This is a genomic window from Vibrio sp. NH-7 (assembly GCF_053643215.1).
This window is the reverse complement of sequence record NZ_CM132188.1, coordinates 1,206,100-1,321,442: the sequence shown is the minus strand read 5'-3', so window position 1 is coordinate 1,321,442 and position 115,343 is coordinate 1,206,100. Positions and strand designations below refer to the sequence as shown.

Here is a 115,343-nt window from a genome sequence, read left to right as displayed (position 1 = left end):
GTCTCTTTCCAGACAGCGCTGCCTTCTGGCAAGCCGATTTATCACACCAATGTGATGATGGCGATCGGTGAGAACTTCTGTGTCATTTGCGATGAAGTGATCCCGGAGTTTGAACGTCGATTCGTGATCAAGTCATTGGCTAAAGACAAGCAAGTAATCTCCATCTCGATGGAGCAGATGAATCAATTCTGTGGAAATATACTGCAACTAGAGACCATCAATGGTGAGAAAGTGATCGCAATGTCGCAGTCAGCTTACGATGCGTTTTCGCCGGCGCAGCGCGTCCAACTCTCTACCCACGGCCGTTTGATGCCATTTAACGTCCAGACGATTGAAAACATCGGCGGAGGAAGCGTACGTTGCATGTTGGGTGAAGTGTTCTTGCCAAGCCGCTCTCGCATTTTGTAGTGGCGGTTGGATTAGCAATAAAATAAATAGCGGCGCTTTCTCAGTTGGGAAAGCGCTTTTGTTTTTGGGCTATTGGTAATACTTTTCCAACGATTGAGTCAGGGCGTCTAGATTCACTGGCACAACGCCCGATTTATCGCTCTCCTTTTCGACCAAACCTTCATCAATCAGCTCGCGGATGATGCGTGTGTATGCCCGTTCGGTACAGCCAAATCGTTGCGCTTCTTGATACATATAGCTGTGACCTTGAGACTTCTCGTTACAGGTATGACGATCAACCAAATCTTTGATGATGTTGTATTTCAGCGGATATAAAGATCGTTCAATCGCAATGCTCATGGTGTTGAGGTAGATGTTCGACATTCTATGGTTCATCCAAAATGCGATATGCCCATCTTGAAGTAGCAGCTCAGCAAACTTGTCCATGGGAATGGCGATCAATTCTACGTCCGATGTGGCTACCACACTAAATGGGCTGGGGCCGTCTGAAAAGAATTCCATTTCACCAAAAAAATTGTCTGCGAGATGGTAGTCACCCAAGCTGAGCGTCTTACCGTTCTCTGCGGTGTGCAGCACCGAAAACTGCGCGTTGTCCGCCCAGTAGACCTCGCTTACTTGCGTATGTTGCTTGATGATGAAGTCGCCTTTGGAGACTTGAATGGTGCGATACTCTTGGTTTTTGACCCATTGACGGATTTTGTTCAATCCCTCGGCCAATATTTTGCTTTTATCCATAGTGATTTATCTACAATGCCCAAGTGAAATTTTTTGCTCTACCGGACAATTGTCGTGTTGCTAACCTTGGTCGATCATATACCATGAGTTTTATCGTTATCAAAAACAAAAGATAAAGCGTGATTAACCTGACGGTGACTATAGTTATAGTGTGACCACGATAGGCGTTTTATCGAATAAAAAGTAAAAGTTAGGACGTAAACAGATGAATTACTTTGATCTTCCAAAAATCGATCTTCACTGCCACCTAGATGGTAGCCTTCGCCCGCAAACCGTTATTGATTTGGCGGCGGAGCAAAAAATTGAGTTACCTAGCCAAGATCCTGCAGTGATCAAAGAGATGATGGTTGCGCCTGAAACTTGCCCTAATCTACAAGAGTATCTAGACCGTTTTGCTTTGCCGATTCAAGTGATGCAAACCAAAGAAAGTCTTGAACGTATTTCGTTTGAGCTGTTTGAAGACGCAGCGAAAGAAAACGTTAAGTACCTAGAGGTGCGTTTTGGACCTCAGTTACATACTCAGCAAGGATTAACTTACGCGGAGATCATCGACAGTGTGGTTAAGGGCATGAAGCGTGCAGAAGCGTTGTACGATATTCATGGCAACTACATTCTGTCATTGGTCAAATTGCTGCCAATCGATTCGGTTAACGACATTATTGATGCGGGTGTGCCATTTGTAGGTAACGGTGTTGTCGCTTTTGACTTAGCAGGCGCAGAGCTGGATAACTTCGCTCACGATTACGTTGAGTACACTCAGTATGCGCGCGAGCAGGGTTATCGCATTACCATTCACGCTGGTGAGCAAGGTTGCGGTCAAAACGTGTACGACGCGATTGAGTTGCTAGGCGCAGAGCGCATTGGCCACGGTGTTGCAATTAAAGATCACGCTGAGGCTTATCAACGCGTTAAAGAAGATGTGGTTGGCTTAGAAGCGTGCCCAAGCAGCAACGTTCAAACCAAAGCGATTCCTGAACTGAAAGCGCACCCGTTAAACGATTTCCACAAAGATGGTCTGGCTGTGACGATCAACACGGATAACCGCACGGTATCGAACACAACCATGACGGATGAAGTGACCAAGGTGATGGAGCAGTTTGAGCTAACTGCTGAAGACTACAAGCAGATTTACACGGCGAGTGTTGAACAAGCATTTGCTTCAGATGATGTGAAGAAGCACTTGATGCAGTTTGTTTAATCGCAGTTGAGCGTTATACAAAAGAAAAACCGCCCAATCAGTTGGGCGGTTTTTTATTGCTTAGAACTTAACTTGGTAGTTCAGCGTGAACGTACGGCCGCGGCTGCGGTAATCGTAGGCTTCTGCTGCGTAGTGGCGCGCGTATAGAATTTGAGCGCGTTGACCCCAAATCGTCGTGTAGTCAGCATTTAGAAGGTTTTGGATACCGAAACCTAAGCTACCCACAGGCAGTTGGTAGCTACCAACAAGGTCGAATGTTGTGTAGCCTTCCAGTTTGTTGTCCGCGTCATCTTCGTAGTCAAACATGGTTTGGCTTTGCAGTTTCGCTGCTAGGTTGTCGTCGTACCAACCCAACCAAGCGCTGGCTTTTGATGTACTTGCATTGCCTGCGCTCATCTTGTCCCAGCCGCTCTCTGCTTCAACTTCAGAAATCACATAGTGACCTGAAGCGCCCAGTTGCAGGTTGCTCGTTACCCAGTAAGAGGCCATACCTTCAGCACCGTAGACGCGTTGCTTGTCGTCCAACTTCTCGATAAGTAGCGTGGTGCGGTTGTATTTGATGCTGCGGTCAGATTGTGAGTAGTAAGCTGCCGTTTGGATATTAAAGTTGTTTTGGTTGGTGCGGAAACCAAGTTCGACACTGTTGGTTTTCACCCCTTCCATTTTCGAAGAGTCAACGTTGATGCTGTTTTGCAAAGACCAGTGACCGTTAGCATCTGGCGCTGACGAGTAGCTACCTTGGCCGTAGTACTTCGCTGGATCGGCTAAGTCAAAACCTTGCGAGAAGTTTGCCCAGATCTGCGTTGCATCGCTTAAGCTGTAGATGGTCCCTAGGTTTGCAAGACCAATGTTGTAGCTTGTTTCACCGCCCGGAACAGCATCTGCTGATGCGCCATTCCCTGCCGCGATTTTCTTTTGCACACTGTAGGCAACGAAGTCGTCGATTTTGTTGTTCATGTACTGGTAACGGAAGCCGCCTTGCAGTTGCCAGTCGTCAGTGATTGCCCAATCCGCTTGGATAAAGCCTGCGACGGAGCCGACTTCCACACCGGGGTAACGACCCGTTGTCGCGTACGTCTCGTTGATTAGGTTACCAGAGTTGCCAGCAATGGTCGGATCGAACAAGGCTTGGTTGCTGTCCAGTTTGTCGCGATAAGCATCGACACCATAGATAAGATTTACGGCGCCAAGCTGCTTAGAAAGCGCTGTTTTCAACGTAAGCACATCGGTAATTTGTTGCGATGCACCTTGGTAGTATGGGGTGTAGGTTTGGTCTTCTTTGCGGTAAGAGGCCTCGGCGATCAACTGATGACCTAAGAAGGCTTCATTGTTGTAGACTGCGCTCAGCATAATGCGCTCTGTACCGTGTTGACGGTCAGATTTAAAACCATCACGCACATCGACAAAGTTTCTGCCCTCAATGTACAGCCCGTACGGAGAGTCTTGCTCACTGTCATAGTACTGGCCAAATAAGCTGAGGCTTTGCGTATCTGTGAGGTTGATGTTGGCGCTCGCCATCACGTCAAAAGTCTCGTTAAATTGAAGTGAACCTTGCGAGATGTCAGGGGTGATGATGTCACCATCGGCATCATAGAAACCTTGGGTCTTTGAGTATACGATCGAGGTACGAGCTTGCACTTTTTCGTTGCCGCCAGCAATGGACTGAGCAAATCGGTAGTCAAGATCTTTGCTTGAGTTAAATCCGGTTGCACCGCCAACCAGCGTTTCAAGCTCAAGGCCATCTTCTGACCCTTTTTTGGTCACAATATTGATGACGCCGCCTGAAGCACCTGCGCCGTAAATCGATGTCGCACCTGATAGCACTTCGATGCGTTCAATGTTGAACGGGTCGATGGAATCTAGGTGGCGGCTGATAGGACGCGAAGATTGCAGCGAGACACCATCAATCATCACTAGCATTTTGCGTCCACGAAGGTTTTGACCATAGTTTGTACGAGCGCCGCTGCTCACATCCAGTGACGGAATGGCGGTCGCGAGGATTTCCCCTAAGGTTTTACCACCACGATATTCCTGCTCAACCTGCTCAGATTCGATGTACCAGACGGTGCCTGGAATATCGCTGATCGCTTTCGGTAGGCGACTCGAAACCACGACCATTTCATCAAACGTGGTGGTGTCTTGCGCTTGTACCGCAACGGCGGCTGTTGTTGAAGCTATCGCCAATGCGATGGTTGATAGAGGAAAACTTCCTTTGTTCAGTTTCATTTTTATCTCTGTTTTTAAATGAAGAAAGCCAAACCACGTGTCGGGTTTTATGGCTTCCAATGTTGCTACAAAAAGCGGGTACTCAGCTTTGTGAGGCCAAGTTGAGCACCTGCAAATAACGAAAACTTTCTGACTTACGCCACCACTTTGCTGATGGCGCTATCGGGGGAGAGCCATTCAATCATGCCTTGCCCCGAGTCGGTGTCGTAAAGAGTTTGCCCAGCGAGCTGGTTGATGATTTGCGCACTTCGCCACGCCATTAAACTGAGCTGTGGCTCGGCAATGCCGTGACTGTGCATGCCGGCGTTTACGGCAAAAATCTTGTTGGTTTTGGCACCCGCCCATTTGAGCTCAAAGTTGGCGGTGAGCTGATAGCGGTTGTTCTCATCAAGATCGAGCAGCGGCAAAATCCCGTTCAGGCAAGTAGGTGTTGGTGCCTCAAATCCGGTGGCGAGAATAACGATGTCCGCTTGGTGGTATTCAGTTTGTTGGCTTAGCGCATTGCCCGCGCAGAGCTCGTAGCCAGTATTGATTTCACGCATATTGGTTAAAGTGCGATGCGGCAGCAATCTCACCCACTTTTCTTCTTTTAGAACATCAAAGCGGTGGTAGAGCTCTTGATAAATCGTCAGTAGGGCTTTTTGTGTTATGCCATCTGAGGTGAGCTTTTGTTGAGTAATCTCGTTGCGTTTAACGTCCGGCGATAGGTTGATGAATGCGTTCACATAATCTGGTGCGAAAAATTCGTTGGTAAACGCGGCTTCGTCGAGCGGTTGGAAATTGGAACGACGCGAGAGCCAATCCAACGAGCGAGGTTTGCCCCATTTGCTTTGCAAGACATTAAGAAAAATGTCCGCGCCACTTTGACCTCCACCAACGATCATGACGCGTTTGTTGGTGAAATCTCGATCTCGCAGCCCAATCTCGGCTGCGTGAAATACCTTGTCGCTAATGAACTTTTTGCTGCAGTCAGGGAATGACGGCACCTTGCCTGTTCCAATACACAAGTTGTTGGCGTGGTAAGCGCCTTGATTGGTATGAAGGGTGAACTGCTCGCCGTCGTAATCCACTTGCTCTACCTTAGTTGAGAACTGAACGTTCCCCATTTGGTGTGCTGCCCAAGCAAGGTAGTCTGAGAACTCATGTCGGCTGATGCAGTTCAGCTCCGCCGAGAGGAAACGGTAGAACTTTTTGTTCCTAACCAGATACGAGAGGAAGGAGTAACGATTCTCCGGATCGACGGCACTGACCAAATCTTTCAAAAACATGGTCTGCATGTTGGTGTTATCCAATAGCAAACCAGGGTGCCAAGAAAAGCGTTCACGACCTTCAAAAAATGTGGCATTGATTTGAGGCTGCGTGTCTAAAAGTGCGGCGACACTGAGGTTAAAGGGGCCGACCCCAATACCGGCTAGATCGAGTTTGACGTTGTTAGTGTTGTCCATTTGAATCATCCTTTACTATGGGCTTAAACGGGCGTTAAATGTTTTTATAGTTATTGTTTGGTCTCTATTTTCGCTTGGGCGAGATAGAGTGGGTTGTCCAACATGTCATCCATGTCTGGAAGCATTCTTGAAGCACTTGAGTCTGTGCTGTGTCTGAACTTAGCGAGGTTAAGTCCAATTCGTAAAATCTGAGGTTTAAACAGATCGAACTTGGCAAATCGGTGTTGGTATTCTGGGTTTTCCGCCATGTAGCGTTTGATTCGATCGCCCAACAATCGATAAAACTCCTGTTCGCTGAAGCCGAGCTTTGCAAGCAATGGAGAGATAAATCTCAGTGTGGTGACGAAGTGGCCCGTTTGTAGGTCGTGAATGATCAACGACTCAGGTAAGCGCACGGTCACCTGTTTTACTGGGTCAGGAAGCGACGCTTGTTCTGGATAATCTTGGTCGACCAATCTCATGTCACCCTGAAAATCTTTAAGCAGGATTCGTTTTGGCTGGTGGTTCTCCATCACTAGGGTGACATTTTGTCCGTGAGCAATCAGTGACACACCGTATTTGCATAACAAGTGGTAGTAGGGGATAACCACACTATCGAACAGCTGCGTTAGCCATGCCTCGGTTGAAAGGCCAGATAGGGCAATATACTCGGCAATTAATGGTTGTCCTTGATTGTCAGATTCCATTAGCGCGGCCATTAAAACGGCATGCTCGTTTGGCGCCAATTTGCTTGCCGCAGACTCGCGCCAGATGACCCCAAGCAACTCGTGATAGCGGTAGGGCGCATCAGTAAGCTGTTGGTAGTCGTGCTGATGAGCGAAAGCCGCTGCCGGTTCTTGCAAGACTTGCGTACCTTTTTCAACCAACACAGGATCGCTTTTAAACACAGAATCGATCCAATCGGATGCCATCGGGCCTGCCAAAATGTACTTCCCAGGAATGCCTCGATAGCAAGAAGTATTCATGACCGTAAGCGGCAGTTTAATATCGAAACTATTGGGGCGGGTGAGGTTGCTCAAAGTGCGCAGCGATAATTGCGGCAAAAACGCATCACCAAATGAACCGATAAACAGCATTTGTTTCAATGCGAGCTCTTGAGTGAAGAGCATGGCGACTTTGTTCTCCCACTGCCATGGGTGGACGGGAACGTAGTGATAATCCGCGATATCGACGTTAAATGCCGCGACGATTCGATCCATTTCATTGAGCTCATCACGCGAGATGGACGCCGATAAAAGCTCTTGCCAATTGACGTGTTGATTGGTCGCCAATTGAATAATATCGCGATGTACTGCAACCCAATCGAGCTGAATGGCTTTTTCTGCTTCCGGCGCATAGTCTCGAAGATCGTGCAAACCCCAACCTCTACGTCCTTTGTTGAAGGCAAATTTTGGGTGGCCATCGAAGTAGCTCTGTTGTTGCTCGCCGCCAAGCAGAGCCAGATCTCTTGCCGTCATAGTCTCTTTGCGCAGCCAGATTTTGCAATCGCCCAGCAGGGTGGCATTGAGATCTTCAAGGTGCTCGGCAAATGCATCATCGGACATATTGAGCAAAGGTTGAAGATCCCGCATCAATTGTGCTGCGGTTATACCACTGGGTGGCTCGGAGCCTGCAGTACGGACGATCGTGGTTGGGTCAATACGGACTTGTCCCCAGATGTTCGTCTCCCCGCAGAAGCTGTAGCTCACGCCTTTCGCTAAATAGAGGTCAAGACGATCTCCATTAGGTTGAAATTGGAAAGCTTGTTCATACGCGAACTCAGAGAGGATTTTGCCCACCAACGCTTTGTTCGCCGTCGCCCAGTATTTTTGTAGCGCGATTTGTTCCATTACCACTGCTCCTTAAAGAATGCTTCGCGTTGAAGCATCAATAGTGCGGAGCGTTTATGAGGGAAATTAAACTCAAAACATTTCGTGTACCCCAAAGGAAGAATGCGATTGAAGAGGCGCTCATTGTCAGAGCGGGGCTCAAGGACGATACGCTGTGTACGGTTGTCGTCGATAAACAAATAGTGACTCATTGCGCGCATCCAAGCGTTAAAGAAACGAGGACCACGAAATGCTTGCTCTCCGACAAGCAGGTGGATGCCACGGTCAAAATCTTGCACGTCGTAGTATGGGCTCAATCTATCTTCACAAACCCAATACGCTTCAACATAGCCAAAGGGTTGGCCATTGAACTCACCAATCAAAGGCAGTATGTGCGGGTCATTGAGTCGCTCTTGTGCAAATTCGGTCAGCTTTTCTTCACTCCATGCTTGTTCCCAAAAGTGTGCGACACGAGGGTCGTTCATCCAACGTGTGAACATTGGCATGTCTTGAGTGATGTCGAGTAGACGAAAACTGACGTCGAGTTCCGCATCAAGGTCGGTGCGCTTGTACACTTCTCCATTGGGCTTGTTTGGTCGTAAAGGGTGAGAGCGATAGCGGCTGTCAGACTGAACCCTTTGCAGTGGGAAATTGGCAGAGGGCGTATGTTTATGCCAGTGATAGCCTGATTGGTAGAAGGCTTCACGAGTGAGTGTTTGATTAAACAGAGGCAACTGCTGTGCAAGGTAGGACCAAGTCATAGGGTCAGATGCACTCACTGCAACAGAGGCAAGCGACTTCTCTTGGGTAAACAGTCGATCGATTTCATCTATCAATCCAACTTGAGTCGCTTGGTTTTCAATGTCAGCGGATTGCAACGTTAGCTGTATTGTCGGCTCAGGTTGATATTCAAAAATAAAGGTAGTGAAATCATGCATGAGAAGACTCCTTAACTTGTACCAATGGGTTGTCGAGATCGAAGTAGATCACCGCTGGGTCAGGGATTGAGTTCTCGTTGAAATTTTGTAGATAGCAGAAGAAATTCCCTTTGCAGCACAAAACGTCGCTTTCAAGTACGTAATTCAAGCAGGCTGCATCCTCAACGCCCGAATCAAGCAGCGCTTGCAGTTGAGCTCTTAAGATGCGCACCAAGTCTGCTTCTTCCACATTGATCGCTGAGGCAATGGCAGAGATGACATTGAAGGTGGAGTTAATAATCAGGTAGTAGGCAAAGTAGCGTCTGACTTTTTCTTGATTCCAGTAGTTCTCAAGGCTCTCTTTGTCGTTGGATAGTGCGTCGCTGTAGCGTGCAAAGGCAAGATCTGTATAACCAGTGCCTTGGCAATCGCGGTAATACATGCCAATAGGGAAGCCATCTTTGAGCTGCATGACGATGTTTTGCTGGTGGGCGAGGAACACCACACCGTGATTGGCCTGTAAATCAAACAAAGAGACGACAGCGTGTTGGCAATAAGCATCAAACCACTGCTGCGCGGCAAGAGGCTCAGGAATGCGTTTAGTCGCAGCGTAGTCTTTAATGCGTCGGGCAACCAGCGAAGATGTGGCATAAGGGTTTTGTTGGGTAAGCGTTGCAAGGACAACGGCCTCTTCTTGTGGTTTCGTTGCAAGAGGGTTATCTCTAAATGCCACAAGACTTTCGTCAATAATCGCCCCCGCTTTGTCGATTAAGCCGATAAACGCGGGCTCTTGCATTAACTGAAAGCCGCGCTCAGAACCAAGCTGGTTGTTTAGTTCGGTTGAGTGGAACAGGTCATTTAATCGCGTCCCACGAATCACTTCTTTGAGTGAGAGATTACGAACAGAATTGGTCAGTTTTACGCTCAACGAAAACTTCAACATATAAGGCAGCGTTGGCGCGTACAGTGAACGCGTCGAAGAGGTCGGATACCAAGGGGCGCCAAGTTGGCCAAGTGGTGTTATTTCACCTTGTTCGATGAAATCTTGAATGTCTTCTCGCTCGCGCATCACCTGCCATTGCCATGGATGCACAGGCAGTAGCTGATTTCCTCTGGCTTTTGCGTTTTGGTGTGCCTCAACCAACTGCGGATGGTGGGCGACCAATTGCGCCATTCGCTCATCAAAACTTACATCGGCGGAGCTGCCAAACTGGAGGCGGTGAGAACGGACTTCCAACCAGTGTAGCGGAAAGTGAGAGCCCATTTCAGGGGAGTAACGTTTGGCATCTTGCAGAGAAAACTGCTCTCGGCTCTTGGGCGCAGGATGGAATGAGTGACCAATCAGCAGGCCTTGCTCGGCAGTCTTAAAATCTAATCGCTCTTCGAATAGCTGGCGTTGGTATGGCGAGTGTTCGATTGCTTGATAGGTATTTCGCACGCTTTCGAGCACACGTTGAACAAAAATCTGTTGCTGCTCTTGGCTGACCATGCCCACTAAGCCCTGGTCACTGACAATGAGCTGGAGCATTTCACTAAATTCAATGTCACGTGAGCCACTTGAATCAACAAGTTGTGCCGGAAGTTGGTATTCATGACTACCCAGCGAAGAAAAATACTGCAAACCGATTTGAATGGTTCGCAGGTTACTTAGTGGGATGTTAAGTCGCGACAGGGTCTTGGTATGTTCAACTTGAACAGCCTGACACTCACGAGCAAGTGCATTGAGGAAGCAGGAGATGGGAGGCGCATTTCCATTCGTCTTCTTGGGTATGTCATCGATTATCGATGAGGTGCTGAGCAGATCGTTTGTACGATTCATTATAGTTCTCGATAGTTATTAACAAAACTGACATGCGAATGCTAATTATTATCATTACTATGATCAACTAGTTTTTTATGTTTCGTGAATATTTTTAACAATTGGGAGGAATGTCAGGCACTTCGAGACGATCGGCGAGTGAAGTGCCTGAATGAGCAAGTGGGTTTTAGCGCCTCATAAGATAGAGGAAATATCCCCCACCAATAATCGATGCGAGCAAGCCTGCGGGAAATTGCCATGGGAACCAAAGCGTTCGTCCTGCCCAATCTGCGGTGACCATAACGAGCGCGCCAATCAGGGCTGCGGTTAACATTTGAGGTGCCGCTCGGTATTGGTGAAGTGAGCGGGCCATATGGGGAGCCAGCAAACCGATAAAACTCAATGGACCGATAACAATGGTACAAAGCGTGGTATAGGCGGCAACAAGGAGCAAAAGCAGTAGCCTGACTCTGGTGCAGTTGACACCAATTGCACTGGCGGTAACCTCGCCCAGACCCATGATTTCAATCCACCGACTTACAATGAGAGAAGCGGCACCGAGTACCGTAACGCCCACCAAAAGGAGTACGATGTCTTGGCTTGAAACCAAGTACGTTGAGCCAGAAAGCCAAGTGAGTAACGCTCGCACGTCATCGTGACCAGAGCTCATCGCAATTCTCAAAAAGGCGTCTAAGCCTGCACTCAAGGCAATGCCTGTGAGCAAGGTTTGGGTGGGTGCGAACTGGTGCTTTCGACCCATCAACCAAACCACACCAATCACACTTAACGCGCCGATGGTGCCGATGAACATTTGCTGCTCTCGACCGACGGCACCGCCTATTAAGGTACCAAGAACCAATGCCAGCGCAGCGCCAGAGCTAATACCTAGCACTTCTGGGCTTGCCATCGGGTTATTGGAAATACGTTGAATAATGGTGCCAGCAAACGCTAGCCCAATACCCGCGAGAAGGGCGACAAAAACGCGAGGCGCACGCAGTTCAAACAGTGGCCAACTCAAGCTGGTTGACCAGCCGTACTGATTCCTGCCGATAAAAATGGCGCCCGCGACAAATAGAGACAGCAGTAACGTTAACACCGTCGCGATTCGAATGGTTGGGACATGTTGATAATGCTGAACTGTTTCTGTTCGCGCTTTTAGATCGCTGTGTAGCGAAGTTCTGCGCAGCAGCCACAATAAGAAAGGTGCGCCAATGAGTGCCGTCATTGCTCCGGTCGGAAGCATTTCGCCACCAACGCCAGAAAACGGCTGAATGAGTAGATCGACGGCTAACAGCATTGCCGCGCCGATCAATCCACTGGTGAGAATTTGCGCGAGTAGCTTTCTAGCGCCAAGCATACGAGCGACAGCGGGGGCGACTATGCCGACAAAGCCGATAAGACCCACTTCACTGACAACGGCGGCCGTAATAAAGATCGCCAATGATAAACACACCAGTTTGATGTGCTTGATATTGACCCCGATAGAGGTCGCGACCGTGTCACCAAACTGCAGCGCCGAAAGCGGCCTTTGTAGCAACAAGAGTAAAGTGGTCGGGATAATCACGAGTGGCAGCAGAGCGTTGGCACTTGACCAGTCATTCTGATTTAGCGCGCCCGCTCCCCAGACAAACACGCTGGTCAGTTGCTGTTCATTGAGCATGATAAGCATGGTGTTCAATGAACCTAAAAATAGGCTGATGACCATGCCAGCAAGCACCATGTGTAAAGGCGCAAACCCTCGAGATGCACTGAGTAGAAAAACCAGTCCTGTCGCAAAACACCCGCCTAAAAAGGCTGGGATAAAACCAGACACGGCTATCTGAGCGGGGATAAACAACAGACCGAGTACCAACCCAAGCTCTGCACCGGCAGCCACCCCTAAGGTTGTAGGAGAGGCGATGGGATTGCGCAGCACAAACTGCATTACGCAGCCTGCCACCGCGAGCGCAAAGCCACACAGCACCGCGACGGTCAATCTGGGAAGATAGGTCAGATGGGTGATCAAGTGTTGGTAGTTGGTGGCATCAAACTGTGTGATCGTCTCCCACACAAGACGGATACCGCCAGAGTAGGGAGCCGAAAAGTTGATCAGACCAAGTAATACAACCATGCCAACAATGGCAAAGAAAGGCACTCTCCACGAGTGCCCGTTCGGTCTATTCAAGCTTATGGTGTTCATTACTGTGCAATAAGTTGTTGGGTGATATGGTCACTAAAGCGTTGTGCAGCGATTAAACCACCAAAAGTCCAGATGGCAGGTAGCTCATAAACCGAGTTTGTTCGAGTGAACTCCATCGCTTGCCACAGTGCATTACTGTCTAACTGTTCACGCTCAGACGCTTTGAGTGGACCAAATAACATCACGTTGGCTTTTTGATGTTCGGCGAGCTTCTCGGTACCCGCGGTGGTAAAGCCCCAAACGTTGGTTTCTTCATTCCAGTCGTTTTTGAGTCCCATACCTTGAATGGTCGCTTGCGCCAATGAGCCATCGCTGTGAATGCGCAATGTTTTTTCATTTAGAAAACGCGCAAACAGTATCGGTTTATCCGTTTTGTTGGCGGCGCGAACCTTGTCACCATTTTGCTGCAAACGTTGCTCTGTTTGGGCGATAACCTGCTGAGCTTGAGCTTCTTTCTCAAGTAACTTGCCTAGAGCCAGAGTAATAGATTTCGCGGACTCAATCGGCTGCTTACTTTCGCTAAAGACACTAAACACAACCACAGGGGCGATGTTTTGTAGCTGTTCATAGGCAGGGGCCATGTGCTTACTGATCAAGATGACATCCGGCTTGATTTCAGTCAGTAGCTCTAGGTTGGGCTCACGACGAGAGCCTACATCGATCACATTAGGGGATAGCGCAGGTTCAACCACCCAAGTGCTGTAACCTTTGACGTCAGCGATCCCTTGCGGCGCAATGCCTAGGCTAAGTACGGTTTCAGTTAACGCCCAATCGAGTGCTACGACTTTTTCTGGACGTTGCTCAAAGGACGCAACGCCCATTTCGTGTTCGATTTCAATCGCATTAACATGGAAGGTAAGCAGTGCAGTGAGCGCTAGAATGATTCTTTTCACAACAGTTCCTTTTGAGTTTGAGTGTATAGCGGTAGTTGACTTACGGGACGTAGCTAATGGGTTGCCCTGTCGCCGGGTGTGGGAACAGAGCCAACTCCATTCCATAAATCTTGAGCAATGTTTCTGGTGTCATCATGGATTCAGGCGTGCCCTGCGCGATCACTTTTCCTGAATGGAGTGCAATGAGGTGATCGCTAAACTTTGCGGCCATGTTGACATCATGCAACACCATAATCACAGTAAGACCAATTGATTCGTTGAGCTCTCTGATGAGGGCAAGAAGCTCGTATTGGTGGGCAACATCGAGTGCAGAAGTGGGTTCATCGAGCAAAATGCATTCACTCTGCTGAGCCAGTAACATCGCGACCCACGCTCTTTGCCTTTCTCCTCCAGAGAGGGTGGCGACAAAACGGTTTGCAAATGAATTGAGGCCAACTTTGTCGATTGCTTGGTCAATCAGCCGATTATCTTCCTCTCCGTAACGTCCAAACGCTCCTTTCCAAGGATAACGACCAAAGCTGACCAACTCTCTAACGGTCACGCCGTCAGTCAGAGGCGGGTGCTGAGGTAGATAGGCCACGCGGTGGGCAAATTCCAACGCCGTTAATTGGCTGACAGGGGTGCCACTAAGCGTCACCTCGCCCGTTGAAGGGGCATTTTGGCGACTGAGTAGCTTCATTAAGGTCGACTTTCCACAGCCATTATGACCGAGTAGTGTCGTAATCTTACCTGGCGAAAACGTTAAGGATGTCGGGGATAGAATCGCTCTATCATCAATATGGAATGATGCATCGACCAACTGGAACATAGCGGTATTACAAGTTGAGTTATTGTCTACAAGGCGCTAACCTTATCATAACTTAATCTTAATGATAATGATTTTCAAAATCATAAGTGGTTATTTCTCATCACTATCAGTGTGTCATTCCATCACATTGACGTTTCAAGAGTATCTTAGTATGTCAGGGGTAAAATCTTCTCAGTTCCAGCTCGTGGTTATTGGTTTGGTCGCAGCGCTAATGGGAGTGGGGCAAAATGGCTTATTGGTCTCACTTCCTTTTTTGGTCGAACAATCTGCGTTCAGTCTCTCGACGTGGTCACTGCTGATCGCGGTAGGAAGTTTCTTGTTTTTACCTTCGGCTCCCTTTTGGGGAAGAGTGAGCGATCGCCACGGGCCAAAAAATGTTGTCCTCCAAGCACTTGCAGGAATGACGGCGAGCTTTCTGCTGCTGTGTCTTTTTGCAATGGCGAGCAGTGATGGAGAATGGGCAATGGGTTGGACGCTGACCGGCTTGGTTGTGGCAAGGGTTATTTACGGCTGCACAGTCGCCGGTATGGTGCCAGCAAGTCAGCATTGGGCAATTCTTCTTTGTGGCAAAGAGAACCGCCTGCAAGCCATTACATCGGTCAGCATTGGCTTAAGTGTTGGCCGTTTAATTGGTCCACTTGTTGCCGTGTTAGCGCTGAAGCTTTCACCTTTTGCCCCTTTAATGCTAATGATTCTGTTGCCTCTTATCGCCTTGCTTGCGGCAGCATGGCTACCTAACCCCAACTCGCTTGATTCCGATTCGCGTAAACGCACCTCTGCACCGTGGCTACCTGAGATGGTCTTGATGCCCTTTTTAGTGAGCGGTCTGTTTTTGTGTGCGGTCATTGCCTTGTTGCAATACAGTTTTTCTCCGCTGATTGGCAGCGTAACTCAATGGTCGACCAGTGAAATCAGTGATGCAATTGGGGTATTGCTGACGGTCAGTGCGGCGGCAACATTTTTGTCGCAAGTATTTGTAATCAAAAAGAAACGTCTGACGGCAGTGAGCATGTATCGACTTGGCTCGATTGCGCTCTTGATTGGGTTTGGCTTGTTCTTGTCCGGTTACTTTGGCGTGTTCGTGCTCGCGTCAGCCGTTGTTTCTGTCGGCGCCGCCTTGTTGGTGCCAGCGTACACTTCAATGGCGACAGAGAAGATGCCGGACACTCCCGGTGTGGTATCGGGCTACGTTTCTATGTCTCACACCATTGGCTATGGGTTAGCATCTTTACTCGCATTTACCGCAACCCTGTCGCCACACTATCCGATCTATTTATGTCTTGGCTTTTCTCTTGCCATCGGTATGGTCGCATTTCGCCCTTGGTCTGAACGTTTGCGCCTTGCTAAACGGTAAGCACCTTTTTGTTTTCAGGGTGTCTTGGGCAATCACTGCACAGCTCTCGTCCGTCACATTTATAGACAAGGCAGCAGCTCGTACGTACCAGTTTCAAGTGGCCATCTTGTTGGTCGCTGTGCAAAGTCGCAACGAGTTTGTCGGGCAAGTTACAGGCTTTCAACCAAAGCAGGGCTTGTTGTCTGAGATAATCATGACTTAAGTCGGGAGCGAACTGGTGGAGACGAACAATGCAGCCTAAGATGCCATCTGCGATCAGGTGCTTGGTGAACCCAGGTCTGATGCGCGTCCATTGATTCATCTCTTGCCGATAGTGGTCAAACAGCACCATGAGTTCACGCCCTGCCAGCTCGATTAATGCTTCGCTCGTTCCTGTTCTAACCTCATCCTCTTCAAACTGAAATCCACCAATAAACCGCTCTTGCACTTGCTGCGCCATCTGGGTGAGGTAAGGCAGTCCCTGGCATGCATAGATCGAGATAAACGCCACATAGACAGGTTGCCAGCAGAGTAATGTCCAAGTACGAGTGAGCCAATAGGCGCTGCCTGCCTCTGGATGTGCAGACTGCAAAGAGAGGTAAAGCTGCTCTATTTGTTCAGAGCAAGGCTGGCTGATATGGATAAGGCGCTCAGATTGCAAGTCTGCGGGTAGTGATTCGACTTTCCCTGCTAAGTAAGGGGTGACTTGCTGAGCGTGTTGAAATAAATGATCAAAAAAAGAGTTCGTGCTCATGAATGGCTAATTGGTCGTTGCTGTGAGAGTGGATAGCCTAATTAACCCATCAAGCAAATGCAATTGATTATCATTTTAATGGGGTAGGTTGTGTAAGTGAAATGTGATTTGGCTATTTGTTGCACGAAATTTTTCAGCAAAAGTCAAAGGTTAGTACACTAATTGTTTTTTATGGTTTTGGTTTCTCTGTGGGAGTTTTGAGTTGTTGTCGCTTCTTTGGGTAGTGATGGTTGGTGGCTAACTTTTGCTTTTGTTTTACTTGTATAACATTGATATCAATCAATTTCTCGTTCATTTTAAAACTTAACTTCTGCGATTTTAGCTCTGTATTGGTTGCTGTTTATGATTTTGTACACTAACCAAAAAACGGCAATTTTTCCTAATTTTAAATTGAATTTATAGAAAATTGATTTGAGTTCGAATTAATTTTCAGGCATTTTATATTTAACTAATCGTTCAATTAAAAATAACAAAGGGCTAAAACATGCCAAAAGTGGGTATGCCAGAAATACGAAAACCTCAGCTTGTTCAAGCGACAATGGCGGTGATTGATCGGGTGGGTTTACACGCCGCGAGCATTTCATTGATCAGCAAAGAAGCAGGGGTGTCGACTGGGATCATTAACCACTATTTTGGCGGCAAGCACGGTTTGCTCGAGGAGACGATGCGGGCGATTTTGCGTCAGCTCTCTTCAACCATTACTAACCAACTAAGAGAGATTCCTAAAGAGGCACATCTAGAGCGCATCAACGCCATCATTGACGGCAATTTTGTCGGTTTCCAAGCGGAAAACAAAGTGGCGAAAACCTGGTTGGCTTTCTGGTCACATTCTATGCACGACCCTCAATTGAAGCGCCTACAGTCAGTCAATGAAAAGCGTTTGCTGTCTCATTTGAAATTAGAACTCAAAGGGCTTTTTGACCCGCAGCAAGCCGAACTGATTGCGTTTGGCATTGCTTCTCTGATTGATGGTATCTGGCTGCGTGGCACCCTGAACCCTTCAGGGATAGATGCGACGAAGGCTCGCTTCATCATCAACGATTATCTTGATAAACAGCTCACTTTTTATTCTAAAAAATAACTACTAAGTCAGATCTTTACATGGAAACGAAATCACTTTTTATCGATGGTAAAACTCACTCTGCGACGTCGGGTGAGCTATTTACGACATACAACCCAGCAACGGGAGAGGCGCTTGCCGACATTGGCCAAGCGAGCCAGCAAGACGTGGAACGCGCGATAGCATCAGCAAAACGCGGCTTTGCGATCTGGTCGAAGATGAGTGCGGTCGAGCGCAGTCGAATCTTACTTAAAGCCGTGGCGATTCTTCGCGAGCGCAACGATGAACTGGCAGAACTCGAGGTGAAAGACACCGGGAAGCCACTCCAAGAGGCAATCGAGGTTGATGTGGCTTCAGGCGCGGATGTGATCGAGTACTTTGCCGGTCTTGCGCCCGCGCTGCAAGGTGAGCAGCAACCGCTTAGCGAATCCCAGTTTTTTTACACTCGCAGAGAGCCACTCGGCATCTGCGCTGGTATTGGTGCGTGGAACTACCCGATCCAAATCGCGATGTGGAAATCTGCCCCAGCGTTGGCCGCGGGAAATGTGATGGTGTTTAAACCTTCCGAAGAGACGCCGCTTACTGCCGTTAAACTGGCGGAAATCTTCACTGAAGCTGGTATGCCAGATGGTGTTTTTAATGTAGTGCAAGGCGACTATCGCGTCGGGCAAATGCTCACAGCGCATCCTGATATTGCCAAAGTCTCGTTCACGGGTGAGTCAGGTACAGGCAAAAAGGTGATGGCAGACAGTGCCGTTTCACTCAAACAAGTGACCATGGAGCTGGGTGGAAAATCGCCAATGATCATTTTTGATGATGCCAAGCTTGATGATGCTGTGTCGGCGGCAATGGTTGCGAATTTCTATACTCAAGGCGAAGTGTGTACTCACGGCACACGCGTATTTGTTCACGAATCTATTTACCCAGAGTTCATTGAACAGTTGAAAGTGCGCACAGATAAATTGAGTGTCGGCGACCCAATGTCGATGGAAACACAAATCGGCGCACTGATTTCCAAACCGCACTTGGAAAAAGTACTTGGCGCGATTGAAGCGGCCAAACAGAGTGGTGCAGAGCTGATTACGGGTGGCTACCAAGTCACAGAGGGCGACCTAAAACACGGTAATTTTGTCGCACCGACAGTGTTTGCTCAATGCTCTGACGATATGGCGCATGTACAGCAAGAAATTTTTGGCCCTGTCATGTCAGTGATGACGTTCAAAGATGAATCAGAAGTGATTCAACGCGCCAACAATACTGACTATGGATTGGCCGCAGGTGTCTTCACCCAAAACTTAGCGCGTGCACATCGCGTGATTCATCAAATGCAAGCGGGTATTTGTTGGGTTAACACTTGGGGTGACTCTCCTGCTGAAATGCCTGTGGGTGGCTATAAATCCTCGGGAATTGGCCGCGAAAATGGGGTCGAAACCCTGCATCATTACACCCAAACGAAGAGTATTTTGATCGAGTTGGGTGATTACCCAAGCCCATACGCTTAACCCAATCACGGAGAGATAACATGGAACAACGCTACGATTATATTATCGTCGGCGCGGGTTCGGCCGGCTGTATTTTGGCAGATCGCCTAACAGAGAGTGGTGAACATCGCGTTCTATTGCTTGAGGCTGGCGGAACAGACAAGAGTATTTTTATTCAAATGCCGACGGCGCTGTCATACCCAATGAATAGCGACCGTTACGCGTGGCAATTTGAAACTCAAGCGGAAGCGGGACTTGATGGGCGCAAACTCCATTGCCCGCGAGGTAAAGTGCTTGGCGGAAGCTCTTCGATCAACGGCATGGTGTATGTCCGTGGACATGCTTGCGATTTTGATGAGTGGGAACAGCAAGGTGCCAAAGGTTGGCGTTATTCTGCGTGTTTACCTTACTTCCGCCGCACGGAGAGCTGGTTTGGTGGTGAAGACGAGTACCGGGGTGGACAAGGTCCTGTCGGAACCTGTAATGGGAACGATATGGCGCTCAATCCTTTGTACCAAGCCTTTATTGATGCAGGAAAAGAGGCCGGCTACCCAGAGACCAAGGACTACAATGGTTATCAGCAAGAAGGCTTTGGCCCAATGCACATGACCGTTGACAAAGGCGTTCGCGCATCGACATCGAACGCGTATTTACGACGTGCTCTGAAGCGCTCAAACCTCACGTTGATTAAAGGCGTTGTCGCTAGAAAAGTGATTCTGGAAGGCAAAACCGCGGTCGGTGTCGAGTTTCAAAAGTCGGGCAAGGTGGTGCAATGCTTTGCCGAAAAAGAAGTGATTTCTAGCGCAGGCTCCATTGGTTCACCTCAACTGCTGCAGCTTTCGGGCATTGGTCCTAAAGATGTGCTTAATAAAGCGGGTGTTGACCTTGTTCACGATCTTCCGGGTGTGGGACAAAATCTTCAAGATCATCTAGAGATTTACTTCCAGTATCACTGCTCTCAGCCTATTACTCTTAACAGCAAATTAGGATTAGTCAGCAAGGGGATGATCGGCGCTCAGTGGATCTTAACCCGCACTGGATTGGGGGCTACCAATCATTTTGAATCTTGCGCCTTTATTCGTTCTCGTGAAGGTCTGAAGTGGCCTAACATTCAGTATCACTTTTTGCCTGCTGCCATGCGATATGACGGTCGCGCCGCCTTCGACGGGCATGGTTTCCAAGTGCATGTTGGGCCAAACAAACCTGAGAGTCGCGGTCATGTGGCGATCACATCCGCAGACCCTTTGGTGAAACCACATATTGAATTCAACTACATCTCTACCGAGCAAGATCGTCAAGACTGGCGCGATTGTATCCGCCTTACTCGAGAGATCTTAATGCAGCCCGCCATGGACTCATATCGAGGTGAGGAGATTCAGCCAGGCATCGCGATCACCAGCGACCAAGAGATTGATGAGTGGGTGAAAGCCAATGTCGAGAGCGCCTACCACCCGTCATGTAGCTGCAAAATGGGCGCAGATGACGACCCGATGGCGGTACTGGATGAACAGTGCCGGGTACGAGGAATCGATGGCTTGCGCGTGGTGGACTCTTCTGTCTTTCCCACTATCCCTAATGGCAACCTCAACGCTCCGACCATGATGGTCGCTGAACGAGCGTCCGACATGATCCTCGGCAAGCCTATGTTAGCTGAGCAAGACGTGCCAGTTTGGATAGCGCCGCAGTGGCAAAACAAACAACGAATGAACTCTCCGAGAAGAGCATTCAAATAACGAAAGTCAGTAATCATTACAAGGAAAACACTATGTCTATGATGACAAAAACACTCTCAACACTCGCTCTAAGTACTATGGCTATGAATGCCTACGCGAATCAGTGTGAAACGGTTCGTTTTGCCGATGTGGGCTGGACGGACATTACGGCGACAACGGCAGTCACCTCAGAGCTGCTGAAAGGTTTGGGCTACAAAACCAAAACGGATTTGCTCTCTGTGCCGGTAACATACTCGTCAATGGCGAACGGTGATATCGATATCTTCCTTGGCAACTGGATGCCAACCATGGAGGGAGATATCGCTAAATACCGTGAAGCGGGAACGGTTGAAACCGTGCGTGCCAACTTAGAGGGGGCGAAGTACACGTTAGCTGTGCCGAAATATGTGTACGACGCTGGCGTAAAGAGCTTTGCTGATCTTGCCACTCACGCCGATAAGTTTCGCGACCGCATTTATGGCATTGAACCTGGGAACGATGGCAACCGCCTGATTCAATCGATGATTGACAGCAATGCTTTTGGTCTAAAGGACTTTAACTTAGTGGAGTCGAGTGAGGCGGGCATGGTTTCACAGGTATCCCGTGCAGTACGCCGTAACCAGTGGATTGTCTATTTAGGTTGGGCTCCGCACCCAATGAACAGCAATGTTGAGATGGAGTACCTAGCAGGCGGTGACGACTTCTTTGGTCCAAATTATGGTGGTGCTAACGTCTACACCAATGTCCGTGCTAATTACCTAAATGAGTGTCAAAACGTTGGTCAGCTACTTAAGAACCTTGAGTTTAGCTTAGAAATGGAAAACCAATTGATGGAAGCCATTTTGAACCAGAACGTCAAGCCTTCGAAAGCGGCACAACAGTGGCTGCAAGCCAACCCTGAGCAAGTGAAAAATTGGCTAGAGGGCGTGAAGACGCTAGATGGCAAAGACGCGGTATTACAGGTTCAAAATTACATTGGTTCTAAGGCGTAAGCCAGCTCGGTGGGTATTGCCCACCGACCCTTTCAGCAAACACAAATAACACAAAGGTTGTAATGTGAATTTTATTACTGACAACAAAATCCCGCTGGGTCAATGGATGGAAGCCGGTGTTGATTGGTTGACGGACAATGCTGCTGGCTTGTTTGATGCGATTTCTATCTTCCTCGAAACCATCATTCTTTTTGTTGTAGATGGTTTTAAATGGATGCCACCGGCAATGCCAATCTTGATGACCGCAGCGATCGCTTGGTATCTCCACCGAAGTATTCCGTTAGTCCTATTTATTGTGGCAGCGCTGTTGACCATTCTAAATCTTGGGTACTGGGAAGAGATGCTTGAAACCTTCGTTTTAGTCTTCGCAGCGACGACGATTTCGGTGTTGGTTGGCGTGCCACTTGGCATTATGGCGGCGCACCGTCCTTGGCTCTATACCCTATTGCGACCCATTCTAGATCTAATGCAGACGGTGCCAACGTTTGTCTATTTAATTCCAACGCTTGTTTTGTTTGGATTGGGTATTGTCCCAGGGTTAATTTCAACCATCATTTTTGCTATCGCTGCGCCGATTCGACTGACGTATCTTGGTATTACAAAAGTACCGGAGGAACTGGTGGAAGCGGGTAAAGCATTCGGTGCGACTAGAATGAAGCTTCTTTTCAAAGTGGAATTGCCCGCTGCAATGCCGTCCATTATGGCTGGGGTGACTCAGTGCATCATGTTGTCGTTGTCTATGGTTGTGATTGCAGCATTAGTTGGGGCGGATGGGCTCGGCAAGCCAGTGGTTCGCGCACTCAATACTGTGAACATCTCACAGGGCTTTGAAGCGGGTCTTGCGATTGTACTGGTTGCGATCATCTTGGATCGCTTGTGTAAATCACCGAATCAAAAGGAAGCATAACAATGGATGCAATCACAATTACCGATCTTGATGTTGTTTTTGGTGATAAACCACAACTGGCATTACAGCAATTGGACCAAGGCCACACTCGCCAAGAGATCATTGACCAGACAGGGCAAGTTGTTGGTGTGGACAAGGTTTCATTGACCGTCAAAGAAGGGGAAATCTGTGTCCTGATGGGGCTGTCTGGTTCGGGGAAGTCGAGTTTACTTCGCGCGGTGAATGGTCTGAACCCAATCTCACGCGGTCACCTAGAAATCAAAGATGGAGAGCAAGCGGTCGATTTGGCAAATTGTGACGAAGAGACGCTGCGCCACCTTCGCACGCATCGAGTGTCTATGGTGTTTCAAAAATTTGCCCTAATGCCTTGGCTGACGGTTCTCGACAACGTCGCGTTTGGCCTTGAGCTCCAAGGTATGGGAAAAGCTGAGCGCCGTAAAAAAGCGCGCGAGCAACTGGAGATGGTTGATCTGGCAGAATGGGAGGAGAAATACCCCCATGAGCTTTCAGGCGGAATGCAGCAACGAGTTGGGCTCGCCCGTGCGTTTGCTATGGACACCGACATCTTGCTGATGGACGAGCCTTTCTCTGCGTTAGACCCATTGATACGAGCTCAACTTCAAGATGAGTTATTGGTACTGCAAGAGAAGCTCAACAAGACGATTTTGTTCGTTAGTCATGATCTCGACGAAGCGTTAAAAATCGGCAATAACATCGCGATTATGGAATCTGGTCGTTTGATTCAACATGGAAAACCAGAAGAGATCATTCTGACGCCTAAAAATGATTATGTGCGCGATTTCGTTGCTCACACCAATCCATTAAATGTCTTAAAAGGTCGCTCGCTCATGCAGCCAGTCAGTGAACTGAACAGCCAAGATACCCAGTTGCAAGTGTGCACCTCTCAGCCGATTTGGGTCGAGCAAAATCAGCAAAAGCTCAGTTTGATCAAAACTGATGAGTCGTTAAAGCTCCTGCATTGGGATTTAAATAGCAGCCAAATTGAGGAAGTGGATAGCTCGACGGTGATTGTGACCAGTCCAGACATTGGCATGCGCGAAGCGATTGAACTGAAACAGCGCAGTGGTCAACCAATCCTGTTGATAGAAGATGGAGAGTTAGTGGGGGTACTTAATGACAGCGAGTTTTATGAAGCGCTGCTCGGGAACTATCAATCTGTTGCTGCGTAACCAGCTCAACAATATCCGATCAAAAAAGGCGACTTTCGAGTCGCCTTTTTTCCATTTCGTGACAATTAGATGTCTCGATTCTCCGCGAATTTTTCTAAACCTAAAACTAAGGCAATTGCACAGATCATCATGACAATCGCAATACCTAGCTGCGCAGGCTGAGATGTCACCGATTCGAAGTCAAATGGTGACAGGTTTTGTTGAATCAATGGCACTTGCTCGCCTTTAGAGTTTGTACGCCATGTGAGCGTTTCTTTCCAAGGCCAAATCTTAGGTAGCGTACCGATCATCAGGCCAGTCAAAAAGACAAGAGTAAAATCACGGAAGCGCTTTAGTAGCCAAGAGAGAACGTGGGAGAAGCTCAGTAAGCCAAGCACACAGCCACTCATAAATAGTGCAATGACAGCTACATCGAAGGATTTTACAGCGCCAAGGACAGGCGTGTACATGCCTATCAAAAGTAGGATAAAGCTGCCTGAAATGCCCGGAAGAATCATGGCGCAAATCGCGATTGCTCCCGCAATAACGATGTTTACGCTAGTCGGGTCCATTTGTAGCGGTTGCAGTACGGTAATGCTGTAGGCGAACGCCACACCCAGTAACAAAAAGACAAATCGGCTAGCGGAGCGCTGCTCAATTTGCTTTAAGATATGGAACACTGACACCAAAATCAGGCCAAAGAAAAAAGACCAGATTGGTACAGGGTGTTCTACCAATAGCCATGAAATCAGCTTCGCTAATGTGGCAATGCTGGTAAGGACACCACCAAACAAGGCGATCAGGAAAAAGCCATTGATATGGTCAAATGCGGCTTTAAATCCATCACGTTTCCAAATTCCCAATACTTTTGGGTTAATGCGACGGATGCTTTCTAGCAAAGTGTCGTAAATGCCAGTGATGAACGCGATAGTACCACCCGATACTCCAGGTACAACATCAGCTGCACCCATCGCCATGCCTTTTAGAAATGTCGAAAAATAGTTCATGCTACTCAGTAAATAAATTTAGGTGCACGGAGTATATCGATTCTGGATAAAAAAAAGTATGAAAAAATAAACTGATAGAACTATTTATAAGAATCTAGTTTAATATTAATTTGCAAAGGTTTGCATTTTGCAATTTTCATATTGCATTTTGATAATCAAAAATTAGCCAAAAATGCGGCTGGATCATCAAATATCGCGGTTTTAAAGTTGGCACGCATTCTGCATTAATTAAATCGACCCTTTTTAAGCCGAGGGTCACCTAGCCAACTGACGTTGTTAGTGAATAACATTTGTTCACACTATATATAAGCCAATCGCCCTTTTTGCGATTGGCTATTTTTTTGCCTGAAACTCCCCAAATAACAGCTCATTAGCGTCGTTTTTCTTCACACTTTACATCTAGCCTAGGCACGTTTTTGGAGTCAATACTCGACAAATTGCTCCATTTTTATTAATAATGGCGGCTTTCTTTCGCAACTCTACCGATTTTTGTAGGGTTTTTACTGTTGAAATAGAGTGGGTATCCCACTGTTTAGAGGATTTTTTTCAATAGAGAAATGTGATTAATCGCGTTTAGGTCAGCCGCCGGGAGGCGACGACTCAGAACTTAAACGTTGAGCCAAAGGGCTCTTAACTCGTTAAGGAAGATGGGTGACACACAATGAAGAGGTTATATGAATCAGATAATTTCAATTGGACCACTAGAATCTTTCTTAATCGCCATCAGCGTTCTATTCTTAGGTCATTTTGTTAATTCCAAACTACCCGTATTGAAAAAGTTCAACATCCCAGAGCCGATCGTAGGTGGCTTAATTGTGGCTGTTGTCATCACTTTTTTGCATTTTAACGGGGTCGATCTTCAGTTTTCACTTCCGCTGCAGAACACCTTTATGTTGATGTTCTTTAGCACCGTTGGTCTTGCTGCAAACTACACTCAGCTGATGAAAGGTGGCGCAAAGGTCTTTGTCTTTTTGGCGGTCGCATCTTTTTACATCATTATTCAAAATGGTGTTGGCGTGTCGTTGGCCACCGCGTTAGGGCTTGATCCTTTAATGGGGCTCATTGCCGGCTCTATCACTCTATCAGGTGGACATGGGACCGGTGCGGCGTGGTCGCAGACGTTTTCAGAAAACTACGGCATCAGCAACACGCTTGAAATTGCCATGGCTTCCGCGACTTTTGGTCTGATTATCGGCGGCATCATCGGCAGTCCGGTGGCTCAAAAGCTTATCGATAAAAATGGGATTGAGTCCGAGTATGGTCGTGGTACTCAAACCCACGAAAGATTCCCTGAGCTCGTGACCTATAACGAGTACGAGGAAGATAAAGTCACCGCCAAAAAAGTGATTGAAGTGCTGTTTATCCTGCTTATCTGTGTCACTGGCGCGAAATATCTAGAGCAGTGGGTAAGCAGTTATAATATCAGTTGGCTGATGATCCCTGACTTTGTCTATGCATTGTTTATTGGTGTGTTCATTACCAATTTGCTTGAGGTGACGAAAGTCCACAAGGTGGATGCAGAGACGGTTGATATTTTAGGTACGGTCTCTTTGTCATTGTTTTTAGCAATGGCGTTAATGAGCTTAAAGCTGTGGAATATTTTCGATCTGGCGGTACCATTCTTGGTGATTTTGGCCGTTCAGTCACTCGTGTTGGGTATTTTTGCTTACTTCGTGACGTTCAAAGTTATGGGTGCAAACTATGATGCTGCGGTCATTGCTGGTGGGCATTGTGGTTTTGGTTTAGGAGCCACTCCGACGGCAGTGATGAACATGGGATCTTTAGTGAACAAATTTGGGCCTTCCCCACAGGCGTTTATGGTTGTGCCTATTGTCGGGGCGTTTTTTATCGACATCGTTAACTTGATTATTTTACAGGGCTACATTTCCTTCATTGGTTAGACAGGTTCGAAGGTCAGACAGGCTTAAAAACAAAAATCCCCGCATCGTGCGGGGATTTTTCGTTTGCTAGGTTCGTAACGCGAGCTTGGTGCCATCGAACTTTAGATGGCTAAGTAGCGTCTTGGCGTTGTTTCTGCCCATTTCATTGAACTGGACGCCATATCTGGCGTAGTGCATTGAGCGTTGCAAGTTACACACAGTACCAAATAGAGGCTCGAACTGAATCTGCTTGCCGTTTCGTACCTGAACGATAAGCTCAATCTCGTCACCGACTTGGAAAGGCCGACTCAAAGGCGGCGCGAAGAATCGACAACCACTTTTCGATAAATCACGGATTTCGCAATCCATCTTTCTATTTTCAGTACTGGCTTTGGCTTCAAGGTTTACATCAAAGCGTGGCTCTTTACGTAGCTGCGATACCTGCATGTCTTTTGGTACAGACATCATTACCAATGGCATCGGCTCTTTAAGGATATGCTGGAGTTGGCTTCTAAAATGAATAATGGCGCCTTCCCCTCGGGGAGAAATAGCGCGCACTGTGGTCCAAAAACCTTCTTGAAAGTAGAAATTCAAATCTTCATCGGAAACTTTCGGAAGTTCGGCAAGAATCATGCTGTCTGAGTGAGTGCCAATAAACGCCGTTTTACAGCGAAAAGTGCGGCCGACAGGAGTCGTGATACTCATGGTAAGTTCGCCACCATGTTCAACCATGGCTAGGGCATCGACACTATTGACTGTGACGACATTCCTCTGTTTGTTATAAGGACTTGAAGACTGTTCCTTCATTGCCACCGCCTGAGTACTCATCTAGCCTCCATTAGCTCTGCGTGCTATGTTTGCCGCAGGTTATTATCATTCCACGTCTAAATGCTCAGACTGGTATAAATTCTATTTATGCTTGAGCGTTTGTTCAAACATCAATGTAATGATTTTTTTGAGCTATGTATCAATTTAGGAGTTTACTATGCAGCATTCCGTACTTTTCGAGCCTGAATTAGGCCAGTTTCGCGTGCATTTAGAGTCTGAACACTATGCGACCGTTAAATTCAAAATTGAGGATGGGGTGTACCATATTACCTCAACACGCGTGCCTGATGCTTTGCAAGGGAAAGGGTATGGCAAGGTGATGATGGAAGCGGTACTGCCCAAATTAGAAGAATTGGATGTGAAGATTGTGCCTGTCTGCAGTTACGTGGTGCACTATTTAGATCGCCACCCTGAATGGGCGCATTTAAAAGCATGATGGAAAAAGTCCGCTATCAGGCGATTGTTAAACAGCTAGGTTTTAACACTCTTCATCGTGTCGATGCGTTGCAATCACTATGGGGTGGTTATGGCGAGTTGGTTCGGTTATGGATTGGCTCGACCAGTGTTGTAGTCAAACACATCACGCTACCCAAGCCTGAACATCACCCCAGAGGTTGGAACACCGAGCTTTCCCACAAACGCAAGTTGTACTCCTATCAAGTCGAAATGAACTTCTACCAACACGTCGCTGGCCGATGCGAAGGCTATGCCACGGTGCCTCAAACCTTATTGGTAGAGCAGGGAGATAATGAGCTCCTTTTGGTGATGGAAGATCTTAGCCAGATCGGCTTTTCCCAAGTGATTCAGGAAGCCTCCAAGACCCATTTGCGTGCTGCGCTGCGGTGGTTCGCTCATTTTCATGCCCAACACATGTCGAGCAGAGCTGACGGATTATGGCCTACAGGAACATATTGGCATCTAGACACTCGACCAGATGAGTTCGCCGCCCTGAGCGATCTTCGGTTGAAACATGCGGCTGAGAAGATTGATCGGACACTAAAGCTTGCCCCTTATTCGACGCTCGTCCACGGCGATGGAAAGTTGGCCAATTTCTGTTTTGAACCAAGCGGCGAGCGAGCGGCTGCCGTTGACTTTCAATACGTTGGTAACGGTTGCGCCATGAAAGATATCGCCCTTTTTATGAGCAGCGCGGTACCGCCGGAAGAGTGTGAGGCGATGGAAGAATGGATTTTGGACGAATACTTCACGCTGCTTAGGGGTGCGTTAAGTCAATATCGCCCTGATCTGGACGCTGAGGATGTAGAACAAAAGCTTCGACCTATGTTTATGGTCGCTTGGGCAGATTTTCAACGATTTGTAAAAGGGTGGAGCCCCAACCACTGGAAGATTAATGCTTATACTGAACGTTTAACTGAGCGGGCACTCAGCTTTTTGAGTAGTATAGAACCAACCTAAACCGTTATCGTCTAGGTTGGTGTTTTGTATTTAAAAGCGTAAACGTGCCATGTAGTAAGTGTCGATGTACTCTCCATCGCGGAATGAGCGTGCTTTTGCTTCTCCTTCTATCTCAAAGCCAAACTTCTTATAGCAGGCAATCGCTTTTTCATTGTCTGTGTTGACTTCAATTTGGATTCGCTTTACTTGTAACCAGTTGTCGGCAAGGTCGAGTACCGTTTCGATAAGTTTACTGCCAACCCCAATGCCTTGATACTCATCGTGAACCCCCAGACCAAAAGTGGCACAGTGGCTAATTCTAGGGCGTTGATTGTGCTCAAAACCAATGTTTCCTACCACTTTTCCATCAACTTCAGCAACAAAGCTGTATACGCCAGCGGGGATGTTTTCCAGTCGTTGGGTCCACATGGCAACCGATGGTTTTGGCAGTTGCAGCGTCTCTCTTTGAGCGCTCGGTTGCGAGTAAATGTCACAAATTGCTGCAGCATCATTGACAAGCGTAGGACGGATCAATATTTCCATAATGTTATCTCACGACGGGTTAAACATCGCTCAACCATAACTGGAAAAAATGAATTGTTAAAGTATTGTTTAAAAATAAATTTTCAGTGAATAATTGTTATTTATAACGATAAGGTATCTGTGGGAGGGGGAGCGCATTGGATAATGAGGTTTTCAGAAGGAAATTAAGGGAGCGAGGCTCCCTTTTACGCTAAATAGTGATGTTGTTTGGGTACAACTTTATTTCGATTTACGTTGTGCGGCTTTGCGCTCAAGTTTCTCTTTGCGTCTTTGAGCGATCACTTGATCCGCTTCGCCACCAACATGCACTTCGCCGCGTGCTTTCGCTAACTGAACTTGGCGCTCGCGCTCGCGAAAACGTGCTTTTTGTTCATCAGTGTGTTTATCGACACATTTCGGGCAGCTGACGCCTTTTTCGTAGGCTTCAGAGGCCATGTCTTCTAGCGTTATCGGTAAGCGACATGCGTTGCACATCTCGTAACCACTTTTCTCTAGTTTGTGGTCTACAGCGACCCGTCCGTCAAAGACGTAACAATCCCCCTCCCACAAGCTCTCTTCTTCTGGCACTTCCTCAAGGTATTTGAGTATCCCACCTTCAAGATGATAAACCTCTTCAAAGCCTTGCTCTTTCATATAGGCCGTGGACTTCTCACAGCGGATGCCGCCCGTACAGAACATCGCCACTTTTTTGTGTTTTGCTGGGTCCATGTTTTGAGCAACGTAGTCAGGGAACTCTCGGAAGGTGTCTGTTTTTGGGTTTACGGCATGCTTGAATGTGCCAATCTCAATTTCGTAGTCGTTGCGCGTATCGACAACAAATACCTCAGGGTCGGAGATCAAGTCGTTCCATTCGCTTGGTTTTACGTACGTGCCAACCACATGGCGAGGATCAATACCTTCGACACCTAACGTCACAATTTCTTTTTTCAGCTTTACTTTGCTGCGATTGAACGGCTGATTGGCTTCAAATGATTCTTTGTAAACAATATCCGCCAAGCGAGGATCTTGCTTAAACCAAGCAAGCAGAGCGTCGATCCCCTCTCGAGTGGAGGCCACAGTGCCATTGATGCCCTCATTTGCTAAAAGTAACGTCCCACGGATGTCGTTTTCATCCATTAACGTTTTTAGAGCGGGGCGAAGGTCAACATAATCTTCAAGTCGCACAAATTTGTACAGTGCGCACACTACGTAGTTCGTCATATTCATTCCTGTAAGCGAGCTGAATCGTAAATCCAGAGCTTTTTGTTTAATTTCGGGCTGAGTATAACCAAGTACGTGCCCCACAAATACGGACAGTTATTGGGGGTAAAGCAGCGAAAAATAGAACGCTAGTTTTTGTTTTCCAAATTATGAAAAACGTTTAGCTGGAGGAGAGTAAACGCATTAAGCCTTGCGTTTATTACTTATTGCTCCGGCGTCGGTTCCATTTCAGCATAATAAGCTTCAAGCTCGTTACAGGTTTTTTCATCCAGAACATACTGACATTGAAGCATCGCGTACTCCTCGCGATCGAAGACGTAAACTTCACCATCATGCTTTAAGTGGAGTATCTTTTTGTTCGTCGTGGTTGATGAGTTAGCCATGCTACCCAACACCGCCACTGCAATACACACAACAATTATTCTTTTCATAGAGCCACCGACGTTTTTATAAGGAAGAATTCTATACGTTTTATATGTTTTTGTACGGATACCTTACATAGCGTTACAGAACGAATGCTCTAATTGAGACGGGCTTCTCAAGGTGCTCAGATATGCACTCTTTTGACTTATGTCGTACATTAAGAGGGCTTATTTGTATTAATTAATCCATGCGATTTTTCAATTAATCGTTGTCATTAAAAATTTATCGTAATACGATAAGTAATTATCTTTTAAAAATAACAATAAAGGAACATTATGTTACGCTTCAGTCGTAGAAAGGGCCTGCTTGCGCTCTCTTTGTTACTTGCATTACCCAATGTTGCCACTGCATCAGACATTCAAAATACGAGCCCTAAATGGTTAAGAGATATTGCGATGTCTCCAGACGGCGAAAAGATCGCGTTTACCTATGCTGGGCAGATATGGCTTATCAGCTCGAATGGGGGAGAAGCGACGCCATTGACCGGGAGTGATGTGTATAGCGATCACCCGGTTTGGTCTCCTGATGGTCAGTCGATTGCGTTTCAATCAAAACGGTTTGGTTCTGGTGATGTGTTCATCGTGCCCGTTACTGGTGGACAAGCGAAAAGGTTGACCTATCACTCAAGCGCCGACGTGCCATACGCTTTTAGCTCTGATGGTTCAGAGGTGTTGTTCAGTTCAAGACGACTTGGCGACAGTGACGCAACGCTAAATAATGGCTTTATGGGCAATAGCAGCAAGCGCTTGTACTCCGTATCAAGCGAAGGTGGACGCGAGAAGCTGCTGTTATCAAATCCAGTGAGTGCGTTGTCAATGAAGCCGGATGGCACCGCATATCTCTACACTGATGAGCCTTCATTTGAGCAAGAGTGGCGAAAGCGAGCAGTTTCCGACGCTACTCGTGACATTTGGCGTTACGACACGCAAACGAAGCAGCATCGTAAACTCACTTCGTTTCGCGGCGAAGACAGAAATGCCGTTTGGGCGAGTGATGACTCAAGCTTTTACTATTTGTCTGAACGTTCTGGGTCATTCAATGTGTGGAAAAAGCGCATGGAGGATGTCGCTGAGCCAGAGCAAATCACCAACCATGACACCTTACCAGTTCGTTTCCTCAGTGCGAGTTTAAGCGGTGATCTCGCCTACGGTTATAACGGCCAAATTTGGCTTAAAAAAGCAGAGCAGGAAGACGCAAAACCTGTTGATGTGTTTATCCGTCAAACCTCGCTAAATCAGGGACGACGCTTTGTGACTTTGAATCATGAAGCGACGGAAATCGCGGTCTCACCATACGCGCCTGAAGTGGCGATTGTTGCCCGTGGGGATGTGTACGTTGTGTCGCTATTATCTGGCATGACGAAACGAATTACCGACACACCAGCGGCAGAGAGAGACATCTCATTTTCAAACGACGGCTACTCCATCATGTATGCGTCGGAGCGAAACGGTAACTGGGATGTATTCCAAAGTTATGTGAATGACACGGGGAAAAGCTTCTCGACATCGTATGATATTGTCGAAGAGCAGTTGTCTGATAAACCTGTCGATGAGTTCCAGCCGCTCTATTCACCGAACGGTAAGCGCGTGTTGTATCGAGAAGATCGCAATACGCTGAAAGTGTACGATCTTGAGCAAGATGCAACGTATACATTGTTGGACAATCAAGCGCTCTATTCCTACATGGATGGGGATTTGTCTTACAACTGGTCCCCAGATAGTGAATATGTGGCGACGCGCAACAACTCTGAGTTAGACAGTGACGTTGTTCTGATCAAAGCCGATGGCAGTGAAGCGCCAATCAATATCACTAAGAGCGGGTTTACCCAAAATCGCCCGAAATTCTCCCAAGATGGCCAAGCGGTGTATTGGTTGAGCAACGCCAATTCTACTTATGGCATTGATGGCTTCGCCCAGCAGCAAGATATCTACATCACTTACTTAAACCAGCAAGCGCAATTTAATGCCAATAAGACCGATGAACAGCGTTGGCTTGATGAAGAGATTGCGGCAAACCAAGAGAGTGATGCTGAAAACTCGCCACCTGAGCCGACCGTCATTGAAGAGAAGGGACTGAAATATCGAACTGAGCGCGTCACCGCTTACTCGACGTCACCGATGTTCACTCATTTATCGGCAAACAATCAGTATATGGTGGTCATCAGTGCTGAAGGAGATAATGCGGAAATCTTTGAGATTGATCTAACAACCGGAGAGCGCACACCTCTGTTCACTCGCAGTTACTACGACGTTCGCGCTGCTGCCATGGCACCCGATGATGAAACTTTGGTGATCATTGGTGATCAAGGTATCGAGAAGCTCAATGTTGTGACAGCCGAGAGCGAATACATTGACTACGCAGCACAGGCCAATTACGACTTTTCAGCCGAAGTTGGCGCCATGTTTGACCATGTGTGGCAGTTGACCAAAGTGAAGTTCTACGACCCGAACATGCACGGCGTTGATTGGGATAAATATGGTGAGTTGTACAAACAGCAGCTTCCGGGTATTCACAACTACATTGATTTTGCTGAGCTACTGAGCGAGCTTGCCGGTGAATTGAACGCCTCTCATACGGGCTCCCAGTTTGATGATTCGCTAAGTACTTGGGAAGAGCCGTCTTCGCTCGGTCTGTTTTATGATCACAATTACCGAGGCAAAGGCGTGCGAGTAAAAGCGGTATTGGCAGGCGGTCCTGCGGATACCTACCAGTCTCCAATCAAAGCGGGCAGTATTATTTACTCTGTAGATGGGGTAGAGATTGCGCCAAATCAAGACATTTACTCCCACCTCAACTTTAAGCAGGGGCGAGTCACCAAACTCAATGTATTGAAGCCGGGTGATGAATCAGCTCAAGACTTTAAGCTTGTTCCAATTAGCGTTTGGCAAGAAGGGCAACTGGCTTATGATGCGTGGGTTGAGGAGCGTCAAGCGCTGACGGAAAAACTGTCGAATGGTCGACTTGGCTATGTCCACTTAGCTGAAATGGGGCCAGATAGCTTTGAGCGAATGCAGAATGATCTGTTTGGCAAGTATCGCGACAAGGAAGCGGTGGTTGTGGATGTGCGCTTTAATATGGGCGGCAACCTGACTAGTCAATTGATGGAGGTGCTTTCTGGTGTACGTCACAGCTCGATTGAAACTCGTGATGGGTATAAATTGACGTCATTCCCAGAAAGACGCTGGGCAAAACCAAGCATTATGATTGCCGATGCGAACAGCTACTCTGATGGTTCGATCACGCCATTCTTCTATAAGCGTGAGGGACTAGGAATGTTAGTCGGCGAGCGCGTACCAGGGACGGGGACGGCGGTAATTTGGCCAAGCCTGCAAGAGTCTCGGATCAACTATGGTGTGCCGCAGTTGGGCTTCAAAGATGACAACGGCAATTGGTTTGAAAACCAAGAAATTGTCCCTGACATCTTGGTCTACAAATCGCCAGAAGATGTCGCCAAGAATAAGGATCGTCAACTTGAAGTTGCAGTGGAGGCCATGTTAAAGCAGCTCGATCAAAAACAGTGATACGCGTTGTTCGTCAAAGCTGCGAGCAAGCCATTTGTATCGTCTCCCGCTTGGTGTTCCTACCAAGCGGGAGTTTGTTTTACTGAGGGATTGATTTGGACATCGAGCGATAAGTGTAGAAGGCGATAACGTCAAAAACGGTAGCCCAAATTTAGAGTTAAGGCATCACGAGTTTCGCCTTTGTTGTACATAAACGTCAGGTTGTAGTTTCGACCGATTTGCTTGTTAAATCCAACAATGTAAGCCCACTTATTCAAGTCAACGCCAATATCGTAATCAAACTCTATGTCTCCGGTTTTGACCTGCCCCTCCATTCTCGGTTCAAGCCCTTGGTATTCGGCGCCGACAAAAAGTTGCGTGCGATAATCAACCAGCTGATAGCCAATCATAGGTTGAATGGTGGTGATTGGATCCCCCCATTCTGTCGCGCCTTTAAGTCGGGTTTGAGAAATCGTGCCTGTAACGGAGGCAAAAAACTCTCGATAGCCAACAGAAAGTGTCGTACCAACACCGCGTAAATCATACTCTAGGTGTAAGGGCACGTTGACTCTTGCGCTGTGGCATAACGCGCCTACGCTTTCGCTATCACAGAATCGATCACCTAAGCCTGGGAGTTTGTCGTTCAATCTGTCTTGGATGAACTCACCCGCAGCGCCAGTGTATTGGGCATCGACATTTGCATCGACGTTAATTTTGCCGATGTATCCAAACACATTCCAAAAAGGCAGGATGTTCACATCTCCACGGATGTTCAGGCTCTCGGCGTTGACCGAGCCAATGGAATCTTCGGGATCAAAGAGATCATTGAGCCTGACCCCATCGATAGTAAAGTCATTAAAGGGAATATTCATGTTTTGGTTTCGATACGCCACTGATACCCCGTAAGGAAGGGGGAGGTCAATTCCCTTTCGTCTTATCATGTCGCCCATTAGCGGAAAGACGCGGTCCAGTTTAACGCTCACTTCCCGAATACGTGGATCGGACACTTCGCTGAGCCTTGCTTGGTTGATGATGTCTACGCCGCGCTCTTCACTATACAGGGCGATGGGCTCAGCAACAGAAGTGACATGAATCGGTTGATTCTTCTTGGTGCCGTTAATGTCGATCGCCTTTTTGCTTAGAATTAGCTTACCGCTGCCTAATGTGGCAAAAGTGATGGTTTGGCGATAGCTTTCAACTCGATAGTTGTCAAAGTCAAATGGCTTCGAGTTGGTTATGGTCATGCTTTGAGGAACGCCATCCTTTACAGTGATATTGACGCGCATGAAGCGAAAATAAGCGATGTCTTGCGGTAAACCATATTTGGAGTAATTGAAGCTCACTACGTTGCTGCCATCCGGCATGTCTGTGGCTGTGATGCTATTTGGGTCATAGCTTTGCGCGTAATCACGCAATCGGTATTCTGTGCGAGTGTTACGTTCAATTTCGCTGATCGCGTCGTCTCGTTCATCCAGTTCATTTGGGTTGTATTTGATGCGCAAATCGATGTTCCCTTTCGCATCGGTATCCTTGACTAAGAAGACCCGAGATTTCCGCACTTCATCACCGATAGTGATTTGACGCTCGACGTGTTCGACGAGATGCTCTCCTGCGGTAAGCGAGCTCAATCCTAAGCGTGGTAAATCATCGTCGATGCCATAGCGAGCAAAAATATCCTGACCACGAGCCATGATTTCTGAGTAGGTTTGAATGCCATTAGCCTCTTGCGGTTGCTCTGTGCCAAGGCTGTCAAAACTCACGAGTGAGCTGATAAGTGCAGTGAGTAAAATCGGTGTATTTGCTAGTGCACGCATAGATGTTTCGTTCCCAAGCCATCGACTCTCACCCCTATGAAAATGCGATGGTTTACTATTCACAGATCCGCCTTGTTCTGTGTCGCTGTATTCATGCTCCACGCCAAATACGTGGGCTTGGCAAAGATTTTATCGTCGAACACCGCGCGCTAATAATCAGGTTTGGAGGACGTGATCCTACCGAATTGGTGTCGGCGTGATGGATCTCGCTGATTGGGCAAAAACCAAAAAAGCCTGCGTTTTCACGCAGGCCATGGAGGACAGTAGGACAGGTTAGAGGAGAGTGTTATAGGTACACTTTGTAGTTAAACCATACGCGATTCTCGTTGATGTCGACGTGTTTACTGCTCGATTCCATGCTGCCAGAGGTGTTTTCAAACTTAACTTGGCCCCAACGGGTTTTATCCGTGCTCAGTGGGGTTGCTGCCATTAAAGTCGTTTTCACCGTGGTCGAGTCGATGTCACCGCTCAAGTATGTCACCTCTGGGTATAACGCTAAGAAAGTACCATCTTGGCCGGTTTTCCATACCGCGTATGCTGCGCCCATTCCACCAACTAGGCTATCGTCAGTGACGTTAAACGCATTCATTGATTGGTCAGAATAAGTCCCGGTTAGAGCGCCAACACGTGCAAAAAACGTTAGTGAGTCAATTGGGGTGCGGAAAATTGAAATGGCACCGAGTGCGGCCGTGGTTGCCGTGTCATTATCGACAACATCAAGCGAGACAGCGACACGTGGCGAGACCGAGTTACCAGTATTGAATACATGGAAGTACTGGAAGCGACTATCACTGTACTCGCCTTCTTTGTTCATTGTTCCTTCTAGCGAGAACATCGACTCCATACCATTTTCGTATTGGTAAGAGATAGACCCAGAGGCTTTAACGTCGCCATTATTGCTTGCACCGACATAAAAAGTTGAGTAGGCGCGAGTCATATCTGATGCGTCAAGTGCTTCGCTGTTTGCATTGTCTGCAGCGTGAGCGCCTGCAACTAGCGTAGTGCCGATAAGAGTGGTTAAAAGTGCTTTTTTAAAATGGTTCATAGTGTAGATTCCACAAGTTGTTTTGATTGGGTATGTGGAGATTTTATGAGGGAATTAGAAAGCGAGTTAATCGCATATGATGGATTAAATCCTACAAAGTGAGCGTAATAGCGTAGTTATGATGATTAATCAGAGACGTTTCCTCGAGAGGCGAATAAATCAGAGTACGGTATGAAATAGAAACAGCCTTGGCGAGAACCAAGGTTGTGGCATTAAGGACGTTCAGGCGGGAAGTGATTATTTATCGAACGCGACCTTCGTTTTACAGGGTGTAAGTAGATCGGAAACAAGTTTGGCTATCGCCAGAATAATCAATACATAGACCAGCATCATCAGCGGCATTTCGATAGTATAGTAAGGCGTGAGGTTTAACGCGCTCGAAGAAAGCACCAATAGTAAGTTAACCCCAAGCACGCGAAAGATTCCCAACCGCACCGTATCGAACACTTTCCAAATAGCAATAATATTCATGAAGTAAAAAGCGAGTAACTGCCACAACTCGGAGAAGGCTGGCATGATCAGCGAATACTGTAACAAGTAGAATCCACCTAAACCAATGGCGCCAAAGCACGCGTCTCTTATTGCACTGGTGGGTAAAGGGGGAAGATTGGTGGCAAAGATGCCCGCAATCATTGGGAACACGAAGCCGCCAGGAATGGGCAGGTAAACCCAGGCCAATATGCAGGCCAGAAAGGTAATGGTCCCTTGCAGCACTTTTCTCCAATCGTCTTTAAGATGCTGCTTTAGGCTGCGTTGTCTTAACGAAGGTTTATGACTTGAATAACGCTGGGCCATTTTAAGTAAGGCTGCAGGTAGCAGAGGCTCAATCGGCGGAGTTTTCCACGTCGATGCTAGATTATGCTCAATGTCTGTGAGATAGTTGGCCAACTCACTGGGCTTACGGCTAAGGCTGTCAAGAAGATGCACAATCACATCGACTTCTCTCACTCTTTCTAACCACTGGTGCTGATAATACTTCAAGTCGTAGCTGCCATGATTCGGCAGCTCAAGCAAGTGATGAAGTTGACTGACACTGTGCTGAATATGCTCTAAGGTCTCGCTACTTAGCCTGCCATTATGATAGTGATTGAGCGCTTGCTGTAACTCGGCATGTAACTGCCAATAACGACGTGAAAATACCGTCTCAGTGCTAACCGGCCAAATTAGCTGATATATGAAGGTAAATACACCAATTCCCAGTAAGGTTTCTTGTAACCTTAGGATGATGTAGTCAAAGGTATTTAAGCTGTCGAAGCCTCCCATACAACAGATGATAGTGCAGACGGTGTAGCCTTGAACAAAGATATAGCCGCGCTTTTCATCGCTCGCCATAAACAAGCTGGCGGCAAGCAGCAAAGTATAGAACACGACAAATAAAACAGGGTCTTGAGAAAAATAGCTAATCAAAAACAGTGCGTAACCTGCGCCCATCAAAGCGCCGAGCACTCGATTCTGCCCTTTTTGTAAAGAGTGTGCGAACGTTTCGTTCAATGCGAGAACAGCGGCGGTAATGCCGGCCCAGTAGGGTTTATCCCACTCAAACCAGATGGCAAGAAAAAGGGCAATGACGATCGCCAATGCCGCTTTAAACGCTTCTTTTGTGGACTGATTGAGCATTTTGGCACCTTATTGCTTGATGATTTTTATCGATGCCGTCATGCCAACACGCAGTTGCAAGTTTTTGGGCTTTTCTTTTAATGTCACTTTAACGGGAATACGTTGGGCGAGCCGAATCCATTGGAAGTTTGGATTGACGTTTGGCAGCAGTTCACTGCCTGTTATGCCGTCTTGCTTGGCGATGCCGTAGCCAATGCTGCTCACTTCTGCTGCTAAGGGTTGGTCTGGGTCGATAAGCAAGGTCACGAATGCTTTGTCATTGGGATCAACGCCTTCTAGGTCGGTTTCTTTGAAATAGCCCTCTACCCAGAAACTATTGGCATCAATCAGCGCAACAACCGGACTGTTGGCGACAACCTGAGAGCCCACCCGTAAATGAAAATTACTAATGAAACCATCGGTCGATGCGTAGACTTTGGTGTAATCAAGGTTGAGTTTGGCCTCTTCAACCATGGCTTTGGTTAGGTTTAAGTTAGCCCTTGCCGAGTTGACCGCGTTGTTCAAGTTATTGAGCGTGAGCGTCGCAACAGAGCCCGGCGTTCGGCTTTGCAGCGCGAGCGCACGCTTTTCTTCATTGAGCGCTTTATCGAGGGCGGCTTGGGCTTGTTGTTGAGATGCCATAGCTTTGTGATATGCCGCTTGGTACAAGCTGTCATCGATTTCAAACAGCAGATCGCCTTTTGTGACCCGACTGTTGTCTGAGATATGAATGGCGGTCACTTGGCCAGTGACACGAGGTGTAATCGAAACGATATAGGCACTGACGCGACCATCGCGTGTCCACGGATTTTGCGTGAATATCGAATAAAAGTTGGCGACCACGGCTCCAGCCCCCAGAACTAGGAGCAGAGTCACCAAATAGCGCTTAACCATTTTCTTCCCCTTATTAAACAATCGAAATAACTTGGCTGAACGCGCCAGTAAAAATCACAAACAGACATATCTCTGCCAGAGTCGGGTGAGAAATGTATCGATAGAGCCCAGTTTTGACTGACATTTTGGTGGTTAGTAGGGTAAGCCCATACGCAAGGGCCGCAACTAATAGCAGTGGCGTGAAATAGACTTCACCCCAAGCGATTTCGTGAGGGATAGCGTGCATAAATGATCTCTGTATAGCGTCTTTGCCGAGAGATTAACTGCGCTTGGTGTAATTCAACACTCGCATATGTAGGGTCGTATCCATCAACCCATAAGAAATTGGTGACTTCGGTGTAATCAATAAATCAGAGAGATGATCAGAGCGGCTCAATAAGCATTAATGTCGCACTTATTTTCTGAAATCGGGATTGATGATTCGAATATGTAGGATTTGGTCCTTCATATGCGATTGGTTTGCGGCAAAAAAAACGTCAATACTAAGCCCATCAACACGACACAGACTTAAATTATTTCTTGCGAATGAAGGTAATTAGTAATGACTAAGCAAACCAAACTTTTTAAAGGTATCGCCTCTGCGCTTGCGCTTACAGCAAGTGTGTCTGCTTGGGCGGTGGAAGACCAAGACTTTAGCTCAATGCAAATGCAAGGTGTTGAGCAAGTTGAAGTGAAAGTGGATCTAGAAGGCGCGGCACAACGCCTATCTCAAGCGGTTCAGTTTCCAACCATTTCAAATCAAGACCGCAGTGATTTTGATGAAGAGGCGTTTAACAATTACCACGACTTCTTAGTTGAATCTTACCCTCTAGTACATAAAACACTGAAGCGTGAACTAGTTGGCGACCCGCGCCCATTTAGCTTAATTTACACCTGGGAAGGCAAAGACCCATCACTGCCACCGGCGGTATTTATGGCTCACCAAGATGTGGTGCCAATTGCAGAGGAATCTCGCGATCAATGGGAAGTCGAGCCGTTTTCCGGTGAGATAAAAGATGGCTACATTTGGGGACGTGGTTCTCTGGATGACAAAAACCAAATTCATGCCATCTTAGAAGCCACAGAAATGAAGATTAAAGAAGGCTTCCAACCAGAGCGCACTATTTTGTTTGTGTTTGGTCATGATGAAGAAGTTGGCGGACCTGAAGGGGCAAAACACGCAGCGGATATTATTGAGCAGCGTTATGACAAAATCGCCTTTGTGATTGATGAATCAGCGCCACTAATCCCAGGCGTGTTCCCGGGCATTCGAGACAATACGGCGTTAATTGGTATTGCTCAGAAAGGCTACGTGAGCTTAGAGATCGCAATCAATGGTATGGGCGGTCACTCTTCACAGCCTGCTGGTGAGTCGAACATTGTTGCGCTAGCCAAAGCGGTAGAAAAAGTGGAAGCGGCGCAGTTCCCATACAAGATTCACGATGCGGTTCGCTACCAGTACCGATTTATGGGGCCAGAGTTACCTGAAGACCAGCAACCAATGTACAAAGCCGTCGCTTATGGTGATAACGATTCGATCAGCGACCTAGAGCAGAAGTTTATTGATGTAATGTCGCAAAACCAAGTAACGCGCGCCATGTTGCACACCACAACCGCAGTGACCATGTTTAACGCCGGTATCAAAGATAATGTATTGCCACCAGCCGCGACAGCGGTAGTGAACTTCCGTCCTATGCCTGGTGATACACCTGAAGTGATTATTGAACACGTGAAAAAAGCCATAGGCGATGAGCGCATCACAGTACGAAATATCTCAGCATCAACGCCTGCAACCAATGTGGCCGATCCAAACGGTGAAGGATACAAAATGCTAGAGAAAACCATTCGCCAAACTTGGGGTAATGATCTGATTGTATCGCCATTCTTTGTAATCGGTGGCTCAGACTCTAAGCACTTCCAAGCGCGTGATTTTGCTCCGGATGTGTACACCATTACCGCTTTGCAACTAGAAAGTGTGAAAGAGTTTGAAGGTTTCCACGGTGTGAACGAACGTATCCTGGTTGATGAGTATGGTCGCTCCATCGGATTCTTCTACAAACTGATGGACAACCTAGAAAACCTTTAATCATAGCCTTACTGACCGTGGCGCAAGGCGCTGCGGTCATCGCCTTTATCTGACGTGACTAACATGCTCTATTTACTTTGGGGAACAAACGAATGAAAAACTTATTGCTAATGTTAGCGCTGATCGCGCCTTTGGCTAATGCAGCAGACACTCTCTCATGGGACGCGCTTCGTCCGCAAAACATACAGCAGCAGAGTTTATCTCCAAGTGATAAAGCATTGGTTACCGAGATTTATGTTTATGAAGTGGCTCAGCAAAGTCGCAAACTCAGCCCAATGGAACACGATGGCTACATCAAGCGCATTGAACTCGCAGAGAAACGCGGGTTGAACGTGAGAGAGGCACTTGATGAACTTGTGAGTGGTAAGCGTTATGCCAATGCCATTATTCCTGATTTGCAAGTGAATGACATGAAACTAGGCGGCTTCTTGGTGCCACTAGAGATGGAAGGCTTAGTCGGGACGCAATTTATTTTGGTGCCAACGGCGGGCGCTTGTATTCATACACCACCGCCACCGGCGAACCAAACTATCTTGGTCGACTTCCCTGAAGGCTATCAGATGCAAAGCCTTTACACGCCAGTTTGGGTTGAAGGGGATATCAAGGCAGGAGGGGTGTCCGCATCCGTTGCACTATCGGACGGTAATCAGGATATTGAGATTGGTTATGTTATTGATGCATCGGACATCGTGACCTTTCAGTAAGACGGAGTGGTGATGGGCGTCGTGATTAGTTTTTAGCTCGAACGAGTGTAGGTATTTGATTGTACTGGAGAGCGAAAGCCGAAAAATGCTATCTTGTAGGCAATGGTCTACAGGAAGCAAGCCCAATGAATTTCAGCCTCGAACAGTTGTTAGCCTTTGTCACCGTCTATGAGCACCTTTCTTTTAGCAAGGCCGCGGTAAAACTCAACAAGCATCGTACTACCATAGGTCAGGTTATCACTAACCTTGAAGACCAACTTGCGGTCACCTTGTTTGAACGAATTGGTCGCTCTGTTGAACCCACCGAAGACGGTCATCTTCTTTATCACTATGCTAAGCAAGCGATCGAGCAAGCGCGCGTGTTTGACAAGATCGCTCTCAGCCTATCCTACGGAGGGCTTGAACGCGTGGTGATTGCCTACCCAAGTTTTGTCCCTCACCAAGCGCTATTTTTGATTCGCCAACAGTTAGCTCAAGATTTTCCGACCATGCGCGTAGAGTTTCTTGTCCGCGATCGTGACGAAATAAAGCAAGGCATTGTTGATGGGACAATTCATTTTGGTCTGGTCAATATTCATGAAAGCACCGCAATTCATAGTTTTGACTCGACGTTCTTAGGCCATGTGGAGTTTCTACCCTATGTACAAACAGGTGGGCGATTGGCGCAAATGGACAAAACGTCGGTGGTGAGTGAGTTGCAAACTGAGCGGCAGTTTATGCTCAAATCACTGGTGGATGAAGGCTTGGCCGACAAATTTGTATTTTCAGCCAACAATGAGCAAGTCGATCAACTGGCATTGGTGATTAAAATGATCAAAGAAGGGCTTGGCTGGGCATGGTTGCCAAAAGCGCTTTCTGAGTCTCAGTTTGCGGTAGAAGGGGTTTCGCCACTTGAGCTTGAGTTGATGTTAGAGGGAATGAAGCTGCCGATCTCCTTATGGTGTCCGCACGCAAAAAACATCAAAGAGGTGAAAAGTTCGATTGTTAAGGCGGTCAACGACCATGTGCAGAAATACAAACCGCGTTAGCCTTTACCTGTTTATGTAAGATTGGCCTTACCGCAAGCGATTCGTCAAACCAAGGATGATTTATGAATTCTGAATCCACATCGTGGAAAACGCCGCAGAACTTCCTGTTGGTGGTTTCCATTGTTGTCCCTATCGCTTTCTCAAGCTGGATGGCGTTGCTAAACAACTTTGTGATAGAAAAAGCGAGCTTTGATGGCGCCGATATTGGCTTGTTGCAAAGTGTACGCGAAATCCCCGGTTTCCTTGCGTTTACCGCCGTGTTCGTCCTTCTTTTTATTCGTGAGCAGCGTTTTATTTTACTCTCGCTTGCGGCGCTCACTCTAGGCACTGCTATCACGGGTTTCTTTCCCACGTTATTTGGTTTGCTGATGACGACCTTGCTCATGTCGATAGGATTCCATTACTTCGAAACCCTCAAGCAATCGCTGTCACTTCAGTGGTTATCGAAAGATGAAGCGCCGGAAATGTTGGGTAAGTTTATATCGATAGGCGCGCTTGCCTCACTGTGTACTTATGGGGCTCTGTGGGTCTGCCTTGAAGTCTTTCATATGGACTTCAAATGGGTTTACCTCACATTCGGCGGGGTCGGATTCTTGCTGGTGGTTTGGATGACGTTTGCCTTTCCCGAGTTTCAGTCGAAAGTCCCTCAGAATACAAAGCTGGTGTTGCGCAAGCGATATTGGCTTTACTACGCATTAACCTTTATGAGTGGTGCTCGTCGACAAATTTTCACTGTTTTCGCTGGGTTCTTGATGGTCGAAAAATTTGGCTATTCGGCTGCAGATATCACCTTGCTATTTCTTATCAACTACCTATTTAACTTCTTGTTTGCAAAAAGAATCGGTAAGTTCATTGGTCAAGTGGGCGAGCGAAAAGCGCTGATTTTTGAGTATGTTGGCTTAATTGGTGTGTTTGTTGGATACGCAATGGTTCAAACCGCAGAATGGGCGGCCGCGCTGTATGTAGTAGACCATCTATTCTTTGCCTTAGCCCTTGCGATTAAAACCTATTTCCAAAAAATCGCCGACCCCGCTGACATGGCCTCTACGGCGGGTGTGTCGTTTACCATTAACCATATTGCTGCGGTATTCATCCCAGTGTCGTTTGGATTTATTTGGTTAATCTCTCCCTCTGCGGTGTTTTATATCGGTGCTGGGATGGCGATGGTCAGTTTGTTGTTGTCGCTCAATATCCCAAGAAAGCCTAAAGAGGGCAATGAAGTACGCATGCTTAAGTGGAGTTAAAACAATGATGAAAATTGGCATTATTGGCCTAGGTGATATCGCTCAGAAGGCATACCTTCCCATTATCACTCAACTGGCTGATGTTGAGCCTATATTTTGTACCCGAAGCTTAGATGCTTTGCAGGCATTGTCTGAGCAATATCGAGTGATGCACACCTGTCATGACTATCGCGATTTACCTCGGCTCGGGGTCGATGCCGTAATGATTCATGCTGCCACGAGTGTGCATAAGCAGATCGCGAGTTATTTTTTGCATCTAGGTATTCCAACGTTTGTCGATAAGCCATTAGCGGACAATGCCGCAGATGTCATGGAACTGTATGACATTGCGAGCAAGCACAACGCGCCGCTTTACGTCGGTTTTAATCGTCGTCATATTCCTCTCTATAATCACTACTTGCCGGAAGTCGCTAATGGCCAATGTGGGGCATTAACCTCTCTTCGTTGGGAGAAGCATCGCCATAATCTATCTGGTGAGGTGAGAACGTTCGTATTTGATGATTTTATCCATCCACTTGATAGCGTTAACTTAGATTGTCGAGCGGACATAAACGATGCCTATGTCACCCAACAATGGGTGGGTGAGCAGTTAGGTCGGCTAGATATTCAGTGGCAGGCCGGCGAAACGCTGCTCCATGCTTCAATGAATCGTCAGTTTGGTGTGACCACAGAAAGGGTCTCGGCAACCTACCAAAATAAGGCGCTGCAATTTGATTCCTTTATGGCTGGTCGCCAATGGGAAGAGGGGCAAGAGGTGGCGTTAGCATTGAAAGATTGGACACCAATGCTAACGACAAAGGGTTTTGAAGCAATGATACAAGACTGGTTGTCGGTGATTAGGGCGGGGCAACTGGCGAGCCATATCGTCGAGCGCAACATTGCTACCCATCAACTTGCAGAGGCGCTTGTCGCTCGTTTGAACGCGTCGAAGCGATAAGGACACCCAAGCGTTTGCACCTAAAAAGTGAAGTCTCAGGCTTCACTTTTTTTAGTTGGATTACACTAATCTTTGCTGCAAGTACTCAATAAAAGTCTTGATCTGGCTTGGGATGTACTTCGATTGCGCGTATTGGGCGATGATTTTGCCTTGATAGTTGCCGCCTACGTGCCAGTCTCGCAAGACTTCTACCACTTGCCCAGAGTCGATATACGATTGAATAGCGAACTCTGGAAAGACCGAAATGCCTACCCCACGCAGCACAGCTTCACGGCGAATTTCGCTGTGGTTTACAACAAATGAGCCGTTAACGTTAATCGATACACGCTTGTTATTGTTAGTAAATTCCCAAACTCGGTCACGAGGATTCTCACCTAAGCACAAACAGTTGTGGCTTGAAATGTCTTCTGGGTGAATCGGCATCCCATATTCTTCGATATAGGCTGGACTTGCGCACAAAACCAATCGACATTGACCTAAAGGTTTGGCGATCAACCCTTCCGTTGGTTTGTTGGTGATCATGATGATGATGTCCACTTCATCGCCAATAGGATCAATGTAGTGGTCGGCGACTTTCAGCTGCAACGACACGTTGGGGTAGTCGTCGATAAAGTCGAGGATCATCGGCATAAGTACTTGACGAGACAATGCTTTTGGCGCTGCAACACGTAGGCTACCTGAAACATCGGTTTTATCGACCTGCGCCGCAGAAACCGCCATTTTTGCTGAGTTCATCATGTCACTACACAGGCTATAAACCTCTTGCCCGGTTGAGCTAAGACGCATCTGGCGAGTGGTGCGCTCTAGCAGTTTTTCTTCCAACGCGCTCTCTAGCCTAGTGACCGATCGGCTCACGGATGACGGGGATACACCAAGTTTTTTGGCGGTCTTTGAGAAGCTGCCCGACTCCACAACATTTACGAAGATTGCCATCTCTGAAAGTAGCGGAATAAGCTTATTTGTGTCCATGGCGCAATTATCCTTTGCATTATGGCTATATTGTTTCGCTCAAGTTACTTATAGATACTAATTAAGTCAATTGACAACAACTAAAAATAATAAAGGACGTGAAACATGAAGAAGATCAGAAGTATCGAGGATGTTCAGGCAGTTGCTGACGTTTCCAAGCATATTTTGACCTTATTCAGTGGGGGGCTAGATAGCTCATATGTATTAGAACTACTTAAAAATAGTCACGCAAAAGTCACGGCTGTCGCGGTCGACTTGGGTGATGGTATCGAAGAATCAAACCTAAAGCTCATCACCGATCACTACGGCTTCGATCTAAAGATCATCGATGCAAAGCAGGAGTTCGTTGAACACAGCTTAGTGTCCGCTATTCAGGCTCAATCCATGTACCTAGGGGATTACCCTGTTAGCTCGTCACTCTCACGCCCAATTATTGTCAAAAAAGCGGTGGAGCTGGCGGAAATCCTTGGCTGTGATGCGATTATTCATACCGCCAACCAGTCACAAAACAGTTTACGTCGCCTTAATGGCGCGATTGAGCGCTCGGGCTTTGATGGGTTTTATGGCTCTCCTTATGAGTATTCCGCGCTTACAAGAGAAGAGAAAGCCAAAGCACTTTTCCATTCAGGTTTAGTTGGCTTTAAAAGCCGCAATGTGAGCGGTGACTCCAACCTTTGGTGTCGCGAGTTTGAATCCGGCGTTCTCGACAACCCAGAACAATTCACCGTTTCAGAATCTCTATTTACCTGGTCGCGTTGGCAGCCAGAAAAACATCTAGAAAACGATCAAATTAAGATTGGCTTTCGTCAAGGCTACCCTGTCACCTTGAACGATCAGCCAGTTAATTTACTTGAGTTAATTACCTTCATTAACAACCACGTTGGCGCGTACGAGATTGGCCGATATGTAGGGTTCGACCATCTCGATCAGGACGAAAAGGTACTAGAGGTGCGCGAAGCACCCGCCGCAACACTCCTGATGAAGGCTTACAAGCTGCTGGAAACAGCAGCTTTACCTACCGATGTTCTCAAAGCAAAAGCTATGCATAACGACATGTGGACACAAGAAGCGGTTGAAGGTCGCTTTGGCAGCATGATGCAAAATGCCAGCTATGCGTTCATCGCCCACACTGCGGAATTCATTTCTGGCAGTGTTCTATTCAATCTCACCAGAGGAAGTGCTCTGGCGACAAGTATCGTGGCGGAAAACCCAAGGTATCTGTGTGATCGTGACCGTTGGGAAGTGGAAGTGGCTCATGAACGAAGCCTGCGCTCCTTACCGTTGGATACTCAACCGCAAAAAGCCCATCAAGCCGTGTAGTAGAGAGGTGCAATTTATGGAGAGCGTGAAACAGGTCGCGAGTCGTAACGTTTCAGTGATTACGCAAATATTGGCGCAAAATCAGTATGTCTTTGTCAGCGGTAAGCACATGACGTCCTTGCTGCAAACCAACGTCGATGAGGTGATTCGTTTTAAGAACTGTTGGAATCACTTGGAAAGGGATCAATACATGGCAGACGGCGGTACGTATCGCTATCGCCGATATGGTCAGTTTATGAAGTTGCCGGGCAGCCATGAGATTACCATGTTGCCTCATGAACCTTATGTTCAGCCTTCTTACATTAACCAGCTCAATGGTGATATTGAACGCCACTTTGAACCGTTGACAGACCGCTTTGTGACGTCACCGATATTGGAGCGACTGCTGCAATTGATGAGTGACATTTACGATGGCGCAGAAGGCAAGCCAACCAAGTGGAATATTCGGCTCCACCCTTACCGAATCATTGCTGACGATTCCGAGTTGGGACAGCCCACACCGGAAGGTTTGCATCGTGATGGTGTTACCTACATTGCGTCGCTGATGATCAACAAAATCAATGTGATGGGAGGGCTGACCACCATCACCGATGCAAATAAACAAGAGTTGGAGACTTTGGTGTTGGATAAAACATTTGATGTCGTGATGGCGGACGATGAGCAAACCATGCACGAAGTCTCACCAATTCGACCTGAGAGTTCAGACAAATGCGCGTACCGGGATGTACTCGTGATCGCTTTTACAAAAATGGAGGAATAGTATGACTACGGCTGCGAGTTCGTTAAAAAAAGGAAGTTTTAAGTTTCCAGTAACAGAATCATTGCTGCTTTTGGTGGCGGTATTTTGGGGAACCAGTTACGGGCTCACAAAAAGTGCCTTAGTGTATACCAGTGTTTTACTCTTCATTACGATACGTTTCTCAATCACTTTTTTATGTATGCTACCTGTAGTGATTCGAGACTTTCGCCGAGGGCTCAATAAAGATTGGAAGATAGCAATACCGACCGGCTTTATTCTATCGGCGATTTTTTTCTGCGAAGTGTTTGGGGTCTCTCAGACCTCGGCATCCAATGCGGCCTTTTTGATCAGCTTGACCGTAATCTTAACGGCCTTCGCGGAACTGATAATTAACAAAAAGCGCGTAAGCAATACCCTACTCGGTCTAACTGTCTGTAGTGTGGTGGGGGTTTTACTGCTGACCAGTGAACAAGGGATCGAGTTTTCGTTAAATACGGGCGATTACTTTATTCTGACGGCGGCGCTGCTGCGCGCGCTGATGGTGACATTAACCAAACGGTTTACTGAGGGCAAAGAGATTACCACCTCAACGTTAACCTCACTTCAGTCGCTGGTTGTGGCGTCATGTGCGATTGTTGGCGCAGTGGCGTTTCTACCTGCGTCGGAGTTTGTGTTGCCGACCTCGACAGAGTTTTGGATTACAGTTGCGTACTTAGTGCTGTTTTGTACGCTGTTTGCCTTTTATGTCCAAAACTACGCGGTGCGCAGAACCTCGCCTACTCGTGTTTCCTTGCTAATGGGCAGTGAGCCGTTGTTTGGTGCGATCTTCGCTATGGTCTGGCTGCAAGAAACGTTGAGTGTAACCCAACTTGCTGGTGGGGCACTTATCTTATTCAGTGTGATAGTCACTTCAACCAGAGAAAGCTAACCAAGCCGGGCGAATGCCCGGTTTTCTTTTTCCTGCATCACGTTCTAACGCGTTGAATCCTCACCGTAAAACAAAGCCAAATACCCAGAGGATGGATCTTCTTTACACATCGGTTACTATGAAGGCGAACTAAGAGGCAATGGCCTGCCCAGAGAACAATCGGAGTAAAGAATGAGCAAACCTTTGAACGAGTGTATCGTCCCTATGTACCCAACCATTCAAGCGCTAGATGTTAACGCGTTAGAAGCGGGGGAGCACAAGTTTTGGTTTGCCGTGGCAACGGATGCTATTGGCCATCCGCAAACACTGCCAGTGAGAGTGTTTAAAGGTAAAAATCCGGGTAAGCGATTTATGATCACTGCAGGTGTTCACGGTGACGAGCAAAACGGTATTTTAACGGCGCAGAAAATCGCTCGGGAGCTCGTCGGCAAAGCCATTGCGGGCGTCGTGACGATTGTTCCTACGGTTAACCTGTCAGGCATTGCCCGCCATAGCCGAGACTTTCACTCCGCCGCGCCGGATAGCTCATCTGCGAATCTTAATCGCGTCTTCCCAGGAAGTCCTACTGGTGATGACGCAAGCCGTTACGCAAACAGTTTGTGGGAGAATCTGCTCAAACCCAATGCGGATCTGGCTATCGATCTCCATTCCCAAACCAGCGGCAGTGCTTACCCCTTGTATGCGTTTGCTGATTATCGCCTAGAAGATGCGATTCGTATGGCTAGGCTCATTAACCCCGACGTTATTCTTAATGATCCCGGTGACCCTGGCATTTTGGAAACGGTTTACAACCGCGCCGGCATTCCTTCGATCACGATAGAGGTTGGCATTGGCCGCTACACCGATTTAGTGATGGTAGAGCGAGCAACCAAAGGAGTGATGAACATTCTTAAGTCTTATGAAGCGTTGTCAGGCAATGTGGACGAATCTGAGGTGCCTTGCGTGGAAGGCGAGCAAATTGTCAGTGTCAGAGCAAGCCAAGGGGGGTTCGTAATCTGCCATGTCGACTTAATGCAAACGGTTTGTGAAGGGGAGAAATTGGCGACGCAATACAATAGTTTCGGTGACGAAATCGAGGTTTACTACTCGCCGATTAACGGTACCGTCATAAGCCACAATGTTGAGTCAGTTCGAGCGCCGGGATCGTTGGTCGTTAGACTAATTCAATAACGGATTCGCTGCATATTATGGGATAACTATTCACCCACATCATTGGTGTTCCTGATAAAACACAGGAACACTTCTTCACCAGATAAAGCAATTACTCTATAAAATTCACTCGCCAATGAGATCTAAATCACATTTATATGTAAACGATAATTGATCTCATTACCATTCTCATGCAAACTTCGGCGCCTATTAATAATTTGTATGTTGCGTTGTTTATAATGAGATTAGTGAATATTATTTTGCTTTCTTTTTCAGTATTAGCATCAAATGCTATTGCGAGTGAAGAGAGTGAGCAAAACCATCAATGGCTTCGAGACGATTCTCGCTCAAATGCCAAGGTAATTCGCTATCTTGAGCAGCGCAATCGTCAAGTCGAACAATTCCAACAAGCCCTCCAACCTCTGAGCGATGCGCTTCAAGACGAGTGGGCAAATCATCGCGTACAGCGTGGCAGTCAGCCATGGCTGATTCGTGATGGAAAAGAGTATCTGGTCACCCGCGTAGAAGGTCAACGCTGGCTAAGAGTCAGAGACGCCAATTCATCTCAAATCGTTGATCTACTCAACATCGAACAGCGAGCAAACCAGCATGACTACTATCAGCTTGGTGGCTGGTCAGTCAGCCCAGATGGACGAAAAATTGCCCTTACTGAAGACCTAGTTGGTAACGAGCAGTATCAAATGGCGGTAGTTGAAGTGGCCTCTGGTAAAGAGCAGCGCTTTAATACCAACGGTGACACTACTGTGATTTGGTCTGCCGATAGCAAGAGTGTGTACGGCATCGTGAAAACGGTTCAGGATGCCAGACCAAGTCGATTGGTGCGTTATTCGCTAGTGGATGGACAAGTCACGGACGTTTACACCGAGACGGATCAAACATGGCTTGTCTCTGCCTACCTAGCTAGCGATCGCCAATTTGCCATTGTACAAAGTAACTCTGAATCTGCCAGCGAACAGCGCGTTCTTGATCTGTCGAATGGTGAGTTGTCAGCCCCGCTAGCCAAAAGACGTGAGGGCTTCGAGTACTACGCAGACGTCGCCAAGGGCAAGCTGTATGTACAAAGCAACCGTGATGGTCAGTTCGCTCTATACTCATGCTCGCTGAGGGATTCGGACTGGCAGCTCATCTACGCGCCTAGCTCCGGCGCAGAATTGCAAACTTACTACGTTTTCCAATCAGGCCTTGCGGCGATTGAACAGAAACAAGGACAAAAAAGTCTCGTCATTTTAAACCACCGAGGTCGGGAGCAACATCGTGAGTTACTTTCTCCTTCAGGCAGTGTTGCTTGGCTGAGTCGAGTTGGGGATTACGCCAGCGACAAACTGCGTATTCGTTCAATGTCGATGACCCAACCTGCGCTTTGGGAAGAGTTCGATGTTTCTACGTTAACCCGTCGCCGATTGAGCGAAGATACGTACCCGTCATACCAAGCCGAAGAGTACCATACAGAAACGATATTCATCCCATCGGGTGGTGTCCAGGTTCCTGTGACTTTGGCGTATAAAGCGTCAATGCTGACTGAGCGATCTCCTGTGGTGGTTTACGGATATGGTGCCTATGGGTTTACGATGAAGCCTTACTTTATGCCGCAGACAATCTCATTGATGGATCGCGGGATCATTTATGCGATTGCTCATGTTCGTGGTGGTGGCTACTTTGGCGAAGCTTGGCATCAGTCGGGGCGCGGGGTCAATAAAATCAACGGCATCAAAGACTTTGTTGCTGTGTCGAAAGCGATGTCGACTTACCAAAAGGGTCAGCGAAAAGTGGCGGCAATCGGCTCGAGCGCAGGGGGAACCTTAGTCGCTGGTGCGCTCAACCAAGCTCCACAGCTATTCAGCGCGGTGAGCCTGACGGTCCCATTTGTCGATGTTGTCGCGAGTATGTCAGATTCGACGCTACCTTTGACAGCGCAGCAGTTTCAGGAGTGGGGAAATCCATCGATTCCTGAAGAGCGGGCGAAAATGGCGCAGTACGATCCCATCTTAAATCTTACCCCTGCTAACTATCCTGCGACGCTTGTTCGCGTGGGTTGGCATGATCGCCGAGTGCCTTATTGGGAGGGCGCCAAATACCTCTCACAACTAGAAGCGATCAGCTCAGGCACTGGTCCCTATCTTCTAGAGACAGATTTTGAAAGTGGACACGCTACGGATCAGCGCAAGTCTTCACAACGCCAAGCGATGGAATACGCATTTCTTATTAAACAATTACAAAAATCGGAATAACGAACCGGAGCCATCATGAAACTTTCACGAGTCAATGTTGCTGTGCTGACTGCACTGGCGACAGGCCTTGTACACGCGGAATCTAACGTCAGCACCTTTGAAGAGGTGGTCGTCACTGCCAATAAATACGAAGAATCATTGTCAAAAACCGCAGGTTCTGTCTCGGTCATTGACGGTGAAGAGATGCGTAAAAAGGGCGCGACCGAACTGTACGAAGTGCTTAAAAACGAGCCGGGTGTGAGTGTGACTGGCTCGGCGGGTACCGCACAGAACATCACGATTCGTGGTATGTCGGGGAACCGCGTTTCTGTAGTGAAAGATGGCATTTCAACATCAGATGGCTACGGTGCCAATGACTTGAACGATGTGATGGGCCATAACTCCTTTGATGTTTCATCTGCAAAAGAGATTCAAGTCGTGAAGGGCGCAAGTTCAACAAGTTTTGGTTCTGGCGCGCTTGGCGGTGTGATCATTGTTAAATCGCTCTCGCCGGAAGATTTACTCGACGGTGAGGATTTCTATGTGGACGGTGCCGCGAACTATTCCGACAACAGTAGTCGCTATAGGCTCTCATCCAACTTAGCATTCGCACTTGGCGACACTAGCTCCTTGGTTCAAGCCGCGTATTGGAGTGGTGAAGAGAGCAAATCGTACGACGAAAACTTGTGGAACCGTGAAATCGAAGGCCTTAGCGCCGCTTACACCATTCAGCACTACCTAAACGATGAATGGATGCTAAAAGCCAAAGCGGATTTCTATCGTGAACAAATGATCCGTGAAGAGGGGATCGCACCTCCTCAACGTGACGCAAAAATGGATATCGAGACGTTTTACGAAGACGAAACGCTATCTAATTACCTATTTTGGTTGGGTGCTGAATACGAGTCAGAAACCTTGCTCCTCGATACGCTAGAGACGAAAGTGTACTACCGACACACCTTGTTCAACGAAGACTCCAATAAGCTCATGTATCGTGATTCTAATGGCGTACGCCTGTTGCGTCGTGAGATAGAAAATCGTCAGTTCCAAGATCAGCTGGTTGGTTGGTCTGCAGATATGATGAAAGAACTGTATCAAGGCGAGCTGAAGCATACGCTGGTTTATGGCGGTAAGTTTGAAACGACCTATCATGAGCGCCCAGTCGATGAAAGACTTACGGACTGGCATGGCGTGAAAGTGACCCAAACTAACCCATTTGCTCCGGCAACCAGCTATTCAGTGGGCGCCTTTATTCAAGACTCTATTGAAGTAGGCAACTGGCGTGCAATGTTGGGGCTTCGCTATGACTCCTACCGCCTGAGCTCTGACAGCGGCCGTTCAATTGGGATGGAAGACCTGCCCGATAACAACAGCAGTGAGGTGTCGCCAAGTGCGTCGATTGCCTATCAATTTACCCCAGCATTTAACAGCTACTTTAGCTACAAGCATGGCTATCGCGCGCCAGAATACTCAAAAACCTATGGCTTAGTGAATCATGATTTCGTGCAAGGTAGCGCATTCATCATTATGCCTAACTTCGAGCTAGAGGAAGAAACCAGTGACAGTTTTGAAATTGGTGCCAAGTACGATGATGGCGCTATGCGCGTGTATGGGGCGGTTTTCTACAACGTATTCAGAAACTTCATTGAGCAAAAGACGGTTGGTAAACGCGCAGGAACCAATATCACCGAGGTGACCTTTGACAACCTAGATGGTGTTCGAACCTACGGTGCTGAAGCGTCGGTGGAATACTCCCTCACCAATACGATTATCGCCAGCACTAACATCGGTATCGTTGATGGAAAAGACAAAGAAGGCGATTACGTCCGTGCCATCACGCCACTAGAAGGTAATGTGGCGCTTAACTACGACAATGGAGCGCTTAACGGTTACGTGCAGCTTAACTGGGCTGACCAAATGAATCGCACCAGCGTATGTGTTAACCAGCAAAAAATCGCGGTTGACTGTGCGACCACCGCGGGCTGGGGTGCCGTTGACATCGGTCTAGGCTATGACTTTGGCAACAATACCAATATTAGTGTCAATGTCATCAACCTATTCGATCGCGAGTACATTCGCTACCAAGATATCGCGGGTCTCGAAAGCCTACACGAGGCATTCCAAACAGAGTCCGGCCGTTACTTCACCGTCAACGCACGTTACGCGTTCTAAGGATTGAACATGAAGAGACGTTATTCACTGATCGCCGCAGCGCTGATTTCTACAGGCGTTGGCGCAGGAGAGTGGGACTATCCTGCAGGCAACCAAGTGGTGAGCGACGCAGTTGCGGCGCAAGACTATTTGCAACGCCACTACCCCGAGGCAGGGACGGTGTCATTACGCTATCAAACGCAGAGCAAACTCGGTCACCAGTACAATTTCAATATTGCAGTGGACGGCGAATACCAACCGCAGCGCGCCTTAGTGGTCCATACCGACAAAGATGGCATCGTGCGACGTGTCTTCAAGAGTTTGCACGACACCATTATTCGCAACGGCGAGGCGACAAAAGCGTCTGAGTTAGAATCACCACGCCGCTTAAAAGCCCAGTATCCACCCTCTTTGGCTTCAGGGGAGGTGGTCACTGCGACAGTGAATGTAGTGGATCCAGACCTGAGAACCATGGACAGACATGTTGCGCCAGAACTGCCTTGGCTCGATGTGGCGGACTACCCAAATACCCCAAGGTTTGTTGAACACAACGTTGAAGTCTTAAAAAGTGGTGAGCATTACTACTTGTCGAATTCGCGTGTGACGCAAGTGGATGCGGAGTATTTGGAAGAGTATCAACCAGATAGCAAAACCTGGGTAAAGAGTGGCAGCGCGTCATTTTTGGCACCGGAAGGTATTGTGCAGTTTAGCCAACTCAGCGAGTTAAACACGCTCACCTTTGCCAGCAATGACTTTACTCAAGTGATGGCGTTTTACCATATCGATGAATCGTTGCGATATGTTGAATCTCTGGGCTATTCGCTATTTACAGAGCCTGTGGTGTTTGATGGTCGAGGGCTATCCAACAACAACTCAAGCTACTTCCTTGGCCCAAAGGCGGCAATGTTTGGTATTGGTGGCTCACCTGATGCGATTGATGCGGATATCGTCATTCACGAACTTGCTCATGGCATCCATTATCAAATTGTCCCTGACTGGGCATATGGCCACACCGGTGCCATGGCGGAAGGGTTTGCTGACTACTGGGCAGGCTCGGCAAGTTACAGAAAGCTTCACCAGCAAGGCTCAAAATTTGAAATTGACACCGTATTTAACTGGGATGGCTATTTCGGCAATCGTATTTCTACACGCAGTCTTTGGAACCAACGCGCGAAGTATTTTGAGACCAGTGAATATCGCGCCCACGAAAGTGTCGGTGGTGAGCTCGGGGACGAGCTATGGTCGACACCTTTATTCCAAACCTTAAAGCAGGGCGTCGAAAAATACGGAGAAGAGGCGTTCACCGAAATAGATACCCTAGTCTTGGAGTCGATGTTTGGCCTTGGCCGCGGTATGAAGATGCACGATCTAGTTGAGAGCATGTTGTACACCGCTAAGACGCTTTATCCGGAGAAAGAGTATTACGACATTCTCAAGCGCAACTTCGCCACTCATGGTCTAGAGAAAGCGCCGTTTGTGCTTGAAGTCGACAGCCGTTACGTTGATCCCGCTCAGCCGATGGCGGTTCGTTTGATTGCCAATGGGCGCCAAGCCTCGGTTGATGGAACGGTGATGACCTCGAGCGGCCATCAAGCAGTCATTAAGCAAGACAAGTTTTCTGTTGCAAACCAAAGGATTCAGCTCGATGGTGAGGCGTTGTGCGCCAAGCCGTTTGAACTGGATGCGAATATTGGTTACCAGTACGGCCCTGATTTACGCATGCTCAATTGGACCGACAATCGCACACTGATTATGGGCATTCCACAGCTTAGCCAGCCATTAAAGGTTCAAAATTCCGCGTTGCCAGACGCTTCGTTGGCAAGCAACGGTACCTTCAACGCTGGATTCAAGAGCTTTAACTTCATCATCAATGACAAACAAACGGTCACTGAAGATTTCGGTGTCTATCTCAAGTTCCAGCACCAACAAATGAGCGATTTGCAGGTGGAGCTCGTCTCGCCATCGGGAGTTAGGCAAACATTGATCGCCAATCCCCGTTATTCACTGAGTGAAAAGCGTTTCTATTGGGTGGCGAAACATGATCCTCAGCTTCAATCCTTTGTTGGGGAGCCGCTTAATGGCACTTGGCGACTGGAAGTTTCCGATGTCGGTATAGGCGATACCGGGACATTGGTCGAATGGGCAATCGGTTCAGTCGAGCGTTATAGCTGTGAGCAGACGACCGACAGTACAGAAAACAACAACACCAACAATAAATCCGGCACAGGGGGAGGTGCGTTCTCATGGGGGCTTTGGCTTCTTGGAGGACTATTACTCTGGCGTCGTGAGCAAAAACACACTCATTAATTTAGAAAGCAGCAATATGAAAACTCAACTTACTTTGCTTGCCGCAGCTGTGATGTTAGCAGGTTGCGGTGGCTCAGGAGGCTCTGATGAGAGTGCTCCAACCTATACTCTTTCCGGAACAGTGAAAGCACAGTCTATTCAAGGCAATGAAAAAGTATGTGCTGACCTGAACCAAGACTTTGTGTGCGGTTCAGGTGAGCCAAGCACGACAGCCAGCAATGGTCAGTACTCCATTACCAGTACGAGCAAGGCCATTTTGGAAAACCCAATCGTGGTTGAAATTGACACAGGTTCGACGGCGCTGAACACGCGCGCGGATGCTGCTAACCAAACCGCGATCTTGGTTGCGCCGGCGCAGAACAAATTAGCGGGCAACGATATCAGTGCGGTGTCGACTCTAGTGGCTGGGTACGTAGCTTCTGGTGAGAGCTTAGCAAGGTCAGTGGCTCGCGTAGAATCACACTTTAAAGCGCTGGGTTTACCTTCAGACGACATCATGCAGCAAGTTGACGACGCAGCGTTTCAGACTCTGGAAAAAAACATTCTTACGCTAACCAGTGCGATGGAAGAGTCTAATCGAAACGATCAAGTGTTTGCGTTGGCGGTTCAACTTGATGACCAGACCACCACGTTAGGCAAAGAGTTGTTAACGGATCAAAGCGCGAAAGCGATGATGGTAAAACTCGCTTCTCAGATTACGTTATCTCAAATTGCATACCGTGATCACAATGATACTGGGATTACATCTTATGTAACTGATGGTGGTTATGTGGATCAATCACCAGCCGATTACCCGGGTCAAGACGCCGACTTTGGTCATGATAAAAACGATGGCGGCTTTAAATTTATGAAGCTGGATGCGTCAGGCAAAGCACTCTCTGAAGACGCTGCCGAGTGGTCGTGTGTACAGGATCAACGCAGTGGTTTGATTTGGGAATCGAAGCTAGATAACGCAGGCTCTCCACGCCATTTTGATCGTCTGTTTGCTTACCAAGAAAGTGGAGTGATTGAACCGTACATCGAAGACATTAACATCTTAGGTTGTCGCAGTACGGACAACATCTGTACCACAGAAGAGTACGTGAATTACCTAAACAAAGAGGCGGTGTGTGGCATTACCAATTGGCGTTTACCGACCTCCCACGAAGTGTATAACTTGATTGATTTCGGTGAGACAGAAACGGACGCAGACAACCAAGCCTACGGTTTTACCAAGCAGTTTTTCCCGCTGCAAAGCAAAGCGAGTTACTACGAAACGGGCGTGATTTGGACCAAGTTCGCATCGTTCTCTGAGTACTCGGATCAAGCCGCTGCGAATGGACACTTCTTTAATGCAATTGAAACTCGAGGTGAATCTCGTGGTTCGATTTCACCGCAAGAAATATACACCAGCGAGACGCCAACGGATAACTCCGACTCTTATCAATTTGCGGTTCGTTTAGTGGCATACCCGGAGAACAAATAATGAAAAAACTGACAATCGGTATCGCGTTAAGTTTGGTATCCACTTTTTCTATGGCCGCTCAAGAGTGCCATGTTGATTTTAGTAAAAGTGCGCCGAACATTCGTTACGAATTTAATGACAATGGCACCATAAAAGACAAAGTCACAGGGTTAACCTGGATGCGCTGTGCTGTGGGGCAAGAATGGAATGCAGAGCAAGCGACTTGTACGGGAAACGCAACAGGTATGTTTTGGCAGGCAGCATTAAATGAAGTGGTGTCGATCAACCAAAGTGAGAGCCACAAATTGCACCAATTTGGTGGTAAGCAAAAATGGCGCATGCCGAATATCAAAGAGTTGGTGAGCTTGGCTGAATTTTCCTGTCGTACGCCAGCGCTAAATACCAAAGCTTTCCGTGGCGCCTTCGACACACGTACAGATGATGCCGATCTGACGTCTTACTTGTGGAGTAACCACCACCTTCCAGACACGCAAAGAATCATGACATTTGACACGCGTAACGCGCAGGTCTTTAGCTACGGCATGTCTCAATCAAAACTCGGTGTCTTGCTGGTGGCGGACGAAGAGTAATAAACACAAGCGAGCCTTCGGGTTCGCTTTTTTGATCTCATTGCTGACATTATCGGTAACAGATTAAAACAATCTTAAAGCGACCATGAGATGAGAAAATCAACCACTGCCAAAGGATTTAAAGCGCACCTCGATACCAAGGTATGCCCTGTTTGCCTGCGTCCATTCAGTTGGCGCAAAAAGTGGCGAAATAACTGGGCCAATGTGATCTATTGCTCAGATGGGTGTAGAAAACGCAAAACCGTCAGCATGGGTTAGGCGATGCGAAGTGATGTTGTGTGGTGCGTCACTAATCTGCGATTGGATTAACACGACAAAACCAGAGATTAAGGTACTCTAAAGCGGACTAGTGATAGAGAGAGGACACCATCGATGTCGAAAAGCACAAAACTACAACATGAAGACAAATTGGTAAAAAAAGCGCTCGAAATTGGTGGCAAGATGGCCAAGATGCAAGGGTTTGATTTACCGCAGTCCCCTCAACCGGTTCGAGTCAAAGCCATCTACTTGTTCTTAGTTGATGCCAAACAAATTACGCCATTGCCAGAAAGTAAATTGGATGGCGCAAATATCAAACACAGACTGGCACTTTGGATACACAGTGCTCTGCCAGATAATGATCCATTGAAGTAGGCCGCCTCTCTACGTGCGCGATTTGTTTGTTCGGACGTTTGCCTTATCTTTGCGTTTACGTCCGATTTTAGCGTAACAAATACTTGTTCATATGATTTGTAATGCTCTCATCGCGAACATTACCAATGGTTGACCACATCTGACCCACTAACTCTGGGTTCTCTGCCGCGAAGCGCTGGCTGAAAATCAGATAGTAGTACTTTCTGAGTATTGGTGGGTTGACCTTCACGATATTGGGTAATTGGTTCTTTTCGATGTAACTGTCGGCGATGTTACTTTGGATCGCCACTGCCGATACACGTCGCTTCTTCAACAATTCGAACAGTTGAGCGGTACTCGGCATCTCCAATGTTTCTATACCTTTATCAGATAACACCTTCTGAATAGAAAATCCGTTATGCACTCCGATTGGACTTGTGATATTTGCCGATAGGTTTATCCCGTCCCACTCCAGTGATTGATCACGAAGGTGATAAAAAAAGTAATCGAGTGTCGCGATACGCAATGCGCTGTCAGCTTGGCTATCTTTGGTGGGATAAGCCGCGTACCGGGCTCGTTCTGGACTATAAGAGAAAATAAAACCGCCATCGACTTGATTCGTTTTGATTTGCTGAAGGACTCTTTTGCCCGGCATTCGAACGTATTCGATTTCTACACCCAAGGTGTCAGCGGCCTGTTCTATGATATCGATGGATAGCCCAGGCGGTGAGGCGACTGCATTACCGTTGCCCATTTGGAACGGAAATGATTCAACGTCAGAGTAGGCAAGTCTGATGGTTTTAGGCGATGAGGCATAAGCATTAAAAGCGGACATACACATCACAAGTACGATTAATAAAGAGCGCATTCAATTCTTTCCGTAGAGTTATAATTATCACTTTTCCCACATCAATTTGTTGGTGCAAAGTGTCGGTTATTAGATTTTATCGATAATCTTAGTTTGTTACTGTCTACTGATTCTCGCTTTGAAACGATGACAATCAGGGTTGTCCCTTCTATTGTTAGGCTAGACAGATAGTTCCTTAGATTGGCTTGTTAAACAATCCACTCAGCCTTGAGTTTAGAAGAACCAAATTCACAGTGCCACTTCGGAAAGATTGGCGCGGCAGCGATTACAAAAAGGCGAACCTTGTGGTTCGCCTTTGGCTATTTAAGTAAGTTTCCAACTTGGTTATCTGTGATCAACCAGAAAAATTACTCTTCGTAGTTGTCGATGCTTGGACACGAACAGATCAAGTTGCGGTCACCATAAACGTTGTCTACGCGGTTCACGGTTGGCCAGTATTTCCACTGCTTAGTTGCAGGAGAAGGGAAGCAACCCATTTCGCGAGGGTATGGGCGATCCCACTCTTCACTTGCAAGGTCAACTTGCGTGTGAGGTGCGTTCACTAGTGGGTTGTTGTCTAATGGCCATGCACCTTCGTGAACCGCTGTGATCTCTTCACGAATCGCGATCATTGCATCACAGAAACGGTCGATCTCTTCTAGATCTTCTGACTCTGTTGGCTCAACCATCAGCGTACCTGCAACCGGGAACGACATGGTTGGCGCATGGAAACCGTAGTCCATTAGACGCTTGGCGATATCTTCTTCACTGATGCCTGTTTCTTCTTTAAGCGGGCGAATATCGATAATACATTCGTGCGCGACGCGGCCGTTTGTACCACGGTAAAGAACAGGGTAGTGAGGGCGCAGGCGCTCCATCATGTAGTTGGCGTTTAGAATCGCTACCTTAGTCGCCTCAGTGAGACCTTCTTCACCCATCATTGCGATGTAAGCCCAAGAAATAGGTAGAATAGATGCACTGCCTAGATCTGCTGCTGATACTGCGAACTCTTCACCTTCAACACCGTTTTCGATGTGACCCGGTAGGAAAGGTGCTAGGTGCGATTTCACACCGATAGGACCCATACCCGGACCACCACCACCGTGTGGAATACAGAAGGTTTTGTGCAGGTTAAGGTGAGAAACGTCAGAGCCGATAAGACCAGGAGACGTTAGACCAACCTGTGCGTTCATGTTCGCGCCATCTAGGTAAACTTGACCGCCAGCGGCATGAACCATTTCACACACTTCTTTCACTTGCTCTTCGTAAACGCCGTGCGTAGAAGGGTAAGTGATCATGATGCTTGATAGGTTATCCGCGTGCTTTTCGATTTTCGCTGCTAGGTCTGTCATGTCGATGTTGCCATCGTCATCACACTTAACCACAACCACTTTCATTGAAACCATTGAAGCGGTAGCAGGGTTTGTCCCGTGCGCTGAGCTTGGGATCAAACATACGTTACGGTGCCCTTCACCACGGCTCTCGTGGTAGCGTTGAATCGCGATTAGACCTGCGTACTCACCTGATGCGCCTGAGTTAGGCTGTAGTGAGAAGTCATCGTAGCCTGTGATTTCACACAGCTTCTCTTTTAGATCTTTCGCTAGCGCAGAGTAACCCGCCGCTTGCTCGATTGGTGCGAATGGGTGAATCGAACCAAACTCTGGCCATGTTACTGGGATCATCTCAGCGGCGGCGTTCAGCTTCATTGTGCAGCTGCCTAGCGGGATCATACCGTGAGTCAGTGAGAAGTCTTTGTTCTCAAGCTGTTTTAGGTAACGCATCATCTGCGTTTCGCTGTGGTGCGTGTTGAATACTGGGTGCGTTAGGTATTTTGAAGTACGACGAAGCGCTTCAGGAATCGCTGCAAATTCGTTGCTCGCAATTTCTGATGACAGTGCGTTTACGTCTTGTTCTACGCCAAATACGGCAAATAGCGCTTCAACGTCAGCAACGGTTGTTGTTTCATCTAAGCTAACACCGAGTTGAGTTGGCAGTTTGCGCAGGTTGATGTCAGCTGCTTGAGCTTTTGCGTACAGCGCTTGAGTCTGTTCACCAGAATTGATAGTGATGGTATCGAAGAAGCTGTTGTGCGCGAGTTCGAAGCCAGCTTTAGTTAGACCTGCAGCCAAAATAGCAGTCATGTGGTGAGTACGACGAGCAATAGTACGCAAGCCTTCTGCACCGTGGTAAACCGCGTAGAACGATGCCATGTTTGCTAGTAGTGCCTGAGCGGTACAGATGTTTGATGTCGCTTTTTCACGGCGGATGTGCTGCTCACGAGTCTGCATCGCCATACGTAGTGCTTGGTTACCGTTCGAGTCGATAGAAACACCGATAACACGGCCTGGCATCGTACGTTTGTGCTTGTCACGTGTTGCCATGAATGCAGCGTGAGGACCACCGTAACCCATAGGTACGCCAAAGCGCTGTGCTGAGCCGATCACGACATCTGCGCCCATTTCACCTGCTGGCTTAAGTAGAGTTGAAGCGAGTAGGTCTGTAGCAACCGTGACTAGGGTTTTGTTAGCTTGCGCTTTAGCGATGATGTCCGTTAGGTCGCGAACTTCACCGGTTGTACCAGGGTACTGAACAAGCGCACCAAACACGTCTTGCTCTGGTAGCGACTCTAATGAACCGACTTGTACGTCAAAGCCGATGTACTTAGCGCGAGTTTTAACAACTTCTAGCGTTTGAGGGTGTACATCATCTGCAACAAAGAAGACGTTGCTCTTGCTCTTACCAGCGCGCTTACATAGCGTCATTGCTTCGCCTGCTGCTGTTGCTTCGTCAAGCAGTGAGGCGTTAGCAATGTCCATTGCGGTTAGGTCCATCACCATTTGCTGGAAGTTAAGCAGTGCTTCTAGGCGGCCTTGCGAAATCTCTGGCTGATAAGGGGTATATGCTGTGTACCAACCTGGATTTTCCAGCACATTACGCAGGATTACGTTTGGCGTGAAAGTGTTGTAGTAACCTTGGCCGATGAACGTACGTTTGATTTGGTTTTGGTCGGCAAATTCGCGCATGGCAACCAACATGTCAGCTTCGCTTTTTGCTTCGGCCAGTGTCATTGGTTTTTCTAGGCGGATTTGCGCTGGAACTGTTTCATCAATCAACGCGTCTAGGTTTGCAACGTTGATCGCTTCCAACATTTTTTGTTGGTCAGATTTGTTTGGACCGTTGTGGCGAGCAACGAACTCATTTTGTGTGCTGAGGCTTTGAAGTAATTCAGTCATTGTCCTTTACCTACTCCATCGTTCGGTTATCGGTTGTCACTACTGACAATATTGCTTATACGTCCGAACTTTGAAAAAAAGCTGCCTCTGAGAACAGGGGCAGCCTTGCTAATTTTCCTAATTACTCGTCTTCGATTGAGTTTAGGTACTCTTCTGCGTCTTTTAGGTTGTCGAGTTCAGATGCATCAGACATCTTCACTTTCACGATCCAACCGCCTTCATACGGTTCTTCGTTGATTAGCTCTGGGCTGTCTTCTAGTTCTTCGTTGATTTCTACGATTTCACCGGTGATTGGTGCATAGATGTCAGACGCTGCTTTTACAGATTCAACCAGTGAGAAGCTTTCACCTGCTTCAACTTCGTCTTCAACCTCTGGTAGGTCAACGAATACAACGTCACCCAGCATTTCTTGTGCATGCTCAGAAATACCGATCGTTACTGTGCCGTCACCGTTATCGCGTACCCACTCGTGGCTATCTGCAAACTTCAGTGTTTTGTCCATTGCTTAATCTCCAAAAATAACTTTGATTAAATTGTTTATTGGTAAAGTGGGAAGCGATTGCACAGTGCTTTCACTTCTTTGCGAACGCGTTGTTCAACTTCTGGGTTGCCTTCTGGGTTTTCTACCAACCCGTCAAGAACGTCGCCAATCCAATTACCGATGAGTTTGAATTCTTCAGCGCCAAAGCCGCGGCTTGTGCCCGCAGGCGTCCCTAATCGAATGCCCGATGTAATCATAGGCTTCTCTGAATCGAATGGGATGCCATTTTTATTACATGTGATCCCCGCACGTTCTAGTGCTTCTTCTGTCACGTTCCCCTTCAAACCCTTAGGGCGAAGGTCGACCAACATTAGGTGAGTATCTGTACCGCCGGTCACAATGTCGCACCCGCGAGTTTGCAATACTTCAGCAAGAACTTTTGCGTTGTTGATCACTGAATCAATATAAGTTGAAAATTCTGGACCGAGCGCCTCGCCAAACGCGACGGCTTTAGCCGCGATAACGTGCATTAATGGGCCGCCTTGTAGGCCAGGGAACACGGCAGAGTTGATTTTCTTGATGATGTCTTCGTGGTTAGTCAGAATCATACCGCCACGTGGGCCGCGCAATGTCTTATGTGTTGTGGTTGTAACAACGTGAGCATGCGGCAGTGGGCTAGGGTGCGCGCCTGTCGCAATCAGACCGGCAATGTGCGCCATGTCGACCATTAGGATTGCATCAACTTCGTCTGCGATTTCGCGGAACTTAGCAAAGTCGATGGTGCGTGGAATAGCACTACCGCCTGCGATGATCATTTTTGGCTTGTGCTCAAGAGCCAGTTCTCGAACCGCGTCGTAATCAATTTCTAGTGTGTCGCGATCCACGCCATACTGAACGGCGTTGAACCATTTACCAGAAAGCGCAGGGCGAGCGCCGTGGGTAAGGTGACCACCTGCATCTAGAGACATGCCTAGAATAGTGTCGCCTGGTTGAAGAAGTGCCAGTTTCACTGCGCCATTTGCTTGCGCACCAGAGTGAGGTTGAACGTTTGCGTAGCCACACTTGAAAAGTTGCTTCGCGCGTTCGATAGCGATTGCCTCTACTGTATCAACGTGTTCACAGCCACCGTAGTAACGACGGCCAGGGTAACCTTCTGCATATTTATTGGTTAGGCAGGTGCCTTGGGCTTGCATGACTGCTTTAGATACAATGTTCTCAGAAGCAATCAGCTCAATTTGTTCGTTTTGACGTGTGTTTTCCGCTTGAATCCCAGCGAACACAGCGTCGTCAGTAGCAGCAAGATTAGTCGAGAAAAAATTCTCTAGGCTGTGATTTTGGTACGTTTTGTTCATGGTAGATGACCTTCCATTAATGCCGATGAGATAGTTATTTAGGTTTGTAGTTCTCATCAGTCTTTTTCTAGTACTGCTCTTCTCTATGTAAGAGCAAAGCGACATTTAACGCCCCAAAACTCAGTATTCAATCCGTGGGGCAAAACCGAAAACAATTGTTAAATCTATCAAGCAACCGATTCGGAAATAGCATCTCTACAACTAACAAGTTGGTAACATAGCGGTTGTCGTAACAACAATCAACCAAAAATTTCCTATTGGAAACAAGGTTTCTAATTTTGTTATCGAGAGCACGGTTTATTTCTTGTTCTAATCTTTTTTCTCTGATCGCCTTCGGGCACAATGAAAATGAAACAGGAAGTAGCAGAATATAAGAAGAGGGAAGCATGCCCGAAGATATCTATGATGAATACCCATCATTGACGTTAGCCAAGGAATCGAGCGATCAAAACATTGAACCTTTGAAGCTTGGCGAGAAAATCAAAGACATACGTGGCAAGTTAGGGATTACCCTTGAAGAGGCAAGCCAACGCACAGGATTAGCGCGTTCAACACTAAGTAAGATTGAAAACGAACAGATTTCGCCTACCTTCCAAGCGATGCAGAAGTTGGCTATGGGGTTGCAGATAGATATGCCACAACTCTTTGAACCACCAAGGAAAAAAGTCGCAACAGGGCGCAGGGATATCACTAAATCCGGTCAAGGAAAGCCGCACCCAACGCCTACTTATGAGCACGAACTGCTCGCCACTCAACTGTCTAACAAAAAGATGATGCCGTTCAAAAGCCAAGTGCATGCACGGAGCTTTGACGAGTACGGTGATTGGGTGCGTCATGATGGCGAAGAGTTTCTGCTTATTCTTTCAGGAACGGTTCGGTTTTATTCTGAGTTCTATGAGCCAGTGGAAATGAGTGAAGGGGACAGTGTCTATTATGATGCCAATATGGGCCATATGCTGATTTCTACCAGTGAAGAAGATGCACATATTTTGTGGGTGACCGCTAAATAACGTAACGTGCTCTTAGTTTTCCTATAATAAAAGCAAACGATTGCTTTTGTGTTTTTTCTGAGTACAATAGCGCCATCTTGAGCGACATAGGTTCAAGATGGCGCTTCTCTTTCCTTTCTGTTGATGTGAATTTAATGTTAAATGTCACATTTTGAACTGTTCTCGACTTGTTAATGGTGCAAAAATTCTCCACTCGTGTTTATTATTGGAAACAAGGTTTCCTAGAGTGGAAAACGAACCTGATTAAACGGAGACAACAATGACTCAAGATCTACTAAAAACACCACTTCACTCTTTACATGTTGAAGCTGGTGCGAAAATGGTTCCTTTCGCAGGCTACGATATGCCAGTGCAATACAAACTCGGCGTGAAAAAAGAGCACCTGCACACCCGTGATGCGGCGGGTCTGTTCGACGTATCGCACATGGGGCAATTACGTCTGCACGGTGAAGGGGCTGCGGCGTTTCTTGAGTCTTTGGTCCCAGTAGACATTATCGATCTACCAGTTGGCAACCAGCGCTATGCGTTCTTCACCAATGAACAAGGCGGCATTATGGATGACCTTATGGTGGCAAACCTTGGGGATCATCTGTTTGTTGTCGTCAATGCGGCGTGTAAAGAGCAAGATATTAACCACCTTGAAGCCCACCTTCCGTCCGGCGTAGAGCTAGAAGTGATTGATGACCGAGCACTACTGGCATTGCAAGGCCCTAAAGCCGTAGATGTCCTTAAGCGATTCAATGCAGAGGTCGCAGACATGCTATTTATGGACGTGAAGAAGCTTGAGATTTTAGGTGTTGAGTGTATCGTGAGCCGCAGCGGCTATACGGGTGAAGATGGCTACGAAATCTCTGTACCCAACACGCATGCACAAGAGCTCGCACAAAAGCTAACAGCTGAAGAGGAAGTCGAGTGGATCGGCCTTGGCGCTCGTGACTCTCTGCGCCTTGAATGTGGATTGTGTTTGTATGGTCATGATCTTGATACAACGACAACACCTGTTGAAGCAAGCCTTCTGTGGGGCATCCAAAAAGTGCGTCGCACTGGCGGTGAACGCGAAGGTGGGTTCCCAGGTGCGGACATCATCCTCAAACAAATTGAGACTAAAGATGTGACGCGTAAGCGTGTTGGTTTAGTTGGCCAAACCAAAGCCCCAGTTCGTGAAGGCACTGAACTGTTCGACGCTGATGATAACAAAGTAGGGATTGTTACCAGTGGCACGGCTGGGCCTAATGCTGGCAAGCCGGTTTCCATGGCTTACGTTCGAGCGGATTTAATGGCCGTTGGCACTGAGTTATTCGCCGAAGTTCGTGGTAAAAAATTGCCAATGACTGTTGAGAAAATGCCATTTGTGCCGCAGCGTTACTATCGCGGTTAAGCATTTGTAAGCATCATTTGAATTGTGTATCAAACCTCTCGACTGAGAGGTTTTTTTATATGTATGATGTCGGCAGTAGTTTTACAAAGGATATTTTTATGAAAAGGCTTACTGCAGTTCTTGCCGTGATGCTCTCAGCTGGAGTGCATGCGGGGGATGTAAACCCGTACATTATTAATGGTAGCCCGACGACCGACAGCGAACTGAGTGGCAATTACCCTACGTTTACCAGTCTGTATTTTCATGATGGGTCGAAGTTTGGTAACTACTGTGGCGGTACCATCATTGATGCTCAACACGTGTTAACTGCGGCTCACTGTATCTATCGAGATTATGAAGCCATGCTCCACACTTGGGTTGTTCCCGGTCTTGCGGACCAAACCAAGTACAATAATGGCGGTTACCAATCTGCACGAGTTGAGAAAATTTACTATCAAAGCTCTTACAGCCCCAATTTGGATCCTTCGAAGGGGCCTGTCCTTCCTGATGATATTGCTATTCTTAAACTAGAAAGACCACTATCTATTGGCAACTACAGTAGCTATCTAAACACAACTACGAATGATGTTTACGCTAACACGCGAGGAGCCGATACGTTTAAAGCGATAGGTCGAGGCTACACCAACCATGTTGCTAACGATAAAGGTCAAACTATTACAAGGACGACGACGAATGTTGTTATGCAGACCAGTTTAACCTTTGCCTCTAGCGGAATCTGTAGTTCTACTAGTAAACAATTGTGTTTCGATGGCCCGCTATCAGGTAGCTACAAGAACTCAACCTGTAACGGTGACTCGGGTGGACCAGTTTATTGGTATGACGGTTTTAAATACCAGCAGATAGGTATTACAAGCTACGGCCCGGGGACCTGTGGGGATCAAGACCGTCCGTATACTTCGGTCTTTACGGAGGTATACGACTACGCAAACTGGATCAACAATGTGGTTAATGGTGCAGTCGATCCTACTTTTGAAGTTAGAAAATCATCAGGCGTTCGTTCGTTGTTCAACTTTTCGACAGGTTGGGTGATGAGATCATCTTCAGCGCTCTTAGATGACACTACGATGCCAAAAATTAGCTCAACGAGCTCAATCGGTTCCTCTGGCTCTAGCGGCGGCTCACTGGGCTTATTTTCTGTGTTGCTGCTAGGCGCATTGTCTCTTAGAAAGAAAATCCGCCGCTAACACGATTAAACCTTTGCTCTCCCCGTTCGTAAACTAAACTTAAGAGTGATGCTTACGAACGGAGGAAGTGATCATGGTTCGATTTCTACTGGCGAGCGTGATAACAGCTTGGAGTTCGTTCGCCTATAGCTTTGAAGCTACTCCGTATATCGTCAATGGCACGACTGCCAACATTTCTAATTATCCTACATTTGCCAGTCTGTTTTACCGTAGTAACACGCTTTATAGCACCAGCAGCTTCTGTGGTGCGACGCTTATTAATAGTGAGTATGTACTTACCGCAGCGCATTGTATTTACGGTCAAAACGAAACCATGCTCTATACCGTGGTTGCGCCGCAACTCGAAGATGAAAGCCAGTTTCTATCTAGCCCTCAAGCCCGAGTTGTCGAGTTTTACTACCCAGATACCTATTCTGACTCGTCGGTTGATTTATGGCGCGACGATATTGCCATATTAAAGCTCGAAACGGCTTTGGGTGTTGGTGACTTTAAATACTTGCTCAACACCACGATCAATAACAGTTTTCCCTCTAACGGCGAGTTTATTGCGGTTGGCCATGGCTATATAGAAGGCAACCAACCCGGAGGGGGGCAATTGCTCGAAACTGAGTTGGAATATATTTCGACATCCGCTTGCCAAGCGGAATTTGGCAGTGCGATCACCGATAAACATTTGTGTTTTGGTGGGCCTGAAAAGAGCGGTTATCAAAATTCGACTTGTTCGGGAGATTCTGGAGGGCCAGTCTATTATTACAACGGCCTCGATTATATCCAAGTTGGGTTGACGAGCTTTGGTCCTGCATTGTGTGGAGACAACCGCTACAGTGTGACCTCTGTGTTTACCGACCTTTATGATTACCAAGGTTGGATAGATCAAGTGCTTGCAGGTGAAGTGGAACCAAAGGCATTTGTCTTGGTTGAAGATGGCGTAAGAAGACTGATCAATAACGAACATGGCAGCAGCCAAGCGGAAGTTACTCCAGATCAGTTAACCACAAGCAGCAGTGGAGGAGGAGGGGTGTTTTACGGTCTCTTGGTTCTACTTCTCATTGCTTTCAAACGAAGCATAAAATGGTAGTTTTACGCTTTTTCGAAGTAAAAAGTACCATTCTCAAAAGTGAGATTTAATCATACCTCTATGATATATAAGGGTTTTACTCAGGTAGGTGTCGCGATTGTAAGACCTGCTATATTGACTAATCTTATCTAAACGATAGTTTTAACTTATCTATAGGGTGGAGCTGGAGAATTCCTCAATGACAGAAAGTAAAAACTATCAAATCACACTTTTGTCGGATGTGAGCATGCAATCGAATCTATTTAAAGATTCGCTAGAGAGAGGGCTTCAGCTTACCGTCAACATGGTTTCTGTCGATGATCTTCGTACACATGATGGCTCGTCTCGCCTACTGGGTGATTTTGTGTTGTTCGATTTCCAATATCTCGATGATGAGCGTTTCAACGAGTACAGCCAAATTAAAGCGGCGAGTGAAACCGCGATCAAAGAAATCGTCATCAACTGCCCTAAAGATGTGACATCGACTCAGCTGTTCAAATGGCGTAATCTCGTAGGCGTGTTCTATATCGAAGATGATATTTCGTTGCTGATCAAGGGTATGGAAAAGATCATGAACGACGAAATGTGGCTGTCGCGCAAAGTGGCTCAAGACTATATTGAATATTTCCGCTGTGCAAATACCGTGACAACATCGCAAGCGTACGCAAATCTGACGAAACGCGAAAAAGAGATCATGCGTTTATTGGGGCATGGTGCTTCCAACTTACAAATCGCCGACGAACTGTTTGTGAGTGAAAATACGGTCAAAACGCATTTACACAACATCTTTAAGAAAATTAACGCTAAGAATCGCCTTCAAGCATTGCTTTGGGCCAACAATAATATTGCTTTGGAAGAGCGAGCATAGAGGCTTAGCAAAGATTGAAATCAAAAAAGAGCAGCTAGTGAGCTGCTCTTTTTTATTGCTAAAGGATACAGTGCTTAGCGAAATCTTTTGCTTCGTTAGCACTCCAGTCGCCTTTCGGTTTTTCTTTTAAGTCGTTACACCAGGCTTCGCTTCCAACTTCCGTGCAAGCGGTAAGTGACATTGCCAAAAATAGAAGTGCAGTCAGTTTTTTCATCATTACGTCCTTGTTGATGGTTGACAGTGTCACTAGGTTATCGGCTTCTTGCTGACTCAGTCAATAAGTGACTTTAGAGAATACAGTGTGTTGCGAAGTTTTTAGCTTCGTTCGCGCTCCAGTCACCTTTGGGTTTGTCACTCATTGACTCACACCATGATTCACTGCCGACAGCATCTTGCAGCACGCAGTGTTTTGCATAATCGAGGGCGTCTTGAGCGCTCCATTCACTCTTGGGACCTTGTGCTTTGCTATCACACCAATTTTGGGTACCTACCTCATCTTTACACGCAGACAGAGCAACTAGGGCAAACAAAACAAGGGGTAATTTCTTCATAATAGTGTCCTAAATTTATCTGGCGCAACTATACCTAAAAACCGTGAGAAAGTGTGTGCGATTTCGGTTAATTATGGCGAAATTTGGCATATCGAAACGTTTCGATGGGTGAGTTCGATCACTCTTTGTCGCGTTTAACGGTTTGAGGTAAAGATCCATCTCACACTCTGAAAGGTGGGCTATCGTAATTCTATGCTGAAGGGCTATGATGCAATCGAAACGTTTCGATGAGATTTGTATCAATAATAATTTGCATAGAAGCCGACAGACTTTATTTGGTTTGATCGTGTATTCGATAGGTCAATGAGATGAAAAAAAGTACCCTAATCAACGCTGAGCTTTCTTACCTAGTGGCCACACTAGGTCATACCGATGAAATCACGATTTGTGATGCTGGCTTACCAATTCCTGACGACGTTCAGCGCATTGATCTTGCTCTTACTCACGGCGTCCCGAGCTTTCTTGAAACGGTCAAAGTGATGCTCAGCGAATCTCAGGTAGAGGGCGTCATTCTTGCCGAAGAGTTTAAAGAGGTTAGCCCAACCCATCATGACGCATTGATTGCTGAAATTTTAGCGGAGCAAGAGGCAAGCGGAAAAGCCATTTCGGTTACTTACCTTTCTCACGAGGCCTTTAAAACGCGTACTTCGTCAAGCCGCGCGGTTGTACGCACTGGCGAGTGCACGCCGTATGCAAACGTGATTTTCCAAGCTGGTGTGGTTTTTTAAAGCCCGCCAATGATTGAGGACAGAGTATGACTCAAGCCATCTTACAACTGAGTGATATTGAGAAAGCTTTTCCGGGAGTAAAGGCGCTTGATAAAGCCAGCTTAAATGTTTACCCGGGACGCGTCATGGCGTTGATGGGAGAAAATGGCGCTGGTAAATCCACTCTGATGAAAGTGTTAACCGGCATCTACAGTAAAGACGCGGGTACGATTCACTATCAGGGACAAGCAGCCGCCTTTCATGGACCAAGAGACTCTCAAGAAGCGGGGATCAGTATTATTCACCAGGAGCTGAACCTGATTCCAGAGCTGACAATTGCGGAAAATATTTTCTTAGGTCGCGAATTTACAGGCGCATTGGGTCGCATCCAGTGGGAGACCATGTACGCGGAAGCCGATAAGTTACTTGCGCGCCTGAATGTTAAGCATAGCTCGAAAACCTTGCTTGGCGATTTAAGTCTCGGTGAGCAGCAAATGGTAGAGATTGCCAAAGCACTTTCGTTTAAGTCGAAAGTCATCATTATGGATGAGCCAACAGATGCGTTGACCGATACCGAGACTGAGTCGCTTTTCAAAGTGATTAACGAGTTGCGCGAACAAGATTGCGGCATTGTTTACATTTCCCATCGCCTAAAAGAAATCTTCGAAATCTGTGATGACATTACGGTACTTCGTGATGGTAAATTCATCGGTGAATGCCAAGTCGCAGAGACGGACGAAGACGGCTTGATTGAAATGATGGTCGGGCGAAAGTTAGACGAGCAATACCCACGCATTGATGTTCAGCACGGTGAGACCTGTTTGGAAGTGATCGGTCTGACTGGCTCGGGTGTTCACGATGTCAGTTTCACGCTTAAACGTGGAGAAATTCTTGGCGTGTCGGGCTTAATGGGCGCGGGTCGTACTGAGCTGATGAAAGTGATCTACGGAGCCTTGCCCAGTGAGCGCGGTGTGATCAACTTGAACAATAAAACCATTAACCCAGTGAGCCCTCAAGATGGTCTTGCGAATGGCATTGCTTACATCTCTGAAGACCGTAAAGGCGATGGTTTGGTGCTTGGTTTATCTGTGAAAGAGAACATGTCTTTGTGTTCATTGGACAAGTTAACGCAAGGTGGTCGAATCCAACACAGCGAAGAAGTGATCGCGGTGGAAGACTTCATCAAGCTGTTCAATATCAAAACCCCAACCCGTGACCAAATCATTGGCAACCTATCTGGTGGTAATCAACAGAAAGTGGCGATTGCGAAAGGGTTAATGACCAAGCCTAAGGTACTGATTCTTGATGAACCAACTCGCGGTGTCGATGTTGGTGCCAAAAAAGAGATCTACCAGCTGATCAACAAATTCAAAGCAGATGGCATGAGCATCATTCTTGTCTCTTCAGAAATGCCAGAGGTTCTGGGAATGAGTGACCGCATCATGGTGATGCATGAAGGTCGTATCAGCGGTGAGTTTGATGCCAAAGAGGCTGACCAAGAAAAACTATTAGCGTGTGCCGTTGGCAAAAAGATTAACGAGGAAGCAGCATGAGTACCAATACCATGAGCAAACCAAATGAAACAGGCGGCAAAAAGCTATTGAGCAAAGAGTGGCTGATTGAGCAGAAATCTCTAATCGCTCTACTCTTTTTAATTGTTGTCGTCTCGTTCCTTAACCCTAACTTTTTTACCGTAGACAACATTCTTAACATACTGCGTCAAACGTCAGTCAACGCGATTATCGCCGTGGGGATGACATTGGTTATCTTAACGGCGGGTATCGATTTGAGTGTCGGCTCGGTGCTTGCCCTCTGTGGTGCGTTTGCTGCAAGCCTAATCGCTATGGAAGTGCCAGTGCTCATCGCGGTTCCCACTGCGCTTGTCGCGGGTGCGGCGCTTGGGGCGATCAGTGGCATCATCATCGCCAAAGGCAAGGTGCAAGCGTTTATCGCTACGCTGGTGACCATGACATTGCTTCGCGGTGTCACCATGGTGTACACAGACGGTCGACCAATCTCTACAGGTTTTACCGACACAGCGGATGCATTCGCTTGGTTTGGTACGGGCTACGCGTTAGGCATTCCCGTTCCAGTCTGGCTAATGGTGATCGTATTTGCCGCGGCTTGGTTCCTGCTTAACCACACTCGCTTTGGTCGTTACGTTTACGCTCTAGGTGGCAATGAGTCTGCAACACGCCTATCAGGCATCAATGTTGACCGAGTAAAAATCGGCGTGTACGCCATCTGCGGTCTGCTTGCGGCGCTGGCTGGCATCATCATTACCTCTCGTCTTTCTTCTGCGCAGCCGACCGCTGGTATGGGTTATGAGCTAGATGCTATCGCCGCGGTAGTACTTGGTGGTACAAGCTTGATGGGCGGTAAAGGTCGCATCATGGGTACGCTCATTGGTGCGCTCATCATCGGTTTCCTAAACAACGCGTTAAACCTACTGGATGTGTCTTCCTACTACCAAATGATTGCAAAAGCAGTGGTCATTCTTCTTGCGGTATTGGTTGACAACAAAAACAAGTAACACAACAGACCTATTCATAACAGGTTCGGAGGAAAGGACTCCGAACCACCACCCTACACAAGGACTAACACAATGAAAAAATTAGCAACGCTTATCTCTGCTGCACTTCTTTCTTCCACCGTTTCTGTTTCAGCGCAGGCGCAAGATACCATGGCGATCGTCCTGTCTACGCTAAACAACCCTTTCTTCGTTACGATGAAAGATGGCGCAGAAGCAAAGGCGAAAGAGTTGGGATATGACCTGATCGTGCTTGATTCGCAAAATGACCCGAGCAAAGAACTTTCTAACGTGGAAGATCTTACTATTCGCGGCGTAAAAGCGATTCTTATCAACCCGACAGATTCAGATGCAGTATCGAATGCGATTCGTATGGCTAACCGCTCAAACATTCCAGTGTTGACGCTAGATCGTGGCGCAAGTCGTGGTGAGGTTGTCAGCCACATTGCCTCTGACAACGTGGTAGGTGGTGAAATGGCGGGTCACTACATTATGGAAAAAGTGGGTGAAAAAGCGAAAGTCATCCAACTTGAAGGTATTGCAGGGACGTCTGCTGCACGTGAGCGTGGTGAAGGCTTCATGAACGCCGTAAAAGGCAGTGAGATGGAACTGCTTGCTAGTCAGCCTGCAGATTTTGACCGTACTAAAGGTCTCAACGTAATGGAAAACTTACTTGCAGCCAACCCAGACGTGCAAGCGGTATTTGCGCAAAATGATGAGATGGCGTTAGGTGCACTTCGTGCGGTACAGGCGTCAGGCAAAGATGTAATGATCGTAGGCTTTGACGGCACCGACGACGGCATCGCAGCGGTTAACCGTGGCAAATTGGCCGCAACCGTTGCTCAGCAGCCAGATCTGATTGGTTCACTGGGTATTGAAACGGCAGACAAAGTGCTTAAAGGTGGCTCTGTAGACGCTTACATTCCAGTACCACTTAAAGTGATCGCTAAGTAATCTGTTCGCCTTCCTCTTCTCTTTTATCTGTCGTAGGGGAGAGGAGGGCACTTAAGTTTGTGTTCTTGCGAGAGTACAAACTTATTATTCCTGTTCAAATAGATAAGGGCTCATTCGAGTCGAGGAAAACCGTATGAATAAGTTAGTGGTTTTAGGTAGTGTTAACGCTGACCATGTTCTTCAAGTGCCTTCTTTTCCACGTCCTGGCGAGACGCTCCACGGCCGCAACTATCAAGTGATTCCTGGCGGTAAAGGGGCGAATCAAGCGGTCGCGGCAGCGCGATTGAATGCTGACACTGGGTTTATCGCTTGCGTGGGTGATGATGCATTCGGCATCAACATTCGCGAAAACTTCAAAATGGACAACATCAATATTAATGGCGTCAAAATGCAGCCCAATTGCCCAACGGGGATCGCAATGATCCAAGTTGCGGACAGTGGTGAAAACAGTATTTGTATTTCCGCGGAGGCGAATGCCAAGCTGACAGCAGAATCGATTGAACCTGATTTGGAGCGAATTCGCCAAGCTAAGTACTTACTGATGCAACTTGAAACGCCAATGTGCGGCATTGAAAAGGCGGCGCGAGTAGCCAAAGAAGCGAAGACCAACGTGATCTTAAATCCTGCTCCGGCTCGTGAGTTGTCTGATGAACTGCTGGCTTGCGTCGATGTGATCACCCCAAATGAAACCGAAGCGGAAGTGCTAACAGGTATCACGGTTAACGATAACGAAACTGCGCAAGAGTCGGCGAATGCACTTCACGGTAAGGGCATCGAGATCGTGATGATTACTCTTGGTGCGAAAGGCGTGTGGTTGAGCCAAAATGGTCGTGGTGAGTTGATTCCGGGCTTTAAAGTAGAGGCTACCGATACCACGGCTGCTGGCGATACGTTTAATGGGGCATTGGTCACTGGTCTATTGGAAGATTTACCTCTAGAATCAGCCATCAAGTTTGCTCATGCGGCGGCCGCAATCTCTGTAACAAGATTTGGCGCTCAGACTTCAATTCCAACACGTGGCGAAGTCGATGCTTTTCTCGCTGAGCGCAATTAATTAGGGGCAATTGCCCAAGCCAATCGACGGAGAGGATTACATGGCTACAATGAAAGATATTGCCAAACTTGCTGGTGTTTCTACGTCTACGGTGAGTCATGTAATCAACAAATCGCGATTCGTCAGTGAAGAAATCTCAGAACGCGTCAACAAGGCGGCGACTGAGCTCAACTATACTCCCTCGGCACTGGCTCGAAGCCTGAAAGTCAACCGAACGAAAACCATTGGCATGTTGGTGACCACCTCAACCAATCCGTTTTTTGGTGAAGTCGTAAAAGGGGTAGAGCGAAGCTGCTATCAACAAGGCTACAACCTAATACTGTGTAATACCGAAGGTGACAATGCGCGTATGCGTGAATCGATCAACACGCTACTGCAAAAGCGGGTCGATGGGCTGATTTTGATGTGTTCCTCATTAGAAGGGGAGCGCATTGATGTGTTCGAGAAGTACTCAGATATCCCTGTGGTGGTCATGGACTGGGGGCCGATGTTGTTTACCAGCGATAAAATTCAAGATAACTCCCTCCGCGGCGGCTACATTGCGGCGAAACACCTGATTGATGTCGGACACAAATCGATTGGTTGTATTACGGGACCTCTAATCAAACATCAGGCTCAAATGCGTTATGAAGGATACAAACGCGCGCTAAATGAAGCTGAGTTGGATTTTAACCCCAACTGGATTGTGGAATCTGACTTTGAATGTGAAGGTGGCTATGAGGCATTCAACCAAATGTTTGCCAAAGGGGAACTGCCTAGCGCGATATTCGTGTCGAATGACATGATGGCGATGGGCGTGATCAATGCCGCCCACGAGAAAGGCATTCGAATCCCAGAGGACTTGTCGATCATTGGGTATGATGATATTCAAATCTCGAAATTTATGACTCCAGCACTCACGACCATTCATCAACCCAAATACCGTCTCGGCAAAGCGGCGGTTGAGGCGTTATTGCAGCGTTTAAACAACAGCTATTTGGATCCTCAGGTCGTACAACTTGAGCCGAGTTTAGTGGAGCGGCAATCGGTCTCTGCACCAAAACAATCCTCGTGATTGTGGTTGGATTCTTGCCATAGGTCACGTTGCAATGTGAGTTAACATATTGGTTATAAAGAGTGAGCAACTTCTATGAGCATGTGCTAAACCTAACTTAGTATGAAGGATAAGTGGGTAACGCAATGGATCTGTTTGTCGATCACCGAGAAAAAGCCGCGCCGAGTGAGCAAAAATCAGCTCAGTCACAATCGGAGCGAGAAAAATGGAAAGTGCTGCTGGTGGATGATGATGAACAAATGCATCAGGTCACGCGTTTAGCACTTTCCGGTTTTGAGTTTGATGGCAAGCAACTGGAGTTGATCTCTGCCTATTCTGGTCACCAAGCGCAACAGATATGCCGTGAGGAAACGGATCTAGCTCTTGCTCTGGTCGATGTTGTTATGGAGACGGAGCATGCAGGGCTAGAGCTGGTCCGTTACATTCGAGATGAGCTACAAAATCGAGTCATTCGATTAGTGCTTCGCACTGGGCAAGCAGGGCAAGCTCCGGAAGATACCGTCATTCGCGAATATGAAATTGACGACTACAAAGAAAAAACCGAACTGACAACCCAAAAACTAAAAACCGTCCTGTATTCTATGTTGCGCGCCTATCGCGACCTCAAACTCATTGAGGCGCAAAAAAATGGCTTACGCAAAGTGATTGAATCATCCGCTAAAGTGCAAAATACCACTACGCTTCAAGCGTATGCCAGTTCTGTTTTAGAGCAGTTAACGTCCTTACTGCAGCTCGAAGAATCTGCATTTTATTGCGTGGTGAAGCCCCGTGCTCACGGCGAAGAATCACGTTCCATGACGCTAGCTGCCTCGGGCGACTACGTGGACTGTTACAGCGAATGTATGTTCGAAAAGTTGCCTCAGGAGGTCGCTGACCGATGCAAAGAAGCGCTAGATGAACGACGCTCTAAAAACTTTGGTGATGCTTTTGTTTTGTTTGCCCATGATCATCAAGGAGTCGACAGCATTCTCTATGTGAACTACAACCGAAACCTCGACGAGTTAGATGTCCAATTATTGGAGATCTACATGCACAACATTGGCCTAACCTTTGAAAATCTCAGCCTACTTCTTGACATCAAAGAAACATCAAAAGAGCTAGTGTACAATTTGGCCAACGCAGTAGAAGCGCGTAGTAAAGAAACGGGCGCGCATGTTCAAAGGGTTGCTCTTATCTGTGAGCGACTCGGCCAGTTGTATGGCCTCGATGACGATCAGGTGACGATGCTTAAACTCGCCGCACCTTTACATGATGTGGGTAAAGTCGCCGTTCCGGATTCGATTTTACACAAACCCGGTAAACTCACGCCTGAAGAGTGGGAAGTGATGAAAAAGCATGTCGATTATGGGGTCGATATATTGAGTAAATCGAAGCGTCGATTGATTGCCGTAGCCAAAGAAATCGCGGGTCATCATCACGAAAAATGGGATGGCAGCGGCTACCCAAATGGTCTTGCTGGTGAGGCGATTCCTGTAAGTGGTCGAATTGCTGCATTAGCGGATGTGGTTGACGCTTTGGGATCAAAGCGCAGTTACAAAGAGCCTTGGAGTGAAGAAAAAATCCGTGAGGAAATCATTTCCCAGAGTGGCCTCCATTTCGAACCTAAACTCGTTGAGTTGATGCTGGACAATTGGCAAGACTTCATCGATATACGCAATTCTCTGCCCGATTAATATCGCGGGCTCTGTGTCCTGGGTAGGCGAGGTTCATTCACTTTCGTCGGGTTCGTAAGGTAAATCTTTGGGCAGAGTAATGATCATTTGAACCCCTTTGCCCACTTCAGAATCGAAACTAAGTTCACCTTTAAGTTTTTGCGAAATAAGGTTGAAGACTAAGTTCAAGCCTAGCCCTGAACCACCGGTTCCCCGCTTACTGGTGTAGAATGGTTCAAATATTTTTTGATGCAGTGACTTGTCTACACCGCACCCGTTATCTTTGTATTCAAAGATGATGTCATCGCCCTGTTGGTAATAGTGGATGTCAATTTGAGCGGCCTCTTGCTGCTCAAACGCATGGTTGACGCTGTTGAGGATGAGGTTTGAAATCACCTGCGTCAACACGCCGGGAAGGCTGTTCATTTGTAGTTGCTGGTCACCACTTAGAATTGGGTCCACGGGAACTTTACGCGTTTCTGGGTGCAAGCTAGCGATCAGAGCGTCTAGTACATGGTGAATACGGAACTGGCTACGGCTTTCGGAGACTTGATCCACTGCGGTTTGTTTGAAGTCGCGAATCAGTTTCGCCGCTCGGTCTAAATTGGTTTCAAGCATGGAGCCGCCATCGGTTAGGCGCGTCATGACTTGCTCAAATTGGGTGCTGGTGAGAGTTTGGTTGCTGAATGCGGTATTGAGTTCGTTGGCGGCATCTCGAATGACCGACGTTGCGGTCACGGCAATCCCGAGTGGTGTGTTGACTTCGTGTGCGACGCCCGCGACTAAACCACCAAGCGCGGCAAGTTTCTCTCTTTCAACGAGTTGGTCTTGTGCTCGGTGCAACTGCTCCATGCTTTGCTTCAAATCGACCGTACGTTCGGCAACGGTATATTCAAGGTTTCGATTTAACTCTTGCAAATTGAGTTGGGCTAACTTGAGGTCCGTAATGTTGATGGTCGACACCCGAAAGCCCAGAAACTTATCGCCATCAAAGTTTGCTCGTCCTTGAAACATGAAGTAGTGGGTGATGCAATTGAGGGTAATTTGTTGTTCGCATTTAGAAAAATCAGAATGCCTGAGCAGGTGGCGATGCAGTTCATGACACGTTTTCAATGCTTCTATGTTTGTGATAGTAGGCTTTTGTTCAATGTCGATTTGGAGTGCCACTTGCATTTGCTCAGAGCAATAGATCATTCGCCCTGTCTCGTCGGTTTCCCACAGCCAATCGGAAGAGACCATCGCAAAATCATTGAGCCTAATTTGCTCTTGGCGAATGTTTTGGTAGAGGAGTGATACATTGGTGGTGATTTTATTGGTTTCTTCGCCTAGCCAACTCAGCTCATCACCATGACTAGATACCCAAAATGAAGCGGGCAGTTCAAGTGGCTCTGCTGGATGACGCGGATTGTAGGTGCGAAGGTACTGCGCTATGGCAAAGATTCTTTGGTTGATGCTGCGATGAAAGACGATCAGCAAGATGGCGCAGACGACGAGTGTTCTGAACATATTGAGTAAAAGTGTGTAGATAAACTCGCGAATTAGGTAGTCGTAGACCTCGTTGGCATCGGACTCGACGTAGACTTGCCCAATTCGCTCAAGAACTGAAGAGTCAGGGTTTTTATGGAATAAAGGGTACTGCGACTGTATTGAATTCTCTTGTATGCTTGTGCCCGCCTCAAATACGTATCCATCCGCGACGACTTTCAAGTAAGCGACTCGCGGCAAGTTCACCAAGCCATCAAGGCGTTGTTGCAACCCAACAAGGTCAAACGACCAAAGTGACGAAGCGAGAAGGGGAGCATGAATGTCACGCACTTCAAGCTGACGTTGATCGATAGAATCAAATTGCTCTGAATACTCCCATGAGAGTTGCACCAGCGTCGTTAGCAACGTGATGGCACCACTGAGCAGAATCATAATGAGAATAATACGTCGACCAATTCGACTGTAAAATGGGTTATCTATACTCTCTTCAAACTGTTTGGTTCGGCTCATAATGATCTGCTGCAAAAGGACTATAAGTACCAGTATAGCTAGGTCTTTTTAATCAACGCGCGTTTTGGTTAGGTAAATACGCGTATGCTGACTAAACTGAAATGAAGTATTCAGTGGAGATCGCTTATGCGACCATGGTTATGTCTACTCTTTTTGTTGTCCTTCCCAGCGCTTGCGAATAAGGTACTGCTGATTGAAAGTTACCATTCTGGGTTCGCTTGGGATAAAAGCTATGTCGAGGGCATTAAGCAAACGTTGCAAGCGGGTATTGAGTTTGACTCGTTTCAAATGGATACCAAAAGAGTGCCGCCAACTGAATATGAAAAAATGGCGGAGCTCGCTTTTGTCAAATACATTGAGTACAAACCGGATATCGTGATTTTGGGTGATGACAATGCGCTAAAGTATTTGTGGCCAAAACTCTATGATGAGCCGATCTCGGTAGTATTTTTAGGTATCAACTCTAACCCTCGAGAGGTATTAAAGAATTATCGAGGGCAAGCACAAATTACAGGTGTATTGGAGCGACCATTGTTTGTTAAAACGATTGGTGAACTAAAGCGGCTCATACCCGTTGAGCAAATGAATGTACGAATCATGTTTGACTCAGGGGTGACGTCACACATTGCTCGGCAGCACATCGAGCGCCAGTATTCCTTGATTCACTCTAACCTCGGCGTGGATGTCGAGATTGTCAGCGCAAGGACACAAAATGAGTGGCAGGAGTCCATTTTAAGTGCGCCCGATGATGGGGTCTCTGTGGTGATTGTCGGCCTCTATCAAACTCTGGTTGATAGCGCGGGTGAAAACGTACCTGCAGACGAGATCATCGTCTGGACGAACCAGAACTCTACGATACCAGTATTTGGCTTTTGGGATTTTGCTGTCGCGAGCGACAAAGCGGCGGGTGGCGTGGTGCTGTTTGGTAAAAGTCAGGGCGTGACGGCAGGGCAATTGGTGAATAAAATAGTAAATGGCGAATCGGCTCGCAGTATACCGATTCAAATCGGAAATCAGGGAAACGCAATCTATTCGAAGGCGGCGATGGCAAAGTGGGGGTTGACGCCTCCAAGTCATTGGCAAGCGATTGATTAGAGTAATTCGGTGTTGAGTCAATCACAACAATGGGCAACCGTTGCAAATGAAATTTACAAATGACTTAATAGCAGTTACAAAGGTGTATACCCCGAAAGTTTAGCGTAGGCAAAAAGAAAATATGAGTGTATCAAGTAGTACGATACTCACGGAAAGTGGTACTAACGAGTTAGAAATTATCGAGTTTCATCTGGTCAAGCAGATGCCTGATGGCAGCAAGAAGACCTGTTATTACGGTATTAACGTTGCGAAAGTCCGTGAGGTAATTCAAGTACCGGAAACCACCGATTACCCCAATGCTCAGCCACATATGGTCGGGGTGTTTTCGTCGCGTGATATTCTTACTCCACTAGTCGATTTGGCGGGTTGGTTGGGGGTGCCTACCGATAAGGATCTGAGCCGCAAGTTTGTAATCGTCACAGACTTTAACAACATGACCAATGGCTTTTTGATTGATTCAATCAGTCGCATCCACCGTATCTCTTGGAATGACGTAGAGTCACCAAGCCAGTTCTTAGAAGCAGGCGAGCAAGATTGCGTGGTGGCAGTGGTTCGAAAAGATGGCAACCTGATCATGATCTTAGACTTTGAGAAGATCATTGCCGACATCAACCCTGAACTGAGCATGGAAAAATACGATGTGAAGTTGGACAAGAGTGTCGACTTAAACCAGCGTATGGTGACCAAGCGAAACGCAAAAACCGTTATGGTGGTGGACGATTCGGCGTTTATTCGCTCGATGATTCAAGACACACTCACGTCAGCAGGCTACAACATTATCGCTTGTAAAGATGGCGGGGAAGCGCACGATAAGTTGATGAATCTTATTGAAGTGGCGAAAGAGGAAAACTTGCCTGTTAGCGAGCTGATCGATGGTGTTGTGACGGACGTTGAAATGCCAAGAATGGATGGCATGCACCTTGTGAAGCGTCTGCGTGACAGCGAAGCGTACGCAAGTATGCCGATTGTGATGTTCTCGTCTTTAATGAGTGAGGACAACAGAGCGAAAGCACTGGCTTTGGGAGCGAATGACACCATCACGAAACCAGAGATTGGCCGTATGGTCGCGATGATGGACAAGTATATTTTCGGAAAAAGTAATTAAGACTACTGCTACTTGCCGCTTTATGATTAAGCAGCGAGTCAACATAAACAAAAAGGGTACGCAATGCGTACCCTTTTTTCATGTTCAGAGGTTGATTAACCTTCGCTGCGACGGTCACGACCATGGCCACGTTCGCCACGGTAGTTACCACGATGGTCGCCACCACGGTTACGGTCAAAACGACGCTCGCCATCACGACGACCACCTTCGCGGTTGCCATCACGGTTGCCGCGGTAGCCACCACCATCACGGCCGCCTTCACGGTTACCACGGTAGCCACCTTCACGGTTGCCGTCACGGTTACCACGGTAGCCACCACCATCGCGACGACCACGACCGCCATCACGGCCACCGCCACGACGAGGCTCACGGAAATCGTTGAAGTCACACACAACCGCGTCAACTTGCTTCTGACGGATACGTAGCTTACGCAGTTTGCCCGCTGTATCTGAAGACATTGCTTTTGGTAGCTGAACGTAAGTTTCGCCTTGCGCTAGTTTGATCGCACCGATAGAGCCTTTTGTTAGACCAAGTTCGTTTGCTAGTGCACCAACGATGTCTTTAACTTGTACGCCTTGCTCACGACCCACTTGGAACTGATAAGTATCCCAATCTTGGTTGTCGAAGCTGCGGCCACCTTCACGACGACCATCACGACCGCCTTCACGACGCTCTTTACGACGTTGTTTATCACGCTCAATCGCTTCAATCATTGGATCTTCACCAATGTAGAACAGTGGGCGCTTACCTTGCTGACGCTTAAGCAGGATGGCTGCTAGTGTCGCTGCATCTAGCTCTAGAGATTCTTGCAGTTTTTCAACCAGTTCAGAGAACTTCTCTAGTGCTTTGTGTTCTTTTTCAGTTTCTAGCTCAGCGCCCAGTTTCGCTAGACGAGATTCTGCAACTTTGTCACGGTGAGGAAGTTGAATCTCTTCCATTGATGACTTAGTAACACGCTCGATAGTGCGAAGCATACGAAGCTGGTTAGTACGAACTAGAAGGATCGCTTTACCTTTACGCCCAGCACGGCCAGTACGACCGATACGGTGGATGTAAGACTCAACATCGAATGGGATGTCGTAGTTAAATACGTGCGTGATACGTGGAACATCAAGACCACGAGCTACAACGTCAGTTGCAACTAGGATGTCGATAACACCTTGTTTGATGTGATCAACAGTACGCTCACGTAGAGACTGAGGAATGTCGCCGTGCAGTGCAGACGCTTTGAAGCCACGTGCACATAGCCAGTCAGCCAGACGCTCAGTATCTTGACGAGTTCGTACGAATACGATTGACGCGTCAGTCTCTTCTGTTTCTAGAAGACGAGACATTGCTTCGTCTTTTTCTACGCCTTTAACAACCCAGAATTGCTGCTCTACTTTGTCTACCGTGTGGTTCTTACCCGCAACGTCGATGGTTTCTGGATCACGTAGGAAGCGCTCAACAATGCTCTTAAGCATTGGAGGCATAGTCGCAGAGAATAGAACGCGTTGTGCTGATTCAGGAGCGTGCTCCATGATTTCAGTTACGTCATCAACAAAGCCCATGTTTAGCATTTCATCAGCTTCGTCTAGAACGAATGTGTGTACTTCGTCTAGGTGTAGACGGTCACGGTTGATAAGGTCTTGAACACGACCTGGCGTACCTACAACGATGTGAGCACCGTTTTTAAGAGCACGCATTTGATCAACGATAGATGCACCACCGTAGATCTCTAGCACTTTAAGGCCAGCAATGTTCTTACCTAGGTTCTTAACTTCCGCAGCAACCTGAATTGCAAGCTCGCGAGTTGGTGCAAGAACGATAGCTTGAGGCTTACGTTGACCAAGGTCTAGTTTGTTAAGAAGAGGTAGAGAGAAAGCAGCCGTTTTACCAGTACCAGTTTGAGCTTTACCTAGCGCGTCTTTACCAGCCAACAGGTGCGGGATAGCAGCAGCCTGAATTGGAGTTGGTGAAACAAAACCCATACCATCAAGAGCTGAAAGGATAGAGTCGTTAAGCGCTAGATCGCTAAACTGAATTACAGAATCTGTCATTGGGATCCTACTATTTTTATGTCAACAAAAGGTCCCACGAGCTCTACCAATTCCAATACCAATCCAGATAAGAGCTGATTCCATTCAGATGCGGACAAGTCGTAAATCGCATCAAGCCACTAGGGACATAAAACACATCGATGCCGCTAATAAATGGATGCACAAAGTTGTCGCACATCAAGAGGGGCATTGATATAAGGGGGCGGATTATTCCCTAAAAGCATAAAAAAAGCCAGAAAAAATTGAATTACATCACAAATTTTTCTCAGCAGAGAGAATCTTGGCTAAGATGTGCGCTGCGGCGCTGAAACCTTAGCCAAAATTGGTTTTCGATACTGACAATTGAATGATTAGTTATCAGCTCAAGGTGGCTTGGCTATAGTGCCAGTGATATAGTGTGGGCAATTTTTTCAGTAAGAAATGTAGAGATGTTCCAAGATAACCCGTTACTGGCTCAATTGAAGCAGCAGATTCAAGAAAACCTTCCAAAAAAAGAAGGCACCATCAAAGCAACGGAAAAAGGCTTTGGCTTTTTAGAAGTGGATAGCAAGACAAGCTACTTCATCCCACCTCCGTACATGAAAAAGTGTATGCATGGCGATAAGGTTAAGGCGATCATTCGCACCGAAAAAGAGCGTGAACAAGCTGAGCCAGAAGAGTTATTGGAACAAGGTCTCAATCGCTTCATTGGTCGTGTAAAGCTGTTTAAGGGTAAGCTAAATGTTGCTCCTGATCATCCTCAACTAAAGAAGTTGTCACTGAAAGCGAAGACTCGCAAAGGCATTAAGAGTGACGATCTAAAAGAAGGTGATTGGGTTGTCGCGCAGCTTATTCGCCATCCTCTGAAAGGTGACAACGGCTTTTTCGTTGAGATTACCGAGAAGATCACTGATGCTGATGACAAGATCGCACCTTGGTGGGTGACATTGGCGCAAAACGATTTGCCAAACAGCGAGCCAGCAGGTATCGATAATTGGGAAATCATAGATGACGAGGATCTTGAACGTCTCGACATGACCCATATCCCGTTTGTCACCATCGATGGTGAATCAACCAAAGATATGGATGATGCGCTCTACGCCAAAAAGACCGAAGCGGGTGACTTTGAGCTGACGATTGCGATTGCCGATCCGACGGCGTACATCACGCCAGACAGTGAAATGGACAAAGTGGCTCGTGAACGTGGCTTTACCATCTATCTTCCTGGCCGCAACATTCCAATGCTGCCTCGTGATCTTGCTGACGAGTTGTGTTCTTTGATCGAAAACCAGCAGCGTCCTGCATTGTGTTGCCGCGTGACGGTGAGCAAAGAGGGTGTGATTGGCGATGACATTGCCTTCTTCGCGGCAAACATTAAATCTCATGCTCGTCTCGCGTACGACCACGTTTCTGATTGGATCGAGAATGGCGCGTCTGAAGCTTGGCAACCAAGTGATGAGATCGCTCAAGTGGTTCGCGATTTGTATGAGTTTTCACTTGCGCGCGCGGATTGGCGTGAAAAGAACGCGGTTGTGTTCCCAGACCGCCCAGACTACCGCTTCGAGTTGAGTGAAGATAACGATGTTGTGGCGATTCACGCAGATATGCGTCGTAGTGCCAATCGACTTGTAGAAGAAGCAATGATCACCGCGAACATCTGTGCGGGTAAAACGCTTCAAGCGTCGTTTGATTCTGGCGTATTTAACACTCACGCAGGCTTCAAACCAGAAAAGATAGAAGACGTAGTTAAACTGGTTAACCCTGATGGTGAATTGCCATTTACCGCTGAGTCTGTTGCGACTCTTGAAGGTTTTGCTGCGCTACGTCGCTGGTTAGCTGAGCAAGAAACCTCTTACCTTGATAATCGTATCCGTAAGTCACAAGCGTACAGTGAAATTGGCAACCAACCGCTGCCGCATTACGCAATGGGTCTTGAGCTATACGCAACGTGGACGTCGCCTATCCGCAAATACGGCGATATGATCAACCACCGTATGCTTAAAGCCCATATCTTGGGTAAAGAGCCAGTGCAAACAGCCGATGAAACGGTCGGTGAGGAGCTAGCGCTTCACCGCAAGCATCACAAGATTGCTGAACGCAATGTAGGTGATTGGCTGTACGCGCGTACGCTTGCCGATGAGCCAGCAAAAGAGACGAAGTTCCACGGTGAGATTTTTGACATCAACCGAGCAGGAATGCGCGTTCGTTTGGTGGAAAATGGCGCTGCCGCCTTTATTCCTGGTTCTCTGATTCTGGCGAATAAAGAGCGTTTAGAATGCAATGCTGACGAGGGTACGATCGCCATTGATAAAGAAGTGATTTACCGTTTGGGTGACGTTCTGGAAGTGGTTCTTTCTGACGTAAACCAAGAAAGCCGCAGCATTGTTGCTAAACCGACTCAGGTATTTGAAGAGGTTAAAACGGTTGAGGAAGTCACTTCAGACGCTGAATAACCGATTCGAAAGGCTAAAAGGGTGCGCTGGTCGCACCCTTTTTTAATCTTCCCAAAACATCGATTTTGGATCTTTATCGATTTCTCGCATGATTGCTGTCAGATCACTACTTTGAGCAAGAAACGGATAGGGCAACCAGCTTTCTAAGGTTGATTGGTCCGGTAAGTAAAGCTCCCAGCTGCTTTTTCCTTCCGACCATGCGACCTTTGCGACAGGTAACATGTAATCACAGTGGCTTGAGTCGAGTAGAAAATGTTGTTTGATGAACACAACGCCGTTTTCGATCGTTTCATAGCTCGCCTTACCAAGCTCTGCAGGCAAGCTTTGGTTGCGTTGCTGGCAAATGAGCTGCGCTCGACTCTCCACTTGCCTTTGTAGCAAACTCACTACGCTCATTGTGGCTCCCTTAGTTGGTTTAGCACCTGATTGACGTTTACCGTTAAAGTACCACCAAGTTCGTTAGTGTTCAGATGCACTCCCTATACTATGTAACCGGAATTTTGCTGTCTGCATAGCTTTTCACAAAAATGTCATGTAACCGCAATAAGATGACAGCCTGTTTGGAAGCTTACCAAGTTTTAATGGGAGAAAATTATGGTTCGTGTTGTGCTTGCTGCACTGGTGTCTTTCTCGCTTTTAGTCCCCTCTGTGACGGCTAAAGAAGTCAACGTATCTGGGTCTACGTCTGTTGCTCGTGTTATGGACGTTCTAGCCGAAAAGTTTAATCAGGTTCATTCTGACAGCTACATTGCCGTTCAAGGTGTTGGCTCAACTGCTGGTATCACGTTAATCAAGAAAGGCGTCGCCGACATCGGGATGAGCTCACGTTACTTAACAGAGAGCGAGCAAGATGAATCACTGACGGTGACACCAATAGCTTTTGATGGGTTAGCCGTTGTGGTCAACCAATCAAACCCAATTCAAAATGTGACTCGCGAGCAGTTGTACGATATCTACAAGGGAAAAATTACCAACTGGAAGCAAGTCGGTGGCCATGATCAAAAAATCGCCGTTGTCACCCGCGAGGCATCGTCAGGCTCACGTTACAGTTTTGAAAGTCTTTTAGGTCTAACGAAAGTCATCAACGGGCGTTTAGTGTCGGATATTAATCCAGACAACTTGGTGGTCAACAGCAATAGCATGGTGAAAACCATCGTGAATCATAACAAGCAAGCGATAGGTTTTATTTCGACTGGCTCGGTTGATCGCTCAATCAAGGCGATTCAATTTGAGGGGGTTGAAGCTAACCAGAAAAACATCGCAACGGGCCGCTATGAGTTGTCTCGTCCTTTCCTTGTGCTGTATAAAACCGAAAAAGTGGATAAGGATTCATTGGCCTTTATTCGTTACCTAACTGGCAGCGAAGCAAAAGCGCTGATCGGAGAATATGGCTATACGCCAATCAAATAACAGTATTGAAGGAGAGCATCGCTGCTCTCTTTTCTTTTGGTCTTCGCGAAAGTTATGCGAAGCATTAGTTACGCTCGGCTATATCGAGTTTTTTGCGCATTGCGAGCGGGCAGTTTGTCGCTATGCGCAAAACGGTTTTTGCCCCCATTTTTGGCGTGGTACAGCGCAACATCGGCCTTTTTAAAGAGCGTTTGTTGATTGATAGCCTCTGACGACATAGTCGCAATACCAATACTTAAGGAGATATTGTGAGAAGATATTTCTTTGAGTTTACGATATTGCCTTAATAGTCGATGTGCGTAGGTTTCTGCGTCTTTCACACTTAGGTTGGGGCATACCAAAATAAACTCGTCACCTCCCCAGCGACCGATATGGTCGTATGAACGGGTGCTTTGCTGAAGGAATCTAGCCGTTTCTCTCAAAATAACGTCACCCACGTCATGACCGAGTTTGTCGTTAATTTTCTTAAAGTTGTCTATATCGACCAGGAGCAACGAGAGGGGATGATCGCTTCTTTTGCATCGGTCCAGCTCTTTTTGCAACAACTCATCAAGCATCCAACGGTTTAACAGTTGAGTTAAGTTGTCTTTTTCTGCTTTGAGTTTGAGCTCGTCGTGAGAGGTCATGTCACGAATGATGCATACGCTACGGTTCTTTTTCGCTATTTGTTGGGACGCGATGGTAATTTTGTTGGGACGCGATGGTAATTTCAAGTTCAACTTCCTTCTGGGATTGGGTGAGAGCTTTTAATCGACGTGGTTTGTATTCAGCATAGGGCTTATCACTGTTAAATACAGTTTCTCGGTAATGGGAACAAAAGGCCTGATACTCCGACGTAACAAGTTGTTCCAAAGGGAGGTTTCTTAGTTCGGCTTCACTGTACCCGAGAAGCGCGCATGCTTTCTTGTTGGCTTGGAGAATAGAGCCTTGCTCAGAGATGTAGAGGATACCATCGGGTGACATGTCGAGAATTGACGTGAGCTGGCAGCCAAGTTTGTGCGCTTTATTCATTACTCTCAGTACGAAGTATCCGACAATAATGATGATTGGCGCGATAAGCAGGTTAAACATCAAGGTAAGTTGGCTCAAGTTTTTAAGTTCAGACTCGGTTTGATTTTGGATTTGCTCAAACTTTGGTAATAGGGCTACTTGAAGCGCCTGTAGGGCATCGGCTGCCGATGCGTCATTTACCATTACCATTTTGTCTAACTGCTCGACAGTGAAATCATTTGAAAGTGAGCGAGCATATCGCAATTTTTCACGATACTCATCCAGAGTTTTTTTGAGTAACGCCAAGTTATTGAGCAGGTCTTCGTCTCTGGTAAGAACTTGGAACTCAGTGACCTTCTTCACAGCATCCGCGTAGCTTGATAGAGCCTCTTGGTAGTGTTTCTCCTCTCCCCGTATGATGTAATTTTTAAAGTGATGAATAAAGCCAACATAGCCGATGGTTCGCTCTATGTCGGTCAGCTTTTGTGTCATTTCAACACTAATCGGTGATTGTTCCAGAGCGACCGATTCTAGGCGATTAATCGCGTTGGTTTGAACCACAAGGTATACGATAAATAGCACGTTCAGAAAAACTGACGCGCAGATAACCCAAGGTAAGGGCCTGTTAACGTAGTTGCCTTGTTTGATCAAAGTAAGTTCTCATGCAGATAAAATCACTGTAAGTGTAGAATCTTCATAAGAGCCTTGTTGCTTATTTTTCTCGTGATGTGACTTGAATAGAGTTTTAGATGACAGCGTGTGTTAAATGAGTATAAAAAAACCCGAGCAGTCAGGCTCGGGTTGTCATTTAGGACGTTTAGATTAAGCAGGTAAACCCACGCCAGCTTCTTGGTGTAGGCGTCGGCATGCTTTGCCATCACTATGGAATAAATGGCAGCGGTGTGCAGGAATACCTACCGATAGTTTATCACCAGGCTCGACATCCAGTGTGTCTGGTTGACGATAGATCATATCTGCATCAGCGGCGTCAATGTGTAGGTACGCCTGAGTTTCATTGCCCAGTTTTTCAACGATATTCACTTCACCTTCAATGGTTGCGTCACCTTGATTGGCAGGCAGCAAGTGCTCTGGACGAACACCAAGAGACATACGCTCACCAGCGGTCACCGTCGTGCCATCAACTGGAATCCAGAAGGTCGTACCGTTGGCTAGCTGAACCATTACGCGATCTTTTTCTACCGCTTCAATGAACACGCTCATGAAGTTCATTTTCGGAGAGCCAATAAAGCCAGCAACAAAACGGTTTTGTGGGTAGTGGTATAGCTCAAGAGGCTTACCCACCTGAGAAACAAAACCCGCGTCGAGAACCACGATCTTGTCAGCCATGGTCATCGCTTCCACTTGGTCGTGTGTTACGTAAATCATGGTGCAGCCCAGTTTACGCTGCAGTTTGGTGATTTCAGAGCGCATTTGAACACGTAGCGCGGCGTCTAGGTTAGAGAGAGGCTCATCCAGTAGGAAAACATTAGGCTGTGACACCAAGGTACGGCCGATCGCAACGCGTTGACGTTGACCACCAGAAAGGGCTTTAGGTTGACGCTCTAGTAGGTGGCTTAATTGCAGGATTTCAGCGGCATGCTCGACACGTTTGTCGATCTCTGTTTTGTCTGCCTTCGCAAGCTTTAGGCCAAACGACATGTTGTCGTAAAGGTTTAAGTGTGGATACAGTGCGTATGATTGGAATACCATGCCCACGCCGCGTTTTGACGGCTCAACATCGTTCATGTGTTGGTCGCCAATGTAAAGATCACCCGAAGTGATGTCTTCTAGACCAGCAATGCAGCGCAGTAGTGTTGATTTACCACAACCCGATGGGCCAACGAAGACAACAAACTCGCCTTCTTTGATCTCCAAATCAACATTCTTTGAAATTAGTACGTCACCGTAAGCTTTACATACATTTTTTAACGTGACACTCGCCATCTAGCTCGCCCTCGATCAATATTTTTATTTTGTACTGCTCATCATTATATGAATTATCGTGCGAGCAATAACAGTAGGAATTTGGTAAGGAATGGATTCTTTCAGTTAGTAAGAAAATTTGGGTGATGGATTTCTCTCATCACCCACCAAAGCCAATGTAGAGTTTGCTTCCCCCGTATAGCATAAGCATCTCCCCCGTTTTTGTGAAATCTTGCGATTACAACCCTACGAATGCTTACGTTATCACAGCAAACCCCTGCGGCGTTGCAAATCAGCGCGCTCTTTTAAAAGAACTGACTGTTAAGGGTTCTTACTATCCACTCTTGGATGTCTGTAGTCTGCGTTGATTCAGCGCTGGGTACATCCTCCCGACTGAAATTTTTATGGGGGTAGTAGATAAGGAGGAGGGGTAGGAGGGGGAGAAAGGCGCAGTTAGATCCAGTTCAAATAATTTCTCGTCGTAACATTGAAATCGGTCACATAAAGAGTCGTTTTTGTGATTTCCCTCTCCAACCTCAAACGATGGGGATCACGAAAATAGTCCATAATACTGAGGGCGTAGGGAGTAGGAGGATGAGCTGTTAGTCAGTTTGGCTGAAAATATATGTCGAAATACGGTGAAGCCTCTCGGTTGACCCCTACAACACAAAAATTAAAAAGGATATGAACATGAAAAACGCCCTAAGCACAGTGGCACTAGGAACATTAGTTGCTCTTGGCTCATTTGGTGCAAACGCTGCTATCGAAGAAGGTCAATTAACCATTTGGATTAATGGCGATAAAGGTTACAACGGACTGGCTGAAGTAGGTAAACAGTTCGAAGAAGACACTGGTATTAAAGTGACCGTTGCTCACCCAGATGGTCTACAAGACAAGTTCCCTCAAACTGCAGCAACAGGCGACGGTCCTGATATTGTGTTCTGGGCGCACGACCGTTTTGGTGGTTACGCAGAATCTGGTCTTCTTGCTGAAATTAAACCATCAAAAGAGATCAAAGAAGGCATCGTTGATTTTGCATGGGATGCCGTGAAATATGATGGCAAGCTGATCGGCTACCCTGTAGCGGTAGAGTCACTGTCTCTAATCTACAACAAAGACCTAGTGCCAAATCCACCTAAGAGCTGGGAAGAAGTGGAAGCGTTAGACGCGAAACTTAAGAAAGAAGGCAAGTCTGCGATCATGTGGAACCTAAAAGAACCGTACTTCACATGGCCACTGATGGCTGCAGATGGCGGTTACGCGTTTAAATACGGCGCAGAGGGTTACAACGTTAAGGACGCGGGCATCGCGAAAGATGGCGTGAAAGACGCAATGAACTTCGTTAAAGGCTTGGTTGAGAAAGGCGTGATCTCTTCTGATATGGACTACTCTGTTTCTGAGTCAGCGTTCAACCAAGGCACAACAGCGATGACCATTAACGGTCCTTGGGCGTGGGGCAACATCGAGAAGTCAGGCATCAACTACGGTGTAACGACGCTGCCGAAGTTCAACGGCCACTCTTCTAAACCATTTGTTGGCGTATTGACTGCGGGTATCAGCACTGCTTCTCCAAACAAAGACCTAGCGGTTGAGTTTATCGAGAACTACCTACTGACTAACGACGGTCTGCGTAAAGTGAACGACGACAAACCACTAGGTGCGGTAGCGCTTAACTCTTTCCAACGTGAGCTAGATGCAGACAAGCGCATTGCCGCTACTATGGATAACGCGATGAACGGCGAAATCATGCCAAACATCCCTCAAATGAGTGCGTTCTGGGGCGCAGCGAAGAACGCTATCGTTAACGTTGTTGACGGTCGTCAAACTGTAGATGCAGCCCTTGCAGATGCAGAAAAGCAAATGACTAAATAATTTCAGTAATACCCTTTTGAGGAGAGGGTAACCTCTCCTCCTTTCTCAGTTTTATTATCGCTAGCAGGTTCTCTTATGCAGTCAGTTCAAGGTACAGATGCGATGACATCTACAACAACGAGCTTGCCATCAAGTAAAAACGTCTTTATTAAATGGGCAATTCTGGCTTCTGTCGGTATCGTTAATGGCTACGCCACTGTCTTAATGTATTCTCGTGGTGAGACAGCCTTCGCGCTGCTTACTCTCATTCTAACCGCACTGGCGTTGTATATCTTTGGTAGTAAAAAGACTTACGCGCACCGTTACATCTATCCAGGTATTGCAGGAATGATCCTGTTTATCCTGTTTCCTCTTGCGTACACGGTAAACCTCGCCTTCACCAACTACAGTGCCAAAAACCAGCTTTCCTTCGACCGAGCCCAATCCGTATTGCTCGATCGAACGTTCCAAAGTGGTGACAGCTATCCTTTCACCCTCTACAAGACAGACAACGGTCACCGTATCGCGGTAAAAAAAGGTGATCAACTGTTAGCGACTGACGAATTTAATATTGCTGCACCAAGTGCCGATATGGATTTGGCGCCAGTCGAGTCTGTGAGTGGTGAAAAAGAAAAGATCAAAACTATCATTAAGAACAAAACCAGCTTAGGCGAAGTCGATTTGCACCTGCCATCAGGTGAAGACATTCGTATGAGCGGTCTACGTAAGTTTGCGGCGGTTGTTCCTTTGTACACGCTGCAAGATGATGGCGAATCGCTATACAGCAATCGTACGGGTGAAACACTGCGTCCAAATATGGAAGTGGGTTTCTATCAACCGGTTGATGAAAATGGCCAGTTCACAGGCTCAACGGTATCACCAGGTTTTGTCGTCGGTATCGGCGCGAAAAACTTTGAGCGTGTCTGGAAAGATGATGGCATCAAAGAACCGTTTGTTAGCATCTTTATTTGGACGGTTGTGTTCTCTGCGCTGACGGTTGGTCTTACCGTTATCATTGGTTTGGTCCTAGCGAGCGTTGTTCAGTGGGAAGAAATCAAAGGCCGTGCGATTTACCGCGTACTGCTTATCCTTCCATATGCGGTCCCTGCTTTCATCTCGATTCTGATTTTTAAAGGTCTCTTTAACCAAAGCTTTGGTGAGATCAACATGGTGTTAGAAGCGCTGTTTGGTTTAAGCCCATCTTGGTTCTCTGACCCATTGATGGCGAAAGTGATGATTGTCTTCGTGAACACTTGGCTTGGTTTCCCTTACATGATGATTCTGTGTATGGGTCTGCTGAAAGCGATTCCTGATGATCTGTATGAGGCGTCAGCCATTGACGGTGCTAACTTTGTTGATAACTTCCGTCGTATTACCATGCCACTGATGATCAAGCCGCTTACGCCGCTACTGATTGCCAGCTTTGCATTTAACTTCAACAACTTCGTGTTAATTCAGTTATTGACTCAAGGTGGTCCGAACATGATCGGAACTTCAGAGCCTGCGGGTTACACAGACCTACTCGTTAGCTACACCTACCGCATCGCATTTGAAGGTGGCGGCGGTCAAGACTTCGGTCTAGCAAGTGCTATCGCGACACTTATCTTCCTATTGGTCGGTGGTCTCGCTCTACTCAACCTACGTTTCACTAAGCTGTCTCAGGATTAAGGAGTACCGACAATGGCAATGGTACAAGGCAAATCTCTTAAATACCGTGTATGGGCAACACACGCTGCGCTTTGGATATTCCTGTCAGCGATTATTTTCCCACTGTTAATGATTGTGGCTATCTCATTCCGTGAAGGTAACTTCGCAACGGGTAGCCTAATTCCAGACAATCCATCGCTGGAGCACTGGAAATTGGCGCTTGGTTTCTCTGTCACCAATGCAGATGGCTCTGTAACACCGCCGCCATTCCCAGTTCTGTTATGGTTATGGAACTCAGTGAAAGTAGCGGGGATTACATCTATCCTGATTGTGGCACTGTCAACTACGTCTGCTTACGCGTTTGCTCGCATGCGTTTCAAAGGCAAAGATACGATCTTAAAGGCGATGATGATCTTCCAGATGTTCCCTGCGGTACTGGCTCTGGTAGCACTCTATGCGCTATTTGATAAGCTTGGACAGTACATTCCATTCCTTGGGTTGAACACGCATGGCGGTCTGATCTTCTCATACCTAGGTGGTATTGCTCTGCACGTATGGACAATCAAAGGTTACTTTGAAACGATTGATAACTCGCTAGAAGAAGCGGCCGCTCTAGATGGCGCAACGCCTTGGCAAGCCTTTAGATTAGTGCTGCTACCACTTTCAGTGCCTATTCTTGCAGTGGTGTTTATTCTGTCGTTCATCGGGGTGGTTGGTGAAGTTCCAGTAGCATCTCTACTACTTTCTGATGTAAACTCATATACATTAGCGGTTGGTATGCAGCAGTATCTCTACCCTCAGAACTATCTGTGGGGTGATTTTGCAGCAGCAGCAGTATTGTCTGCACTACCAATTACCATCGTATTCTTACTTGCGCAGCGTTGGTTGGTCGGAGGATTAACCGCCGGCGGTGTGAAAGGTTAATAAGAACGATAAGGGCGACCGCGAGGTCGCCCATTTTGTATCTCGACTTAACAATTTTGGTTTGGCCGCCGATCAGTTAAGAAGAGAGCAATTCTGGCGTTACGCATAGCTGGCTGTTAGTGAGATTCCTTACTGTTTACTTCTAACAGTTTTTGTAACCAAAACCCGGTTTGTCCCGGGTTTTTTTATGCCTAATCGACAGTTGCAAGTATAAGAATTAAGACACGGAAAGATATGCAATTGGTAGTTGGATGCGACGCAGTGTTCAAATGAATATGCAACAAAGCACTTTGTTACATTGGTAAGTTGGGCTCAATAGTTGAAAATGAACTAAAATTCTCGGCTTGAAGGAGCGCAACCCAGATAGCGCAGCAAAACGTAGACACTCTCTTGTGATAACGCCACTTTTCTAAACAGGTCGGCAAAGGTGTCATCCCCTCCGAAGCAGGTGCGAATGTAGTGATTGATCTCTTGTTCTGCATACCCTTCAACGTACATGGTGCGTACCCATTGATACTCAACCGCCTTTGGGTTTACTAATGTCGTCTCACTGAGTGTAATGTCAGTTAAGCTCACGAATGTTCCTTCCGACTTAAAGATAGTTAGCGGATTTAATCAAAGTTAGATGAAAGAAAAATGACAGTTTCATTGCCTTACAAACGGCTGACATAAAACAAGCCTATGAACCCAAAAAAGTGAAAAAATGAGAATTAACCGAGCATGAATTACGTGACAGTGTGAGGTTGGGGGAAAGAGAGGAGTCGGTAATCGTGGCTTGATGAAGTGCAAAAAGTGGCGCGCTTGGCCCCACTTTTGCTTTAGATGCTTATTTTAAATACTTAACATGCGCTTCCATCTCTTCACCGATCTGCTTACGCATATTCATTAGGCGAATGGCGGAGTCTCTTAACTCAATGTCTTCTTCAGTGTGTGGAACCCACTCTGGTACATCGGTTGGTTTTCCATGTTCATCAACCGCTACCATGATCACGATGCAGTGTGTCGTGAGGCGGTTTTTCAATTCTTTAGGGTCACTGGCTTGAACATCAATCGCAATATGCATTGAGCTTCGTCCGGTATAAATGACCTTGGCGCTGACCTCGACCAAGTTGCCAACATGGATAGGTTGAACAAAGCGGATTCCCCCTGCATAGGCAGTAATGCAGTATTTGCCACTCCACGCTGCTGCATTGGCATAGGCAGCTAAATCGATCCATTTCATGACGGCGCCACCATGGACTTTGCCACCAAAGTTTACATCACCAGGTTCGGCTAAAAAACGTAGCGTAATATCTCGTTGACCGGTACTCATCTGTCAATCCTTCGTGCTTTCAGTGTTATTGTTATTGGCTGTCGTTCTTAAATAACAAAGCTGTTACTTACGTGCAACCTATATTCGAGTGTAGCTTGGATTTATTGATATTTAGTGTGGGTATCGGTAGATAAGCGAGTGTCGCGGCGTAAAACAAAGCCCAGCATCTTACTGGGCTTAAAAGCGCTAAGATTGGCGTTGGCCAGACATTACCTTGTCCATTATCGCCATACTCTGCTCGAAATAGGGGTTATAGGTGAGTCGAGCATGGGTTTTCCCGGGTTCAACGTACCCCCAAGCAGAAAACCAAATGTCTTCTCCTTGCGCGCATGAGTTCAATGTCTCTTCTGGTTGACCGTTACTGCAGATCAAGTTGCTCCCACCAACGCCATAATTTGGGTTTGTGGGTGAAAAGAGTAACCCCATGTGAGAGCCATTGGAGATACGCTGTTCGGGTATCCTCATACTGAACCGAGTCGAGCGCGGCTCACTGAGATCGTGCTCGCCTTGCCACACAATATGGTTTGCTGCGTTTGGCATCTTTTCACTAAAGGTTGAGACCGCGTATTCGGTATCGATCACTTTGTCCCCCTCACTGAGTAACATGAAGACGGGGCGAGAGTAATTTGCGGCTTCCAGTTGTTCTCTGACGATGGCGGAAGTCTGGTAATAAATGGCCGCCGCGTTCATCGGCAGAGAGTTGTAACGTAGCGGATTATCCTCTGGGTCTTGGTCTGCCCACGTAATAAAGTGGCTAGCAAGTTCTGCAAATTTCACCACCCCTGAACCCGGTTCCAGAGCCGGAGAAAAGAGCAACAGCCCTTGAATAGACTCATCGGATAGCGCTGCAGAAGTCGCCAGATTTGCCCCTGTAGAGTAGCCACCTAGCCACAGTTGAGCCGTTTCTTGCTTGAGTAATTTAATGTGATGATTGACGACTCCCTGCCAGTCTTGCAAGGTTGGAAGTTGTAAATCTCCCACTTTACTGGCGTGACCAGGAAGGAGTATTGTTCTGACCAAGTACCCTTGCTCGGCAAGGTGTGTCGCGATATCGTGAAAAGAGTACGGAGAGTCTCCCAGCCCGTGCACCAAAAGCACACCTTGACCGTTTGGTTGAGCGGGGCGATATTCGTGGGGCAATACACTTGCTAGCTCGGCTTGTTTGTCTTCGGTGATGAACAGGCGATGTTGCTCTAGCCAACTCTTTGTTTCGGCGACGTATTGGGCAAAGCTATCTTGGCTATAGTCTGGCAACGCAGCAGCCTTTTCATAGGCAGGGTCTTCGACTGGTGCACTGCAGCCGACAATCAATGCGGTTATTGTTGCGGCAAGGTAAAATGCGAAAGCAGGCATCTTTCGCGTTGTGTATTCGGTTTGTTCTTGTTTACTTTGTGACTTCTTCATACTCGCCTTCAAGCACGCGTTCTTTGTCCTGTTTTACGTCTCTAAAATTAAAGTGGTTCGCTTTTAACGACTTCTCTAACTTTTTGCCTGTGATAAGCGCGGCAATCGTCAATGGGATGGCTAAGATTAGGCCAAACAGAATGGTAAATATGCCAATAAACAAGGCGAACACATTGGTGAGAATTCTATTCATATTGGATACCTCTTCTAATTAGATAACCAGAATAAGACGGCGTAAATGAATGAAACATGAACAAGGCGTAAAAAAGCCACCATCGTTAAACGAAGGTGGCAAATACGGGGGATTATTATACGTTATAGTGTTGTGGAGTTTTGCCCCGAGCAATGCACGAGGCGATATCCATTTATAGGCAGATTATTTTGTTGGGAACGTTTTGTAACGAACGCCCATCATCTGCTCCATACAATGAACAACTTGGCAGCTGTAGCCAAATTCGTTGTCATACCAAATGTAAAGCACGCAGCGGTTGTCTTGAGCGATGGTCGCCGCACCGTCGACAACGCCTGCAAAGCGTGAACCTACAAGGTCAGTTGAAACGATCTCGGTAGACTCTGTGTAGTCGATTTGCGCTGATAGCTCAGACGTTAATGCCATTTCACGCAAGTAAGCGTTGAGCTCTTCTTTGTCGGTGCCTTTGTCTAGGTTTAGGTTAGCAATTGCCATAGACACGTTTGGCGTCGGGACGCGAATCGCATTACCTGTTAGCTTACCTGCCAACTCTGGGAGTGCTTTTGCGACGGCTTTAGCAGCACCTGTCTCTGTAAGAACCATGTTCAGTGAAGCACTGCGTCCGCGACGTTCGCCTGAGTGGAAGTTATCAATTAGGTTTTGGTCGTTGGTAAACGAGTGTACCGTTTCGATATGGCCTGAAAGCACGCCGTACTTATCATTGACTGCTTTTAAGATTGGGGTAATCGCGTTTGTGGTGCAGCTCGCCGCAGAAACGATGGTGTCTTCTGCTTGGATCACCTTGTCGTTCACACCAAATACAACGTTCTTGATGTCACCTTTGCCTGGCGCGGTAAGAAGAACTTTCTCTGCACCGTTACAAGCTAGGTGCTGACTTAAACCTTCAGCATCACGCCATACACCCGTATTGTCGACAACAAGCGCATTTTTAATACCAAAAGTTGTGTAATCAACGTCTTCTGGTTTGTTCGCGTAGATGAACTGAATGTAGTTACCGTTAGCGATGATCGCTTTGCGTTCTTCATCAACAACAATGCTACCGTTGAACTGTCCGTGGACTGAGTCGCGGCGCAGTAGACTAGCACGTTTCTCTAGGTCACCTTTTTTACCACCACGTACTACAACAGCGCGCAATCTAAGTGGGTAACCTGGGCCACTTTTCTCTACCAACAGGCGAGTAAGAAGACGGCCAATACGACCAAAGCCATATAGCACAACATCACGAGGTTCTGAGACGGTTTTGCCGTCCATTGCACCCATCAAAGAGGTGTGTAAAAAGTCTTTCACACCATGAGCGTCGTCGCGGCCTTGCCAGAATTGGTGAGCCAGCTGCCCTACATCAATACGACATGGAGACAGCTCCATTTCTGACAAGGCTTTGATTAGAGGAAGAGTCTGTTCTGGGGTGAGAGGCGTGCCGGTGTAACGGCGTGCGAGGCGGTGCGATTTAATAATATCAATGGTCGCTGCGTTGACGAGTGTTTTACCGAAAAGTAACACTTCTACGCCTTTTTGACGGTAAAGCTGACCAAGTAGGGGAGAAATTGATTCCGCAATCGTTTGGCTTGTTTGCCACTCTAAAAGATGTTTCTCTGGACTCATGTTTCGTTTGGACCTTTCACGTTTTGGGGGCTGACTCTACTTTGCTTGTAGGGGAGCGAGTAGAGATGGTTGCAGTGTTTGAATTTTGTAATTTTTATGCGGCAGGATTGTAATGCTTAACATCTTATTCTGCTAGCAAAATTAATGGCAGGCGATATTACTGTTTTTGCGGGGTGTTTTGGGAATTAACAGAAGATTTCTCAGTGGTTATGCTTATTGACAATTTCAAATCTTGATAGTTATTTCGTGAAGAAAAATACCAGTAGCACATAAATAGTGTAACGCTTAATCTTGTGTTTGTTTAATTCTGTGATCTTAAGTGTCTTATCAACGCTAAATGTAAACAAAACAGGCCAAATTGAGGGTTAGACTTTCGCGGTGCTGTGTCCTTGCATCAGTGGCTCGCGTCAAGGCTGGCAGAGATCACCTTTTCATATCCTAGATTTGCGATTGTATGATTCATCTACTCAGGTTAGTCGATAATAGTGCGCTTGTTTCATTGGTTTATTACGCTGCGTATGCTCGCAATCGTATCGTCGACTCTAAGTTTTAACCGTTTCGTTGCTTGTTTTCATTCAATACATTGAAAACTTAGCGCTATCTCGTCAGCAAATTCTCCCAATAGTGTGAATACCATTGAATAACCTTCTACAATTGAATTTCTAGATTGCTCATTTGATTCAAGGACTGAAATCAAAATGCTTTTGACAAGAATGTCTATAAAAAGTCGACTGCTGATCCTGTGCTTACTTCCAACCATTGTGATTGTTTTACTCAGTGCTAATCAGGTTCATCAGATACAAGAGCGACTTGAAAGCTATCAGGTCATCAGTGAAAAAAATGCATCCATTAATCTCTTGATGGAGTATTCACATCATAGCTATGCAGCCTTGTCTAAGCAGTTGAGTGGCCAAGATGGGCAAACGTCGATTGCACTCGCACAGAGCTCTTTAGATCTCTTACTCGCCAAACAAAACAAACAAAACAAGATGCTGTCGAATAAGGCGGAACGGGAGGTGTCGTCAAGCTATGTGGTGGAACTGCATCAGTTGATTACAGAGTTAAATCAAGCAAGTCCACAGCAAACCGTGGAACTTGGTCGCCTGATCTATGACATCTTATACGACCTCTATTCCAGCATTCTATTTACTGAAGGTGCTCATTTTAATAGCCGAGTACACCAGCTTGATATCATTCTCAGTGACCTCAGTTGGCTTCATTTTTGGATGGAGAGAGAGGCGTGGTTGGTTAAGGAAGTCGAAACAGAAGGCTGGCCTTACGCCGACTTTGCGCCGGAGTACTTTCGCATCAGCGAGCGCCAACAGTATTATTTAGATAAATTCATCAGCCTGGGTGCGGACACTCAACAGTTCCAAGGGCTGCTACAAAGCTTTACGAGCCCAGACTTTCAGCAAGGTGCGTTTGTCAAAGAGCAGCTCCTCTACAATCGCTTTTCACAGCAAGAGGTTCAGCAGGCTGTTCTGATCGTAGAGAAACGAAACCAACTTCTTGAAAAACAACTCATCACCTATTCTAGGCAACTTCAGCAAGAACTTATTGATGAAATAGAAACCAATCAATACACCATGTGGGGTATCGCGAGCGCTGGAATAGCGGTTTTCTTTCTCCTCTTTGCGTGGGGAGCCAGTACCTTATATCGGATCAATTCTAAACTCACCCGCATTTTAACGGTGATGAGTAATATGCGAGACAGCGGACATGTTGATCAAATACCTATCGATGGGAATGATGAATTTACTCGTTTCGCCCATGAATTGAATGACACTATTTCGCGGCAAAAAGCGTATCAAACCAAACTCGTTGAAGCCAAGGAACACGCAGAAGCGGCCAATCAGGCAAAAAGTGTGTTTTTGGCCAACATGTCCCATGAGATCCGAACGCCACTGAACGGCATTATCGGCATGACAGAAATCCTTTCAGATAGCCAGTTAAACGGCAGTCAGAAAGAGATCCTTAATGATATTGATGCGTCGTCTCATGCCTTGTTGGTGTTGATCAATGACATACTTGACCTCTCTAAAATTGAATCGGGTAATTTGGTCTTGTCACCGCACACTGCAAACTTGCGTGAGATCATTTTTGACACCATGAATATGGTTAATGCTCAGGCGCTCAAGCAGGAAGTCACGTTAGAAGTGGAGTTTGCTGATGATGTGCCTGTGTATGCGGAAATGGATGAATTTCGCGTCAAACAGATTCTGATGAATTTGTTGAGCAATGCGATCAAATTCAGTGCGAATGGTTCTGTTTTGGTTCGACACTCGATTGATACGCAGCACCGCTTAAACATCGAGGTATTGGATACCGGTGTCGGCATTGCCGCAGATAAACTAAGCGATATCTTCAAACCGTTCACGCAAGAAGATGGCACCATTACTCGTCGTTTTGGTGGCACGGGTCTTGGGCTGGCCATTTGTCGTCAATTGGTTGAATTGATGCGTGGTGAGCTGGTGGTTGAATCTCGTGTTGGCGAGGGCAGTCGATTTACCGTTATTCTGCCGTTAGTGAAACCACAGCGGTCACCGGCTCCAGTATGTTACGATCTTAAAGTCCTGTTCATTTCCAATCAAGCCACTCACCAGCAGCTTGCATATAAAGAATGTGTGCGCTTGTGTAGCAGTGTCACGCAGAGTGAAAACTGTCAGCAAGTGACGGATCTATCTGATGATTTTGACCTTGTGGTGTATTGTTTAGCGCGTCATTCAAAGTCCCGACAAGACTTAGCTAAGTTAAGAGCGCAGTTTACGTCTGCGGACATTATCGGCCTTCAGCATCATTTGTACATTGAGCCCGATCTCGAAGGGCTGCTTGTCGCGCAAGTGACACTACCGATTTTAGGTAAACGGTTTGAAAATGTACTGAGTCAATGTCAAAACGACTCTCGATTTCGCATCGCTCGGCAGGTCCCGCCGCCCATGCCAGACACCGGGGATGTTAAGCGGGTACTGATTGTTGAAGACAACTTAATGAACCAGAAAATAGCCAGTTTTTTTCTTAGTAAGGTAGGGATTGAGTTTGCAATAGCCAGTAACGGTTTAGAGGCATTAAATCTCGTCAAAAGTGGCCAAGAGTATTGCGCGGTGTTAATGGACTGCATGATGCCGATTATGGATGGATTAACGGCCACGAAAGAGATTCGTAACTGGGAACGGGAAAATCAAAAAGCGCCGGTGCCAATTATCGCACTCACCGCCAGCGTGTTGCCTGAGGAGATTCAGAGCTGCTTTGATGCGGGTATGGACGCGTATCTTCCTAAGCCCTATAAATCAAAGCAGCTTTTTGACATCTTTGAGAAACTAAGCGTCACCTTCTAGATCACTTAAAGGTAACCAGTTTACTTTAACCCCAGCTTGCAAAAACATTTCTTGGCTAACCTTGATTTTGTCTCCCCATCGAGAGAGGAAATCTGGGGTTTGCTCAGGACAGTGGACCGCAGAGATGCCTGTTTGAATAATCTTAGCCGCACAGTTTGGGCAGGGAAAATGGGTAACCCAAATCTCGCAGCCGTCCAAATCGCGCTTTGCAAATAGAATGGCGTTCTCTTCTGCATGGAGAGTCTTGAGGTATTTCATCTCTCTATCGTCTGTCATTGCACTGTCTGAAATGCCATGTGGATAGCCATTAAAGCCAACGGAAACAATACGATTTTGTTTAGTAATGACCGCGCCAACTTGTGTTGAGGGGTCTTTACTCCAAGAGCCAACAAGTTCCGCCATTTGGTAAAAGCGTTGTGCCCATTTCGATATCATTAAGTTTGTCCTCTGGAGATGACCTCTTATCCAATCGAGGTTGAATAAGAAAAAGATTAATGTGATAGAGATCGGCTAATAATATCCTAATTTATTCCGCTTTAGTCCAGAAAATGCGTATTGATTCTCTCGACGGCGGGCGTTTGCAACGATATTAGACGATCTGGATCACACATAGCTAAGTGTGCTCAAACTTCAGAATATGACGTATTGCCCGCTTTCTTGTGCGAGATCTCTTACAAAGGCGTGAGCGTAAAGCGGAATCTAGCCTGAGAAAATCTCTAAAACAATCCTTAAGTATCTGTTTTATATGTTTTTGTTTGGTTTTTGTTCAGTTTTGATAGGGGGATTTTCTCCAATATTTGATTGTTTAATTTGGTCGATTGCTTAATCTTAAGTTGTCAGCAGGGAGCAGACACGGAACAGGAAAGACCCAAGGATAGGTCATCTTCAGGACGAAGATTCGATTATTCAGGATGAATGGTCGGCAAGGAAAGCGAAGGACATTGGCTGGACGCTAGTAACTAGGATGGTTACACAAGGAAAGACAATGGACGCTTAACGGACTAAGGCAATGCTATCAGGAAGATAGAACAGGGACACCGCTTAAGGATTAAGTGATGTGAGTTAACTAGGAAAGTTAACGGGCTGGATTGCCAAGGACACCGCTAGGATGGCGATGATAAGGAAAGTGCTGAAGGATTCAGCGTGCTATCAAGGAATAGATGCAGGGAGCACCTATTAGTAGCCGGATTGCTGCGAGTAAGATTAGACCCCACTAGGCGAAAGCTTAGTGGGGTTTTCTTTTTTCTGCTTTTCTCATCGAGATCCCCCACGCAACAATTCTTTGCCTACCATTGTTGAAGATAAAAAGTTGAAGATAAAAAAAAGCCAACCTCAATAAGTGAGATTGGCTGATATAAGTGTGAACAATTGAGTTCACTAACAACGTCAGTTGGCTAGGTGACCCTCGGCTTAAAAAGGGTCACGAATACTATTGCAGTATATGTGCCAACTTTTATAGCGCTTAATTGCGCTATTTTTAGCCAAAATAAGCGTTTTTTTCGTTTTCCTTTGCAATATGAAAATGCAAAATGCAACTAACCATACATTTGCTAATGATATATTTAATAGCTATATGATTACAGCATAACCAAACTTGCGGTGCCTAAGAAGGCGAAAAAGCCCACAACATCCGTAACCGTCGTCAATACCACCGAGCCTGCGAGGGCAGGATCGAGTTTCAGCTTATCCAACGCAATTGGGATTAACACGCCAAATAGCGCTGCGGTAATGATATTGACGATTATCGCCAGTGCGATAGTGGCGCCGAGTATCGTCGATTGAAACCAAAGCCCAGCCATCGCACCAATAATTAGCGCCCACAGCAAGCCGTTTATCGAACCAATTCCAATCTCATTTTTAAGCAGCGCCCAGCGGTTACCTGGCGTAATTTGGTTTAACGCCATCGCACGAATCATCAGAGTCAGCGTTTGGCTACCCGCAATGCCTCCCATAGACGCGACAATCGGCATCAATACGGCTAACGCGACCACTTGGGCAATCACATCTTCAAACAATCCAATGGTCACAGAAGCCAAAATCGCGGTCATTAGGTTAATCCCCAACCACACGCCACGTTTTTGTGAGCTTTTCATCACTGGCGCAAACAGGTCATCGCCTTCGTCCATACCGGTACCCGCCATCAAGCGAGATTCGTAGATTTCTCTTTGGGTACTTAACGCAAACTGCCAATCAATTTCGCCAACCAGCATTTGAGTCTCATCCGTGACGGGCATGGCGGAAACCGACGAGTGCTCCAGCGCTTCAATGGTTTCTGCTAGTGAGAGTTTCGCATCCAGTGTAACCGCGTTTTCTATGGCGATGTTTTTAAGACGCTCGGTCGGTTGTGCGCGAAGTAGATCAATATAATTGACAACCCCACGGAACTGCTTACGTTTGTTGATTAAATAGATCTGTTGCGGCGCGTCGTAGCTGTATCGCTCCATCAAGATGTTGGCTTTCTCAACCGATATATTGAACGGTAGGGTGACGACTTTTCGCTCTGCCCATCGACCGAGTTCATCATCTTCGTACTCATTGGCTTGGTCGTAGAGCTCAAGCTCATCTTTTTCAATTAGAGATAAGGCTTCGTTGATGATCTCTTCTGGGAGAGAATCCGCCCACTCGATTAAGGAGAGGTTATCTAGCTTTGCAAGCGTTAGCTTTAGCTCGATTTCCGACAGCTCTTCAATGATCGAGTAGCGTACTTCCGCACGCGCTTCAGTAAGGACCTCAATATGTAGTTCTAAAGGCAGGCTTCGCCAAAGACGGACACGCTCGTCTATGGGAAAAGCTTCAAGAATGAGGGCGACTGCACCGGGTTCTAATCCGTCTTCGATAGAGTCATTTAAAATAGCAACTTGTTCACCGTCTTCCGCTTGAACAATTTGTTCGATGAGTACGGAGAGGTCTTGCAATTGGCTCACTGAGTACCTCGAATATCAATGTAATAGAAACTGATGATCAAGGTACTCTAAAGTGGAAGAAAAACAATCCCCTAAGGTGGCTAAGTGTCTAGATAGGGCGTGACAAGTTGATGAATGTTGACTTTCGCGCCAATCCTTGCTGCAAGAAGGTACAAACCACCGATTTTTCGATGTAGGAACAGAGCATCTGCGGGAGGGGTGTGCCAGTAGTCTTGCTCCATACTCAACACCGAGCCGGCTTGCCGCAATCGCGTGGCTAAGTCACTGCGTTTAAAGTCGTACGCCTCGTCAACCAACATAGGTTCACACGCCATGTTGACCAAGTTGAGAATCGCACTGCGTTGCTCGGGCAAGATGCCTTGGCTAAAAAAGCCGATTTGCTCGAGTGCGCTGTTTAACCCAGTTTCATCTTGATTAAGGGCTGCACGAAACGCTTGCCGATAGCCGGAGCTGAATCGCTCGCTATATTCACGCGTTGCGCCAAAATCCAGAAGCCCGATTTGCTCTGTGTTTCGCATGAAGAGATAGTTGGCAAAATTGGGATCGGTTTGAACCATTTTGAACTCGAACAGTTCTTTAAACAGAAGGTCGAGCAAGTTTGTCATGGCGCGGTCTCGCACTGCTTCAGGCTCGTTGACTAGAGTCTCAATGGGCTCGCCTTCAAGGTATTCCATTGCAAGGACAGATTCTGAGCTTATCTGCGAATATACTTTCGGCACGACAAAGTGGGGGGAGTCTTTCAATGCATCCTGATAGCGATGGGCAAACTCCGCCTCTCTGACGTAGTTTGCTTCATCATGAAGTTGCCACTTCGCTTCTTCCAGCAATCCTTTGTAATCCACAGAGTCGGGGATCAGTCCAACCATTTTTAGCAAGGTTCCGACGTTGTCTACATCGCTGTCGATGCTTTTGCGCACGCCAGGGTACTGAACTTTTATCGCAATGTTATCGCCATCATCACTGTACGCTTGGTGGACCTGACCAATCGACGCACTCGCGATGGGCTTAAAATTGAAGGCGAGGAACTGAGATTTCCACTCTGCTCCTAGCGCGTCCGCGAGCGTTTGGCTCAACTGCTTTGAAGGCATTGGGTCGGCGTCGGAACGCAATTTAGCCAAGATTTCAGCGAGCTCTGGCTCAAGAATATCACCCGCATCCATTGATAGCATTTGGCCCATTTTCATCGCAGCGCCCCGAAGATGCGCCAATTGTTGAGTTAGGCGGTGAATGTTTTTTGGCGTGAGCAGGAGATCGCGCACATTCGGTTTATTGCCTTGAGCGATTTGCTTGGTGCCTTCGGCAATCACGTTTCCGGTCACCCGTGTTGCCAATGAGGCAAATTTACTGAACCTAGAGATGCGATGAGTAGGAAGGCTGCGTTCCTTAGTCGACATGAACTTCTCCCGCTGAGTTAGTTGATTAAATCTCCTTGTTTATACGGTAGAAAAACGCATTTGGACACAATAAGAATGAGAAACCGCTCATTTCTGAGCGGTTCTGGTGATCCTTAAATGGAATAGAAGAAGTACAGCTGCGATTTCATCCGGATGATGATTCCACGTATGGCATCAAGAAAAGCCATAAACCCAATGGGTTTTTCTCCACTTACCCATGCGAGCCCGACGGACCCGACAGGGATATCGTACCCCTCTGGTTCTTCGATTTTAAGCCTCACGAAATGGTGCTTGTTTTGGAGGTTCTGTCCGGTTGTTTTTCGCACCGATTGATCCAAACCCAGCAAGTTGCTTTGAGCTTCCCCGGTGCCTTCGACAATGCCTTCAACCTCTGCGGAAAAGATCTTTCCCGGGTAAACGGACGAAGCAAATTCTGCGACTTGGCCTGGTTTCACGTTTCGAATCGATTGATGGTTAACGCGCATCAGAACGTATTTTTCTTCGGTGTACATTTGTAGGCGAGGCATCATGGAAACGCGCTGCCCCTCACGTAGAATGAAGTTAGTCACAAACCCATCTGCTGGCGCGCGAACCAGAGTACTGTCGAGATCCCATTTCGCTTTCGCGAGTTGCTCTTGCGCTTTTTGCCAGTCGGCGTGTTTGGCTTTGACCGCGAGTGTCGCTTTGCTTATCGCCAGCTTCGCTTTATCCGTTTCCACTTGCTTGGTTTGCAGTTGAGATTCAATGGTTTCGATATTGAGCTTCGCTTTCGCAACTAAGGTTTCTTGTTTGTCGATGTCACTGGCGGTAATGGTGTTTTCGACGACGCGATTTTGCTCTTTGTAGCGTTTAAGCATCTTTTGTTGTAGTTCATAGTCGACTTTAGCCATTTCAAGCTGGCGCTCTGTGGTGGTTAAGTCTTGCTGCATTGAGGCGTAGGTCGCCTTGGCAATAGCTACATCTTCTTGAGCGACCTCTTTCGCCACGCTGGTGGCTTCTTCCGTTACCTTGGCTTGATTATAGGCGATTTGATACTGGGTATCGTCAAGGCGGTAGATCGCTTGTCCTTTTTTAACCGACTGATTGGGTTTAATAAATATTTCTTCGACTTTGCCAGTAACGTTGGCAGAGTCAGGACGAAGCTGAATATGAGGTGATTGAACCACCGAACCGCCGGATAAGTCCATCGGGGTGAAATTGATCAGTCCAACCCAGACAAACATTAGCCAAGACGCGCCCCCGAGGTAAGCGAACCCTTGAGTGAATTTGTTCCAAGGCATTCCCACTAGGCGAAGTAAGTAGATAAATAATGCCCAAACGGCCAAGCCTTCTAACATTATGCTTCCTCGTGTTGTGTTTCAGTTTTTGGTGCATGTCGCCACGTGTCGCGAAGGTTAACGATCGCTTTTTCCATATCGACAAAGGCAAGAATCACGGCGATAACCCAAACCCAATGCCACAAGAAACCGATCCATGTGAGGGCGGTGATTAAGCCTATTTGATGGTGATTCTTACTGTGCGCTTTGTTGATGGGCAGTTCATGAAACTTCCAAAAGCCAACGATCGCGGCGCCAACGCTGGCGATAAGGACAAAAGCGGCAACAACATGAAGTGCAGTGTCTGCGCCAGTGCCGACAAAAGGAACGCTTAACAAACTCATTGAGGTCTCCAATCATTCTGAGAGCCGCCAGTGTGTTTGAGATTTGCCTACATCGATTTTTTGTGACAGATTAAATCACAACTTAGTGATTTATGATGTAATCAGTATGAATCAAGTTCGATTTATTCGTGCGCTTGGCATCAAGCAGCTCCACTTACTCGCGAAGCATCGCTATGGCATTAGGCAAGGTGGGCTTTATATTCCTGAAAGCGCGTTAGAGAACCCAATGACGTTGCTCCCCTTGTCAGAGGTCAACCGTTGGTATGAAAAGCTCGAAGAGCAGAGTGAAAACAGCGATGTGATTTTGGAGTTAAGTCGAGAAATAGACCTCAGCAAACTTGGCGCTATCTCTCGTTGGTTTTTGTCCGGCTACGATCTTGCCTCAACCATTCGTCGCATCAACCACGGGCTTAGCTCACTTCAATCTGGTGCCTATCTGTCTGGGGCGCAAAGTGGTGCGATCTTAAAATGGATCTACCACAACCCATACATTGAGCCGCAGTGTAAGATTCACGACAGTATTCGAGTGGCGGTCTTTATGACGAAGATCCTACGTAGCTATCTCGGAGAGGACTTTACGCCAATGCGAGTTCTGGTGTCGGGAACGCGTAAAAACCGCGAAAAATATGAAGCGTATTTCGGCTGTCCTGTGGAGTGGAGCCATTGTAAAACCGAGATGTGGTTTCACTCTGATTTACGCTTAGCGACACAACAGAAAAACTTGTTCCCTCAGCAACGTTTAGCGATGAACTTCTCTGATTTGGATGAGTTCCTGAATATGCCGGAACCGGACGATGAGGTGAAGGTGATCTATGAGGTCATTAATTACAGTCGTCATTACGGGCTGCCGACCTTGGAACGAGTCTCGGGTTTACTGGGGCTTTCTACTCAGCAGTTTCAGCGCAAGCTGCATGGATTTGGAATGAACTTTACGACAGTGATGGGGTATGTGCTGAGTAATACCGCGGTGAAGTTGCTCAGCCGCGGTTTGTCGCCTGACGAAGTCGCGTCACATTTGGGCTATCAAAACAGCGCCAGTTTCAATCGCATGTTTAAAAAGAATCGCGGTTTGACGCCCAAACAGTATGTGCAGCACTTTCAAGATCTTTTTTAGTCCGACTAGCCTTCTATGAACGGTGCCAGCGGTCTCCATAAGCCGCGCTGTAGTCGGGCTCTGGCAGGTCGCTGAGCCCGTCTGCTGGCTCAAGCGGCCCGACGACGGTGCGATAGGGCAGGACGCCCGCCCAAACAGGTCGCTCCAAATCACTTTTATCATCATTCACGCCTGAGCAACTTATTTTCACCGAGGCTTCCGTGAGAGGAATACGAAGCACCATGGTCGCCGCGAGTTCTTTATCGCTACTGAGTCGAACGTGATCGGTTCGACCAGGTGCGATGTGCTCGATAAAGTGGTTTAGCACCTGATCCTTTTCCTGCTTGTCTTCAACGCGTTCGAAGGAGCCAAAAACCACGGCTGAGCGATAGTGTGCGCTGTGGTGAAAAGCCGATCGAGCAAGCACCCATCCATCAAATAAGGTAAAAGTGAGGCAACTGGGCTCTCCTTTGCTTAGATTGCGCATCAGTCTGCTGTTGTTTGCTCCATGAACGTAGATGTGGCGGTCGACTCGCCATGCCAGCATGGGAATGATCACGGGACCGCTTTCCGTCGTAATGGCAATATGTGCGATCAACGACTCATCTATGATTGCGTCCAGTTGGTCTGGGTCAAAGACAGCTTTGTGCTGTCCTTTGTTGATTTCGGTTCTTTTCGTTGTCGATAGCATCGCAAAACTTCCTTTCTTATTGCTCCATAGGTGATAAGGTATCGTCGAAGTGGTACTTTGATTAGGGCCAGTTTTTTATAATGGGTGGATCCAGTTTTGACGCCGATCGACAGTGGGGATTTAACCCTAAGTTGCAAAAATAGCTCATTGCAACAGCAGCTTTTTCAAGCCATTCGCAGTAAAGTCGTTAGCCATTTGTGGCCGCTTGGAGGCAAGCTGCCATCAACGAGAAAGCTGGCACTCGAGCTCTCTATAAGCCGCAATACGGTGATCGCTGCCTATGAACAACTCGTCGCAGAAGGCTATCTTGAAAGCCGCCCAGGGTCAGGGTTCTTTGTTGCTGTAGAGCTTCCGGAACACTACTTAAATGTGAAGGATAGGAGTCCCAAATCGCCCGCACCTTCTGCGTGCAGAGAGCGGCCATTGTTGAATCAACCATTCTCCCCCGGCATTCCTGATTTGGCGCAGTTTCCAATCGAAAAGTGGCAGCGTTTCTTGCAGCGCCACTCGGGACGCTTGAGTTTGCTTGGTTGCCAAGACGTGCAAGGGAGTATGGCACTGCGCAGCGCGATTGCCGACTACTTAGCGACCAGTCGCAGCGTTTCGTGCTCGCCAAGCCAGATTGTGGTCACTTCGGGCGCTCAACAGGCGTTGTACATTGCAAGTCGAGTGATTTTGCAATCGGGCGATGTACTTTTAATGGAGCAGCCGGGTTATACGCAAATGAGTAAAATTCTCGATTTGAACCGAGTTCAGGTCGAGCCGCTTTGCGTGCGTCAGCATCAAGGGTTTGATTTGCAGCAGGTCTTCTCTAGCCGTGCCAAAGCGCTCTATATCACTCCCAGTAATCAATACCCGATGGGAACGACGTTAAATACAGAGCAGCGTCTAGCGCTCATTCAATGGGCAGTGGTAAGCAAGAGCTGGATTATTGAAGACGACTACGACAGTGAGTTTCAGTTTGCTCATCGTCCCTATACAAGCTTGCAAGGTCTTGCCAGTGATGTGGGAGGCGCGAACCGCGTTATTTACATTGGCTCCTTTAGTAAAGTGATGTTCAACGGACTGAGGCTTGGCTATATGGTGGTCCCTGAATCGACGGTCGAGCAATGCCTAGTGGTCAAAGATGCAATGGGAGGTGATACGCCAACCCATACTCAAGAAGCGCTCGCAGATTTTATTCGTGAGGGCGATTTACTGCGCCACATTCGCAAGATGCGTCGTCTGTATCAACATAAGCATGCGCTGACTTGCCAGTCTATTAACCGCCATTTTTCTCCACAGGTTGAGGTGATCAGCCAAGCGGCAGGGCTGCACGTGACGCTTAGCTGGTTCTGCTCTGTGGACGAAGCGGAGTTTGTCTCGCAGGCCGCGGCAAATGGGCTAGTCATTCGCGCGCTCAGTTACTACGAAGACAGCGCGGTTAAGCAGGGAATAACCCGAGATTGGGGAGGTGTTGTGCTCGGGTTTGGTAACGTAGCGTTGGACGACATAGAGTCAAATATCGCCAAGTTAGCGCGAATATTTGACTCACTAATGGCGAAGGCTTAGTTCGGCTCTATTTGGGTCTCTTTTTTGCCAGCATACTTTTGCCACGGTAAAGAGAGCAGCCCGAGTACGCACAAAGCGTAAAGCATGGACCAACCCAAACAAGCGAAGACGAGCACGCAAAGCAATAAAGATACCGCAGCTAGCCATCGGCCAGCTCCTGTCAGAAGTTTGAACGCAGAGAGCATGGCCAGCAGATACACCAGAACGAAGATGCCATTAGCTAGCTTGAGGAAAAACTCCAAATCGAGTCCTGAGATTTCACCAATCACGCAGGAGATGAGCAGCACGACTGCAATCGCAATCGTCGCATTCGCTGGGACGCCACGAATGGAGAGTCTTGCCAGTGCACTATTTGGGCGATAATCCCTTGCTTGCGCCCAGACCATTCTCGACAAACTTTGTGTATAAAGGTTGACGCTAGCGAAGCAGGCTGCGAATCCAAGTCCACTGATCAACAGTTTAAATTTCTCGCCAAACAGT

Annotated in this window: 95 protein-coding genes and 1 pseudogene (2 of these 96 only partly in view); 51 read left to right on the top strand and 45 right to left on the bottom strand. The window is 47.2% G+C overall.

What is annotated here, in order from left to right; all coding sequences use genetic code 11:
* Positions 1 to 408: the 3' end of an arginine deiminase-related protein gene (locus ACUALS_RS20290; protein WP_454449537.1), read on the top strand. Its footprint begins 570 nt before the window's first position; the window shows 408 of its 978 coding nt (coding positions 571-978); its start codon lies off the left edge, out of view; the stop codon is at positions 406 to 408.
* Between the two features lie 69 nt (positions 409 to 477).
* Here ACUALS_RS20290 and ACUALS_RS20285 read toward each other — a convergent pair whose 3' ends face one another.
* On the bottom strand, positions 478 to 1,143 hold the full coding sequence (locus ACUALS_RS20285) for a Crp/Fnr family transcriptional regulator (RefSeq protein WP_454449536.1): 666 nt from the start codon (positions 1,141 to 1,143) through the stop codon (positions 478 to 480).
* Between the two features lie 205 nt (positions 1,144 to 1,348).
* Here ACUALS_RS20285 and add point away from each other — a divergent pair, with 205 nt between their 5' ends.
* The gene (gene add, locus ACUALS_RS20280; RefSeq protein ID WP_454449535.1) at positions 1,349 to 2,341 is read left to right on the top strand and encodes an adenosine deaminase; all 993 of its coding nucleotides are present in this window, start codon (positions 1,349 to 1,351) and stop codon (positions 2,339 to 2,341) included.
* A 60-nt stretch (positions 2,342 to 2,401) separates the two neighbouring features.
* On the opposite strand, the gene ACUALS_RS20275 is transcribed toward add, so the two are convergent.
* The 8 genes and pseudogenes from ACUALS_RS20275 to ACUALS_RS20240 all read right to left on the bottom strand — a co-directional run bounded on the left by ACUALS_RS20275 (position 2,402) and on the right by ACUALS_RS20240 (position 14,415).
* Complete coding sequence (locus ACUALS_RS20275) at positions 2,402 to 4,567, bottom strand: TonB-dependent receptor (protein ID WP_454449534.1); 2,166 nt, start codon at positions 4,565 to 4,567, stop codon at positions 2,402 to 2,404.
* Between the two features lie 134 nt (positions 4,568 to 4,701).
* The gene (locus ACUALS_RS20270; protein WP_454449533.1) at positions 4,702 to 6,012 is read right to left on the bottom strand and encodes a lysine N(6)-hydroxylase/L-ornithine N(5)-oxygenase family protein; all 1,311 of its coding nucleotides are present in this window, start codon (positions 6,010 to 6,012) and stop codon (positions 4,702 to 4,704) included.
* A gap of 50 nt (positions 6,013 to 6,062) precedes the next feature.
* Complete coding sequence (locus ACUALS_RS20265; RefSeq protein ID WP_454449532.1) at positions 6,063 to 7,841, bottom strand: IucA/IucC family protein; 1,779 nt, start codon at positions 7,839 to 7,841, stop codon at positions 6,063 to 6,065.
* A complete protein-coding gene (locus ACUALS_RS20260) occupies positions 7,841 to 8,758 on the bottom strand; it encodes a GNAT family N-acetyltransferase (RefSeq protein WP_454449531.1) in 918 nt (305 codons plus the stop codon). The genes ACUALS_RS20265 and ACUALS_RS20260 overlap by 1 nt, the downstream gene beginning before the upstream one ends.
* On the bottom strand, positions 8,751 to 10,556 hold the full coding sequence (locus tag ACUALS_RS20255; protein WP_454449530.1) for an IucA/IucC family protein: 1,806 nt from the start codon (positions 10,554 to 10,556) through the stop codon (positions 8,751 to 8,753). The genes ACUALS_RS20260 and ACUALS_RS20255 overlap by 8 nt, the downstream gene beginning before the upstream one ends.
* Before the next feature lie 166 nt (positions 10,557 to 10,722).
* Positions 10,723 to 12,618, bottom strand: a pseudogene (gene fhuB, locus ACUALS_RS20250) (Fe(3+)-hydroxamate ABC transporter permease FhuB); the annotation flags it as partial.
* A 95-nt stretch (positions 12,619 to 12,713) separates the two neighbouring features.
* Positions 12,714 to 13,607, bottom strand: coding sequence for an ABC transporter substrate-binding protein (locus ACUALS_RS20245; RefSeq protein WP_454449529.1), 894 nt, complete (start codon positions 13,605 to 13,607; stop codon positions 12,714 to 12,716).
* A 40-nt stretch (positions 13,608 to 13,647) separates the two neighbouring features.
* Positions 13,648 to 14,415 (bottom strand): ABC transporter ATP-binding protein, encoded by a 768-nt coding sequence (locus tag ACUALS_RS20240; protein ID WP_334474261.1) that lies wholly within the window; start codon positions 14,413 to 14,415, stop codon positions 13,648 to 13,650.
* A gap of 151 nt (positions 14,416 to 14,566) precedes the next feature.
* Here ACUALS_RS20240 and ACUALS_RS20235 point away from each other — a divergent pair, with 151 nt between their 5' ends.
* On the top strand, positions 14,567 to 15,769 hold the full coding sequence (locus ACUALS_RS20235; protein ID WP_454449528.1) for an MFS transporter: 1,203 nt from the start codon (positions 14,567 to 14,569) through the stop codon (positions 15,767 to 15,769).
* Here ACUALS_RS20235 and ACUALS_RS20230 read toward each other — a convergent pair.
* Positions 15,759 to 16,502: a siderophore ferric iron reductase gene (locus tag ACUALS_RS20230; RefSeq protein WP_454449527.1), complete on the bottom strand. Its 744-nt coding sequence runs from the start codon at positions 16,500 to 16,502 to the stop codon at positions 15,759 to 15,761. The genes ACUALS_RS20235 and ACUALS_RS20230 overlap by 11 nt on opposite strands.
* Positions 16,503 to 16,986: 484 nt before the next feature.
* On the opposite strand from ACUALS_RS20230, the gene betI reads away from it, so the two are divergent.
* The 6 genes from betI to choV all read left to right on the top strand — a co-directional run bounded on the left by betI (position 16,987) and on the right by choV (position 23,844).
* Positions 16,987 to 17,583, top strand: coding sequence for a transcriptional regulator BetI (betI, locus tag ACUALS_RS20225; protein WP_454449526.1), 597 nt, complete (start codon positions 16,987 to 16,989; stop codon positions 17,581 to 17,583).
* A 20-nt stretch (positions 17,584 to 17,603) separates the two neighbouring features.
* On the top strand, positions 17,604 to 19,064 hold the full coding sequence (gene betB, locus ACUALS_RS20220) for a betaine-aldehyde dehydrogenase (RefSeq protein WP_454449525.1): 1,461 nt from the start codon (positions 17,604 to 17,606) through the stop codon (positions 19,062 to 19,064).
* Between the two features lie 20 nt (positions 19,065 to 19,084).
* Entirely contained in the window at positions 19,085 to 20,776 is a 1,692-nt protein-coding gene (betA, locus tag ACUALS_RS20215; protein ID WP_454449524.1) for a choline dehydrogenase, read from the top strand.
* A gap of 32 nt (positions 20,777 to 20,808) precedes the next feature.
* Complete coding sequence (locus ACUALS_RS20210) at positions 20,809 to 21,747, top strand: choline ABC transporter substrate-binding protein (RefSeq protein ID WP_454449523.1); 939 nt, start codon at positions 20,809 to 20,811, stop codon at positions 21,745 to 21,747.
* Positions 21,748 to 21,811: 64 nt separating this feature from the next.
* Positions 21,812 to 22,654, top strand: a complete 843-nt coding sequence (gene choW, locus ACUALS_RS20205; RefSeq protein WP_005469675.1) for a choline ABC transporter permease subunit — start codon at positions 21,812 to 21,814, stop codon at positions 22,652 to 22,654.
* Between the two features lie 2 nt (positions 22,655 to 22,656).
* Positions 22,657 to 23,844 carry a choline ABC transporter ATP-binding protein gene (choV, locus tag ACUALS_RS20200; protein WP_454449522.1) on the top strand — a complete coding sequence of 396 codons (1,188 nt, stop codon included), beginning with the start codon at positions 22,657 to 22,659 and terminating at the stop codon, positions 23,842 to 23,844.
* 65 nt (positions 23,845 to 23,909) lie between these two features.
* On the opposite strand, the gene ACUALS_RS20195 is transcribed toward choV, so the two are convergent.
* The gene (locus ACUALS_RS20195; protein ID WP_454449521.1) at positions 23,910 to 24,830 is read right to left on the bottom strand and encodes a DUF368 domain-containing protein; all 921 of its coding nucleotides are present in this window, start codon (positions 24,828 to 24,830) and stop codon (positions 23,910 to 23,912) included.
* Positions 24,831 to 25,504: 674 nt separating this feature from the next.
* Here ACUALS_RS20195 and gltS point away from each other — a divergent pair.
* Entirely contained in the window at positions 25,505 to 26,731 is a 1,227-nt protein-coding gene (gltS, locus tag ACUALS_RS20190) for a sodium/glutamate symporter (protein WP_454449520.1), read from the top strand.
* A gap of 66 nt (positions 26,732 to 26,797) precedes the next feature.
* Here gltS and ACUALS_RS20185 read toward each other — a convergent pair whose 3' ends face one another.
* Positions 26,798 to 27,538, bottom strand: coding sequence for a flagellar brake protein (locus ACUALS_RS20185; RefSeq protein ID WP_005469575.1), 741 nt, complete (start codon positions 27,536 to 27,538; stop codon positions 26,798 to 26,800).
* Positions 27,539 to 27,695: 157 nt separating this feature from the next.
* On the opposite strand from ACUALS_RS20185, the gene ACUALS_RS20180 reads away from it, so the two are divergent.
* Positions 27,696 to 27,974 (top strand): GNAT family N-acetyltransferase, encoded by a 279-nt coding sequence (locus tag ACUALS_RS20180; protein ID WP_038134861.1) that lies wholly within the window; start codon positions 27,696 to 27,698, stop codon positions 27,972 to 27,974.
* A complete protein-coding gene (locus ACUALS_RS20175) occupies positions 27,971 to 28,954 on the top strand; it encodes a phosphotransferase (RefSeq protein WP_454449519.1) in 984 nt (327 codons plus the stop codon). The genes ACUALS_RS20180 and ACUALS_RS20175 overlap by 4 nt, the downstream gene beginning before the upstream one ends.
* Positions 28,955 to 28,984: 30 nt before the next feature.
* Here ACUALS_RS20175 and ACUALS_RS20170 read toward each other — a convergent pair whose 3' ends face one another.
* The 3 genes from ACUALS_RS20170 to ACUALS_RS20160 all read right to left on the bottom strand — a co-directional run bounded on the left by ACUALS_RS20170 (position 28,985) and on the right by ACUALS_RS20160 (position 31,107).
* Complete coding sequence (locus ACUALS_RS20170; RefSeq protein ID WP_005469774.1) at positions 28,985 to 29,476, bottom strand: GNAT family N-acetyltransferase; 492 nt, start codon at positions 29,474 to 29,476, stop codon at positions 28,985 to 28,987.
* Positions 29,477 to 29,695: 219 nt separating this feature from the next.
* A complete protein-coding gene (gene trhO, locus ACUALS_RS20165; protein ID WP_331400119.1) occupies positions 29,696 to 30,676 on the bottom strand; it encodes an oxygen-dependent tRNA uridine(34) hydroxylase TrhO in 981 nt (326 codons plus the stop codon).
* Between the two features lie 203 nt (positions 30,677 to 30,879).
* Positions 30,880 to 31,107, bottom strand: a complete 228-nt coding sequence (locus ACUALS_RS20160; protein WP_454449518.1) for a hypothetical protein — start codon at positions 31,105 to 31,107, stop codon at positions 30,880 to 30,882.
* Between the two features lie 267 nt (positions 31,108 to 31,374).
* On the opposite strand from ACUALS_RS20160, the gene ACUALS_RS20155 reads away from it, so the two are divergent.
* On the top strand, positions 31,375 to 34,620 hold the full coding sequence (locus ACUALS_RS20155) for a S41 family peptidase (protein WP_454449517.1): 3,246 nt from the start codon (positions 31,375 to 31,377) through the stop codon (positions 34,618 to 34,620).
* Positions 34,621 to 34,751: 131 nt separating this feature from the next.
* Here ACUALS_RS20155 and ACUALS_RS20150 read toward each other — a convergent pair whose 3' ends face one another.
* The 5 genes from ACUALS_RS20150 to ACUALS_RS20130 all read right to left on the bottom strand — a co-directional run bounded on the left by ACUALS_RS20150 (position 34,752) and on the right by ACUALS_RS20130 (position 40,174).
* Entirely contained in the window at positions 34,752 to 36,290 is a 1,539-nt protein-coding gene (locus ACUALS_RS20150; protein WP_454450057.1) for a hypothetical protein, read from the bottom strand.
* Positions 36,291 to 36,699: 409 nt separating this feature from the next.
* Entirely contained in the window at positions 36,700 to 37,458 is a 759-nt protein-coding gene (locus tag ACUALS_RS20145) for a hypothetical protein (protein WP_454449516.1), read from the bottom strand.
* A gap of 237 nt (positions 37,459 to 37,695) precedes the next feature.
* A complete protein-coding gene (locus tag ACUALS_RS20140; RefSeq protein WP_454449515.1) occupies positions 37,696 to 39,075 on the bottom strand; it encodes an FUSC family protein in 1,380 nt (459 codons plus the stop codon).
* A 9-nt stretch (positions 39,076 to 39,084) separates the two neighbouring features.
* Positions 39,085 to 39,948, bottom strand: coding sequence for an HlyD family secretion protein (locus ACUALS_RS20135; RefSeq protein ID WP_454449514.1), 864 nt, complete (start codon positions 39,946 to 39,948; stop codon positions 39,085 to 39,087).
* 13 nt (positions 39,949 to 39,961) lie between these two features.
* Complete coding sequence (locus ACUALS_RS20130) at positions 39,962 to 40,174, bottom strand: DUF1656 domain-containing protein (protein WP_153446677.1); 213 nt, start codon at positions 40,172 to 40,174, stop codon at positions 39,962 to 39,964.
* 315 nt (positions 40,175 to 40,489) lie between these two features.
* Between ACUALS_RS20130 and ACUALS_RS20125 the strand changes: the two genes are divergently transcribed.
* From ACUALS_RS20125 to ACUALS_RS20105, 5 genes are all read left to right on the top strand, one after another.
* Positions 40,490 to 42,013, top strand: a complete 1,524-nt coding sequence (locus ACUALS_RS20125) for a M20 family peptidase (RefSeq protein WP_454449513.1) — start codon at positions 40,490 to 40,492, stop codon at positions 42,011 to 42,013.
* 92 nt (positions 42,014 to 42,105) lie between these two features.
* Positions 42,106 to 42,717 (top strand): DUF3299 domain-containing protein, encoded by a 612-nt coding sequence (locus ACUALS_RS20120; protein ID WP_454449512.1) that lies wholly within the window; start codon positions 42,106 to 42,108, stop codon positions 42,715 to 42,717.
* A 125-nt stretch (positions 42,718 to 42,842) separates the two neighbouring features.
* On the top strand, positions 42,843 to 43,745 hold the full coding sequence (locus tag ACUALS_RS20115; protein ID WP_039485788.1) for a LysR family transcriptional regulator: 903 nt from the start codon (positions 42,843 to 42,845) through the stop codon (positions 43,743 to 43,745).
* Positions 43,746 to 43,807: 62 nt separating this feature from the next.
* Complete coding sequence (locus ACUALS_RS20110; protein WP_454449511.1) at positions 43,808 to 44,989, top strand: MFS transporter; 1,182 nt, start codon at positions 43,808 to 43,810, stop codon at positions 44,987 to 44,989.
* Between the two features lie 7 nt (positions 44,990 to 44,996).
* Complete coding sequence (locus ACUALS_RS20105; protein ID WP_454450056.1) at positions 44,997 to 45,926, top strand: Gfo/Idh/MocA family protein; 930 nt, start codon at positions 44,997 to 44,999, stop codon at positions 45,924 to 45,926.
* Between the two features lie 60 nt (positions 45,927 to 45,986).
* On the opposite strand, the gene ACUALS_RS20100 is transcribed toward ACUALS_RS20105, so the two are convergent.
* Positions 45,987 to 46,895 carry a LysR family transcriptional regulator gene (locus ACUALS_RS20100; protein ID WP_038187366.1) on the bottom strand — a complete coding sequence of 303 codons (909 nt, stop codon included), beginning with the start codon at positions 46,893 to 46,895 and terminating at the stop codon, positions 45,987 to 45,989.
* Positions 46,896 to 47,000: 105 nt separating this feature from the next.
* Between ACUALS_RS20100 and ACUALS_RS20095 the strand changes: the two genes are divergently transcribed.
* The 11 genes from ACUALS_RS20095 to ACUALS_RS20045 all read left to right on the top strand — a co-directional run bounded on the left by ACUALS_RS20095 (position 47,001) and on the right by ACUALS_RS20045 (position 60,384).
* On the top strand, positions 47,001 to 48,215 hold the full coding sequence (locus tag ACUALS_RS20095) for an argininosuccinate synthase-related protein (RefSeq protein WP_454449510.1): 1,215 nt from the start codon (positions 47,001 to 47,003) through the stop codon (positions 48,213 to 48,215).
* A gap of 16 nt (positions 48,216 to 48,231) precedes the next feature.
* Positions 48,232 to 48,975, top strand: coding sequence for a 2OG-Fe dioxygenase family protein (locus ACUALS_RS20090; RefSeq protein ID WP_005469689.1), 744 nt, complete (start codon positions 48,232 to 48,234; stop codon positions 48,973 to 48,975).
* A gap of 1 nt (position 48,976) precedes the next feature.
* Positions 48,977 to 49,882 carry a DMT family transporter gene (locus tag ACUALS_RS20085; protein ID WP_005469535.1) on the top strand — a complete coding sequence of 302 codons (906 nt, stop codon included), beginning with the start codon at positions 48,977 to 48,979 and terminating at the stop codon, positions 49,880 to 49,882.
* A 171-nt stretch (positions 49,883 to 50,053) separates the two neighbouring features.
* The gene (locus ACUALS_RS20080) at positions 50,054 to 51,052 is read left to right on the top strand and encodes a succinylglutamate desuccinylase/aspartoacylase family protein (protein ID WP_038212577.1); all 999 of its coding nucleotides are present in this window, start codon (positions 50,054 to 50,056) and stop codon (positions 51,050 to 51,052) included.
* A 218-nt stretch (positions 51,053 to 51,270) separates the two neighbouring features.
* On the top strand, positions 51,271 to 53,280 hold the full coding sequence (locus ACUALS_RS20075; RefSeq protein WP_454449509.1) for a prolyl oligopeptidase family serine peptidase: 2,010 nt from the start codon (positions 51,271 to 51,273) through the stop codon (positions 53,278 to 53,280).
* A 15-nt stretch (positions 53,281 to 53,295) separates the two neighbouring features.
* On the top strand, positions 53,296 to 55,431 hold the full coding sequence (locus tag ACUALS_RS20070; protein ID WP_454449508.1) for a TonB-dependent hemoglobin/transferrin/lactoferrin family receptor: 2,136 nt from the start codon (positions 53,296 to 53,298) through the stop codon (positions 55,429 to 55,431).
* Positions 55,432 to 55,440: 9 nt separating this feature from the next.
* The gene (locus ACUALS_RS20065; protein ID WP_454449507.1) at positions 55,441 to 57,717 is read left to right on the top strand and encodes a proprotein convertase P-domain-containing protein; all 2,277 of its coding nucleotides are present in this window, start codon (positions 55,441 to 55,443) and stop codon (positions 57,715 to 57,717) included.
* A 16-nt stretch (positions 57,718 to 57,733) separates the two neighbouring features.
* Positions 57,734 to 59,182: an Lcl domain-containing protein gene (locus tag ACUALS_RS20060; RefSeq protein ID WP_334474232.1), complete on the top strand. Its 1,449-nt coding sequence runs from the start codon at positions 57,734 to 57,736 to the stop codon at positions 59,180 to 59,182.
* Complete coding sequence (locus ACUALS_RS20055; RefSeq protein WP_334474231.1) at positions 59,182 to 59,751, top strand: Lcl C-terminal domain-containing protein; 570 nt, start codon at positions 59,182 to 59,184, stop codon at positions 59,749 to 59,751. Before ACUALS_RS20060 ends, ACUALS_RS20055 begins: the two co-directional genes overlap by 1 nt.
* Positions 59,752 to 59,841: 90 nt before the next feature.
* Positions 59,842 to 60,009 (top strand): DUF2256 domain-containing protein, encoded by a 168-nt coding sequence (locus tag ACUALS_RS20050; protein WP_334474230.1) that lies wholly within the window; start codon positions 59,842 to 59,844, stop codon positions 60,007 to 60,009.
* Between the two features lie 114 nt (positions 60,010 to 60,123).
* Entirely contained in the window at positions 60,124 to 60,384 is a 261-nt protein-coding gene (locus ACUALS_RS20045; protein ID WP_005469730.1) for a DUF5062 family protein, read from the top strand.
* 67 nt (positions 60,385 to 60,451) lie between these two features.
* Here the strand turns inward: ACUALS_RS20045 and ACUALS_RS20040 are convergent, their stop codons facing one another.
* The 4 genes from ACUALS_RS20040 to ACUALS_RS20025 form a co-directional block, all read right to left on the bottom strand.
* A complete protein-coding gene (locus ACUALS_RS20040) occupies positions 60,452 to 61,231 on the bottom strand; it encodes a substrate-binding periplasmic protein (protein ID WP_454449506.1) in 780 nt (259 codons plus the stop codon).
* Positions 61,232 to 61,578: 347 nt separating this feature from the next.
* Entirely contained in the window at positions 61,579 to 64,443 is a 2,865-nt protein-coding gene (gcvP, locus tag ACUALS_RS20035; protein WP_334474228.1) for an aminomethyl-transferring glycine dehydrogenase, read from the bottom strand.
* Between the two features lie 121 nt (positions 64,444 to 64,564).
* Positions 64,565 to 64,945, bottom strand: a complete 381-nt coding sequence (gene gcvH, locus ACUALS_RS20030; protein ID WP_005469554.1) for a glycine cleavage system protein GcvH — start codon at positions 64,943 to 64,945, stop codon at positions 64,565 to 64,567.
* A 35-nt stretch (positions 64,946 to 64,980) separates the two neighbouring features.
* Positions 64,981 to 66,276, bottom strand: coding sequence for a serine hydroxymethyltransferase (locus tag ACUALS_RS20025; RefSeq protein WP_005469736.1), 1,296 nt, complete (start codon positions 66,274 to 66,276; stop codon positions 64,981 to 64,983).
* 386 nt (positions 66,277 to 66,662) lie between these two features.
* On the opposite strand from ACUALS_RS20025, the gene ACUALS_RS20020 reads away from it, so the two are divergent.
* The 5 genes from ACUALS_RS20020 (at position 66,663) to ACUALS_RS20000 (ending at position 71,773) form a co-directional block, all read left to right on the top strand.
* A complete protein-coding gene (locus ACUALS_RS20020) occupies positions 66,663 to 67,286 on the top strand; it encodes a helix-turn-helix domain-containing protein (protein WP_005469700.1) in 624 nt (207 codons plus the stop codon).
* A gap of 259 nt (positions 67,287 to 67,545) precedes the next feature.
* Entirely contained in the window at positions 67,546 to 68,664 is a 1,119-nt protein-coding gene (gene gcvT / locus ACUALS_RS20015) for a glycine cleavage system aminomethyltransferase GcvT (RefSeq protein WP_454449505.1), read from the top strand.
* A 98-nt stretch (positions 68,665 to 68,762) separates the two neighbouring features.
* Positions 68,763 to 69,848, top strand: a complete 1,086-nt coding sequence (locus ACUALS_RS20010; protein ID WP_454449504.1) for a S1 family peptidase — start codon at positions 68,763 to 68,765, stop codon at positions 69,846 to 69,848.
* A 73-nt stretch (positions 69,849 to 69,921) separates the two neighbouring features.
* Positions 69,922 to 70,926 carry a S1 family peptidase gene (locus tag ACUALS_RS20005; RefSeq protein WP_454449503.1) on the top strand — a complete coding sequence of 335 codons (1,005 nt, stop codon included), beginning with the start codon at positions 69,922 to 69,924 and terminating at the stop codon, positions 70,924 to 70,926.
* A gap of 178 nt (positions 70,927 to 71,104) precedes the next feature.
* Entirely contained in the window at positions 71,105 to 71,773 is a 669-nt protein-coding gene (locus tag ACUALS_RS20000) for a LuxR C-terminal-related transcriptional regulator (protein ID WP_454449502.1), read from the top strand.
* Positions 71,774 to 71,831: 58 nt separating this feature from the next.
* On the opposite strand, the gene ACUALS_RS19995 is transcribed toward ACUALS_RS20000, so the two are convergent.
* Together ACUALS_RS19995 and ACUALS_RS19990 are read right to left on the bottom strand one after the other, a co-directional pair.
* Positions 71,832 to 71,987, bottom strand: a complete 156-nt coding sequence (locus ACUALS_RS19995; protein ID WP_072016674.1) for a DUF3012 domain-containing protein — start codon at positions 71,985 to 71,987, stop codon at positions 71,832 to 71,834.
* A gap of 73 nt (positions 71,988 to 72,060) precedes the next feature.
* The gene (locus ACUALS_RS19990; protein ID WP_454449501.1) at positions 72,061 to 72,324 is read right to left on the bottom strand and encodes a DUF3012 domain-containing protein; all 264 of its coding nucleotides are present in this window, start codon (positions 72,322 to 72,324) and stop codon (positions 72,061 to 72,063) included.
* Between the two features lie 308 nt (positions 72,325 to 72,632).
* Between ACUALS_RS19990 and rbsD the strand changes: the two genes are divergently transcribed.
* From rbsD to ACUALS_RS19955, 7 genes are all read left to right on the top strand, one after another.
* On the top strand, positions 72,633 to 73,052 hold the full coding sequence (gene rbsD, locus ACUALS_RS19985; protein WP_454449500.1) for a D-ribose pyranase: 420 nt from the start codon (positions 72,633 to 72,635) through the stop codon (positions 73,050 to 73,052).
* Positions 73,053 to 73,078: 26 nt separating this feature from the next.
* Complete coding sequence (gene rbsA, locus ACUALS_RS19980; RefSeq protein WP_005469734.1) at positions 73,079 to 74,584, top strand: ribose ABC transporter ATP-binding protein RbsA; 1,506 nt, start codon at positions 73,079 to 73,081, stop codon at positions 74,582 to 74,584.
* On the top strand, positions 74,581 to 75,564 hold the full coding sequence (gene rbsC, locus ACUALS_RS19975) for a ribose ABC transporter permease (RefSeq protein WP_005469899.1): 984 nt from the start codon (positions 74,581 to 74,583) through the stop codon (positions 75,562 to 75,564). The genes rbsA and rbsC overlap by 4 nt, the downstream gene beginning before the upstream one ends.
* 72 nt (positions 75,565 to 75,636) lie before the next feature.
* Positions 75,637 to 76,515: a ribose ABC transporter substrate-binding protein RbsB gene (gene rbsB, locus ACUALS_RS19970; RefSeq protein WP_005469673.1), complete on the top strand. Its 879-nt coding sequence runs from the start codon at positions 75,637 to 75,639 to the stop codon at positions 76,513 to 76,515.
* A 133-nt stretch (positions 76,516 to 76,648) separates the two neighbouring features.
* Entirely contained in the window at positions 76,649 to 77,569 is a 921-nt protein-coding gene (rbsK, locus tag ACUALS_RS19965; protein WP_454449499.1) for a ribokinase, read from the top strand.
* Positions 77,570 to 77,609: 40 nt separating this feature from the next.
* Positions 77,610 to 78,623 carry a substrate-binding domain-containing protein gene (locus tag ACUALS_RS19960; RefSeq protein WP_038212631.1) on the top strand — a complete coding sequence of 338 codons (1,014 nt, stop codon included), beginning with the start codon at positions 77,610 to 77,612 and terminating at the stop codon, positions 78,621 to 78,623.
* 125 nt (positions 78,624 to 78,748) lie between these two features.
* The gene (locus ACUALS_RS19955) at positions 78,749 to 80,296 is read left to right on the top strand and encodes a DUF3369 domain-containing protein (RefSeq protein WP_454450055.1); all 1,548 of its coding nucleotides are present in this window, start codon (positions 78,749 to 78,751) and stop codon (positions 80,294 to 80,296) included.
* 33 nt (positions 80,297 to 80,329) lie between these two features.
* Here the strand turns inward: ACUALS_RS19955 and ACUALS_RS19950 are convergent, their stop codons facing one another.
* A complete protein-coding gene (locus ACUALS_RS19950; protein ID WP_454449498.1) occupies positions 80,330 to 82,270 on the bottom strand; it encodes an ATP-binding protein in 1,941 nt (646 codons plus the stop codon).
* A 126-nt stretch (positions 82,271 to 82,396) separates the two neighbouring features.
* On the opposite strand from ACUALS_RS19950, the gene ACUALS_RS19945 reads away from it, so the two are divergent.
* Positions 82,397 to 83,365, top strand: coding sequence for an ABC transporter substrate-binding protein (locus tag ACUALS_RS19945; protein ID WP_005469606.1), 969 nt, complete (start codon positions 82,397 to 82,399; stop codon positions 83,363 to 83,365).
* 121 nt (positions 83,366 to 83,486) lie between these two features.
* Positions 83,487 to 84,470, top strand: coding sequence for a chemotaxis protein (locus tag ACUALS_RS19940; protein ID WP_005469807.1), 984 nt, complete (start codon positions 83,487 to 83,489; stop codon positions 84,468 to 84,470).
* Positions 84,471 to 84,565: 95 nt separating this feature from the next.
* Here ACUALS_RS19940 and ACUALS_RS19935 read toward each other — a convergent pair whose 3' ends face one another.
* Complete coding sequence (locus ACUALS_RS19935) at positions 84,566 to 86,509, bottom strand: DEAD/DEAH box helicase (protein ID WP_005469478.1); 1,944 nt, start codon at positions 86,507 to 86,509, stop codon at positions 84,566 to 84,568.
* 428 nt (positions 86,510 to 86,937) lie between these two features.
* Between ACUALS_RS19935 and rnb the strand changes: the two genes are divergently transcribed.
* Complete coding sequence (gene rnb, locus ACUALS_RS19930; protein ID WP_454449497.1) at positions 86,938 to 88,941, top strand: exoribonuclease II; 2,004 nt, start codon at positions 86,938 to 86,940, stop codon at positions 88,939 to 88,941.
* Positions 88,942 to 88,983: 42 nt separating this feature from the next.
* Here rnb and ACUALS_RS19925 read toward each other — a convergent pair whose 3' ends face one another.
* Positions 88,984 to 89,337, bottom strand: coding sequence for a DUF3024 domain-containing protein (locus ACUALS_RS19925; protein WP_005469533.1), 354 nt, complete (start codon positions 89,335 to 89,337; stop codon positions 88,984 to 88,986).
* A 198-nt stretch (positions 89,338 to 89,535) separates the two neighbouring features.
* Between ACUALS_RS19925 and ACUALS_RS19920 the strand changes: the two genes are divergently transcribed.
* Complete coding sequence (locus tag ACUALS_RS19920; protein WP_454449496.1) at positions 89,536 to 90,351, top strand: phosphate ABC transporter substrate-binding protein; 816 nt, start codon at positions 89,536 to 89,538, stop codon at positions 90,349 to 90,351.
* 68 nt (positions 90,352 to 90,419) lie between these two features.
* Here the strand turns inward: ACUALS_RS19920 and ACUALS_RS19915 are convergent, their stop codons facing one another.
* The 3 genes from ACUALS_RS19915 to malK form a co-directional block, all read right to left on the bottom strand.
* Positions 90,420 to 90,977 (bottom strand): GGDEF domain-containing protein, encoded by a 558-nt coding sequence (locus ACUALS_RS19915; protein WP_454449495.1) that lies wholly within the window; start codon positions 90,975 to 90,977, stop codon positions 90,420 to 90,422.
* A 19-nt stretch (positions 90,978 to 90,996) separates the two neighbouring features.
* Positions 90,997 to 91,923: a PAS domain S-box protein gene (locus tag ACUALS_RS19910; RefSeq protein WP_454449494.1), complete on the bottom strand. Its 927-nt coding sequence runs from the start codon at positions 91,921 to 91,923 to the stop codon at positions 90,997 to 90,999.
* Between the two features lie 240 nt (positions 91,924 to 92,163).
* Positions 92,164 to 93,285: a maltose/maltodextrin ABC transporter ATP-binding protein MalK gene (malK, locus tag ACUALS_RS19905; RefSeq protein ID WP_454449493.1), complete on the bottom strand. Its 1,122-nt coding sequence runs from the start codon at positions 93,283 to 93,285 to the stop codon at positions 92,164 to 92,166.
* 669 nt (positions 93,286 to 93,954) lie between these two features.
* Between malK and malE the strand changes: the two genes are divergently transcribed.
* The 3 genes from malE to malG all read left to right on the top strand — a co-directional run bounded on the left by malE (position 93,955) and on the right by malG (position 97,686).
* Positions 93,955 to 95,136: a maltose/maltodextrin ABC transporter substrate-binding protein MalE gene (gene malE / locus ACUALS_RS19900; protein WP_038134944.1), complete on the top strand. Its 1,182-nt coding sequence runs from the start codon at positions 93,955 to 93,957 to the stop codon at positions 95,134 to 95,136.
* A gap of 75 nt (positions 95,137 to 95,211) precedes the next feature.
* On the top strand, positions 95,212 to 96,783 hold the full coding sequence (malF, locus tag ACUALS_RS19895) for a maltose ABC transporter permease MalF (RefSeq protein ID WP_005469628.1): 1,572 nt from the start codon (positions 95,212 to 95,214) through the stop codon (positions 96,781 to 96,783).
* 12 nt (positions 96,784 to 96,795) lie between these two features.
* Positions 96,796 to 97,686, top strand: a complete 891-nt coding sequence (gene malG, locus ACUALS_RS19890; protein WP_005469620.1) for a maltose ABC transporter permease MalG — start codon at positions 96,796 to 96,798, stop codon at positions 97,684 to 97,686.
* A gap of 330 nt (positions 97,687 to 98,016) precedes the next feature.
* Here the strand turns inward: malG and ACUALS_RS19885 are convergent, their stop codons facing one another.
* The 5 genes from ACUALS_RS19885 to ACUALS_RS19865 form a co-directional block, all read right to left on the bottom strand.
* The gene (locus ACUALS_RS19885) at positions 98,017 to 98,262 is read right to left on the bottom strand and encodes a hypothetical protein (protein WP_005469500.1); all 246 of its coding nucleotides are present in this window, start codon (positions 98,260 to 98,262) and stop codon (positions 98,017 to 98,019) included.
* Positions 98,263 to 98,512: 250 nt separating this feature from the next.
* Positions 98,513 to 98,998, bottom strand: a complete 486-nt coding sequence (locus ACUALS_RS19880; protein ID WP_005469896.1) for an acyl-CoA thioesterase — start codon at positions 98,996 to 98,998, stop codon at positions 98,513 to 98,515.
* A gap of 186 nt (positions 98,999 to 99,184) precedes the next feature.
* Positions 99,185 to 100,351: an alpha/beta hydrolase gene (locus tag ACUALS_RS19875; RefSeq protein WP_454450054.1), complete on the bottom strand. Its 1,167-nt coding sequence runs from the start codon at positions 100,349 to 100,351 to the stop codon at positions 99,185 to 99,187.
* A gap of 31 nt (positions 100,352 to 100,382) precedes the next feature.
* Positions 100,383 to 100,595: a hypothetical protein gene (locus tag ACUALS_RS19870; protein ID WP_005469857.1), complete on the bottom strand. Its 213-nt coding sequence runs from the start codon at positions 100,593 to 100,595 to the stop codon at positions 100,383 to 100,385.
* Between the two features lie 183 nt (positions 100,596 to 100,778).
* A complete protein-coding gene (locus tag ACUALS_RS19865; protein WP_005469781.1) occupies positions 100,779 to 102,215 on the bottom strand; it encodes a glyceraldehyde-3-phosphate dehydrogenase in 1,437 nt (478 codons plus the stop codon).
* A 698-nt stretch (positions 102,216 to 102,913) separates the two neighbouring features.
* On the opposite strand from ACUALS_RS19865, the gene ACUALS_RS19860 reads away from it, so the two are divergent.
* Positions 102,914 to 105,550 carry an ATP-binding protein gene (locus ACUALS_RS19860; RefSeq protein ID WP_454449492.1) on the top strand — a complete coding sequence of 879 codons (2,637 nt, stop codon included), beginning with the start codon at positions 102,914 to 102,916 and terminating at the stop codon, positions 105,548 to 105,550.
* Here ACUALS_RS19860 and ACUALS_RS19855 read toward each other — a convergent pair.
* From ACUALS_RS19855 to ACUALS_RS19835, 5 genes are all read right to left on the bottom strand, one after another.
* On the bottom strand, positions 105,533 to 105,985 hold the full coding sequence (locus ACUALS_RS19855) for a dCMP deaminase family protein (RefSeq protein WP_038134952.1): 453 nt from the start codon (positions 105,983 to 105,985) through the stop codon (positions 105,533 to 105,535). The genes ACUALS_RS19860 and ACUALS_RS19855 overlap by 18 nt on opposite strands.
* Before the next feature lie 1,142 nt (positions 105,986 to 107,127).
* A complete protein-coding gene (locus ACUALS_RS19850) occupies positions 107,128 to 108,474 on the bottom strand; it encodes a magnesium transporter (protein ID WP_038212653.1) in 1,347 nt (448 codons plus the stop codon).
* Between the two features lie 80 nt (positions 108,475 to 108,554).
* Positions 108,555 to 109,868 (bottom strand): ABC1 kinase family protein, encoded by a 1,314-nt coding sequence (locus ACUALS_RS19845; RefSeq protein ID WP_454449491.1) that lies wholly within the window; start codon positions 109,866 to 109,868, stop codon positions 108,555 to 108,557.
* Positions 109,869 to 109,981: 113 nt separating this feature from the next.
* On the bottom strand, positions 109,982 to 111,205 hold the full coding sequence (locus tag ACUALS_RS19840; protein WP_454449490.1) for an HlyD family secretion protein: 1,224 nt from the start codon (positions 111,203 to 111,205) through the stop codon (positions 109,982 to 109,984).
* Entirely contained in the window at positions 111,205 to 111,528 is a 324-nt protein-coding gene (locus ACUALS_RS19835) for an MFS transporter (protein ID WP_454449489.1), read from the bottom strand. The genes ACUALS_RS19840 and ACUALS_RS19835 overlap by 1 nt, the downstream gene beginning before the upstream one ends.
* A 106-nt stretch (positions 111,529 to 111,634) precedes the next feature.
* Here ACUALS_RS19835 and ACUALS_RS19830 point away from each other — a divergent pair, with 106 nt between their 5' ends.
* Positions 111,635 to 112,642 (top strand): AraC family transcriptional regulator ligand-binding domain-containing protein, encoded by a 1,008-nt coding sequence (locus ACUALS_RS19830; RefSeq protein ID WP_454449488.1) that lies wholly within the window; start codon positions 111,635 to 111,637, stop codon positions 112,640 to 112,642.
* 13 nt (positions 112,643 to 112,655) lie between these two features.
* Here ACUALS_RS19830 and ACUALS_RS19825 read toward each other — a convergent pair whose 3' ends face one another.
* Complete coding sequence (locus tag ACUALS_RS19825) at positions 112,656 to 113,312, bottom strand: pyridoxamine 5'-phosphate oxidase family protein (RefSeq protein ID WP_331402461.1); 657 nt, start codon at positions 113,310 to 113,312, stop codon at positions 112,656 to 112,658.
* A gap of 96 nt (positions 113,313 to 113,408) precedes the next feature.
* On the opposite strand from ACUALS_RS19825, the gene pdxR reads away from it, so the two are divergent.
* Entirely contained in the window at positions 113,409 to 114,863 is a 1,455-nt protein-coding gene (pdxR, locus tag ACUALS_RS19820) for a MocR-like pyridoxine biosynthesis transcription factor PdxR (protein WP_419723735.1), read from the top strand.
* On the opposite strand, the gene yjeH is transcribed toward pdxR, so the two are convergent.
* A protein-coding gene (yjeH, locus tag ACUALS_RS19815) for an L-methionine/branched-chain amino acid transporter (protein ID WP_454449487.1) crosses the window boundary here: on the bottom strand, positions 114,860 to 115,343 show its 3' end. 782 nt of this gene lie beyond the right edge of the window; 484 of the gene's 1,266 nt are visible here — the last part of the coding sequence; the start codon falls outside the window, past its right edge; the stop codon is at positions 114,860 to 114,862. The two genes, pdxR and yjeH, sit on opposite strands and share 4 nt — an antisense overlap.

Excerpts from the sequence above, each read along its gene's own strand:
- ACUALS_RS20265 (WP_454449532.1), bottom strand. The coding sequence starts at position 7,841 with ATGGAACAAATCGCGCTACAAAAATACTGGGCGACGGCGAACAAAGCG.
- rnb (WP_454449497.1), top strand. The coding sequence starts at position 86,938 with ATGTTCCAAGATAACCCGTTACTGGCTCAATTGAAGCAGCAGATTCAA.
- ACUALS_RS20125 (WP_454449513.1), top strand. The coding sequence starts at position 40,490 with ATGACTAAGCAAACCAAACTTTTTAAAGGTATCGCCTCTGCGCTTGCG.
- betB (WP_454449525.1), top strand. The coding sequence starts at position 17,604 with ATGGAAACGAAATCACTTTTTATCGATGGTAAAACTCACTCTGCGACG.
- rbsB (WP_005469673.1), top strand. The coding sequence starts at position 75,637 with ATGAAAAAATTAGCAACGCTTATCTCTGCTGCACTTCTTTCTTCCACC.
- malF (WP_005469628.1), top strand. The coding sequence starts at position 95,212 with ATGCAGTCAGTTCAAGGTACAGATGCGATGACATCTACAACAACGAGC.
- ACUALS_RS20150 (WP_454450057.1), bottom strand. The coding sequence starts at position 36,290 with ATGGCTCGTGGTCAGGATATTTTTGCTCGCTATGGCATCGACGATGAT.
- ACUALS_RS20175 (WP_454449519.1), top strand. The coding sequence starts at position 27,971 with ATGATGGAAAAAGTCCGCTATCAGGCGATTGTTAAACAGCTAGGTTTT.
- ACUALS_RS20075 (WP_454449509.1), top strand. The coding sequence starts at position 51,271 with ATGAGATTAGTGAATATTATTTTGCTTTCTTTTTCAGTATTAGCATCA.
- ACUALS_RS20025 (WP_005469736.1), bottom strand. The coding sequence starts at position 66,276 with ATGAACAAAACGTACCAAAATCACAGCCTAGAGAATTTTTTCTCGACT.
- ACUALS_RS20040 (WP_454449506.1), bottom strand. The coding sequence starts at position 61,231 with ATGCGCTCTTTATTAATCGTACTTGTGATGTGTATGTCCGCTTTTAAT.
- choV (WP_454449522.1), top strand. The coding sequence starts at position 22,657 with ATGGATGCAATCACAATTACCGATCTTGATGTTGTTTTTGGTGATAAA.
- ACUALS_RS19920 (WP_454449496.1), top strand. The coding sequence starts at position 89,536 with ATGGTTCGTGTTGTGCTTGCTGCACTGGTGTCTTTCTCGCTTTTAGTC.
- ACUALS_RS20070 (WP_454449508.1), top strand. The coding sequence starts at position 53,296 with ATGAAACTTTCACGAGTCAATGTTGCTGTGCTGACTGCACTGGCGACA.
- ACUALS_RS19875 (WP_454450054.1), bottom strand. The coding sequence starts at position 100,351 with ATGCCTGCTTTCGCATTTTACCTTGCCGCAACAATAACCGCATTGATT.
- ACUALS_RS20045 (WP_005469730.1), top strand. The coding sequence starts at position 60,124 with ATGTCGAAAAGCACAAAACTACAACATGAAGACAAATTGGTAAAAAAA.
- ACUALS_RS19940 (WP_005469807.1), top strand. The coding sequence starts at position 83,487 with ATGAGTGTATCAAGTAGTACGATACTCACGGAAAGTGGTACTAACGAG.
- ACUALS_RS20110 (WP_454449511.1), top strand. The coding sequence starts at position 43,808 with ATGAATTCTGAATCCACATCGTGGAAAACGCCGCAGAACTTCCTGTTG.
- ACUALS_RS20275 (WP_454449534.1), bottom strand. The coding sequence starts at position 4,567 with ATGAAACTGAACAAAGGAAGTTTTCCTCTATCAACCATCGCATTGGCG.
- ACUALS_RS20010 (WP_454449504.1), top strand. The coding sequence starts at position 68,763 with ATGAAAAGGCTTACTGCAGTTCTTGCCGTGATGCTCTCAGCTGGAGTG.
- betA (WP_454449524.1), top strand. The coding sequence starts at position 19,085 with ATGGAACAACGCTACGATTATATTATCGTCGGCGCGGGTTCGGCCGGC.
- ACUALS_RS19845 (WP_454449491.1), bottom strand. The coding sequence starts at position 109,868 with ATGTCGACTAAGGAACGCAGCCTTCCTACTCATCGCATCTCTAGGTTC.
- ACUALS_RS20095 (WP_454449510.1), top strand. The coding sequence starts at position 47,001 with ATGAAGAAGATCAGAAGTATCGAGGATGTTCAGGCAGTTGCTGACGTT.
- rbsA (WP_005469734.1), top strand. The coding sequence starts at position 73,079 with ATGACTCAAGCCATCTTACAACTGAGTGATATTGAGAAAGCTTTTCCG.
- rbsD (WP_454449500.1), top strand. The coding sequence starts at position 72,633 with ATGAAAAAAAGTACCCTAATCAACGCTGAGCTTTCTTACCTAGTGGCC.
- ACUALS_RS19870 (WP_005469857.1), bottom strand. The coding sequence starts at position 100,595 with ATGAATAGAATTCTCACCAATGTGTTCGCCTTGTTTATTGGCATATTT.
- ACUALS_RS19865 (WP_005469781.1), bottom strand. The coding sequence starts at position 102,215 with ATGAGTCCAGAGAAACATCTTTTAGAGTGGCAAACAAGCCAAACGATT.
- ACUALS_RS20100 (WP_038187366.1), bottom strand. The coding sequence starts at position 46,895 with ATGGACACAAATAAGCTTATTCCGCTACTTTCAGAGATGGCAATCTTC.
- ACUALS_RS20195 (WP_454449521.1), bottom strand. The coding sequence starts at position 24,830 with ATGAACTATTTTTCGACATTTCTAAAAGGCATGGCGATGGGTGCAGCT.
- ACUALS_RS20210 (WP_454449523.1), top strand. The coding sequence starts at position 20,809 with ATGTCTATGATGACAAAAACACTCTCAACACTCGCTCTAAGTACTATG.
- ACUALS_RS19880 (WP_005469896.1), bottom strand. The coding sequence starts at position 98,998 with ATGAGTACCGGTCAACGAGATATTACGCTACGTTTTTTAGCCGAACCT.
- ACUALS_RS20085 (WP_005469535.1), top strand. The coding sequence starts at position 48,977 with ATGACTACGGCTGCGAGTTCGTTAAAAAAAGGAAGTTTTAAGTTTCCA.
- ACUALS_RS20235 (WP_454449528.1), top strand. The coding sequence starts at position 14,567 with ATGTCAGGGGTAAAATCTTCTCAGTTCCAGCTCGTGGTTATTGGTTTG.
- ACUALS_RS19825 (WP_331402461.1), bottom strand. The coding sequence starts at position 113,312 with ATGCTATCGACAACGAAAAGAACCGAAATCAACAAAGGACAGCACAAA.
- rbsC (WP_005469899.1), top strand. The coding sequence starts at position 74,581 with ATGAGTACCAATACCATGAGCAAACCAAATGAAACAGGCGGCAAAAAG.
- ACUALS_RS19830 (WP_454449488.1), top strand. The coding sequence starts at position 111,635 with ATGAATCAAGTTCGATTTATTCGTGCGCTTGGCATCAAGCAGCTCCAC.
- ACUALS_RS19945 (WP_005469606.1), top strand. The coding sequence starts at position 82,397 with ATGCGACCATGGTTATGTCTACTCTTTTTGTTGTCCTTCCCAGCGCTT.
- ACUALS_RS19835 (WP_454449489.1), bottom strand. The coding sequence starts at position 111,528 with ATGAGTTTGTTAAGCGTTCCTTTTGTCGGCACTGGCGCAGACACTGCA.
- ACUALS_RS20135 (WP_454449514.1), bottom strand. The coding sequence starts at position 39,948 with ATGGTTAAGCGCTATTTGGTGACTCTGCTCCTAGTTCTGGGGGCTGGA.
- ACUALS_RS20270 (WP_454449533.1), bottom strand. The coding sequence starts at position 6,012 with ATGGACAACACTAACAACGTCAAACTCGATCTAGCCGGTATTGGGGTC.
- gltS (WP_454449520.1), top strand. The coding sequence starts at position 25,505 with ATGAATCAGATAATTTCAATTGGACCACTAGAATCTTTCTTAATCGCC.
- ACUALS_RS19840 (WP_454449490.1), bottom strand. The coding sequence starts at position 111,205 with ATGTTAGAAGGCTTGGCCGTTTGGGCATTATTTATCTACTTACTTCGC.
- ACUALS_RS20080 (WP_038212577.1), top strand. The coding sequence starts at position 50,054 with ATGAGCAAACCTTTGAACGAGTGTATCGTCCCTATGTACCCAACCATT.
- trhO (WP_331400119.1), bottom strand. The coding sequence starts at position 30,676 with ATGACGAACTACGTAGTGTGCGCACTGTACAAATTTGTGCGACTTGAA.
- rbsK (WP_454449499.1), top strand. The coding sequence starts at position 76,649 with ATGAATAAGTTAGTGGTTTTAGGTAGTGTTAACGCTGACCATGTTCTT.
- ACUALS_RS20020 (WP_005469700.1), top strand. The coding sequence starts at position 66,663 with ATGCCCGAAGATATCTATGATGAATACCCATCATTGACGTTAGCCAAG.
- ACUALS_RS20000 (WP_454449502.1), top strand. The coding sequence starts at position 71,105 with ATGACAGAAAGTAAAAACTATCAAATCACACTTTTGTCGGATGTGAGC.
- ACUALS_RS19950 (WP_454449498.1), bottom strand. The coding sequence starts at position 82,270 with ATGAGCCGAACCAAACAGTTTGAAGAGAGTATAGATAACCCATTTTAC.
- ACUALS_RS20115 (WP_039485788.1), top strand. The coding sequence starts at position 42,843 with ATGAATTTCAGCCTCGAACAGTTGTTAGCCTTTGTCACCGTCTATGAG.
- ACUALS_RS19915 (WP_454449495.1), bottom strand. The coding sequence starts at position 90,977 with ATGACCTCTCACGACGAGCTCAAACTCAAAGCAGAAAAAGACAACTTA.
- ACUALS_RS20160 (WP_454449518.1), bottom strand. The coding sequence starts at position 31,107 with ATGAAAAGAATAATTGTTGTGTGTATTGCAGTGGCGGTGTTGGGTAGC.
- ACUALS_RS20120 (WP_454449512.1), top strand. The coding sequence starts at position 42,106 with ATGAAAAACTTATTGCTAATGTTAGCGCTGATCGCGCCTTTGGCTAAT.
- gcvT (WP_454449505.1), top strand. The coding sequence starts at position 67,546 with ATGACTCAAGATCTACTAAAAACACCACTTCACTCTTTACATGTTGAA.
- ACUALS_RS20140 (WP_454449515.1), bottom strand. The coding sequence starts at position 39,075 with ATGCTCAATCAGTCCACAAAAGAAGCGTTTAAAGCGGCATTGGCGATC.
- ACUALS_RS20145 (WP_454449516.1), bottom strand. The coding sequence starts at position 37,458 with ATGAACCATTTTAAAAAAGCACTTTTAACCACTCTTATCGGCACTACG.
- ACUALS_RS20180 (WP_038134861.1), top strand. The coding sequence starts at position 27,696 with ATGCAGCATTCCGTACTTTTCGAGCCTGAATTAGGCCAGTTTCGCGTG.
- ACUALS_RS20170 (WP_005469774.1), bottom strand. The coding sequence starts at position 29,476 with ATGGAAATATTGATCCGTCCTACGCTTGTCAATGATGCTGCAGCAATT.
- ACUALS_RS19855 (WP_038134952.1), bottom strand. The coding sequence starts at position 105,985 with ATGATATCGAAATGGGCACAACGCTTTTACCAAATGGCGGAACTTGTT.
- ACUALS_RS20285 (WP_454449536.1), bottom strand. The coding sequence starts at position 1,143 with ATGGATAAAAGCAAAATATTGGCCGAGGGATTGAACAAAATCCGTCAA.
- ACUALS_RS19995 (WP_072016674.1), bottom strand. The coding sequence starts at position 71,987 with ATGAAAAAACTGACTGCACTTCTATTTTTGGCAATGTCACTTACCGCT.
- ACUALS_RS20050 (WP_334474230.1), top strand. The coding sequence starts at position 59,842 with ATGAGAAAATCAACCACTGCCAAAGGATTTAAAGCGCACCTCGATACC.
- ACUALS_RS20090 (WP_005469689.1), top strand. The coding sequence starts at position 48,232 with ATGGAGAGCGTGAAACAGGTCGCGAGTCGTAACGTTTCAGTGATTACG.
- betI (WP_454449526.1), top strand. The coding sequence starts at position 16,987 with ATGCCAAAAGTGGGTATGCCAGAAATACGAAAACCTCAGCTTGTTCAA.
- ACUALS_RS19990 (WP_454449501.1), bottom strand. The coding sequence starts at position 72,324 with ATGAAGAAATTACCCCTTGTTTTGTTTGCCCTAGTTGCTCTGTCTGCG.
- ACUALS_RS20005 (WP_454449503.1), top strand. The coding sequence starts at position 69,922 with ATGGTTCGATTTCTACTGGCGAGCGTGATAACAGCTTGGAGTTCGTTC.
- ACUALS_RS20055 (WP_334474231.1), top strand. The coding sequence starts at position 59,182 with ATGAAAAAACTGACAATCGGTATCGCGTTAAGTTTGGTATCCACTTTT.
- ACUALS_RS20060 (WP_334474232.1), top strand. The coding sequence starts at position 57,734 with ATGAAAACTCAACTTACTTTGCTTGCCGCAGCTGTGATGTTAGCAGGT.
- gcvP (WP_334474228.1), bottom strand. The coding sequence starts at position 64,443 with ATGACTGAATTACTTCAAAGCCTCAGCACACAAAATGAGTTCGTTGCT.
- ACUALS_RS19935 (WP_005469478.1), bottom strand. The coding sequence starts at position 86,509 with ATGACAGATTCTGTAATTCAGTTTAGCGATCTAGCGCTTAACGACTCT.
- ACUALS_RS20130 (WP_153446677.1), bottom strand. The coding sequence starts at position 40,174 with ATGCACGCTATCCCTCACGAAATCGCTTGGGGTGAAGTCTATTTCACG.
- ACUALS_RS20230 (WP_454449527.1), bottom strand. The coding sequence starts at position 16,502 with ATGAGCACGAACTCTTTTTTTGATCATTTATTTCAACACGCTCAGCAA.
- malK (WP_454449493.1), bottom strand. The coding sequence starts at position 93,285 with ATGGCGAGTGTCACGTTAAAAAATGTATGTAAAGCTTACGGTGACGTA.
- ACUALS_RS20260 (WP_454449531.1), bottom strand. The coding sequence starts at position 8,758 with ATGCATGATTTCACTACCTTTATTTTTGAATATCAACCTGAGCCGACA.
- ACUALS_RS19955 (WP_454450055.1), top strand. The coding sequence starts at position 78,749 with ATGGATCTGTTTGTCGATCACCGAGAAAAAGCCGCGCCGAGTGAGCAA.
- ACUALS_RS20240 (WP_334474261.1), bottom strand. The coding sequence starts at position 14,415 with ATGTTCCAGTTGGTCGATGCATCATTCCATATTGATGATAGAGCGATT.
- malG (WP_005469620.1), top strand. The coding sequence starts at position 96,796 with ATGGCAATGGTACAAGGCAAATCTCTTAAATACCGTGTATGGGCAACA.
- malE (WP_038134944.1), top strand. The coding sequence starts at position 93,955 with ATGAAAAACGCCCTAAGCACAGTGGCACTAGGAACATTAGTTGCTCTT.
- ACUALS_RS20155 (WP_454449517.1), top strand. The coding sequence starts at position 31,375 with ATGTTACGCTTCAGTCGTAGAAAGGGCCTGCTTGCGCTCTCTTTGTTA.
- ACUALS_RS19960 (WP_038212631.1), top strand. The coding sequence starts at position 77,610 with ATGGCTACAATGAAAGATATTGCCAAACTTGCTGGTGTTTCTACGTCT.
- gcvH (WP_005469554.1), bottom strand. The coding sequence starts at position 64,945 with ATGGACAAAACACTGAAGTTTGCAGATAGCCACGAGTGGGTACGCGAT.
- ACUALS_RS20105 (WP_454450056.1), top strand. The coding sequence starts at position 44,997 with ATGAAAATTGGCATTATTGGCCTAGGTGATATCGCTCAGAAGGCATAC.
- ACUALS_RS19925 (WP_005469533.1), bottom strand. The coding sequence starts at position 89,337 with ATGAGCGTAGTGAGTTTGCTACAAAGGCAAGTGGAGAGTCGAGCGCAG.
- ACUALS_RS19860 (WP_454449492.1), top strand. The coding sequence starts at position 102,914 with ATGCTTTTGACAAGAATGTCTATAAAAAGTCGACTGCTGATCCTGTGC.
- ACUALS_RS20255 (WP_454449530.1), bottom strand. The coding sequence starts at position 10,556 with ATGAATCGTACAAACGATCTGCTCAGCACCTCATCGATAATCGATGAC.
- ACUALS_RS20065 (WP_454449507.1), top strand. The coding sequence starts at position 55,441 with ATGAAGAGACGTTATTCACTGATCGCCGCAGCGCTGATTTCTACAGGC.
- add (WP_454449535.1), top strand. The coding sequence starts at position 1,349 with ATGAATTACTTTGATCTTCCAAAAATCGATCTTCACTGCCACCTAGAT.
- ACUALS_RS20185 (WP_005469575.1), bottom strand. The coding sequence starts at position 27,538 with ATGAGTACTCAGGCGGTGGCAATGAAGGAACAGTCTTCAAGTCCTTAT.